The organism is Kerstersia gyiorum (assembly GCF_004216755.1).
GTDB classification, from domain to species: domain Bacteria; phylum Pseudomonadota; class Gammaproteobacteria; order Burkholderiales; family Burkholderiaceae_B; genus Kerstersia; species Kerstersia gyiorum.
Genome location: NZ_SGWZ01000002.1, coordinates 513741 through 628021 on the forward strand (window position 1 = coordinate 513741; position 114281 = coordinate 628021).

A 114281-nucleotide genomic window follows, 5' to 3' on the forward strand; every position below is an offset into this window, starting at 1 on the left:
GGCGCAGGCGGCCCCATTTTTCCTGCAGCGCTTCGTTGTCGGCGCCCAGGGGCGGTTGATGGTAGGTCTCGGTGAAGATCGTGAGACGGGCGTTTTCCGGCACGGCGCCGGGGGTGGCTTGCGCCAGCACGTTCCAGGCTTCTTCTGCGGTGAAGGACAGGATGGGCGCCATCAGCTTGAGCAGCGTCAGCGTGATGTGCAGCAACGCGCTCTGGGCGCTGCGGCGGGCGTGGCTGTCGGTGGCCGAGGTGTAGAGTCTGTCCTTGAGGATATCCAGGTAGAAAGCGCCCAGGTCTTCGGAGCAGAAGGTCTGCAGACGGGCCGTGGCCGGGTGGAATTCATAGCGCTCGTAGGCTGCCAGGATTTCTTCCTGCATGCGTGCGGTCATACCCAGCGCATAGCGGTCAATTTCCAGCATGTCCTCGACGGCTACCAATTGCGTGTTGGCGTCGAAGTCGGCCAGGTTGGCCAGCAGGAAACGCAAGGTATTGCGAATGCGGCGGTAGCCTTCCACGACCCGCTTGAGGATGGTGTCGGAGATCGACAGTTCACCGGAGTAGTCGGTGCTGCCAATCCACAGGCGCAGGATTTCTGCGCCCAGCGAATCCGATACCTTCTGCGGCACGATGACGTTGCCCAGTGACTTGCTCATCTTGCGGCCATCGCCATCCACGGTGAAACCGTGGGTCAGCAGCGCTTTGTAGGGCGCGCGGCCATAGAGCATGGAGCCGGTCAGCAGCGAGGAGTGGAACCAGCCACGGTGCTGGTCGGAACCTTCCAGATAAAGGTCGGCCGGCCAGGCCAGCACATCGCCGTGCGAGCCGCCATCGGTCACCGGGGAGTCGGGGGTAGGCGCGCCGCCAAGAACGGTGACGTGCGTCGTGCCCGAATCGAACCAGACATCCAGCGTGTCGCGGGTTTTTTCGTATTGGTCGGCCTCATCGCCCAGCAGGTCGCGTGGGTCCAGCGACTGCCAGGCTTCAATGCCTTCCTGTTCGACGCGCTCGGCAACTTGCTCCATCAGTTCAACGGTGCGCGGATGCAACGCGCCGGTTTCCTTGTGGACGAACAGCGACATGGGTACGCCCCACTGGCGCTGGCGCGACAGCGTCCAGTCAGGCCGGTTGGCGATCATGTTGTGCAGGCGGGCGCGGCCCCAGGAGGGGTAGAACGCGGTGGCTTCAACGGCTTCCAGCGCGGTTTCGCGCAGCGTCGGGCCGTTGCCGGCCGGGATCACGTCCATGCCGGCGAACCACTGGCTGGTGGCGCGGTAGATGACAGGCGTCTTGTGGCGCCAGCAGTGCATGTAGCTGTGCTTGAGCTTTTCCGTGCGCAGCAGGGTGCCGGCATCCTGTAGCGCCTGGACGATCAGCGGATTTGCATCCCAGATCTTGAGCCCGCCGAAAATGGGCAGCGTGGTGGCGTAGCGGCCGTCACCCATCACCGGATTGATGATGTCGGCATCGACCAGGCCGTGGGACTTGCAGCTGATGAAGTCGTCCACGCCGTAGGCGGGCGCCGAGTGCACCACGCCAGTACCGGTGTCCAGCGTGACATAGTCGGCCAGATACACCGGCGAAGTACGCTGGTAGCCGGCGTCGGCCTGGGCCAGCGGATGATGGAAGCGCAGGTTTTCCAATGCCTGGCCAGCCACCGTGGCGACGATTTCGCCGCTCAGGCCCCATTGTTCCAGGCAGGCGGCGACACGCTCGCGTGCGAGCAGCAGCATGGTGCCGGTCTGGCGTGCTTCGGACAGGCGCACCAGGCTGTATTCGAGTTCGGGATGGACGTTGAGCGCCTGATTGGACGGGATGGTCCAGGGCGTCGTGGTCCAGATGACGATGGCGCCGTCTTCCACTGCGCCGTCAGGCAGGCCGAATGCGCGTGCGATGGCCGATTTGTCGGCAAACGGGAAGGCGACGTCGATGGTCGGATCGACGCGGTCAGCATATTCGACTTCCGCTTCCGCCAGCGCCGAACCACAGTCGAAACACCAGTTGACGGGCTTGAGGCCGCGGAACAGGTAGCCGCGTTTGATGATCCCGGCGAGCGCGCGGATTTCGTTGGCTTCGTTGCCGTGGTTCATCGTGAGGTATGGATTATCCCAATCCCCCAGCACACCCAGGCGCTTGAAGTCCTTGCGCTGGCGGTCGATCTGCTCCAGCGCATAGGTGCGGGCGCGCGACTGCACTTCGGCGACAGGCAGGTTCTTGCCGTATTTTTTCTCGATCTGGATTTCGATGGGCATGCCATGGCAATCCCAGCCCGGGACATACGGTGCATCAAAACCGGCCATGTTACGGCTTTTGATGATGATGTCCTTCAGGATCTTGTTGACCGCGTGGCCCAGGTGAATGTCGCCGTTGGCATAGGGAGGGCCGTCATGCAGGACGAACTTGGGGCGGCCCTTGCTGGCCGCGCGAATCGCCTGGTAAATACGGTTTTCTTCCCATTCGGCAACCCACTTGGGTTCACGTTTGGCGAGATCTCCCCGCATGGGGAAGGCGGTATCGGGCAGGTTGAGAGTGTCTTTATAGTCCATGGACGGAAAAATAAGCGCGCGCATCGTCGGCATCTTGGCGGATGGCGGCGGTCAAGGCGTCAAGATCGGAAAATTTCTTTTCATCCCGCAGGTAGTGCAGGAATTCAACGTTGATCAGTTTACCGTAGGCATCGGCACTGGTATCGAGCAGGTGTGTCTCAAGCAGCAGCTTTCCTTCCCCCTCGACGGTCGGCCGCACCCCCAGGCTGGAAACCCCGGCCAGCGGACGGTCGGCCAGGCCATGCACGCGGGTGACATATATGCCGGGGCGCAACGCGCTGCGTTCGGGGACCCCCTGGTTCATGGTCGGGAAGCCCAGGTTGCGGCCCAGCTTGCGGCCGTGACGTACGTGGGCGCAGATCGACGGCCAGCGTCCGAGCAGGTCTCGGGCCAGCACCATATCAGCACTGGCCAGCGCCTCGCGGATGTCGGAACTGGAAATACGGCGGCCACGGGCATCGAGGACGTCATCCAGTGTGTGGACTTCGAAGCCGTGTTCGGCGCCGGCCTGGCGCAGGGTGGCGATATCACCGGAACGGGCCCGGCCATAGCGGAAGTCGCTGCCGACCAGCAGCCAGCGCACATCCAGGCCTTCGACCAGTATATGGCGGACGAAATCGTCGGGGCTCATATTGGCCAGCGTGTGGTCGAAGCGGCGCACGACCAGCTGGCGCATACCGGCCTGGGCCAGTGCCATGCATTGGTCGCGCAGGCTGGAAATCCGGCGTGGCACGAGGTCGGGCAGACCTCGCAGCCGCGCGAAATACTCGCGCGGGTGCGGCGAAAACGTCATGGCAGATGGCAGCAGGCCGCGATTGGCGGCGGCTTCGCAGACACGCGCCAGAATCGCCTGGTGGCCAAGGTGGACGCCATCGAAACTGCCTATCGTCAGCGCGCAAGGCTGGCGATGCTCGGCAGGAGGCAGGGAACGGTAGATATGCAGCGTTGGTTTCACGGGCGACAGTTTACAATCACCAGTTATATTTTTTAATGGAAATACCGCTTTGCCCGATGCGATCAACCGCCAGAGCGCGGATCACGCTCTCCCAAGTGCCGGTGAGGATGCCGGCGCTGCCCCTGCTGGAAAGTCCCCTTGCCGCCTGCTTATCCTGATTTCCGGACGTGGTTCCAATATGCGTACGCTGGTGGAAGCCTGTCGTGCCGAAGGATGGCCGGCGCAGATCGTGGGCGTCATCGCCAACAAACCTGAGGCGGCAGGGCTGGCCTGGGCGCGCGAGCAGGGCCTGGAGACGCTGGCGTTGCCGCACAAGGACTATGCCAGTCGCGAGACATTCGACGCAGCGCTGGCGCAGGCGATAGATACCTTCCAGCCGGATTACATCATTCTGGCAGGGTTCATGCGTGTATTGACCCCTGGGTTCGTGCAGCGCTACACCGGCCGGCTGGTCAATATCCATCCGTCCCTGCTGCCGGCATTTCCTGGGCTGCATACGCACGCGCAGGCGCTCGCCAATGGCGTGCAGGCCCACGGCTGCACCGTACATTTCGTGACGCCGGTGCTGGACCACGGTCCGATCATCGCGCAGAGCGTGGTGCCGGTACTGGCCGACGATACGCCAGATACGCTGGCGGACCGGGTATTGGAAACAGAACATCGGCTTTTCCCGCAAGCGGTGCGCTGGCTGGCGGAAGGGCGGGTATCTCAGGCGGCCGATGGCCGAGTGACGGTCGCCGGCGTGGCGTCGCGTCTTTATGTTTGGCAGGCGGAGGTAAAGCATCATGGCTGATCAGGGTCGCACTAATCGTTATGGCCGTCCGATTCCGGACGGTTCAGCAGGTGGACGCCGCCAGGCCGAAACCTCGCGCGACGGGCAGAAACCGCGTCGAGCCGACGGGCGCAGCGAAGCACGTGCCGGCGCGCGATCCGACTCGCAGGAGCGCCGTGGCGGCCTGCAGGCCTGGCGCAGCAGCCGGGACGGACAGGCAACGAAGGACAGCAGTGGCAGCCGTCAGGGCGAACGTACGGCGTCGGCACGGCAGCCGGATGCACGGCGTTTCGATGCCGGACATGCCGGTGCCGCAGGCTCCGCGTCGCAACGGCCGCGCACGCGGGTGGCACCCGGCCGCGGCGGCAATCGTCGCGACGAAACACAGCAAGAGTATCGCCGTGACGAGCGCGGTACGCCGCGTGGCGGCGAACGTGCTGGTGCGGGATCACGCCATGGCGCGCCCGCGCAAGGGCAGCGCCACCAGGTCGGCGCCAGGGATCGCAGCCAAGACCGGGGGCAAGCCCCCGTGCGTCAGGAGCGGTCGACAGGGCGGCCCCAGGCGGGTGCGGCACAGGCGGACGCAGGTTTCCAGCCGGTCGTCGTGCGTACGCGCCTGCATCCCATGGAATACCGGATGATGCAGCTTGGGCAGGTATTCGATCAGGTGTTCACCTGGGAGTATCCGGCGGATGCCGTACTGTCGCACTGGCTGCGGGCCCATCCGCAAGTGGGAGCGCGTGACCGCGCCCAGCTGGCAGAGGCGGTCTACGATGTATTGCGCCATCTGCGCCGCTATCGCCACTACGCCGAAAGCGGTACGGGGACGGCCAATCGCAGGTTGGCGATCCTGGGGCTGCTGGCCACGCAGGGCAGGGAAGTGCTCGAGCCGGTTCTGAACGACGAAGAGCGGGCCTGGCTGGAACGTCTGGAAGGCATCGAGGCCGATTCCCTGCCGCTGGCTGTGCGCCACAGCTTCCCGGACTGGCTATCGGAACAATTGGCGGTGCTGGCTGACGGTGAGTCCCTGATGGCATCGCTGAATCTTCCGGCGGGGCTGGACCTGCGCGTCAATCCCATGAAAGCGGACCGCGATGAGCTGTTGGCCGCCTTGCGCAAGAGCATGCCTCAGCATGATCCCCAGCCGACGCCGTATTCCCCCTGGGGAATTCGGGTGCAGGGGCGTCCGTCGCTGCAGCGCACCTCGCAATTCGAGCACGGCCTGCTGGAAGTGCAGGATGAGGGCAGTCAGCTGCTGGCGCTGCTGGTCGGCCCCAAGCGGGGCGAGATGATCATCGACTTTTGCGCCGGCGCGGGCGGCAAGACCTTGCTGCTGGGGGCGCTGATGCGTTCCACGGGCAGGCTGTATGCCTTTGACGTCTCGGCGGCGCGCCTGGCGCGGGCCAAGCCCCGCCTGGCCCGCAGCGGCCTGTCCAACGTTGCCACCATTGCCCTGGAGCACGAGAACGACGTCAGGGTGAAGCGCCTGGCAGGCAAGGCCCAGCGAGTGCTGGTTGATGCGCCGTGCAGCGGCATGGGCACTTTGCGCCGCAATCCGGACATGAAGTGGCGCCAGTCGCCGCAATCGGTGCGCGAACTCTGCGATGTGCAGGCCCGGGTGCTGGAAAGCGCTGCGCGTTGCGTGGCGCCGGGCGGCCGCCTGGTCTACGCGACCTGCAGCCTGTTGCCGCAGGAGAACGAAGAGCAGGTGCAGGCATTCCTCAAGAAGCATCCGGAGTTCCAGTTGCTGGACGCCGGTGCGATTCTGGAACCCCGTGCGCCTGGTTTGGGGATGCAGGATAGCTATCTGCGCTTGCGCCCGGATCAGCATGGTACGGATGGATTTTTCGCCGCCGCCATGGAAAGGCGTGGCGATACGGCATGATTTTTGTTGCTGAAAAGCCAGTTTTTTAGCGACAGATGCTGTTTTTTGTAGCAAAATTAGGCTATGGCACTTGGACGGGAGCAACCCTGACCGGTTGTTCCTGCAGGCACCTGGCTTTTGCAGCAGGCGCTGGCCCGGACATGAATTCCCCTGACAGGGGTTTGCTGGGCACAGCGTGAAGTCTTTCTTGATCTGCCGCAAAAACCTTTTTGTCACCAGGGTGTCATAGGGTCAGTAGAGATATACACTGGTCCTCACCTTTTGACGCGAGACCCGATATCCATATGGATACTATTATTTCCTTTCTCAGCGGCGGCCTCCTGCAGGCCTCTTGGTGGCAGATCCTGATCGCCACCTTGGTAATGACCCACATTACCATCGTATGCGTAACCGTTTTCCTGCACCGCAGCCAGACGCACCGCGGGCTCGATCTGCATCCTGCGATCGCGCATTTCTTCCGTTTCTGGTTGTGGATGACGACCGGCATGGTGACCAAGGAATGGGTCGCCATCCACCGCAAGCACCATGCGCGCTGCGAGCGCGAAGGTGATCCTCACTCGCCCATGCTGTTCGGTATCTGGAAGGTGCTGTTCCGCGGCGCCGAACTGTATCGCCAGGAATCCGAAAACCAGGAAACCATGGCCAAGTTTGGCCACGGCACGCCCAATGACTGGCTGGAACGCAATGTCTACGCCAAGCACAGCGCGCTGGGCATCCTCATCATGCTGGGGATAGACCTGCTGCTGTTCGGCGTGGTCGGCCTGACGGTCTGGGCCGTGCAGATGGCCTGGATTCCCTTCTGGGCTGCCGGCGTCGTCAACGGCATCGGCCACTATTGGGGCTACCGCAACTTTGCCAGCCCGGATACCAGCACGAACGTGTTCCCCTGGGGCATCATCATCGGTGGCGAAGAACTGCACAACAACCACCACGCCCACGCCAGCTCGGCCAAATTCTCGAGCCAGTGGTACGAATTCGATATCGGCTGGGTCTATATCCGCATGATGCAGGCTGTCGGCCTGGCCAAGGTGCGCAAGGTCGCGCCCAAGCTCAAGCTGGAATCCGATGCACGGTCGGTCGATCTCAAGACCCTGCATGGCGTGATCACGCACCGGTATGAAATCATGGCGCGCTACGCCGACCTGCTGAAGCAGGCCTGCTCGCAGGAACTGAGCCGCCTGAAGGGCGCCAACAGCGAGAACAGCGCCCAGACGTCGCGCCAGACGCTCAAGCGTGTGCGTAACTGGTTCCACCTGCCGGATACCAATCTGCAGCCCGAGCAACTGGCGCAGATCGACCAGGCAGTGGCGAGCAGCGAATCGCTGTCCACCCTGATGCAGATGCGCAAGGAGCTGGGCCGTCTCTGGGAAAGCTCCAGCGCCAGCAGCGAACAATTGCTGCATGACCTGCAAGCCTGGTGCCAGCGCGCCCAACAAAGCGGTATCGAAGGTCTGGCCGAGTTTGCCAGCCGCCTGCGCCGCTACGCGGCATGATGGATCTGGACCGCCTTAATCCCGAGCAACGCGCTGCTGTTACCCTGGATCCCTGCCATGCCCTGGTTCTTGCCGGGGCTGGCAGCGGCAAGACCAGGGTTCTGACAACCCGCATGGCCTGGCTGGTACAAACCGGCCAGGCCAGTCCTTTTGGGCTGCTCGCCGTCACCTTTACCAACAAGGCTGCCCGCGAAATGCTGGCGCGCCTGACGTCCATGCTGCCGCTGGACCCGCGCGGCCTCTGGATCGGTACCTTTCACGGGTTGTGCAACCGGCTGCTGCGTGCTCATCATCGCGATGCCGGTCTGCCGCAGTCGTTCCAGATTCTCGATAGCGCGGATCAGCTTTCGGCCATCAAGCGCCTGCTCAAGTCGGCGAATATTGATGACGAAAAATATCCGCCGCGCGATGTGCAGCGCTTCATCAATCACGCCAAGGAAGAAGGCCAACGGCCGGATACTGTCGTGACCAGTGACCCGCACAGCCGCCGTCTGGCAGAGATCTACGGGCTCTACCAGGAGCAGTGCGAGCGCGAAGGCGTGGTGGATTTCGCTGAACTGCTGCTGCGCGCCTACGAATTGCTGTCGCGCAATGCGCCGGTGCGCGAACATTACCAGCGTCGCTTCCGCCATATCCTCGTCGACGAGTTCCAGGATACCAATGCCTTGCAGTATCGCTGGCTGAAATTGCTGGCGGGCGGCGGCGCGCATGTGTTCGCAGTGGGGGATGACGACCAGTCCATCTATGCATTCCGGGGTGCGGACGTTGGCAACATGTCTGCCTTTGTGCGTGACTACGCTGGCGACCACGTGATCCGCCTTGAACAGAATTACCGTTCATACGGCCATATCCTGGACGCCGCCAATGCGCTGATCAGCCATAACACCGGCCGCCTGGGCAAGAATCTCTGGACCGCTCAGGGCGAAGGCGAACGCATACGCGTATGCGAACAGCCCAGCGACGGCCTGGAAGCCCAATGGGTGGTGGACGAGCTGAAATCGCTGACGCGCGAAGGCATGGCACGCAGTGAAATCGCTATCCTGTACCGCAGCAACGCGCAATCTCGCGTGCTGGAGCATGCGCTGTTCAGTGCCGGCGTGCCCTATAAGGTCTATGGCGGCCTGCGCTTTTTCGAACGCCAGGAAGTCAAGCATGCGCTGGCCTATCTGCGCTTGCTGGCCAACCCGGATGACGATACCTCGTGGCTGCGGGTCGTGAACTTTCCGGCGCGCGGCATTGGTGCGCGCACGCTGGAATCCCTGGCAGACCAGGCGCGTACCTATGGCACCAGCCTGTATGGTGCGGTGGCGCGCGTGCCTGGCAAGGGAGGCGCGAACCTGGCCCAGTTCGCGGCCTTGATTGGCCGCTTGTGGCAGGAAACGCGCAGCTTGCCGCTGCCGGATATGGTGGCCCATATCATCGAGCATTCCGGTTTGGTCGCTCATTACCAGACGGAACGCGAAGGCGAGGAACGGCTGGAAAACCTGCGTGAACTCGTTGCAGCTGCCGCGGCGTTTGTCGCCGAGGAAAGCTATGAAGGCATGCCGGCAGGCTTTGCTGCCGCGCTGGATGTCCCGGCCATTCCTGAAGACGAGGCCTTTTTCGGCGCGCCACCCGCTGCGGGGATGTCGCCGTTGGCGGCGTTTCTGTCGCATGCCTCGCTGGAAGCTGGGGACAATCAGGCACAGGCCGGTGAAGACGCTGTCCAGATGATGACAGTGCATGCCGCCAAGGGCCTGGAATTCGACGCGGTTTTCATGACAGGCATGGAAGAAGGCTTGTTTCCGCATGAGAACAGCCTGTCGGACCCGGAAGGCCTGGAAGAAGAACGGCGGCTGATGTATGTTGCCATCACACGGGCGCGCAAGCGCCTGTATCTGAGCCTGGCGCAAAGCCGTATGTTGCACGGCCAGACACGCTATGCCATGCGCTCGCGCTTCTTTCAGGAAATTCCCGAGCAGCATTTGAAGTGGCTCACGCCCAAGGCGTCGTCCCACCAGGGGTCGGGTTGGGGAGGGCCGGCGCCGCGTGCGTTGGCAGACGCCTTTGGCCGCCAGCCAACGGGCAGGATAGAGCCGCGCCAGGCCCGCCATGGCAGCAATGTGGTGAAGGTCGGTGATCGCGAATACCGGGTGGGCATGGGCGTCAGCCATGCCCGTTTTGGGGAAGGCACGATCATCGAGCTGTCCGGCAATGGTGACGATGCGCAGGCGCGGATTCATTTCCGCGATGCGGGGCAGAAAACACTGGCCCTGGGCATTGCCAAGCTGGATGTCGTGGCTGGCTGACCCCAGGGCGTAGTCGCCGCTGGGCTGCGCCTGTTCCGGATGGCATGACGCCGAAACCCGTTGCCGGGTTTCGGCGTTTTCGTTTTCCGTGCTGCCAGGCGAAAACCTTGCCCATACTTGAGGCCATAGCCCAAGGCACGATCAAAGCCGATGTGTGCAGTCCAGATCAGCCCAGCGGCAATCAGGCCGGGGACATCGAAAAAAAGCCTGCGGCCAGGCATGGCAAGGCGCCGGCATAGGAGTGTGCGCAGTTATAGAAAACCGCGCCCAGCCTAGGGCCGGCGGCATAGCCGAACAGGGACAGATCCGGCACCAGAAAGCACAAGGCGAAAAGCCCCCAGCCGCTGCTGGTGAAGCTGTGATAGGCCAGGAGGCTGGCCAGCAGGACGCACAACCCTTCCAGTCTCAGCAGGCTCCGCACGCCACCAACGGCAGCATGTGGAACCGTAGGGGTGGCGGAGAGCCGAGATGCTGTGGACGGGGAGGGGGGCAGCATGGGCGTAGCGGGCGTGTGTTTGCGTGTCAGCCTTCGCTGGCATTGATGGTTTCGATGGCTTCCATCAGTTCCAGCCAGCGTTCTTCCTGGGCATCCACGCTTTTGCTCAGTTCGCCGTGTTCAGCGAGAGCCTTGACGCGCTCGTCGCGGCGGGAGTCATCGTAAAAAGCGGGATCGGCGATCAGTGCGTCCAGCGCCTCCAGGCGGCTGCGCTGGCTGTTCATTGCGGTTTCCACCTTGCGCAGTTCCGCTTCCAGCGGTTTGCGCTGCAGGGCCAGACGCTGACGCTGTTCGGCTTCCAGGCGTTTCTGGGCCTTGCGGTCTGGCGCGGGGTCGGCTTGCTGTTGGCGGGCTTCCTGGCGTTCTTCTGCGCGCGCCTGGGCCTGGCGGGCCGCCAACCAGTCGCGGTAGTCTTCCAGGTCGCCGTCGAATTCCTGGACGCCGCCATCGGCAACAATCCAGAAATCATCGACGGTGGTGCGCAACAGATGCCGGTCGTGCGATACCAGCAGCATACTGCCGCCGAATTCGGCCAGCGCGGTGGCCAGGGCTTCGCGGGTATCGACGTCCAGGTGGTTGCTGGGTTCGTCGAGCAGCAGCAGGTTGGGGCGTTGCCATACGACCAGCGCCAGCGCCAGCCGCGCCTTTTCCCCGCCGGACATCGGTGCTACCGGCCCGGTCGCGGCATCGCCGGAAAAACCGAAACCGCCCAGGTAATTGCGCAGTGTCTGTTCACGTTCCTCGGGCGCCAGGCGGGCCAGGTGCGCCAGCGGGGTGCTGTCCAGATCGAGCATGTCCAGCTGATGCTGGGCGAAGTAGCCGATCTTCAGGCCCTTGGACGCCACACGTGTGCCGCCCAGCAGCGGCAATTCGCCACAGAGCGACTTGATCATCGTACTTTTGCCGGCGCCGTTGGCACCCAGCACGCCAATGCGGCTGCCGCCGCGCACCATCAGCGTGACCTGCTGCAGGATGGCGCCATCGCTGGCGTCGTCATTGCCGCTGGCGTAGCCCATGGCTGCATTTTCCAGCGTCAGCAATGGATCGGGCATCTGTTCCGGCGAAGGAATGCGGATGTCGATGCCGGCTTCGGCCTGCAGGGGGGCGAGCACTTCCATGCGCGCCAGCGCCTTCACACGGCTTTGGGCCTGTTTGGCCTTGGTGGCCTTGGCCTTGAAGCGGTCGATGAAGGATTGCAGGCGGGCAGTTTCGCGGGTCTGGCGATCCCAGGCAATCTGGCTTTGGCGCAGGCGCTCGGCACGTTGCACCAGGAAGTCCTGATAGCCGCCACGGTAGCGCACCAGCTTGCCGTGGTCGAAATGCAGGATGGAACGGGCGACGGCATCCAGGAATTCGGTGTCGTGCGAAATCAGCATGACAGTACCCGGATACGCGCCCAACCAGCGTTCCAGCCACAGCATGGCGTCCAGATCCAGGTGGTTGGTCGGCTCGTCGAGCAGCAATAGATCCGACGGCGCCATCAGCGTGCGTGCAAGCGCCAGGCGCATGCGCCAGCCGCCGGAGAACGACGAAACCGGCTGCATCCATTCGGATGGGGCGAAGCCCAGGCCCGCCAGCAGTTGCTCGGCGCGCGACGCCGCATCCCATACGCCGGCATCGCTCAGGGCGGCCTCGAGTTCGGCAATGCGCATGCCGTCGTCCTGGTCCGACAGGCTGGCGCGTTCGGCCTGCAGCGCGCGCAAATGCACGTCGCCGTCGATGACGAATTCACGCGCCGGGCGTTCGTCGGCAACGATTTCCTGGCGCACGCTGGCGATGTGCCAGCCTTGCGGGACATCCAGGGTGCCGGCGTCGGCATCGCGTTCGCCGCGCAGCAGTGCGAACAGTGTCGACTTGCCAGCGCCATTCTTGCCGACGATGCCGACACGCTCGCCGGGGTGGACAACAAAATCTGCGTCTTCCAGCAGCACTTTGGTGCCGGCGCGCAGGTTCAAACGGGAAGCTCGTATCACGTCGTCAACTGGTCGCGCGTCAGCAGCATGATCGGGTGCAGGCCGCTGGCGGTATCCAGCCAGATGGGTTCCAGACCGGGGAATGCCCGGGCGAAGTGGTCGTGCTCGTGCCCGATTTCCAGGACGAGGATGCCATTGTTGTCGAGGTAGCGGGGAGCCTGGCCGATGATGGTGCGCACGAGATCCATGCCGTCGTCGCCACCCGCCAGGGCGCCGCGCGGCTCATGGCGGAATTCCTGTGGCAGCGCACCCATCGAATCTTCATTCACGTAAGGCGGGTTGCTGATGATGACCTGGTAGCGGGCGTCCTGGGGCAGGGGCTGGTAGAGATCGCCCTGGTAAAGGCTGAGGCGATCCTGCAGGCCGTAATCATCGACATTGGCACGGGCTACTTCCAGCGCGTCGGCCGAGAGGTCTACGGCATCGACATGCGCCTGCGGGAAGGCATGCGCCGCCAGGATGGCCAGGCAGGCAGAACCGGTGCAGAGATCCAGTGCACGCGTCACGCTTTCCGGGTCATCCAGCCAGGGCGTCAGGCCCTGTACCAGCCACTCCGCAATCGGCGAACGGGGCACAATAACCCGTTCATCCACACGGAAGCGATAGCCCTGCAGCAGGGCCTCGCCCGTCAGGTAGGGCGCAGGCAGACGTTCATCAATGCGACGGCGGTAGATATCCAGCACGGCATTGCGTTCCGCTGGCAGCAGGCGGGCATCCAGGAACGGCTCCAGGGTGTCGGCAGGCAGGTTCAGCGTATGCAGCGCCAGATAGGCGGCCTCGTCCCAGGCGTTGTCGCTGCCGTGGCCAAAGACCAGATTGGCGGCACGGAAGCGCGAAACGCCATAGCGCACGAGATCGCGCAGCGTCAGCAGCTCTTGTGCGGCATCCGCAGCGATGGCAGACGTGGCGTTGCCATGGGCGCCGGCTTGGCTGGCGTTGTTTGTCATGTTCATGCTTGGGCAGTAGGGCGCAGCAGGGTTTCCAGCGTGCGCCGATAAATGTTTTTCAGGGGCTCCAGGCTGTCGGCTGGAATGTTTTCGTTGACCTGGTGGATCGTGGCATTGATCGGGCCGAATTCCAGTACCTGAGGGCAAATCCTGGCGATGAAGCGGCCGTCGGAGGTGCCTCCGGTGGTCGAGAGTTCCGCCGTTACGCCGGTTTCCAAGGCGATGGCATCTGTCACCGCCGCGGTGAGGGTACCAGGTTCCGTCAGGAAAGGCTCGCCGCCCAGCTCCCAGGCCAGTTCGTAGTCCAGTCCGTGTCGGTCCAGCAGCGCATGCACCTGAGTCTTCAAGCCTTCGGCAGTGCTGGCGCTGGAAAAACGGAAATTGAACACTACCTGCAGTTCACCAGGCACGACATTGGTGGCGCCGGTGCCGGCATGGATGTTCGAGACCTGAAAGGTCGTGGGCGGGAAAAAAGCATTGCCCTGGTCCCACTCGGTGCCCGCCAGTTCGGCCAAGGCAGCTGCGGCCAGGTGGACCGGGTTGCGGGCCAGGTGCGGGTAGGCAACGTGTCCTTGCCTGCCGATCACGCGCAGTCGGCCCGTCAGGGAACCGCGGCGGCCGTTTTTGATGGTGTCACCCAGCGTCTGGCCCGAAGTCGGCTCGCCGACGATGCAGAAATCCAGTTGTTCACCACGGGCCTGCAGATGTTCGCAGACATGGCGCGTTCCGTGCAAGGCCGGGCCTTCTTCGTCGGAGGTGATCAGCAGCGCGATGGCTCCATCATGGTCGGGGCGGGCCTGGATGAACTCCTCGCAGGCGACGACGAAGGCGGCGATAGCGCTTTTCATGTCGGCAGCGCCGCGTGCGTACAAACGGCCATCCCGCAGCGTGGGAGTAAAGGGCGGGCTGTCCCAGGCGGCTTCGGGGCCGGTAGGCACGACATCGGTATGCCCGGCGAAAACCAGTAGCGGCCGGGCGCTACCACGTCGCGCCCAGAGATTGGTCACGCCGCCGGCGCTGATGGTCTCGATGCTGAAACCCAGCGGCGCCAGCCGGCTGGCCAGCAAAGCCTGGCAGCCAGCATCGTCGGGGGTCACGCTGGCGCGTGCCAGCAATTCGCTGGCCAGCGTCAGGACGGCATTGTCGCCTGGGGCGCTCATACCGACCTCAGCAGCTCGTTGATGCCGGTCTTGGCGCGAGTCTGGGCATCTACGCGTTTGACGATCACCGCGCAAGCCAGGCTGTGGCTGCCATCTGCGGCAGGCAGGCTGCCAGGGACGACCACCGAGCCAGAAGGCACACGGCCATAGATGATTTCGCCCGTGGTGCGGTCATAGATGCGGGTGCTTTGCGACAGATAGACCCCCATCGCCAGCACGGAATTTTCTTCCACGATGACGCCTTCCACCACTTCGGAACGTGCGCCGATGAAGCAGTTGTCCTCAATGATGGTCGGGGCGGCCTGCAGCGGCTCCAGCACGCCGCCGATACCCACGCCGCCGGACAGGTGCACGTTCTTGCCGATTTGTGCGCACGAGCCGACCGTCGCCCAGGTATCGACCATGGTGCCTTCATCCACATAGGCGCCGATATTGACGTAAGAAGGCATCAGCACCACGTTGCGGGCAATGTGCGCGCCATGGCGGGCCACAGCTGGCGGCACCACGCGCACGCCCTCGGCCGCAAAGCGCTCGGCGCTGTAGTTGGCGTATTTCAGGGCAACCTTGTCATAGAACTGCAGCGGGGCGCCGCCCATGGGCTGGTTATCCTGCAGCCGGAAGGACAACAGCACGGCCTGCTTGAGCCACTGATGCACCTGCCATTTACCGTCGATCTTCTCCGCCACGCGCAGCTTGCCGGTATTCAGGCCGTCGAGAATCTCGTCGACTGCGGTTTTCAGGCTGGCGGGGTGATGCGCGGCGTTGATGTTGGCGCGGTCTTCCCAGGCTTGTTCGATGGTGTTCTGCAGTTGTGCTGTCATGCTTTCAGGTCCGGCTGTGTGGAAAAATCTGTGGGGTTTACTTGGGGGTCTGGTAACGCGATTTTACGTGCCGCGCAATACGCTCAGCGGCTTCGACGCATTCCTCCAGCGGCGCAACCAGCGCCAGGCGGATGCGTCCTGCGCCAGGGTTGTAGCCATGTTGCTCGCGCGCCAGGAAACTGCCCGGCAGTACGCCGACACCGGTGGCCGCGTACAGATCGCGGGCGAAATCGGTATCGGCTATCGGCGTGCCCGCCCATAGGTAGAACGAGGCGTCCGGCATCTGCACGTCCAGCACCTCTTTCAGAATGGGGTAGACGGCGGCGAACTTGGCCCGGTATGCCGCACGGTTGGCCAGCACGTGTTCCTCGTCGCTCCAGGCGGCGATGCTGGCCTGGGTAACGATGGGGCTCATCGCGCTGCCGTGATACGTGCGGTAAAGCAGGAACTTGCCAATCAGGCTGGCATCGCCGGCGACAAAACCCGAGCGCAGGCCAGGCAGGTTGGAACGCTTGGACAAGCTGGAAAACACCACCAGCCTGGCATAGTCCGTACGGCCCAGTTGCTGCGCTGCCTGTAGCGCGCCCAAAGGCGGTCGCGCCTCGTCCGGGAAAATTTCGGAATAGCACTCGTCGCTGGCGATCACAAAACCGTAGCGGTCGGACAGGGCAAACAACTCGCGCCACTCGTCCAGGCGGATCACGCTGCCGGCGGGATTGCCAGGTGAGCACACATAAAGCAATTGTGTCCGCTGCCAGATCTCGGCGGGTACCTTGCTCCAATCCGAGGAGAAATTCAGCGAGGCCTCGGCTGGCGCATAGTAGGGCTGTGCCCCGGCCAGCAGCGCGGCACCTTCATAGATCTGATAGAACGGATTCGGGCATACCACCAAAGGCTCAGGCGCGCTGCTGTCCACTACCACCTGGGCAAAGGCAAACAGCGCTTCGCGAGACCCCAGCACAGGCAGCACCTGGGTGTCGGCATCCGGAGCCGGAATGCCGTAGCGGCGTCCGAGCCAGTCCGCGATGGTCTGGCGCAGGATCGGATCGCCTTTGGTGGGAGGGTAATGGGACAGGCTGTCCAGTGCGGCGGCCATCGCAGTGCGCACACGTGCCGGAGCGGCATGGCGAGGTTCGCCGATATGCAAGGGGATGGGCTTGAGCGCCTCCGGTGCCGGGCCGGCTTCGGCCAGCAGCTTGCGGAGCTTCTCGAAAGGGTAGGGATTGAGCAGGTTCAGGCGTGGGTTCATGAAAGTACCCTGGGGGTTGTAGACGTAATTCTACCAAGTCGGCTACAATAATCGGCTTCGTATGTAAAAGCTTACGAGCAGAAAGCAGTAGTCCCCGAGTGCGAGGGTGGCGAAATTGGTAGACGCACCAGGTTTAGGTCCTGACGCCGTAACAGGTGTAGGGGTTCGAGTCCCCTCCCTCGCACCATGAATTATCAATAAAATCAACGGATTATAATTTTCCCGTCGTGATTCTAGGCCTGTTGCAGGTTGGCCGAAAGCATCATAAAGACAACATTTTCATGTTGTCTTTTTTGTTGCCCGTCACTTTGGCAACACGAAGTCTCTGGTACCAGGGAGCATTTCAGGCTTTCGTCCGGATGCCAGGCCAGGTACCGCTGGGTTCCTTGGGAATCTGGCAGCGATTGCTTGACGGTACAGTGAGATCACTCCTCAAGAAAAGAAACGGTGCTCTGCACCCGATCCCCCCAAAAAAATGCTAAATCCGTGTCCAACCTTGGCGGGCTGGGGGACGCACGCTGTTCACGTCATTTCGATGATTGGACGGTCGGTGGATTTCGATTTCTTCATGTCATAGAAGCTATAAATAAGGAAACCCTACTTTTTCGGCATCGCTTTTTAAAGTGGCATTACAATCTTTTGTTACAGGAAGATTGGCAAGCAGGATTGGCGTAATGTTGGCTCTTGAAAAGAGGGTGGTCTTGTTTTGAAGAAATTTCTGGTAGTCGCAGCTTTTCTGGGTTGCAGCACCGGCAGCCTGGCTCAGGCTACTGCGCAGCTGACCGCGTTGGGGCAAGGAGGCGCACCAGCGCAATTCAATCAAGACGTCGCGGTGGGACAAGGCGCATTCCTTGCCAAATACCAGGCCAAGATGGTGGAGTGGGTTCGCCAGGCGGCCGAAGAAGGGCAGGCGGAGGCCCAGTTCAATCTGGGCATCATGCTGGCAAATGGTTTTGGTCTGGCCAAGGATGACGCGCAAGCGGCTATTTGGTGGCGCCGAGCGGCTGAGCAAGGTTATGCGCCGGCGCAATTCAACTTGGGCGTAATGCTCGAGCTAGGAACAGGCGTGGCCCAGGATGAGGCCCAGGCGATTCAATGGTATCGCCGAGCTGCGGAACAGGGGCTGGCGCAGGCACAACATAATCTGGCTGTCCGGCTGGACGAAGGCAAGGATATTGCCCGAGACGAGGTGCAGGCACTCCAGTGGTATCGCCAAGCCGCAGAGCAGGGCTTGGCCCTCGCGCAGTTCAATCTGGGCGTCAAGCTGGAAGAAGGCAAGATTGTTGCCAAAGACGCAGATCAGGCGCTCCAGTGGTATCGCCTGGCTGCCGAGCAAGGCCTTTTGCAAGCGCAGGTCAATCTGGGAATCATGCTGGCAGAAGGCAAAGGCGTTGCCAAAGATGAGGCCCAAGCGATGCAATGGTATCGCCGGGCGGCGGAGCAGGGTGACGTGCAAGCGCTATACAATATAGGCGTTATGCTGATGAGCGGCAGTGGCGTCGCTCAAGACAAGGAGCAAGCGGCGCAGTTGTTTCGTGTGGCCGCTGAGAGCGGCTTTGCCCAAGCTCAATTCAACCTGGGGCTGATGCTGGCGAACGGTGATGGTATCGCCAGAGACTATGCGCAGGCGGTGCAGTGGTATCGGCGGGCCGCTTTGCAGGGCGTGGCAGCAGGGCAATACCAGCTGGGTTTCATGCTGGAAAAAGGGTTGGGTATCGCCAGGGATTATGCGCAGGCGCTCCAGTGGTACCGTCGCGCAGCCGAGCAGGGGGACGCGTTGGCGCAATCCAGTCTGGGCGGAATGCTGACCTTGGGTACCGGCGTTCGTAAAGATTATCCGCAAGCGTATTTCTGGTTGTTGTTGGCAAGCACCGGAGATGATTCTGCAAAAATGATGCGCGATTTTGTTGAAAAGAGCCTCAGCAGCGCCGAGATCAGTCAAGCCCAGGCCAGGGCCAGTGCCTGGCGCCCGACACTTGAAAATCAACCTTGATCTCAGGGGCCGGTCTGTTTGCCCCGTTTCCTCATCATGCAAGCCGATGGCACCAGAATTTCAAAAATCCACCGCGCTTCGTCTATGCTGGCTGGGTACACATTTCTAATGTGCAACTGAGTGCCCGACAGTGCTTCGTGCGGTCGGGAGGGATTGCCATTGCCGCAATGGCTTTCATGCGTGGTTTGTCAACGGGTTTGCCGCTTTCTGTCCTCTGGGATAGGGGTGGATCATGCGAGGAACGCTGCAACATGGAACGCCAGCATCGTCACTTTGTCACGCAGGATGGCACCGTTCGCCCCAATGCCTGGCTGCGGCAGTTGACCCGTTTGAAACCTGCCAGTTGGCCCAGGGCCCGTTGCGTGAGGACGGCATTGGCGATTGCCTTGCCGATTCTGCTGGGCATGGTGGTGGATTCCCCAGCGACGTTCATGATGATGTCATTGGGCGCTCTCGGGCTTTGCCTGGGCGAGCGGGATGGGCCGTATTTCCCCCGCTTCAAGGAAATTCTGATCGTGGCGCCGCTGGGCGCCATTGGTTTTTTTCTGGGGTATCTGGGAGATCTGCCCTGGGGCTGGGTGGTAACCAGCATGACGCTGGCGGCGTTTCTGGCCGGGATCATCAGCAGTTTCGGCTCGGCATGGTCGGCGGGAACGGTGCAAGGCCTGCTGATGGGGTGTATCGCCATTGCGATTCCGGCCATTGCGCCGTTTTGGCAGCCGGCCTTGTTCTTTCTGGCGGGATGCGGCTTTTATGCGCTGCTGCTGGGGATTGAAGCCTTGCTGCGCCGCCAGCGGCCTTTTATCAATGAGGTTGCCAGCCTGCTGGACGATATTGCCAAGCTGGCGTCGGCGCGCGCACGTGGTATTGCCCCGGCCGGGGAGGCGTCCTACCGGCGTGCAGTGACAGACAAATTGTCTGCGGCCTATGGCAGCTTGCTGTCCAGCCGTTACCGGCACCAGGCTGGCCGTTCCCCGTATCTGGATTGGGAAGCGTCGGTGCTGCAAGGAGTGGAGAATCTGTTTTCAGCCACGCTGGCTTCACGGATTCCGGAGAACCTGACAGCCTGTGCGCAGGAGTTGAAGGAAATTTCCCGGCAAGTCCGTTTGGGCAAGTCGTTTACGCTGCCTGCCGCCGGGACGAGTCCGGCGGCTACCATGCTGTTGCCGCGCGTGGTGGCCAGCTTCCGCCAGGTTTTCTGGCAGCATGCATCGTCACGCGGTCTGGCTGAGCGAATATTGGCGGCGCAGGCCCAGCCGCACCGGCGGCTGCGGGACAGGCTGGCGCTCGCGCCCCAGTCGATCAGGACGGCTGCGATTCTGGCCCTGTGCATAGGCCTGGCGTTTGCGACACGCTGGTTCAACGATGGGCCGCATTGGTATTGGACGCCCTTGACGGTCATTATCGTGCTCAAGCCTGACCTGGGGTCGGTTTTTGCACGTACGGTGCTGCGCATGCTCGGGACTATCGCCGGGGTAGCGCTGGGCGCGCTGATTTTCGCCCTGGTGCCCAAGGGCATCGGGATGGTGTGCGTATTGGCGTTGCTGGCGGCGCTGTTGCCCTGGGCCGTACTGCGCTCCTACGGTTTTGCAACGTTCTGCGCCACCATTGTGGTCCTCATTTTGCTCGACGAAATCGCGCCGGGGCTGCGCAATGTCGATTACGGCCTGGCGCGTCTGGTGGATACCGTGTGGGGCGGCGTCATTATTCTGGTGTTTGGCTATTTTTTGTGGCCGCGCCGCCATGCGCAGGCCTTGGCCCAAGGTTTTCAGGATGCGCGATCCCGGTTGTCGCGCTATCTGCTTGCGCTGCGGCCCAGTACGGGCGACGGTGCAGTACCCGCACCGTCGCCCGCCAGCCCGTCGGTGGCACGCAGGCAAGTCTATGTCGCGCTGGCGAAAATGCGGGGGCAATTGCAGAATGCCCTGCAAGAACCGCCACCGGCAGGCCCCGAGGCTGCCGCCTGGTTTCCGCTGGTTACCAGTGCGGAGCAACTGTGTGACGATATCAGTGCATGGGCCATCAAGCATGCCGTTGCGCCGGGCGCACAGGCAGACACCTTGACGCAGCTGGCTGCCTGGGTATCGGGCGAGCCCCATGATGCGGCGAATCTGCTGTATGCGGAGAACACGCCGGACGACGGGCCATTGCCGGCGTTGAGCACGTTGGTGTGCGCTTGGCTGGCGCAGGTCGACAGGTTGACGGAACCCCAGGGGAAAACATGAGCCTGCATGGCAGGTGCGCCGGCTTGTGCGTGCCTGGGCCGCTGTCTAGGCCGATCTCATGCCAGGCGTCTGGTCTGGCCGGCTTGCGACCTGGCCTGTTCTGGCATGATGGGGCGGCAGCGCCCCATGTCGTTGCCTATGCCGCGATTTCGTTTTTCCAGTACAGATGCAGCCCGGTAATGTCGCCCGAGCACAGCAGCGGCATGGCGGCCTTGATATGTGCCAGCGGCCAGTCCCACCATTGCATTTGCAGCAGTAGCACGATTTCTGCATCGGCAAAGCGTTGCTTGATGGGCTTTGCCGGGTTGCCGCCGACGATGGTGTAAGGCGCTACGTCCTTGGTGACCAGCGCACGGCTGCCGACGACCGCGCCATCACCAATTTTCACGCCTGGCAGGATCATGGCTTCGGCGCCTATCCAGACATCGTTGCCGACGACTGTATCGCCTGCGTTGCTGAAGGCATCGCGGGCCTGCGCGAAGGCCGGCTCTTCCTTCATATAGAAGAAAGGAAAGGACGATATCCAGTCGTAGCGGTGGCCCTGGTTGCCTGCCATGATGAAACTGGCGCCCGTACCGATCGAGCAGAAGCTGCCAACGATCAGCTTATCGACGTCGTCCCGGTCGGGAAGCAGGTAGCGGGCGCAGTCGTCGAAGGAATGGCCGTGGTAGTAGCCGGAGTAATAGCTGTAGCGGCCGACCTTGATGTTGGGATTGGTGACCTGTTCGCTGAGCAGCTTGCCGCGGAATGGGCTGTCGAAGTAGTTGGACATTGGGATTCGTTATCGTGATTGTTGTCGTGATTCAGGCCGTCGGGCCCGCCAGCAGCCGGCAAGGACGGTGTCGAAGTAGCGGTAATGTTGTGATAGGGAGACGCAAATCGTTCCCTTGGTTCCTGGCGTGTTTCAGGCGGGCAGGCTTTGCTTGTAACGTTTGTCGCAGGCGCCAGGAGTGAGCCCCGAAGCGGGTGGACAGGGCGTTGTAGCGCCTCAGACGGGCCTTTGGGGCGGGTTTGCCGTCAGGTATCACAGCGGTATTGGCAGCAGGCCAAAAATTAATTGGTAACAGCACTATCTTTATTTCCCAAGGTCGACGATAGTGGCTGTGGGGTGCTTTTATCCCTCTTACCTAGGAAATTACATTGAAAACTGAAATTGGTGTCGTGAAATGGTTCAACAGCGAAAAGGGCTTTGGATTCATCATGCCGGAGTCTGGCGGTAAAGACCTGTTTGCGCACTACTCCGAGATTGTTGGCAGCGGCCATAAGTCGCTCGAAGAAAACCAACGAGTCTCGTTTGTTGCCGGCGTTGGCCAAAAAGGCCCTTGCGCGACGAAGATCGAAGTCATCTAAGATGACTCCCGCTATTTAGCGGGCAGCTCGAATTCAGGCTAACCCCATGGCATCATCGGGTTAGCCTTTTTATTTGGCTCGTGCTTGCGGCTTGCCGGTCTTGATTGGCCCGATGCTTCGGCAGGCCGGCGTGTTGATCCGCCAGGCTGGTCAATAGCGTGCCAGCGGGGGTGCCAACGGATTCCGGCTCTGTACGGATATGGTGTCCTGCATCTGTACCCTGCATGTTGCCAGCGCCGCATTGTCCAGGCCCGACACCTGCCTAGTCCCATATCTGTCAAGCATTCAGCGGGCAAGGATAGCACAAGGGCGTCGTGCCACATTGTGGACGTCGTGCCGTATTGCTTAGCGCGCTGGAGCATTCGTGCACGGTGCTTCGCATGGCGTGCCCTGGTGGAAGCGAAGCTGCCAACGGCCGTCCAACCAGGACCAAATGGAGCTGCGGTGGGCATGCAGTCTGTTGCCCGACTGGTCGGGCACGCTGCTGTCGTAGGTGACCAGCCAGGTTCCCGGCGCCAGTTTCCTGGCTTGCAGGCAGCTCAGGTGCGCATGGATTGCCGGTCCGTCGGTGATGAGGCAGTCGGCCCGGCTATGGATCTGGCCGGAGCGGCCGAATTCAAAAAAATCTGGCGCAAAGTGTTTTTGCTGGAAGGCGGCATCGTAGCGGGTAGCTTCATGCCACAAGGCATGTTCCAGCGGGAAGAGTTCAGATTCGCTCATGGTGTCGTGCATGGATGAAGGCGGACGTACCGGTAGCCGGTGACGCGGATGGCCTATCCTCGGGCAAGGCGTGGCGCCTGTCAAAAAACGAATAAAAAAGACACGATTCCCCCAGATTTCCTGTGCCGGTCCGCACGGTCGCGACAGTCTTGGGTTAGCCTATGACGGCTTGTCTCATAAATATTCTGACCCTGCGCCAAAGTGCCGGCCGTCGCCGTTTCCGGTGCGTACCGGCAAGTGGGGTTTCCTGCCTGTCGCGCGGGGCCGTGCCCTTCATTTGGGGCCTGCCCGTGGCGCAAGCGGGAATCCTGCATCCATCAAGAAAAACATTGGAGAGCCTGAATGTCCCAAGCTGAAACTTCGTATCCCTCGATTCAATTGTTGATTGCCAACCAGTGGCGCGACGCGACGGATGGTCGCAGCATTGATGTGCGCAACCCGGCGACTGGCCAGGTGATCGGCCAGGTGGCCCATGCCAGCCGCGCGGATCTGGATCTGGCGCTGGCGGCGGCACAGAAAGGGTTCGATGCCTGGCGCCGGACGCCTGCGCAGGAGCGCGCTGCCGTGATGCGTCGCGCCGCCGGCCTGCTGCGTGAGCGTGCGGACCGCATCGCTGCGCTGCTAACGCAGGAGCAGGGTAAGCCGCTGGCCGAAGCACGCGTCGAAACGTTGTCGGCCGTCGGCATCATTGAATGGTTTGCGGAAGAGGGCTGCCGCGTTTATGGCCGTATCGTGCCTTCCCGCAATATTGCTGCCCAGCAGCAGGTGCTCAAAGAGCCGGTCGGTCCGGTGGCGGCATTTACACCATGGAATTTCCCGATCAACCAGGTGGTGCGCAAATTGTGTGGCGCGCTGAGCACGGGTTGCTCGATTCTGGTCAAGGCTCCCGAGGAAACGCCGGCCTCTCCGGCTGAACTGGTGCGCGCGTTTGTCGATGCCGGTGTTCCGGAAGGCGTGGTTGGGCTGGTATTTGGCGATCCGGCGGAAATTTCGTCCTACCTGATTCCGCATCCGGTGATCCGCAAAATTACCTTTACCGGTTCCACCGTGGTGGGCAAGCAGCTGGCGGCGCTGGCCGGTGCGCACATGAAGCGCGCGACCATGGAATTGGGTGGCCATGCGCCGGTGATCGTGGCGGAGGATGCGGACGTCGCCCAGGCCGTGAAAGCCATTGGCAGCGCCAAGTTCCGCAATGCAGGGCAGGTGTGTATTTCGCCCACGCGCTTCCTGGTGCAAAGGAGTATCAAGGAGACCTTCACGCGTGAATTGGTGCGCCACGCCGAGGGCCTGAAGGTCGGCAATGGCCTGGAAGCCGGCACGACCCTGGGCCCCCTGGCCAATCCGCGCCGCCTGGACGCCATGCAGAAGGTGGTGGAAAATGCGGTGGCTGCTGGCGCGACGCTGGCCACTGGCGGCAAGCGTCTGGGCGAGACGGGCAACTTCTTCGCACCCACTGTGCTGGACGATGTGCCGCTGGCGGCATCGGTGTTCAATGAAGAGCCGTTCGGCCCGGTAGCAGCTGTGCGTGCGTTCGACGACATCGAGGATGCCATCGCCGAAGCCAATCGCTTGCCGTTCGGGTTGGCTGCCTATGCTTTCACGACGTCACTGCGCAACTTGCGGCTGTTGTCGCAGGGCGTGGAGGTCGGCATGCTGTGGGTCAATCAGCCTGCCGCGCCCTGGCCGGAGTTGCCGTTCGGCGGAATCAAGGATTCCGGTTACGGTTCCGAAGGCGGGCCGGAAGCGCTGGAAGCCTATCTGAACACCAAGGTGGTATCGGTACTGTCGTGATAAGCCGGCCTTGACAGGCCGGCTCCAAGAAACAGGCCCTGGCAGGCCTGTCTTGTGTACCCATGCCATGTACCCACGCCATTCGCCATCATCCATGGCGTGGGTTGCAGGTTTTGTCGGGTGGGGCTGGAATCTAGCGTTCCAGCCGGACTTCGAAATAGGCTTCACATTCTCCCAGGTCACGAAAGCCCTCGTTGCGCGCGCGCATGGCTGCCGTGATCCATTTTTTTGCCAGTGCGATATCTTCCGGCCGCATTTCCATTTCCGAGGCTTCTTCCGCCTGCTGCCAGGCACGGTAGGTATCTGCAACAGCGTCGGGGCCGCCCAGGGCACGTTCCAGCGTACGGCGGAACCGGCTTTCGGCGTCTGTGCGGGCGCGTTCCGGAAGTTCAGTCGGGGCGTCCTGCAGGGTGATGATGTATGGCATCGCGAGTCTCCAGAATGGTGCTGTTTATTTATACAGTATTTTCTGGGGTTAAGAAAAGTCCTTTTCGCAGGTGTGTGTCCGGGAGGGCTGCGATGGGGGCGTTTACTTGTCGCCTGGGGCCGCATCGGCAGACAGTCCTGTGCATCAGGACCGGGCCATTATTGGCGGTACGGTGGGTTGCAGCTGGGGGAGCAGCAGCATGAGCCCGATGGCCAGCGTTCCCGCAACCGCTAGCAGCGGCAGGTAATTGATAAGATAAAAATATCAAAGAAGCTAGGAATGGACATGTCTGAGCGTCTGAATCTCAATTCGGTACGGGTATTTGCAGTCGTGCTGGCCGAGGGCAGTTTCTCGACAGCGGTACGCTGACCGTGGCCGCCGCCCGGCGCGGGCTCGGCTATGCCATTCTGGTTAAGAGCGCTTGCCAGACGCTGCTGGATACCGGTGAGCTGGAAGCGCTGGTTCTGAACAAGCCGGCGGCACCCCTGCAACTGTTCGCTACCTATCCCCAACGAAGATACCTGCCACGCAAGGTCAGGGCGCTGGCCGAGCATTTTGCGCAATCCCTGTTACCGATGGGGCAGGGACTGGCCAGATAGCTGTGGCATGATGCCCATGGCGCGTTCCGTGTCCGAGAGCGGAGGAAGCCGGATCAATTTCTGGGAGACAGCAATGACAAAGACGGCCGGTGAGCGGTCATGGTTCACGATTTTGGGCTGGGTTGCGACGGTGACGGCAATGGCCATGTATGTGTCCTACATTCCCCAGATCAGTAATAATCTGCATGGCATGAAAGGAAATTGGCTGCAACCTTTGGTGGCGGCCTGCAATTGCACCCTGTGGGTTGTTTATGGTCTGACCAAGCAACCGAAACGGGACTGGCCGATTGCCATTGCCAATTCGCCTGGCATTGTATTTGGCCTGGCAACTTTCGTGACGGCCTTGTAATCGTACTGTTGTGCGAGATAGCACCGTAGGCAGGCTGGGGCATTGGAACAATGGGTTTCGGACCTTTCCCGCAATATGCCCAGAGGCAAGTTATGGAACATTTATGAGCAAAGTAAAGGTTTGCAGGGCAGGCAATGGTTTCTTTGTGCTCAAGCGGACGGCTGTCATGCTGGTCTCATCCGCTGCCTTGCTGGCGTTGCCGGTGCAGGCGCAAACATCGGACGATGAGATCTGTGACGCGGTAGCGTTCCTGTCGCGGTCCACCATGCATGTGCGCCAGCATGGGGTCAGCCTGGAAGAGCTGCTGGCCGCCCATGCCGCCAGTAGCACCGGTTATGGCGGGCAGCAGGCACTGGTGCAGGCGATCGCCCGTAATGCTTATGAAGAGCCGGAAGCGGTGAACGAGGCTGGCAAAAGCCAGGCAGTCGAAACGTTTGGCGAGAAATGGCGCAAGCTTTGCTTGGCTGACGTTCCGCAACCCTAGCGCCCCTGGCGGACTGCTGCGGATCGGCGTTGGCAGCAGCGTGCAGCTCATGTGGGCGCTTGCGGCAATCAGGCTGGCCTGAGTGGAAAAGCGGGATACCCCTATGAGAGGGCATCCCGCTTTTGATGAGCCGCAGCCGCCAGGGGCGGCAATGACGGGGCGTGGATGTTATTGGCGCCTAGAAGGTGCCGTCGGTGTTGGCGCGCAAGGTTTTTACCGTCAGTTTTGGATCAGCGGTGATTTCTTCCTCGGTGAATCGGATGTCCAGATACTTGCCTTCGCTGAAAAGGCGCGTTTGCTCGGCATGCAGCGGCGAATTGGCATTATCCGACTGGCCTTGCACCTGGATCTGCTTGCCGCGCGGGCCTCGGGGTGTCATTTCCACCCAGTAGATGAAGCTGCTGCCGCTGATGGCTTCCCAGCCGTCCTTGCCCTTGAAGGGGTCTGTATTCATGCGCAAGAAGGCGATGCCGCCAGGCACGGGGATGCGTTCTCCATTGACAGTACGATGCTGGTAGTTGCGCAAGGAAGCGTCCAGCGCAATCCCGTTGCTGACCAGATCATTGACGGCGGCATAGAGGGCCTGGCGCACCTCTTCGGACGGTTGCAGGCCGCGTGGCGTGTTCAGCGGGTCATTGGCGTCGAAGGGGATGGTGTACCAGGCAGGAGTGACCTGACTGTTTTCCAGGAAGCGGCGGAACAGGACCGCGCCCTTGTCGTCCAGCAGATAGGTCCCTTGCCAGGCGGCCAGCGCGTCGCAGGCCTGTGGCAGCATGGCCGGCGCGTCCGTACGTGCCGTCAGCGAGTGGCAGAACGACACCAGTTCAGGCTGCCAGATGCGCGCATAGTCGCGGCCGTCAAACAGTTGGCTGATGAATTGTTCCAGCGTGAAACCCTTGCCCGGCAGGCCATCGCGCTGTTCGAGCCGGTCTTCGATGATTTCCAGGCCACCGCGTGAACGGTTGCTCAGTACGGTTTTTTCCTTGCCGTACAGCGACGGGTAGCCTTCCAGCGGCGCGCGCAGATTGGTGATCCAGTAGGAATCATTGGCGTTGTAGACGTAGTCGTCGCGGAACTGGTAGGGAATCTGCGCCGAGGGGAAGACGCCCGGGAAAATGGCGCTGTCATCCTGGATAGGGGCGCACGACATGCGGCTGCCGTCGAGCACGGCGCCAGAGACGGCGCAGTCGCTCATCATGGCGTCCGTTACATAGGGCAGCGGGTTGGGCATCGAACGGTAGGCATGCCCTTGCGAATCCGCTGCCGTGGAGTTGATCCATGCCACGCCTAGTGTCGCCTTGTCGGCGGCGTGGATGTCCTGCACCGTCCGGGCCTGCGAGTACAGGTGCCACATGTTCAGGCCGGAAACCTTGATCGGGCTGTGTTTCCAGGTGTAGGCATGTTCCACGGTCCAGGGGCGGTCGGTTGAGACGCTGACGGTGCCGAACAGGGTGTCGTAGAAGGTGTGGGTGTAGGGCGCCAGTTTACCGTCCGCACCACGTACCTGGACCGTTACGGTGGTGGGGACCATTTCGTGACGCTTGCCATCGACCAGATAGCTGGTGGGGGAACCCGGTACCAGGTTCAGGCGGTAGCGCACGCCATTGGTGATGGTGGCGCCGGCGGATGTGGCGGCCCAGCCTACCGCGTCATTATGGCCAATGCCGATAACAGGGCTGGCACCGAAGGTCATGCCGTTGACATTGAGTTTTCCGGGAATCGTCAGGTGCGCGGCCACCATGCCATCGGCCTTGTTCCACTCCCAGTGCGGGTTGGAGAACACCATGCCGGTGCCGTCGCGGGTCGCGTCCTTGCCCAGGGCGACCATATTGCTGGCCAGGATCTTGGGCGCAGGCAGCGCGGCACGCTGGGCGGCGCTGATGCGCTGCGCATCGGGCTTCTGGCCCGGGGGTACCGCTGCCAGGAAGCCGTCGAATTCGTTGCGTACGGCGGTCAGCATGTCGGCCCAGAAGGCAGCGTTCAGATACAGATCACGTTCGGTGATGGGGCGGATCCAGTCGGCGCCGACGCATCGTTCGTCGGGCAGCTTGTAGTCGACTTCCTGCAGATAGCGGTTGTAGCCCGCGACGTAGCCGCGCACTAGTTCGCGGACTTCGGGCAGCACGCCTGCCGGCGACTGGTCGGCCAACAGGTTTTCAAGCCAGCCTTCGTCGATGAGTTTCTGGATATAGAGATCGCTGGCCAGGTTGCCATTACGCAGATCGAAGGAAAAGTCAGGCCCGTTGGCCCCGAAGCGGGCAGCGGCTTGGGCGCTGGTCGTCAGCCAGCGGCCGGACATGGTGCAGGCATGATCCTCGGCCCAGACGTAGCCCAGGCCATAGCCGGCGCTGGTGTAGTCATTGGCCTTGATATGGGGAACGCCACCGGTGGTGCGGCGGATGTCTACCTGGTAGCCGGCGGATTTTTCCGGTGTGGACTGGGAACTCTTGCCGCTGGACAGGCAGCCGCTCAGTAGCGCGGCCATGGCGCCAGCCCATGCCAGGTTGCGGACCAGTTGCTTGTGACGATATTGCTTCATGGGAATGCTCTCTCCTCCAGAACACTTTCTGTTTTTTGTCGGTTTTTTTGTGGTGGCGGGGCCCGGAAGGGGGCGGGTGTCGCCGATTGTCCCGTGGGGGTAAGGACAGGGTTCCGGGTGCGATGGTGGAAGCGCCTGGAGCGGACAGTCGTTTCTTGTGGACTCAATTAACCGTCCGGTAAGTCAATTTAAGGGACTTGGCGGCTTGGATCAAGGTTGCACCATGTGGGATTAACCCTTGTTTCTACCGAGATGGAGTTAGGGAAAAAACCGTGATTCAGCCAGATGAAAACCGCGCATTTAAGCGGAAAAGTCTGGTTTTTTGATGATTTTTAAATTCCTTGACGTTGAAAAGGGAGGTAATCGTAAGTTTCTGATTCTGCCTGGTCGCTTTCTTCGGTATAACAATCTGTAACGGACTGCATGTTGGAGGTCCGGCCACTCTTCGCGCGGAACACGCCCGGACGGCGGCATTGATAGGGGAAAAATGATGCAAAAGCTGATTCAAGCGACCTTGTGGACTGTTCTTGCCTGTGCCGCATTGCCTGCCCAGGCGGCCAATCCTGGCTGCGAGCGCAAGGCGGCAGAAATCGAGCAGCAGCTCGACTACGCCAAAACCTATGGCAACGTGTACCGTCAGCGCGGCCTGGAGCGGGCGTTGACCGAAGTGCGTACGCACTGCACTGATGCCGGGCTGGTCAGCGAGAAACGTTCGGAAATTGCCGAACAGAATGAAAAAGTGAACGAAATCCAGGCGGAGATCGAAGAAAAGCAGACGGAAGGGCGCTTGGACAAGGTACGCAAGCTGGAGCGCAAGCTTGAGCGCGAGCGCGAGGAGTTGCGTCTGCTGCAGAACGAACTGCGCGAGCTTGAGTCCGGCTTCACCGCCAAATGATGGTTGCCTACGGTGCTTGCGGCAGGTTTTCAGGCCGTGCAGCGGGTTCCAGTGGGTGTTTGATCGTGCCGGATGCCCGCGTTTGCATGCCGCCACGAGTTTTATATAGTAGCATCTGCTGTAATAATAAAAATTCGGGAAAAGAGGCTGGATAGGGACATGCGCGTTTGCCGTTGGGCATGGCCATGACTACCGGCAGGGGTGTGCTGCGCCAGGCCAGGCCTTGAAGAAGGCAGCTGCAAGCAGCTCAGTAGATGGACCAGGCGCGGCCAGCGCAGCGGCACGACCGACATGGCTGCGTGATGGCGAGTGCTCCTCATTGGGCGCGCTCGTCATATATATGGGTGGTTTCGATGAAAGCGGGAGCAAGCCGGTTCGGTGGAATCAGGCGATCGTTCATTGCCGCATCGGTGACAGCGATGCTGGGGGTCCTGAGCATGGGCGCCCTGGGCGGTGTGCTGTACTACGCAGTCTATCCTGTGCTGGGCCCGTGGCATGGCCGTCTTTCCGCTTGGAGCGGCGATTGGATCTGGCCGGCGACGGTCTCTGCTGGCGTGCTGTGGTCCCTGGGGTTCGTCTGTGCGGGCTTGTGTTACGCACGCCTGGAACGCGCCGGCGTGGACGTCGCCATTCGCCGCACCAGCTACGTGGTGGTGCTGTGGTTGTCAGCCGTCTGCGCCTGGTCGCTGGTGCTGCTCGGGTGTTGATGTCTGGCTCAGGCCCCTGCCAGCAATATCCATGCACCGGCCATGAGCATGCAGGCGATGGTGACCGGCAAGCCGGCGCGGGTGAATTCTCCGAACGAGATTTTTATGCCGCAGGCTGCTGCCTGTTCCACGACAATGATGCCCGCCAGGCTGCCAAAGATAAAAAGATTGCTGGAAAAACTTGACCCCATGATCAGGGCGGCACCCATGCTGTTGGCTGTTTCCGCAGTCGGGCGCAGGAAGGGCAACAGCATCATTACGGCCGGATTGGTACCGACCAGCGTGCATAACAGGGCAATGACGAGAAAGAGCGCGATAGGCGAATCCAGGTGAATGCCTGCCGAACGCAGGTCGCCCAGCAGGACTTCGGGCAGGCCGGTGGCGGCGAAGGCGGCATTCACCATGAACAGGCCCATGATGAGCAGCAGCAGGTTGCCATCCACATGCCGGAGCATGTCGCTGGAGGCGATCTGGCGGTTGATCAGCAGCAGGCCTGCCGCGCTCAGCGCCACTAGCTCGCGTGGCCAGTCACTGAAGATGAAGGCCACGATGACGGCCAGGGTGACCAGGCTGGCCTTGATCGTTTCCCACAGATCCAGGGGTTGGACGCCATCGTTGCCGCCCCCGGGCGCGGCGGTTGGTACGACGGTTGGTGCGGGCGTGGCGTCGGACGCGAGCGTCCAGCGCCGGCGGTACATAAAGGCGATGATGCCCCAGACCAGCGGCAGGGAAATCAGGGCCGGGATGATGGTGGCGCGCAGCAGGCTCAGGAAGGAAAGGTCCAGCGCCTGGGCGACGATCATGTTCTTGGGGCTGCCGATCAGCGTGCCGGCCGCGCCGGTATTGGCGGCAAAACAGAAGGCCAGCAGAAAGGGGACGGGATTGAGGCCACGCGCCAATGTCAGCGAGACCAATAGCGGGGTCATCGCCACGACTACCACGGCATTGCTCAGCAGGGCTGACAGTATGCCGCCGACGACCACCAGTGCGCCCAGCAAGGCTGGCGGGCTGATACGCAGGGTGGCGACCCGGCGGGCAGTCCAGGCATAGAAGCCCGATTCCACGAATGCCGAGGAAACCACCATCAGGCCAAACAACAGGCAGATGGTCCGGTAGTCGATGGCTTGCCAGGCGGCCTGTGGTGAAATGCTGCCCGCCGCCATCATCGCCAGGGCACCCACGACGGCAGCGCCCGTGCGGTCGACCTTGAAGCCCGGCAACTTGCCAAAGCCCATGGCGACATAGACAATCAGGAAAATCAGAAGGGTCGTATCCATCGGCTTCTTGTGTGGCTGCCGGCACTGGGGTGTCAGTGGCAACAGTGGCTATTGCAGTTGCGTAGTTTAGCGTTGCCTGTGCCAGACCTGTATGCGTCGAGCCATTCTCTGGTATGCAGATGTTGCTTGTGCAGCATCCCGCTGGCACGCGGCTGGGTCATGCCCTATGATGCCCGGGCGAAATTCCTTTTCCGGAGGCAGTCCATGTCCTCGTTTGATTTGCAAAAAGTTATCAGAAGCAGTTTGATTTGTGGTGTCGTCGCAGCCTTGTGCTGGACGGTGGCCGATATGCTGTTGGTCGGTTTCGTGCCCAGACCGCAGGCCTATCCGCTGTTTTCACAGCAATTGGCGGGGCAGCTCGATAGCGAGATGGCCATCCTGATGCTGGATGGCTCGCCGCAGCGCCTCATGTGGGGCATCTACCTGGCAACCTTCAGCGTGGTGCTCTACATGCTGGCCTGCTTTGCCTTGTACCGCCTGTTGCCGCCGGGCAACTTGAGCCGGTTGACGGTATTGCTGCTGCTGGCCGGCTATGCATGGTCGCCGCTGGGGCACGCTGCCTTTGGTTTCGTGGGTCTGCAGGCCCAGAGCATGTTGCATGGCGCGGCCGAAGCCTGGGCCGCGCAGGTGCAGGCTTTCAACCAGTTCCAGCATTTGTTGACCGTGCACTGGGTCGGTTCGGTCGCGGCAAGCACGCTGGGCTGGTTACTGGTGATGGGGCGTGTCATGACAGGGCGTACCCGCCTGCCGCGCTGGACGGCAATCTTCAATCCGGTTGTCGTGGCGATCGTGCTGGCGGGCGTGACCCTGCAATTTCCCGGTAATCTGCTGGCAGCGCTCATCGGCAGCGCCAGCCTGAATCTGGCGCAGTTGGTGTTCTTCGGCAGCGCGCTGGTGCTGTTGTCGGGCGGCAGGCCCAAGGTGTGAATGGGCGAGTGGGTGAGTGGCGGTCGTCCGCAAGGCCGTCGTCAGGCCGCCCCTCAGTGCTCGCGTTGCCGGCCGAGCAATGGGATCAGCCGGATGTAAAGCAACTCGCCCAGCAGCTCGACGATGGTTTGCGTCAGCACCACGGCGGGCAGCAAGGGCAGCGCGCCGGGTATGGCCAGTACCAGCGGCAGGATGACCAAAGAGTTGCGCGTGCCGGCGCTGAAGGCCAGCGCACGGCCTTCGGTGGGCGGCAGGCGCAGCAGGCGCCCGGCCAGCCAACCGAGCGCGGGGGCGCAGAGGGCGAAGGCAATATAGACCGGCACAACCTGGCGCACCGCAGACAGGGACAGGCCCAGTTGCGGCACGACGGCAGCGATCACAATGAAAAGCACCAAGGCCGTAGCCGGTACCGGCAGCAGACCCAACAGCCGGCTGGCTTGTTGTGCTGGCGCTCGCGTTGCGGCGCGGGCCAGGCCGGCCTGCGACATGGCGGCGCACAGCAACGGCACAAGAATGAGCCAGAGGAACGCCTCCAGGAATGGCCCGGCACGCACCAAAAGCGCAGCCTCGCTGCCCAGGAACAGACCCAGGTAGGCGGGCAGCAAGAGCATCTGTACCACCAGCAGCATAGGCGTGGCGGCCAGCAGCAGGCGGGCATCGCCACGGCCCAGGTGCGAGAAGGTCACGACATAATCTATGCAGGGGCAGAGCAGGACCATCAGCACCCCCAGCCGCAGCAAAGGGTCGGGCGGCAGCAAGGGCAACAGGCCGGCCACCAGCGCCGGCACGAGCAGGAAATTCGTCAGCAACAGTGCGGCCAGAAAGCGCAAGCGCCCGAATGCGCGCTTCAGTTCGGTCATCGGAACCTGGAAGAAAGTCAGGTAGAGCATCAGCGCCAGGGCCGGGTTGATGGCTTGTTCCAGGTTTGCCGCCATGGCCGGCTGGGCGATAGCCAGGGCTGCAGCTAGCAGGACGGCACAGAAATAGAGGGGAACTTGATGGCGTTCCAGGAAGTCGCGTAGCGGAAGCATGCAGGCCAGGAGGATGAGCGTAGGCAACCGGGATTGTGCCTGAAAATCTCAGTTAACAGGCCCGACGCTGTCCTGACGGGACGTTCGAGGGAAACGGGCGGCCGCTCAGGGTATTGAGGCAGAATGTGGGTAGTGCCGGGCGGCGCAGGGCCGCCCGTTGGGCGTCAGGACTGCGGCAGGCCCGGCGCATCGACCAGCACCAGTTCGGTATCTTCGATGGCGCGTATGCTCAACCGTTGTTCATCGAATGCAGCGGCGCCGTCGCGAGCGGCGAGCGGTAGGCCATTGACTTCCGCCTTGCCCGTGGCCAGCACGAGATACCCATAGCGCAAGGCCTCATCGAATGTGTATTCGATGGTTTCACCGGCCTTCACCGTGGCCCCGAGCACCCGGGCGCGCGACCGGATCGGCAAGGCGTCTGCGTCGGTCGGCATGCCGCTGGCCAGCGTGATGAAGCGGCCGGCCCGGTCATCGCGGGGGAAGGGGCGGGTTCCCCAGGACGGTTCGCCACCCCGGTTTTCCGGGAAAATCCAGATCTGGAAAATGCGTGTCGTGCCCGGTTCCAGGTTGTATTCGCTATGGCGGATACCCTTGCCCGCGCTCATGACCTGGACATCGCCGGCGACGGTGCGCCCTTTGTTACCCAGGCTGTCCTGGTGCGTAATGGCGCCTTCACGCACGTAGGTGATGATCTCCATATCGGCATGGGGATGTGGCGGAAACCCGGTGCCGGGCTGGATGGTGTCATCGTTCCAGACCCGCAGGGCGCCCCAGTGCACACGATCGGCATCGTGGTATTCGGCAAAGGAAAAATGGTGTCTGGCATTCAGCCAGCCGTGGTCGGCGCCGCCAAGACTGGCAAAGGGACGGTGTTCAAGCATGATGTCCTCCTGTGGCTGATTCGTGACTGATGCTGCCAGTCTAAGTCGATGGCTGGCCAGGCGGAATCCCGAAAACGGAAAAGCATCCTTTCCGTTTTGCAGGGCTGCAGGGGATCGTGTGCCGGGCTTGATGGCCGGCATGCGGTTGGCCGTGGTAAATACAGGGATCAGCCCGGCATGGCTGCCGCGAACCCGTGTGGCAAGCCGGGCCGGGCCACGCAGGAGTGCGCATCATGAAGAAATTACCGGATCTTGAAGCCTGGGCCATTTTCGCCAAGGTGGCGCAGACCGGCTCGTTTGCCAGAACGGCTGCCGAGCTGTCGCTGTCGCAGGCAACGGTGTCCAAGGCAGTGGCGCGGCTGGAAGGCCGTATGAATACCATGCTGTTTCACCGCACTTCGCGCCGCATTTCCCTGACTGAAAGCGGCCAGGCGGCACTGGAGCGGGCGGAACGCATCCTGGCCGAGGGCGAGGCAGTGGAAGCGGAAATGGCGGAGCAGTCCTCCGCCTTGCGTGGTCTCATCCGGATTTCCGCGCCCATGTCCTTTGGTATCGAACGCCTGGCGCCCCTGCTGCCGGCATTCATGCTGCAGCATCCGGAAGTGGCGCTGGACATCCAGTTCGACGATCGTCATGTGGACCTGGTGGCGGAAGGGTTCGATATGGCGCTGCGCATCGCGAATCTTGAAGACTCCAGCCTGCTGGCGCGCCATCTGTGCCGCGTGCGCATCTTGCTGGTGGGGGCGCCAGCTTATTTCCAGGCTCATGGCCGTCCCCGGCATCCGCGTGAGCTCGCGGCGCATCAGGCCTTGCAGTACAGCTATGCGCCCGGGGGCGCGAACTGGCGCTTCCGGCACGCGGTGCAAGGAGAATTCACGCAGGCCGTGCCGCTGCGGTTGCGGGTCAATAACGCCGATGCACTGACTCCTGCCTTGCTGGCTGGGCTGGGTGTGGCCTTGCAGCCCGAGTTCCTGGCCTGGCAGCAGTTGCAGTCCGGCCAGCTTGAAACCGTGATGGACGACTGGCTGGTAGCGCCGCTGGCCTTGCATATCGTTGCGCCCCCGGGGCGGCGGCGGCCCGCCCGGGTACAGGCCTTCATGGATTATCTGGCGCAACGCTTCCTGCAGGAACCCTGGGCGCAGCCGCCCGCAAGCCTGGCGACATCGTTGCTTGCGCACCCGGGCATTTAGCGCTTTGCCTGCATGGCGGCCTGGCGGGCACGCCGCGATGACGCTGCACCGCCGCAGGCGTCGGCCAGGCAGGCCAGGATAGCGCAGACGGTGAGCGTCGGGCCCAATGCCTGGGCCTGTCCGGCCAGCCACATGCCTGCACCGATCAGCAGGTAATACAGCAGGCCGAAAAGGGCACCGGCGGTACCCAGGCAGTGGCCGTAAGCATGCAGGGCCGCGCCCAGCAGGTTGGGAATGGCCATGCCATAGGCCAGGACGATCAGCGTCAAAGGCAGCAGGAGCCATACGCTGTCCTGCAGCAGCCAGACCGCGCTGCCCGCAAGCAGCATCAGCATGATGGCGCACCGGACCAGGGTGGTGCCAGGGTGACCAGCCGCGAGCAGGCGGCGATTGACCCAGGCGCCGAGCGCTGCGCCAGCCGCAAGCAGGGCGCCGCTATAGCCATAAAGCGCTTCGGACAAGCCTAGCCGTGCAAACAGGAAAGGGCCGGTAGCGTAGTAGCTGAACATGGCGATATTGAACAGGGCGACCAGCCCGGCCGCCTGCCAGATGTCGCGATCGCGCAGCATCAGTTGCAGCGTGGGCCACAGCGGCGCTGGCCGCGCCTGCCCGAGCCGCGTTTCCGGCAGGCGGCGCGCGGTCCAGCCCAGCAGCAGCAGGGCTGTGGCCATCAAGGCCAGCAGGACGCCCTGGTAGCCTTGCCAGCGTGTCAGCGCCGCGCCGGCAAACAGGCCCAGCGCGGGGCTGAGCGCCAGCGCCATGCCGACCAGCGAGAAGACGCTGCCCAGTGCCGGTCCCTGGAATCGGTCGCGCAGCACGGTCTGGACGCCGATGGAGCAGGTGGCGATGCCCAGTGCCGCCAGGCCCTGGCTGGCCAGCAGCATGCCGAAACTGGTGGCGCCCAAACCGGCGGCCGTGGCGGCCGTGAACAGCAGCAGGCCGGCCATCAGCGCGGGACGGCGGCCAAGAGAATCGCAAAGCCGGCCCCAGAGCACGACGCCCAGGGCGAAGCAGAGGAAATAGACGCTGAGTACTTGCGCTGCCGCGCTGGGCGGAATGCCGAAAGATTGAGAGAAATCCGTGAGTGCGGGGCTGTAGAGGGTTTGCGCCAGTTGGGGGAACATCAGAACGATGACCGCCCAGGCGACGAGATGCCGATGTGGCACGGGCTGGCTCCTGGAATGATGAGGTCTGTCATTCTGATCGCAGCAGCATGTTCCGATTATGCATGTTTGGACATAAAATAACTGAAATCGGACAATCTTGGCGGGGCTGCCCGAATTGGGCATGATCCGTTACCAGAGAAAACACTTGTATGACATGGATTGCCCCCAGCGCGATTTTTGATGCAGACGCCCATGCGGCGCCGGTGGTCGGCATTGCCTCGGAACTGGCCGACCACGACTCCGGCATGCACAGCCACGCACGTGGCCAGCTTTTGTATGCCCGTCAGGGATGTATAAGAATCGTGTTGGACGGCAAACTCTGTCTGATGCCGCCTTCCCGGGCGGTGTGGATTCCACCGCATATCCTGCACCAGGCCATGATGACTCGCATCGTGGACTACCGTTCCCTGTATTTTCGGCCTGATATGGCAGTCCAGATGCCGGCGGACGTGCGGGTCATTGAAGTCAGCGATTTGCTGCGGGCCGTGCTGGAGCCCATGGCGCTGGCGCCGTTCGAGCAGGAATGGGGCCATGGCCGATACGCGCATTTGCTGGCCTTGTGCATGGATGAGATCGGCTGTGCCAGTATCCAGCCCATGTTGCTGCCTATGCCTGCCGATCGCCGTCTTGCCGGGTTGCTCAGGCAATCGGAAAAACTGCCGCCGGCGCTGCACGCGCTGGAGCAACGCGTCGGCGCCAGTGGCAAGACCATCAGCCGCATTTTCCGCAAGGAAACCGGTATGGGCTACCAGCAATGGCGGCAACAATGGCGGCTGATGCGGGCGATGGAATGCCTGGCGACCGGCAAAACCATTGCAGCAACGGCTGCGGAATTGGAATTTTCCAGCGACAGTGTGTTTATCGCCTTTTTCCGCAGTATGGTGGGCCAGACGCCGGGGGAATATTTCCGTGCCTTGCCCACCTCGCCGGCAGAGGCACGCCGCCGGCGTCTGTGACATGCGGCCGGCGGGGCGGCAGGGTCAGGGGATTCAGTCTGCCGTGTAGTCCAGCGGCGGATGTGACATCTGTTTGCCCAGCACGCCGGCGACCGCCAGCAGGAAACTCAGGCCGCGCCGCACATCTTCGTCGCGTGCCATGCGGACCAGTCCGAACAGCGTGGGGGTTTCCTTCATTTGCGATACCTGGGCATTGGCCATGCGCACGGCATTGCCGGCGGTCCAGAGCGCGCCCGTGGTTTCCTCGTAGGCCTTGGCCAGCTTTTCGATCATGTAGGCGTCGCTCATGTCCACCAGATCGGCGGTGACGGACAGCAGGTCTACGATGCGATTCAGGCGGCGGCCGGCCAGCAGGGGTTCGAGTTTGCCGACGAGTTCGGCCAGGCCCTGCATCGCGGCTTCGTCTTTAAGCAGGCTGTCGACCTGGGGTTGGGCGTGGACTTGTGCTTGAGAGTTGTCAGTGGACGTCATGATGAGGCTCCGTTACGGGAATTAGGGTAGGGACCTTGGCGGCTTTCAGGCTTACACCAGGCCGCGTGCCACGGACCAGTACAGACCGCGATTGAACCCCTTGCGCATCAGGCCGCCCAGTTTGTTGGGCGGCGTGGGCTTGACGTCCACGTGGTAGTCGTACCAGAGCGGCATGCCGTCTTCCAGGCCCATTTGCGCGATTGCCACGACGCGTCCGTCATAGGCATCGCAAGGATGGCCAAAGCGTATTTCGGATGCGACGTTATTGACCACGACAGGCGACTGGCTGTGGCATGAGCCGCCGGCCTTGCTCACCGGCAGGTCTACCGTATCGCCCAGGACGTACACATTCTCCAGGCCATAGACCTGCATGGTTTCATGGTTGGTAGGCAGCCAGCCTTCGCCGTCCAGCGCTTCGGAAATGCCGGTGCGCTGCACGGCGTCCACGGCGCGGATGGGCGGCGTGGCCATCAGGATGTCGAAGTTTTCGTCCTTGCCTTCGGCGGAATAGGCGATTTTCCGGTCCGGGTCCACGTGGTCCAGTGTGAAACCACGTTGATACTTGATGCCACGTTGTTCGAAGATGGTCGGCAGGACTTCGCAGGTATCTTTCTGCAGGAACAGGCAGTTGCGCAGCAGTTGGGAGACCGTGGGGTAGGTGTAGACGATTTCCACCCTGTCGCGTACGCCGCGCTTGCGCAGCAGGTCGTCGAGCATCAGCGTGGTTTCGATGGGTGCGATGCCGCATTGGTGCGGGACATTGGGCGTTTTGGGGAAGGTGACGGTAATGAAGATACGGCCTTGTTCAATGGTGCTCAGCTTCTCCGCCAATTGACGCGCCGGTGCATGCTGGTAGAAATGGTCGCCGGCTTCCTTGAGCCCCTCGATGCGTTCGGGCGAAGGTATACACCCGGTGGAGATGATCAGGTGGTCATAGCCCACCAGGCGTCCGCTCTTGCAGCGTACCCGGCTGGCCTTGAACTCGAATTCTTCGACCTCTTCGATATGGAAGTCCACTTCCGGGCGCAACAGGCTGCGCTGGGGGCGGCGCAGTTCGTCGCGGAAAAAGCTGTTGAACGCGACATACATGAAGGCCGGTTTGTAGTAGTGCCAAGGGGAGTTCGATAGCATTGTGACCTGCACTTTGCCGGAACGGATTTCAGGGTATAGCTTGGTCACCAGGTGGTTGGCGGTCATCGTGCCGCCTATGCCCCCGCCTATGATCAAAATGCGATGTGCCATGGAACGCTCCTCAGGGTGGTAAAGCTCGGAACGGATGTCCGCTCCGATGCCAGGGAAATCAGGTCATCAGCGACTGCCAGGTGTTGTGCCAGAGCTCGTCTATGTAGCGTGCGAGAGGCTCGGCGATCACGCCATCAAGCCGCAGACAGACCATGCGGATGGCCGCGCCGTACATCATGGAAGCTGCCACGATGGGTTCCATGGCGCGGATTTCGCCGGCTTCTATGCCCTGGAAGACGAAATTGCGCATGCGCACGAAAGGCATGGCCGAACAGATCGACGGTTCGCCGGGCAGGAACTCCTGGTGACGTGCATGGACGACGAAGGACATCACGTCAGGCTCGGTTTCGGTCAATTCGAACAGCATGCGTACGACGGCCTGGCAGCGCTCGCGGGCTGTTGCATGCGTGGCTTCTATGTCATCGAGCAGGGCATTCATGCTGGTGATCAGATGCTGGTAGAGCGCATGAGCCAGGCCTTGCTTGTCGGAAAAGTGGTGGTACATGAAGCCCACCGAGACATTCGCTGCGCTGCCGATGTCGTGAATGGACGTACTGAAATAGCCTTTCTCGGTGAAGAGCCGCAGGGCCGCGCGCAGCGTGGCCACATGGCGGGAACCCAGTTCTGGGAAAAGCGTCAGGGAAACGGGAGAGGAAATAGTGCTGTTCATGGCGCGTCGGAAAATCAGAACGAACATTCGTTCTGTCTTGGTTTTAAAATTAGCAAAATAAGTATAAATAGGACAGCTGGGGTTTTCGCTATGAGTATGAGGGCGGCCTTCTGATGCGGGCCGGAGCAGCGAGGGAAGACAGGGAAGGGGTTGCTTGCAGCCGCGGGTGGCACAGCCTGCAAGGAAAGTCAGTGCATCATGCTTTTGCAAAGAATGCGGCGTCGGCTTGTAATTGCGGGGAAATGTGCTCGTCCACCCATTCCAGCCAGACGCGCGTTTTCGCATCGACAAACGAGCGCGACGGCAGCATGGCGAATACGCCGATATCCGGCGAGCGCCAGTCGGGCAGCACGCGCAGCAGGCGCCCGCTGCGAATGGCGTCAATAACAGTGAAAAGCGGCAGCAGGGTGATGCCAGCGCCGCGCATTGCCATTTCCAGCAGCAGTTCCGGCGTATCGGCAACCAGGGGCCCCTGGGGCTCGAAGGCATGGCTTTCGTCCTGGCTATTGGTCAGTTGCCAATCCGTGGATATGGATGGATTGACCACGCGCAGGCAGTCATGCTCGCGCAGTTCGGTCGGCAGATCGGGCTGGCCGCGCTGCTGGATATAGTGTGGCGAGGCGCACAGGATGGAAAACGTCGTGCCCAGGCGTTTGGCGGTCAGCCCGGAATCCGTCAGGGATTCCGCCAGATACAGGCTGACGTCCACGCCATCGGCCAGCAGGTCGGGAAAATGCTGCGAGGTACTGTAGTTGACGACCAGGCCGGGGTACTGGGCGCAGAACTCAGCCAGCATGGGGGCGACATAATGCAACCCGAAACTGGCCATGCTCTGCAATCGTAGCCGTCCCTGCGGCTTGGTGGCCGCGCCGGCCGCGCTGGCTTCCGCTTCTTCCACCAACGCGATGATTTCCCGGCAGCGGGCGGCATAGTCGCTGCCCACGTCGGTCAATACCCGGCTACGGGTAGTGCGTTGCAGGAGTTTCGCGCCCAGGCGGCGTTCCAGGTCGGCGACCAGCCGCGATACCTGCGCCGTGGTCAGTTCCATTTGCTCGCCTGCGGCGGTGAAACTGCCACTATCCACGACACGTAAGAATGCGCGCATGGCGTGGATGACGCCGGATTCCAGATTTCTGCTCATTTCGACGATGCCAGTCTGAAAGGAATGGTTTGTTTATTACTAACTTAGGAATTTTTTCCCTGCCGCCAGAATGGACGGTGTTACCGGGAAGCTATGCACAGATGATGCGGATATCCCGGATATTCCGTTTCTGAAGACGGCTATTTTTACATATTATGCAAATATGTTTTTAATGTGACACGGTTGTGAGCCCTTCAAGAATGGACCACAATGCGCGCCATCTGTATGGCTTTGGAACTTCTGCATGACCACGCGCCCAAGCGCAAGCCCCGGCCATCCGCATGGGGACCAGCGAGGCAGTGACCTCTTGACGCCGCAGGCATCGTTCCCGGAAGCCCGGCGGCGGGCGCGGCTTCATTTTGATGGCCTTGATTGCAGTCCATCGCTCATGCGCGGCGCACAAAGGTTTGAACACCGTGTTTCCGGCCTCATGTGCCAGTTGGTACTGGTCAGAACACCGGATTCCCCGACCAGGAGCGACTTGTTGCCGACGTTTGCTCCAGTCCAGCGTCCGTTGCGGACGCGACATATGGGTATGGTCATGAATGCCTTGCCAATCGTCGGTTCTTTTGCTGTCTGTCCCTGTAGGGGCGGCTTTGCCGATGGTGTTTCCGGACCTGCGCACCGGTAATACCAACATCCAATAGCGATCTCCCGCGTACCGAACGCCCAGGGTTCGGCGCATTCGTACAATTAAAGAGAATAGAAGTAACTATTATGAAGATTACCAGACGGAAACTTCTGATTGGCGCGGGCGCCGGTGTGGTTGTCGCTGGCGGTGCCGCAGTGACCCCGATGCTGCTGCGCGATAGCGTGCTGGAAGCAACGACTTCGCGCGCGCTGCCTGTGGCTGGCGACGACACGTTGCCGGCCAGCGCGGACGTGGTAATCGTCGGCGCCGGTATGATCGGCGTGGCCACTGCGTTGTACCTGGCCGAGCGCGGCCTGTCGGTAGTGATTTGCGAAAAGGGCGTGATCGCGGGTGAACAGTCCAGCCGCGCCTATGGCCAGGTTACGAGCTATGGCCTGGACGGCATTACCGAACTGATCCAGCATAGCAAGTACCTCTGGCGCGGCATGAACGAGAAAATCGGTGCCGACACCAGCTACCGTTCTTATGGCCGCGTGCAGGCATGCGCCAACGACGAAGATGTGGCCAAGGTCGAAGCTTGGCTGGCAGAAGCCCGGCACCAGGCGCCGGAACACGCCCCCATCCGCGCGCGCTTCATTGAAGGCGCTGAGCTGGAAGAGCGTCTGCCGGGTGCACGTACGCCGTGGAAAACCGCCTTCCTGCAGGAAGACGACGGCAGTATCGAGCCGGCAATCGGCGCTTCGATGCTGGCCCGCTATGTGCAAACCCAGGGTGTGAAAATCGTCACGAACTGCGCGGTGCGTGGTTTTGAAACTGAAGGTGGCGCCGTGTCGGGCGTCATTACGGAGAAGGGCCCGATCCGCGCCAAGACCGTGGTGGTCGCCGGGGGCTACTGGTCGCGCTTGTTCTGCGGCAACGCCGGCATCAACCTGCCGCTGCTGCCGGTTTATCTGTCGCAACAGCGTATCAGCGATGTCGCGGGCGCGCCGCCTGCTTGCGGCCACGCCGGTATCGTCGTGTGGCGCAAGGAAGTTGATGGCAGCTATTCCAATGGCCCGCGTTACCTGACCGCCCCCATCATCCGCGACAGCTTCGCGCTGGCTGCCGATTTCCTGCCGCACCTGCCCAAGCATCTGGGCGGTCTGCACATGGATCTCGCTCTCAATCGCGACCTGGTGCGCTCCTTCCAGACGCCGCGTTCGTGGAAAATGGATGAAGTCAGCCCCTTCGAACTGGCTCGCGTCACGGCACCCACGCCCAACAACGAATTGCTGGACACCTCCCTGTCCTGGCTGCGTGGCGAATTCCCGGTATTCGAAAACGCCAAGGTCGTCGAGCGCTGGGGCGGTGTGGTCAACGTGGCCAACGATTTGATCCCGGTGATTTCCGACATCGAAAGCGTGCCTGGCCTGTTCGTGTCCTCGGGCTTTGACTTTGGCCTGACCCAGGGGCCGGCAGCCGGTCAGTTGATGGCTGATATGATCACCGGCGAGACGCCTAAGGTCGACCCGAAACCCTTCCACCTCAGCCGTCTGCTGTAAGGATGCGAGGCCTAGCTTTAACCAGGAGATGTTTATGACAGGAATGCTGAAGAAAACCGCCGCTGCCGTTCTGGTAGCGGGTGCTGCGCTTTCCGGCGCAGCGGTTGCTGCTGACAATGTCGTGCGCCATGGCGCTGGCAGTTTCCCGATCTCTTCCGCCGTTGAAGTGCCGGCGGGGAAAACGGTGGTCTACCTGAGCGGTAAAGTGCCCGAAGTGAGCCACCCCGACCAGCCCAAGGATTCCCTGGCTGCCTATGGCAATACCAAGGAACAGACTATCAGCGTGCTGAACCAGACCAAGCAGCATCTGGAAAGCCTGGGGCTGAGCATGGCAGACGTCGTGAAGATGCAGGTGTTCCTGGTCGGTGGCCCGGAAAATGACGGCAAGATGGACTTTGCCGGTTTCATGGAAGGTTACACGCAGTTCTACGGTGATGCGGCCAAGCAACCTGTGCTGCCGGCCCGCTCGGCCTTCCAGGTCGCAGCGCTGGCGCATCCGGCATGGCGCGTTGAAATCGAGGTGACGGCAGTCCGTCCGTAGCTACCCGGGCGGTTTGAGTCAGGCAAGCGGCTTCAGTGCGCGCAGCCAGGGCGATACCGCTCTGGCTGCCAGGCGGGAGCCGTAATCATGGCCGCTGGTGTTTGTCGCACCAGCGGCCATTTTCATGTCTGCAAGAGAGGGGCGTCAGGATGGTGTGCCTGTTCGGCGTGGATGGCACCGACTGATAGCAGGCGCCTTGCTTCCCGGCAGGCTATCGCGGTTCTGATGTGCGCGAGAGTCTGCGCAGGATGGATGGCGAAAGGGAGGCGGGCCTGGCGGGCGGCTGGAACGCGGCAGCGTGCCATCAGCGTGAGTGGGGCAGCGCCGTGGCGGGCGAACGGTAGATGTTGTAGCCCAGGGTGTCGGCAACCGCGGCTATCATCTTTTGTCCGCGCACACTGTTCCCGAACTCGTCCAAGGGCGGAGAAAATGCCGCAATGGCCAGCACGCCGGGAACCACGGCCAAAAGACCGCCGCCAACGCCACTTTTGCCGGGCAGACCGACGGTATATGCCCAATCTCCAGAGCTGTCGTACAGCCCTTCCATGGTCATGTCAGCCAGAATGCGCGGGGTGTTTTCCGCCTGCAGTACCCGTTTGCCGCTGAAGGGATGAAGGCCGCCGCTGGCCAGCGTGGCGCCGATGGTGGCCAGTTCCAGGCAGTCGAGCAAGGTCGAACACTGGCGTGTATAGACATCGCAAGCCTCCATGGGGTCGCAGTACATATAGCCGGCAGAGTGCAGCAGCCAGGCGATGGCGCGATTATGGGCGTTGGTGCTCTGTTCCGACTCATTCAACTCGGCAGACAACGCAATCTCACCCGAACCCAGCTGTTGCTGAATGGCAAGAATGCGCTGCCAGCGTTCTTCCACCGAGCCGGCTTTCACCAGGCTGGCCGTGGCGATGGCGCCCGCGTTGACCAGAGGAGAAAGCGGTTTTCCTGCATGCAGTTCCAGCGCCATGATGGAGTTGAAAGGCAGGCCGGTCGCATCCGCGCCTATTTTTTCCTGCACGGTATCGTGCCCCCAGTCTTCCAGAGCCAATGCCAGGGTGCAGACCTTGGAAATGGATTCAAGGGCAAAACGGTAGCGCACATCGCCAGCGCAATACTGGCTGCCGTCTATGCCGACAACCGCCAGCGCGGAGAGTTTGTCAGGAACTTGTGCCAGAAAAGGGATGTAATCGGCATTGGCGCCGCCGGGCAGTTGTCCGAACGCCTGGAAGGCGTCATCAACGGCACGCTGGATGGAAGGGGGCGTTGGCATAGCGACTGCTCCGGGAAGGGAATATCCAGGGCCACGAGCCGAAAAGCTGCCCGTTTGTCCTGGCTGGCTGGAACAACTGGGCAATGGCGGTTGCCGGGGAGGTCAGCGGGTCAGGAAACCGTCGCCGTTGCGGTCCTGGCGATGGAAATCATTCATGACCGCAATGATGAACTCCTCACGTGAAATTCTGCCGTTTTTATCTGTATCCACCAGGTCGAATTCACTGGCAGTAAAGACCGGCGCAGCCTCTTCGCGACTCAGGGCCCCATTGCCTTGGGTATTCAGTTTGTCAAAGGCGTGTTCCATGAAAACACGGTACTCCGCTTCGCTGATTTTGCCGTCCTGGTTGGTATCGAGCTGCTTGAATACGCTTTCATCCAGTTGGACAACCGGTGCTTGTGCCAGCGCGACATTGACGGAAAACGGCAGGGCCAGCGCCAGGGACAGGAATAATTTCTTTGCTTTCATGTTGTGCCGCCTCGCTTATTTGCAACCCAATTGATTACCGGCATAGCTGCCCGCGCCTGCGCCCGCGACCGTGGCAATGGTCTTGCCCGTGCCGCCGCCGACCATACTGCCCAGCAGGCCGCCGACCACAGCGCCACCCACCGTGCCGGCAATGCAGTCGAATTCCGACTGCGCCTGCGGGCTGTTCATGCTTTGGCAGCCGCCCAGTGCCAGACTGGTCGAGAACAGTGCCATGGCTAAGAAAGTGCTTCTTTTCATAGATACGTACTCCACGCAATGGATAGCGGACTGCCGGGAAATGAACCTTGAAGCGAATGACTCATTCAAAGCATAGACTGCAGTGCTGTGAAAGAGAAGGCCTATTTGCAAAGGGTTTGATTGTTCGCCGCATTTCCGGAAATTTGTTTGGCAATGCGTTATTCAGCGTTGCACAGACTTTCCCGATGCCACGCTGGCAATATCAGGAATTGTCAATTTTTTAGATTCGAAGAGAGGGTTCAGATTGCATTGCCGTGTTTTTGTCAAGCGAAGGGAGTCCTGCATGATCGCGCCAATGGTTTAGAGCAAAGTTTTCCAGAAAACTGAGCGCTCAGTGAATCAATTACGCTCGTCATCATGATTGCAGAACAAGCGGCAGACATGATCAAGGCGGATGCGCGCCGTTGAGCCTGTGGCGTTGTACCGATCCAGCGTCTACTGATCAAGGGTGGTGGATTACCATGGCGAACGGGCCAGGCAGTGCGGGGGAAGAAACAGGGCAGGGTGTTCGCAGGCGGGGAATTGGAAATGGTCTAGGCAGCCGCAGGTGCCAGACGTTCAACGGGACGTACGGAAAGCGGAGGGAATGGCGCCCGCCGCTGTGGTGGCAGGCGCCTGTGAGCCTTGATGGTGCGACTGTTTTTCTAGCGAGGCCGGGTGCCCGTGGCGCCGCCTGCAGAGATATGACGATTGCGCCAGAATGCCAGGCCGGCGCAAAGCGCCAGGGCGGCCAGGATGGAGGCAATGGCCATCAGGTTGCTGGTGGCGAGGCTATAGAGGAAACCCAGCATGATCAGCGAGACAATCGCGAGGGTCAGCAGCAGGAATCCTGCGCCCAGATGAATCCTGGCGCGCATGCGCCAGGCAGCGATGAGAACAAAAAAGTAGCTGGCCAGGAACGTGAAGCTGACAACATCGGCCAGCACGCTGACATCGAAGCAGAGCGCCAGGACGGCGATGGCGATACTGATCACGACATTACCGGACGAAGCGTTGCGCCACAGCGGACGATTGAGGGCGGCAGGAATTTCCCGGGACTGGCCCATGCTGTCCAGGGTATTGAACAGTGAAAAAATCGTCGCATTGATGGCTGACGATGTGGCTAGCAATGCGCCGGCCGACACCATCACGAAGCCTGTTGCACCCAGCACGGGATAGGCGGCATAGGCAATTGACGTCTCCGCGTACTGGCGCAGCTGCGCCATGGAGAGGCTGGATGCCAGAATGATGGCAAGGGCGACATACAACAGCATGGTGATGCTGATGGCCAGAATGAAGGCCAGGGGCATGGTGCGTGCAGGATTTTTTACCTTATCCGCCGCATTGGTCATCATATTGAAGCCGGCGTAGGCGAAAAAGGTCAGCCCCAGACTGGAAAAAATCGGATCGGCTCCCGGCAGAGGAGAAGGAATCAGGCTGGTCGGTTTGAGCTGAACCGCGCCCGCAATAATGAAGATGAGCAGAATGCCCAGTTTCAGAATGACCAGCAGCGATTCGGTACGTCCGACAGCGTGATTGCTGTACATATTGAGCAAGGCCAGGAGCACGATGATGCCCAGGGTATAGGCCAGGCCCAGAAGTGCCAGATTGGCATGGCCGGGATGCAGCCACTGTGCTGCGTACAGGCCGAAGGCGCGTGCGACCAGCGCAATGGTCAGAATCAGCGTGCCGATATAGAGAAAAGACAGGGTAATGACCAATGGCCGAGAAAAAGCGGCCCGGAAATAGTCGATCAAACCTCCGTTGGTCGGGTAATACACTGATAGCCGGGCATAGGCATAGCCGATCAGAAGTGAGACCACACCCGCCAGACCGAAGGAAAACCAGGTAAAGGTATCCATCAATTCCGCGACCTGTCCGATCAGCACGAAAATACCCGCGCCGACCATTGCCCCAATACCAATGGAAATGACGTCAATCAGATTCAGCGTTTGTTTTGATTGATGGGTTGCCACGTGTACCCTGCCAAAAAGTAAAAAGCCCCGGCGGGAGCGAGAGAACGGGCATACCTTGAGATGGGCATGATCTCAGTGTTGTACTCGACTCGCCCGTGGGAGGCAATGGGCATGAGTCAGTGCATGTTGCCCCAGGCGTATTGGTACTCAAGGCTTGAGGTCCGCCATTTTTTTTCCTGCCGCTTCTAGTCCCCAAGAACTCGCCGTGCCAGGGCTGACGGTGGCGACGCCGGGCCGGCTGCGCCACCGTCAGCTCAGTCAGTCCAGATGGGGATGCTGGTCCACCAGTTTCTGGCGGCGTTTGCGCAGCAGCTCTATCCTTTCTTCCAGTTCGACGATTTCGGCCTCGACATCTTCCACGCTTTGTTCGATGTTTTCATAGGCTTCCTGCAGCAGCACACGGGCTTCCTGGCGGCTGGATGCGTTGGGGGTGTCGCCGCGTAGCGGCCGGTTGGCCGTCTCGGGCAGAAAGAAGGCCGTGATCAGGCCGACGACTGCCGCTGCCATCAGGTAGTAGGCCGGCATCATCAGGTTCTGGGTTTCTTCCACCAGCCAGGCAGCGACAGTCGGGGTCAGGCCTGCAATGATGACGGCCACGTTGAACGAGCTGGCCAGCGCGCTGTAGCGGATGCGCGTGGGGAAGAGCGCGGGCAGTGTCGATGCCATGACACCGGTCAGGCAGTTGAGCAGCGCCGCCAGGCAGAGCAGGCCCAGGAAGATGGTGCCAGTATTGTCGCTGCCTATCATGCGGTAGGCCGGGATGGCGAGCAGCAGCAGACCGAGGCTGCCGATCAGCAGGAAAGGCTTGCGCCCGACCTTGTCGCTGATGAAGCCGACCAGTGGTTGCACGAACAGCATGCCTATCATCACCACGATGATGATGAGCACGCCATGGCCTTCGGAATAGCCCAGGCTGCTCGACAGGTAGGTAGGCATGTAGGTCAGCAGCATGTAGTAGGTGACGTTGGTCACCAGTACCATACCGACGCAGATCAGCAGCGCCTTGCGGTAGCGCGTGAAAATCTCGCGGAAGGAGATGCTGGGACGCTCCTTGATGGCATCGCGGTCGTCCTTCTCCATGCGTTCGAGCTGTTGCGCGAAGGCCGGGGTTTCTTCTGCTGCATGGCGCAGGTACAGGCCCAGCAGTCCCAGCGGACCGGCGACGAAGAAGGGCACGCGCCAGCCCCATTCGAGGAAGCGCCCGTCGCCCAGGATGGTTTGCAGCAGCACCACCATGCCTGCGCCCAGGACAAAGCCCGCAATCGACCCGAAGTCCAGCCAGCTGCCCAGGAAGCCGCGCCGCCTGTCGGGGGCATATTCCGCCACAAAAATGGCGGCGCCGGTGTATTCGCCGCCGACCGAGAAGCCTTGCGCGACCTTGCACAGCAGCAACAGGACAGGGGCCCACAGGCCGATGCTGTCATAGGAGGGGATCAGGCCGATGCAGAAGGTGCTGATGGCCATGATGATGATGGTCAGCGACAGGACTTTCTGCCGCCCGAAGCGGTCGCCCATGACACCGAAGAACAGGCCGCCCAGCGGACGGAACAGGAACGGGACCGAGAATGTGCCCAGTGCGGCGATGGTTTGCACGGCAGGCGAGGCATCCGGGAAAAATACCTTGCCCAGCGCAAAGGCGACAAAACCGTACACCCCGAAGTCGAACCACTCCATCGCATTGCCCAGCGCGGCAGCGGTCACGGCTTTCTTGAGTTTGCTATCGTCGATGACGGTAATGTCGTTGATGCCCAGAGGGCGCGGCGCGGGTGGGGCAGAGGCTGTTTTGCTCATGTATCTGCTTCCTGTTTCTGTACGCCATATCCGCATATCGGCGGGGTATTGCCGCCAGGCGTTGCCGGCGCGGGCGGGTATGGCGCTTGTTCACACTGCCTCGATGGGGCAGCAAAAACGAGGGGGCGCAGGCCTGGCACGCCACAGCATGCGTTACCACGTCCGAGCTGTCCGGGATGGACTATCCGCGACCGGTTGCCGTCATGAAATCGGGCCTGCTCATTATATAAGAGAGGGGTGAAAGTGACTGTTCCCGCGTGTATCGGGCATCCTGTTACAGCAGATGTAAATTCCCGCCATCAACGCGCCATGGTTATTGATGCTGAACTAATATGACGGCACATGACAAGAACGGAGATCTGCATGTTTGTGCCCAGATTGATGTGCGGCGCCCTGGCATTGCTTGCCCTGGGATGCGTGGTTCCCGCGGCGCAGGCCGCCAGCGAAGGCCTGACTGCCAGAGTGGTCGAGCAGGTGGAGCTCACCGTTCCTGATGCGGAGCAGGCCGCCGCAGCAACAGTTACGCGTCATCACGCAGAGCGGTGCTTTGACAAGGTGAGAGCGGTGCTGGTGGGCCTGGAAAGCCGTGCCAGCGGCCTGAAGCTTGACGAATTCGTTGATGCCGGTCTGGTGCAGCGTGGCTCCGATGAGTGGGAAGTGCTGGAACTCGGCTATCGGCTGGATGTGCCGACGGACCGGAAACTGAAAGACTTCTTCATGACGTGCCTGGACAAACAGGACTGACCTGCCCGGGGGGCTGGCTCCGGCGGCAAGCCGGGATGGCGTGAGCGCGGCCAGGCTGGTCGCGCTCACGCTGTGCGTCATGCCAGGCGCACCAGCTGGTCGCGGAACTGGCGCGCCTTGTGGCGATAGCTGGCGGCGTTATCCAGCAATAGCCCGCGGCTGACCTCATCCAGTTCCCGTACCACCCGTGCGGGAGCACCGACGATCAACCGGCCAGGCTCGAAAGCCCGGTGCTCGGGCACCAGGGCGCCCGCGCCGACCAGGCTTTGAGCGCCTATCACGGCGCCATTGAGGACGACGGCCTGTATGCCGATCAGGCATGCGTCGCCAATGGTGCAACCATGCAGCATGGCCTGGTGGCCGACGGTAACATCACTGCCTATTGTCAGTGGCAGGCCGGGGTCGGCGTGCAGGATGGCGCCATCCTGGATGTTGCTGCCCGCGCCGATCCAGATGCGCGCGTTGTCCGCGCGCAGCACGGCGCCGGGCCATATCGACACGTTTTCCCCGATCACGATATCTCCGATCAGGACGGCATGCTCGGAAACATAGGCGCTGGAGGCAATGTCCGGGCGCAGGTTGCCGAGTTGATAGATCGCCATGGCTTCTCCCGTGTTGATAGGCCGTGCGTTCAGGCCAGGGCTTGCTGGTCTGCCTGGGCCAGCCGGGCCTGCACATCTTTCTTGGCTACCTTGCCATAGGCAGACTTGGGCAGGTTTTCCCAGTACACGAAGCGCCTGGGCCATTTGTATTTGGCCAGGCGGCCATCGAGGAACTGGATCAACTGCGCTTCGGTGACGGCGCAGCCAGGCTTGGGCACGATGACTGCCACGCCCAGTTCGCCCCATTTCGGATCGGGCAGGCCGACTACCGCGACTTCATGCACGGCCGGGTGGGTCAGCAGTGTTTCTTCTATTTCGCGCGGGTAGACGTTGGAGCCGCCGGAAATGTACATGTCGGAAGCGCGTCCGGTAATGTAGAGATAGCCTTCGTCATCAAGATGCCCCAGGTCGCCCGTGTGAAACCAGTCGAACCGGAAGGCCTTCTCGTTGGCTTCGGGATTGTTGTCATAGCCAGCCATGACTGCCTGGCCCCTGACGCAGATTTCCCCGGTCTGGCCCGCTGGCAGCCGCGCGCCCTGGTCGTCCAGGATGACGATATCTATGCCGGTGCGTGCATAGCCGCAGGTGCCGAAACGGGTGAAGTTGGCGTCTTCGGCTTCATGCAGGGCAGGAGGCAGTACGGTAATGTTGCCCGTGACTTCGCCCAGGCCGTAATACTGCACCAGCACCTTGCCCAGTTTCTCCAGGGCGTGCTTCTGGTCTGCGCGGTACATGGGGGCGCCGGCGTAGATCACATAGCGCAGGCTGCTGTGGTCGTAGCGGTCCACGGCATCGTGTTCAGTGAGCATCTTGATGATGGTCGGTACTGTGAACATATTGTCGACGCGGTGCTGCTGCACCAGCTGCCACGTTTCTTCGGCATCCAGCCGTTCGCTGGCAGGCAACACGCTGGCGGCGCCTCGCGCGGTATTGACCAATGCATGGATGCCGGCCCCGTGCGACAGCGGCGCGACGACCAGCGAGCGCGAACGGTGCGTGAGGCCGGGCATCAGGTCAGCCAGGTGGTTGGTGATGACGAATGCCATCTGGCCATGCGTCAGCGTGCCGGCCTTGGGGTGGCCGGTCGTGCCCGAGGTATAGAAGAACCAGAGCGGCGTATCGCGGTCCACGTCGGCGGCAATGAAGGGCTCGGTGCATGGCGTGGCGAGCAGCTCGTCGTAGGCGATTTCGTTGGCGCGTGGCGTCCCCAGGGACAGCACGTGGCGCAGCGCGGGGTTCTCGGCGCGGATGGCGTCCACGTGGGCCTCGAAGCCGGAGTCGTAAATCATGACATTCGCTGCGCTGGATTTTCCCAGGTAGGCGGCTTCAGGCGGGGCGATGCGGTAATTGGTCGGCACCCAGATCGCGCCCAGCTTGAACGCGATATAGGCGCTTTCGAACAGCGGCAGGTTGTTGCGGGAGTGCACCAGTATCCTGTCTCCGGCCTGGACGCCGGCCTGGCGCAGTTGGGTGCAGATTGTGTCCACACGCTGATTGATCTCATGCCATGTATAGCTGCGGTCCGGGGTGATGAACCCGGGTTCCTGGGCATGGCGGCGGGCGACTTGCGTGAGCATATCGCCCAGATTCATGACTGTGGTGAGCATGATGAGTCTCGGAATCAAGAAAAAATGGGCTGCATGGAAGCGCCGGTGGGCGCAGCGGCAGGTCAGCGGGTGCGTTCCAGGATGCTGAGGTAGTTGGTAACGGCGGCGCCTCCCATATTGAAGACGCCCGCCAGTACCGGTTTGGGCAATTGCATGTCGCCGGCTTCGTGGGCAAGCTGCATGGCGGCCATGACGTGCATGGAGACGCCTGTGGCGCCTACTGGGTGGCCCTTGGCCTTGAGGCCGCCGGACGGGTTGACCGGCAACCTGCCGGTCTTTTCGCTGATGCCTTCGGCAATGACACGTTCACCCTGGCCGGCTGGCGCCAGCCCCATGGCTTCATATTCCATCAACTCGGCGATGGTGAAGCAGTCATGGGTTTCCACGAAAGACAGGTCGTCCAGGCTCAGTCTGGCTTGTTCCAGCCCGCGTGCCCAGGCCTGCCTGGCGCCGCTCAGTTCGGTGATGTCGCGGCGCGAGAGCGGCAGGAAATCCGTCACCTGGACTGCGGCGCGCAAGCCGATTGCCACGCGTGCCGTGGCGGCTACATCTGCGCTCGTCAGGATCAGCGCAGCGGCGCCATCGGAGATGGGCGAGCAATCGGTGCGCTTCAGCGGGCCGGCCACGTAGGGATTTTTCTCGGAAGGGGTGCGGCAGAAGTCGTAGTCGAAATCCTTGTGGAAATGGGCGTAGGGATTGGACAGCGCATTGCGGTGGCTCTTGCTGGCGATCCGGGCCAGGGCATCCGATTTATCGCCGTAGCGCTCGAAATAGGCGCTGGCAATCTGTCCGAAAATGCCGGCGAAACCACCAGGTACATGGGCTTCTTCCCTGGCATACGAGCATTTCTGCAGGATGGCGCCAACTTCCGCAGTCGTCAGTGCCGACATTTTTTCGTAGCCGACAACCAGCGCCACCTTGCTGCGCCCGGAACGAATGGCGTCGATGGCGCTGTACACCGCGGCGGAACCGGTGGCGCAGGCATTTTCGCAACGTACCGTCGCGGCAAAGCGTAGGTCAGGCTGGGAGTTGAGAATCAGCGCAGAAGGGAAGTCCTGGTAGACCAGGCCGCCATTGAAGGTGCCGATATGCACGGAGTCTATGTCGGCCGCTTCGATGCCTGCGTGGTCGATGGCGCCGGCAGCCGCGTCGGCGATCATGGTCTCGATATCCATCTGCAGCTTGCCGAAAGGCAGGTGTTTCCAGCCAATAATCTGAGGATTCACTGTGAGGTTCCTTGTGGGAGGGGACGGTGAGGGATGGGCACGATCAGTGCAGGAATCCGATGGAGATCCATGGCACGGCGGCCACGATGAGGGTGCCCAGCGTGATGCAGACCAGATAGCCGACCATGGGGCGCATGCCTTTGTCCGGATCGACCCGGGCAATGGCGCATGCGGTGTAGTAGCCCACCCCGAAAGGCGGCGCGAACAGGCCTATGCCCATGGACAGGATGACGACCATGGCGTAGTGCACTTCGTGTATGCCCAGCATGTGGGCGATGGGGAACATCAGCGGCCCCAGCAGCACGATGACGGGAATGCCTTCCAGTACGCTGCCCAGTACGATGAAGACCACGATGGACACCAGCATGAAGGTGAAGGCGCCACCCGGCAGGTCCTGCATGAATTGCGCCAGCGCGCCCGAGAAACCTGATTGGGTGAGAGCCCATGCCATGCCGGTTGCAGTGCCGAGGATCAGCAGGATGGCGCCGGACAGGCAGGCGGTATCGACCAGCATCGGATAGACGCGGCGGATATCGAAGCAACGATAGACCAGGATGCCCACGACGACGGCGTACACGATGCCGATGGTCGAGACCTCGGTCGCAGTGGCAATGCCCTCGACGACGGTAGCCCGGATGATGAAGGGCAGCGCCAGGGCGGGCAGGGCAATGACCAGCGAGGCCCAGATCTGCTTGCGGGTGGCGCGGGGAGCGCACTTTTCCTGGTTGCCGGCGCGGCGGCAACGGTAGCCCACGACCACGCACAGCATCAGGCCCAGCAACAGGCTGGGCAGCAGGCCGCCGGTGAAAAGCGCGCTGATGGAAACCCCGGTGACCGAGCCGATGGTGATCAGCACCAGGCTGGGCGGCACGGTTTCGGTTTGTGCGCCGGTGGCGGAAAGCAGCGCCACCGTTTCGCCTTCATCCGCGCCGCGAGCACGCATCTCCGGCAGGAGCACCGGCGCAATGGCCGCCATGTCAGCCGCCTTGGCGCCCGAGATGCCGGACACCACATACATGGCGCCGATGAGTACATAGGACAGGCCGCCCTTGACGTGTCCCAGCAGATTGGCCAGGAAGGCCACCATGCGATAGGCCATGCCGGTCATTTCTATCAGCATGCCCAGCAGTACGAACAGCGGTACGGCCAGCAGGATGAGGTGTGACATGCCTTCGTCCATGCGTCCGACAACCACCATCAATGGCATGCTGGTTGTCAGACTCAGGTAGCCGAGCGTGGCCAGGCCGAAGGAAAATGCGATGGGAATGCCGCCAAATACGCAGGCGCCCACAATCACCACGAAGAAGATCAGCAGATTGGCATTGCCCAGGGTTTCCAGCACAGGTTGGGCCAACAGCAGCGCGCTGACGATGGCCCCCACGCCTATGGCGGCATACAGCAGAGCGCGCCAGTTGCCGGCGGTGAGCAGGCGGATGATGGAAAAGACGATCATGAAAGCCGTGCCGACGGGCAGTGCAGCGGCGCGCCAGGCGTCGGAAATCTCCATGGCCGACGAAGTGATGTAGCTTTGCTCGACGGCGTACTCATAGGCCGGACTTTGCAGAATGCACAGGAACACCAGGGCGGCGATGCCTGCTACTGATTCCATCACGGCCCGCCGTCCTGGCGAGGATTTGTTGACGAACAGCGCCATGCGCATGTGTTCGCCGCGCCGCATGGCAATGATGGCCCCCATGACGGCCAGCCACAGAAACAGGGTGGAGGCCAGTTCGTTGGACCAGATCAGGGGGCTGTGCCAGACATAGCGAGCGGCAATGCCGGCGAACAGAATGCAGACTTCGGCCAGCACGAGGATGGCCGCGAAGGTTTCCACGATGAAGCCCAGGGACTTGTCCGCATAGGCCAGCCATACCCATGGGGTATCGCTCCGGCTCACGGTTTCCGGCAGGGGCGGCACAGATTTGGAGGTGGCGGCTGGTTGCATCAGGACAGCCCTCCCGTGGCGGTTTCAAGCATGTCCCACGCCTGATCGCCGAAATTTTTCTTCCAGGTGTCGTAAAAGCCCTTTTCTTTCAGCGCAGCCCGGATCGGAGCGGGGTCGGGCGAATTGAATGCCATCCCTTGTTGTGAGAGCGTTGATTGCAGTTCCTGGTTGAGCATGAACACATCGGCACGCATATCCATGCCGGCGGCATTGATGTTGCGGGCGACGATCTCCTGGATATCCGCCGGCAGCTTTTCCCAGGCGCGGCGATTGCCCAGGAACCAGAAACCGTCCCACATGTGGTTGGTCATGGAGCAGAATTTCTGCACTTCGTAGAATTTGGAGGTTTCAATAATGGCCAGCGGATTTTCCTGGGCATCAACCACCCTGGTTTGCAGCGAGGAATAGGTTTCGTTGAAGTTGATGCTGGTCGGGGCGGCGCCCAGGCTTTGGAACATGGAGGTCCAGAGCGGGCTGATGGGAACCCGGATCTTAATCCCGTCAAAGTCGGCAGGCACGACGATGGGGCGCGTGCTGGACGTGACCTGGCGGAAACCGTTATCCCAGATTTTGTCCATGACATATAGCCCGCGTTGCTGAATCTGTCCGCGGATATAGGCGCCCAATTGGCCGTCCATGGCTTTCCAGACCGTGTCGTAATCCGGAAATGCGAAACCCACGCCGCTGATGGCAGTGGCAGGCACCAGCGTGGAAAGAATCAGGCCCGACAGTGTGAAGAATTCCACGGCGCCAGCGCGTAGTTGGCTCAATGTATCGGTATCGGAACCCAGCTGGCTATTGGGAAAGATGGCCAATTCAAATGCGCCGTCGGTTTCCTTGAAGATTCTTTCGGCCGCTTCCCGCGCCCGAATGTTCATTGGGTGATTCACGGCCAGATTGTTCGCGTACTTGTAGCGGTACTTGGGCGCAGCCGCCCAGGCGCTGCGTAGCGGCGCAGCGGCGACCAGTGCGCTTCCGGCAGTCAAGGAAATGAGTTTGCGTCGGGACAGATTCATATTGCCTCCTTGTTGTGATGTGGTCTTTGCCCGGATAAAGGCCAGCCACGGCCATTGCCGCGATTAACGGTCAATGGATGTCTCCAGAAATTAATTGGTCCATAATGCGAACCTGTTTATTTGTTCTTGAATTTATTTAATCACATTGGGTATCATCGGTAAACAAGGAAAACCCGAGTGATATCCATGACATCTATCAATTGCCAGTAAAATTAATTATGGTCCGTAATATGGACCAATTTTTCAATTGATGTGAAATGGAATCGAATTATGTCGGCAATGGAAGAGGCAATGCATATGCGCCAGGAGATGAACAAGGCAGATCGCGTCGATGGCGCGCAGTCGGTATCGCGCGCATTGACGGTATTGCGCGCAGTGGCACGTGCGGGGGCGGAAGGCGTCGGTCTGATGACGCTGACGCGCGAAATCAGCATGAGCAAGCCGACGATCCATCGCCTGCTGAGCGTCCTGGTCACGGAAGGCATGATCGAACAGGAGCCGCAATCGCGCCGTTATTTCCTCGGGCCCGAGTGCCATATCCTGGGCCATATCGCTGCTGAGCGGCATGGCATTCACCGGCTGGCGACGCCGATCGTGCAGAAGCTGGCCTATGACTGCGGCGATAGCGCCTTTTTCTCGATAAGGCGTGGCGTGCTGGCGCTGTGCACCATGCGGGAAGATGGCGATTTCCCTCTGAAAACCTATGTGTTGGCCGCCGGAGATCGCTATCCGCTGGGTATCGGGGCGGGCAGCCTGGCCTTGCTGGTGGCCTTGCCCGATGACGAAGTCGATGAAGCGCTGGCGGTCAATGAGGCCCTGATCAATGAACGCTATCCCACGGCGACCATGGACGAAATCCGGCGCCAGGTCGCCGAAGCGCGGGCGCGCGGCGGCATCGCGATCAACCGGGGATGGGTCATGTCCGGTTCCTGGGGCATAGGGCTGGCTGTGAAGGACGCGGCGGGGCGCTTGCTGGGGGCGCTGAGTATCGCGGCCGTCCAGTCGCGCATGAGCCCGGAACGCCTGGAAGAACTCAGCGTGATGCTGCGCCAGTCGGCCAGGCGTTTGCAGCGTCAGCATGAGGCGGAACAGCCGGCCGCGCAGGGCGTCAAGGAGGCGGGCGTCCGCAAGGCACGATCGGCCGGCGCAAGGGCAGCGAAAGTGAAGGCGAGTGATACCACGGATGATTGAGCCGCGTGGTGACGCGCGCGGATAGATAGATAACGCTGGCGATGACCGCCACGCCAGGACAAGCGGGCACAGACCCGCCAACAGGCCGCAGCCCCAGGTTGCGGCCAGGCAATTCCATGACAACAAAGGAGACAACACAATGAAGCATGAACAAAACGAGGATGTCACGCTGGTGACTGGCGGCGCTTCCGGCATCGGGCTGGCCCTGACGGAAGGACTGCTGGAAAGCGGTCACCGGGTACTGGTGGCCGACGTGTCGGAGGAAAACCTCGAGGCCCTGAGAAGCAAGGCGCCCGCCACGCAGCTGCGATGCGTGCATATGGATGTATCGGACGAGCAGGGCGTGCGTGCGGTGGTGGAGGACAGCGAAGCCTGCTTCGGGCCGATCTCCGGGCTGGTGAACAGCGCCGGAATCGGCCGAGATGTGGCCTTTCTGGATACCGACCTGGATTACCTGCAACGGGTATTGCAGGTCAATCTGGTGGGCACTTTTCTGGTAGGCCGGGAAGTCGCACGCTGCATGCGGCAGCGCCGGCGTGGGTCTATTGTCAATATTGCCTCGGTGTCGGGCATCCGTGGCAACGCGGGTCGCGCCGCCTACGGCGCATCCAAAGGCGGGGTCATTACCCTGACCAAAGTCCAGGCCGTCGAACTGGCCAGCGATGGCATCCGGGTCAATGCGGTCGCGCCGGGGCCCATTGAAACGCCGCTGGTCGGGCGCATGCATACGGAGGCCGCCCGCCAGCGCTGGGTATCGGATGTGCCGCAGCGGCGCTATGCCGCCCCGGCGGAACTCAATGGCACGCTGGCCTGGCTGCTTGACGACAAGCTATCGAGTTTCGTGACGGGGCAGGTGGTCAGTGTCGATGGCGGTTTTACTGCCGCCGGCCTGCTCTGAAACGCCACCCGTGTTTCAGGGCGCCATTGCCCATCATCCTTTCATCCCTTTGTTCCGATGTTGCGCTACCCCTTGCAACAAGGAGATCTCTCATGCCATATCCACCCGTCGATCATGGGTCAGGCAGCAAGTACAACCCATTGCGCGCCCGCACACTGATTCCGCCCGGCGCGTTCAACCCGGTGCGCATCCAAAGCCGGAGCGCCCGTTCAGGCAGGCATTTCCGCCTTGCCATCCCCGAAGGCATCAGTTTGTTTGACGGCATCAGCCAGGCGCTGGCCCATCACCAGGTTGCCAGTGCATCCATGACATTGCTGGGCAGCCGGTTTTCCTATATTGAATACTGCACCGCGCCGCCAGACCCGCGCCAGCAGACCATCGTCCGCTATACCAGCGCCATTCCGTTGCATCAGGCCTATATGGTGTTCGGCAACGCCACGCTGGGCAAATCGGCAGTGGGCGAGCCGCTCATCCATTGCCACGCAGCCGTGACCGATGAGTACGGTACGCCCTATGGCGGCCATATCCTGACGCAGAATGCGATCGTCGGCCCCGGTGGCGTGTCCATCCTGGTGCTTTCGCTGGATAACTTCGAATTGCGGGTCGCATTCGACCCGGAAACCAACCAGTCTTTGCTGCAGCCGCACGATATCGAGCCGGCCGGCCAGCCCGCCCAAGCGAGGAATGCATGATGACGGTGACCCATGTCGAATCCGGCCAGATGGGCCGGGTGGCCTATGCACGCATTGCGCCCAACGAAGACCTGGTCAAGGGTGTGGAGAAGCTGTGCCTGGCTGAAGGCTTTCGCAATGCTTTCGTGCGCGGCGCGCTGGGCAGCCTGATTGATGGCTGCCTGGAACGCGGCGATGGCGATACCCAATTCATTGCCGGGCCGGCGGTGGAAATCGTCAGCCTGGCCGGTGAGGTGCGTAGCCAGTCCGACGGCACCCTGCGCGCCTTCCTGACCGGCGTAGTGGCGGATCCCCAGGGCAGGGTGTATGGCGGACCGTTCGTTGCCGGAGGCAATCCGGTGTGCGTGACGTTCGAGGTGACGCTGGAGGAGTGGTTGCCGGCGCAGGCGTAAGCCGGTACGCCGTATGTTCCGGTGACGGGCCGTTGCCTGCAGGCAGCGGCCTGTTTGGCGGTTGCGGCCGAGGCGGCTTGGCACTTGGCGTGGCGGTTGTTCCGGCGGCTTTCCCAGCCGCCTTATTTATTGCCGCGTGGGGTGGTGCTACGCGTCTGGAAATACTGTCAAGTTGAGGTAATCCAGCATGATTTAAGTGGGCGACAGGGATACAGTCTTAATGCAGACCGGCCGGTCAGTAAATTGCGTGTGGCAAACCCGGGCGCTGGGCAGGCATGAAGATGCCCGGAGGTGTCCAGCCCGTGCCTGTGTCCGCATCAGTGTGTGGGACGGGCGGCCCGCCTCGGCCGGTAAGACAACAACATGGCAAGGATGGAGACACAGGCATGGCAGAGCAACAGCAAGGGATGCACTTCGGGCGGCGACGCTTCATCAAGACGGCAGGCATCGCCAGCGGCACGTTGATGGTGGGCGGTGTTCTTGGCGCCAAAGTGAACGCGGCGGAGGATCGTGATGGCAGCTTTGATTACATCATCGTGGGTGCCGGTTCGGCCGGTTGTGTATTGGCCAATCGCCTGACCGAAGACTCGGACGTCAGGGTTTTGCTGATCGAAGCAGGCGGGCCGGACGATTCCGAAAAAATCTCCACGCCGTTGCGCCTGATCGAACTCTGGCACACCCCCTATGACTGGGCCTACGAAACCGTACCGCAACGTCATGCGCATGACCGCAAGCTGTTCTGGCCCAGGGGCAAGACCCTGGGCGGCAGCAGTTCTTTGAACGGCATGATCTATGTACGCGGCCATGCCTCCGTGTATGACGCCTGGGCGGAACAGGGCAATGCCGGCTGGCGCTACGCTGACGTCCTGCCCTATTTCAAGAAGTCCGAGGATTATGAAGGCGGCGCCAGCGAATATCATGGCAAGGGCGGCCCCCTGCATGTGACGGTCAACTACACGCCACACCCTGTTACCAAGGCAATTGTGGATGCTGCCGTCGAAGCCGGCCATCCCTACAACCCGGACCACAATGGCAAGGAAATCCTGGGGGCCGGGTTCAATCATTTGAATACCCGGGATGGCAAGCGCGCCAGCACTGCCGTGGCCTTCCTGCGCCCTGCGCTGGAGCGGCCCAACCTGAGCCTGATCACCAATGCACGGGTGCAGCGCCTGACACTGGACGGCAAGCGTTGCACCGGCCTGGTCTATGAGCAGCAGGGCAAATTGCACGAAGTGCGTGCCCAGAAAGAAGTGGTGCTCAGTGGCGGCACCATCGAATCCCCACGCGTGCTGATGTTGTCCGGCGTTGGTGACAAGGCGCACCTGGATGAGGTCGGCATACCGGTCGTGCACCACCTGCCTGGCGTTGGCAAGAACCTGCATGACCACATGCTGGTGCCAGTCGTTTATGAAAGCCTCCAGCCCATCCCGGACCTGGGCGGAAATCCCGCCATCACGCCGCTGCACGGCCAGCTATTTGCCAAGACACGGCCCGAGCTGCCCGGGCCCGATATGCAGCCGCTGTTCTTCAACGTGCCTTATTACACGCCTGAGCAAAGCGGCCCGGACAACGCCTTCACGCTGTGCGCGGCCTGCGTCATGCCGACCAGCCGTGGCGAACTGCGCCTGAGCGGCCCCGGTGTTGATGATCCGCTCTTGCTGGACCCGAATGTCCTGGCAACGGCACAGGATATCAACACCCTGGTGGCCAGCGTCAAGATGATGCGCGAGATCGCTTCCCAGCCGGCCTTGGCGCCCTGGCGTGGCCGGGAGGTCTATCCGGGCGCGGAAGTGCAGACTGATGAGGCACTGGCGGACTACTGCCGCAGCGCCATCGTGTCCTACCATCACCAGGTAGGCACCTGCGCCATGGGCCAGGGGCCGCAGGCCGTTGTGGACAGTCGGCTGAAAGTCCATGGCCTGGAAGGCGTGCGGGTCGTGGACGCATCCATCATCCCCATGGTGCCTTCCGGCAATACCAATGCGCCCGTCATCATGATCGCGGAAAAAGCGGCGGACATGATCAAGGCGGATGCGCGCGGCTGAGCAGGCCGGGAACGTGTGGGCCAACCTGGTGCCAGAGGTAACGGGGGGCTCGCCGGTATCGGGTTGCCCGCTTGAACACAAAAAACCCGCATAGCCAGTGCTGATGCGGGTTTCGTGGACTGCTATATTTTGGTGCCCGAGGCCGGAATCGAACCGGCATGCCTGACGGCGAGGGATTTTCTTACCACTTCGGCTTTCGCCGCCGTCATGCATGCGCATGGCGTTCGTGGTCTGGAGCACGCCTTCACCTTGGCCTTGCGGCTGTAGGTGCCCGCCGTCTGCTCTCTACACCTTCCTGGCAGGCGTTAACCTGCTCAGGCTTGGCTCGGCGTTGGCGCGGATGGCTGGCATCCAGGGCGTTCGCCGAGTTTGACGGGCGTCACCTGCCGGGTTTCCCCAGGCAGGGCTCAAATTTTCAAGTCCCTTGTGTCTACCGATTTCACCACTCGGGCAGTGGGGCAGGGCCGGTGGGCCGGTGCCGGTATGTCCAGCCTGGTATGCGGCGCAGGAATGCCGGATGCCATGGCTGAAATAATGAGACGAGATGATAGCCGATTTCTGGCTTGGGGGCGCAGTGCCAGGCGCGGCACAATCCAGGCCTGTTTCAGTTCATGGGAAAATGGCGGCTGAGCAGGCGGAAAACCTGCGGCGCCAGGATGGAAGCCAGCACGGCCGCGATGGGCCAGGCGACGATCCAGCCGGAGAGCCATTGCTTGACCAGGCCGACGCCGGGGGCGCGATGCAACAGCGTCATGATGAATGACATGGACAGGGACATGATGAAGCTCATGCAGAGCGGCATCATTCTCGGGACGGTAAGTCTCATGCGGCAACAGTTCCTGTGTCGTTCCGGTACGGGCGGCAAGTCCCGGCCAGGGGCAGGCCGGGGCAATCAGGCACGAATGATACCTGCTTTCGATAGCGGGTTAGTCTGCGCCGCTGGAGATCGGCCGGCATTTGCCTGCCGGCCGGGCCGGAGCGATTGCAGCCAGCCTTACGCGAGACTGCTGCGGTAGACCAGCGTTGCAGCGGTGAGGTCTTCGAGTGCAGAGCCTACCGCCTTGAAGACGGTAATGGCGCTGTCGTTGGTACGTCCGGGACGCTCGCCGCGAGTCAGCTGTTCCAGGTTGGCGCGTATGTCGTTCTGGCTGAATTTGCCGCTGGCGAAGGCATCCAGCAGATCGCCTGCCTTGGTGGGGGCTTCGTCAGTGTCGACGTAGACTTCATTGCCGATGAAACAGTCGGCATCTGTCTCTTTCATCTTGGGCGTGAAGCTGCCGATCAGGTCCAGGTGCACGCCTGGCTGCAGCCAGGCGCCGTGGATCAGAGGCGCCTCGGCCAGCGTGGCACAGCTGATGATGTCGGCCTGACGTGCGGCAGCTTCGAGGTCGGTCACGTAGCTGGCGCTGACACCTTCCGCCTGCAATTCCGAGATCAGCACGCGGGCACGTTCTTCGTTCGGGTTCCAGACATCGACATGCTCGATCGCACGCACTGCACGCATGGCGCGCGGCACCAGGCTGCCGACGCGGCCAGCGCCCAGCAGCAGCAGGCGCTTGGCGTCGCGCCGTGCCAGGAAGTCGGCGCCCAGCGCCGCAGCGGCAGCCGTGCGCCGGGAGGTGATTTCGTTGCCGTCGATGAGTGCCAGCGGCACCCCCGTGGTGGCGTCGAACAGGATAAAGGTCGAGTGCAGGCCGGGCAGCCCGCGCTGGCCGTTGCCCGAGAAGATGTTGACGGTTTTCAGGCCATAGTAGCCCTGTTCGCTCCATGCCGGCATGATCAGGGAAATGCCGTGCGCGCCTTGGCACTCGATTGGGTGATTGTGGCGCAGCGGCACCGTGCCGCCTTGTGCAAAGGCCTGGCGCAGGGCGGGCACCAGGGTATCGAAAGAAAGCTGTGCGCGGGTTTGCTGCGCGTCGAAATGTTGCATGCGGAAGCTCCGTGGCCGCCATGCACCACAGGTGCCGGCGGAAGAAGGTTGGGAAAACTGGTGTTATGGGGAACCGGGAAGCCGGGGACGCAACGGTCCGGTGGGGGTTGCGCGGCCCGTGTGGGAGCAGGGGGCGGGTGTGCGGAGAACTCGTGGCGCCAGGCGAATGCCGGCGCGTGGTGGCGCCGGGCTGCAGACGCGGCGGGCGGGCGGATGGCCCGCGCCCGCTTAGAGGATCTGCTGCAGGAAGGCCTTGGCCCGTTCGGTGCTGGGGGATGCGAAGAACGCCAGCGGTGGCGTGTCTTCCAGGATGGCCCCCTGGTCCAGGAACAGCACGCGCTCGGCCATCTGCTTGGCGAAACCCATTTCGTGGGTCACGCACAGCATGGTGATGCCGGTATTGGCCAGCTTGACCATGACGTCCAGCACTTCCTTGACCATTTCCGGGTCCAGTGCGGCGGTGGGCTCATCGAACAGAATGATCTTCGGGTCCATGCACAGCGTGCGTGCGATGGCGACGCGCTGCTGCTGGCCGCCGGAAAGCTGGGTTGGATATTTGTCCGCGTGGTTGCCCATGCCGACTTTCTCCAGCAGCTCGCGGGCCTTTTCTTCGGCGCGCTTGCGGTTTTCACCCTTGACGCTGACGGGCGCCAGTGTGCAGTTGTCCAGTACCGACATGTGGGGGAACAGGTTGAAATGCTGGAACACCATGCCAACGTCGCGCAGCGCGAGGGTGGCCTGGGTATCCTGCCGCGTGACATCCGTGCCGTGGATTTCGATGGTGCCTTTTTCGATGCGTTCCAGCTGGTTCACGCAGCGGATCAGCGTCGATTTTCCGGAACCCGAAGGTCCGCACAGGATGATGCGTTCCCCCTGGTGCACGTCGAGGTCGATGTTTTTCAGGGCGTGGTAATTCCCATACCATTTGTTCAGCCCACGGATCTTGACGACCACCGGGCGCTGGTCGCCGTTGCCGGGAGTATTGGGAGTGGGTTGTGAGGCTTGGTTTTGTGACATGGAGGGTGTCTCCGGGTCTTACATGAATCGGTGCGCCGAGTACGGCGCGGGGGATGTGAAGGTCTGCTCGCCAGTCATCATTTCTGCCAGCAGGCGGCCGGAAGCCGGGCCCAGCGTCAGGCCATGGTGCGCATGGCCGAAGTTGAACCAGAGGCCGCGGTGGTGCGGCGCAGCTGAAATGATGGGACGCATGTCCGGAGTGCAGGGACGCCTGCCCATCCAGGGTTCCGCCTCGACGGCGGTGCCCAGCGGCCAGTAGCGCCTGGCGATGCGTTCGGCGCGGTCTAGCTGGATGCGGTTTGGCGGTGCATCGGGCAGCGCCAGCTCGACGCCGGTGGTAAGGCGCACGCCTTGTTCCATGGGCGCCAGGACAAACCCGGCGCGCGAGTCACAAAGCGGATGCTGCGGCGCCGGGGTGTCCGGCCCGGGCCGGAAATGCAGGTGGTAGCCGCGCTTGTGCGCCAGGGGCAGGTCGTAGCCCAGGGAACGGTAGAGCCCGGGGGCATCCGGGCCCAGCGCGATCACGGCTTGAGCGGCTTGCAGCGTGCCATTCGGCGTATCCAGTTGCCAGCCCGCGCTGTTTTCGCGCAGGCCGCGTGCATCGGCATGCACCAGTGCGCCGCCACGTTGGCAGAACAAATCGGCATAGCCTTGCACCAGCTTCCCAGGGGCGCTGACGGTCCATGGGTCGAGCCAGTGGATGCCGCCGGCCATATTCGCCTGGGGCAGGAAGGCAGGTTCGCGCGCTGCCAGGGCCTGGCCATCGAGGATGTCGGCCTGCAGGCCATAGCGGCTGGAAATGGCGCGGGCATCAGCAGCGGCAGCCGCAAAGGCAGCCGGTTCGCGGTAGATGTCTATCCAGCCTTGGGGACGGACCAGGTGCTGCAGGCTGGCTGCCTGGATGAATGCATCGTGTTCCGTGACACAGCGCTCGATCAGAGGCAGCATGTCCTGGGCCGCACGCTCCAGTGGCTGGGGCGCCGATTCGCGCCAATAGCGCCAGAGCCAGCCGGCCATGGCGGGCAGGGCGCGCCATTGGAAATGCACGTCGGTCTGGCGGTTGGCCGCGTAGCGCAACAATGCCAGCGGCGATTGCGGGAACGAATACGGCACGACACTAGCCCGTTCGATCAGCCCGGCGTTGCCGTGGCTGGTGCCCGAGCCCGGCTGTTGCCAGTCCACCAGGCAGACCGACAGGCCGCGTTGCTGCAGGTGCAGCGCAGTGCTCGTGCCCACGATGCCCGCGCCCAGCACCAGGACGTCATGTCCTTTGCGTGTGGAGGAAGAAGGCTGATTCATGTTCAGTTCACCACATGCCGGGACAAGCGGCTTTCGATACGTTTGAGCACGCGGCGGATGATCTCCACGATGATCAGGTACAGCACGGCTGCCCACAGATACACTTCAAAATTGAAGCTGCGCGAGAAGGCCAGGCGCGCCACGCCCATGACGTCGTATACCGTGACCAGCGATGCAATGGCGCTGGCCTTGATCATCAGGATCAGTTCATTGCCCAGCGGACCGATGGCAACCAGCATGGACTGCGGCAGGATGACGCGCAGCATGGCGGTGGCCGGGCCCAGGCCCAGTGCCTGGCAGGCTTCGTACTGCCCCTTGGGAATGGCCATCAGGCTGCCACGGAAGATTTCCGCCTGATAGGCTGCGGTATTCAGCGTGAAGGCCAGCAACGCGCAATACCAGGCATCGCGGACGAACCACCACAGGCCGATATCCTGCCAGAATGGGCGGAACGAACCCAGGCCGTAGTACAGCAGGAACAGCTGCGCCAGCAGCGGGGAACCGCGGAAGAAGTAGATGTAGGCACGGCAAGGGTATTGGACCCATTTGTTCTTGCTCATGCGCCCGATGGCCAGCAGCAAGCCCAGGGCCATGCCCAGCACGAAGGACACGGCGACCAGCTTGAGCGTGATCACTAGGCCGTCCATCATGCGCGGGCCGTAGCGTTCCAGCAGATCCTGGTCCATGACGTGCGACAGCATGTTCATCACGAATTCATTCATCAGCGTGCCCCTTCATAATGGCGGCCGAAACGGCGTTCAGCGCGGCTGAACACGACGCCGGAAAGCGCCGACAGCAGCAGGTACAGCAGGCAGGCGACGAAATAGAACAGCATGGGTTGCTTGGTGGCGGCAACCGCCAGATTGGTCTGGCGCATCAGGTCTACCAGGGAAATGGTGGATACCAGGGAGGAGTCCTTCAGCAGCGTCAACCAGTTGTTGGAAAGCCCGGGCAGGGCGACCCGCATGAGCTGCGGCAGCGTGACACGTAGGAACGTCGTGCGGCGCGACAAGCCCAGGGATTGGGCAGCTTCCTGCTGGCCCTTGGGGATGGTCTTGAAGGCGCCCAGCCAGACTTCGCTGGAAAAAGCGGCCAATACCAGACTGAATGCCACGACGGCGGCCACGAAGGCGTTGATGCGGAATTCACTCTGGTAGCCGATTTTCTGCAGCAGGTGTTCGATGCCGATTTGTGCGCCGTAGTACACCAGCAGCAGGGTCAGCAGTTCGGGCAGGCCTCGGAAAACAGTGGAAAAAACGGTGGATGCGGCGCGGGGCAGGCGGCGCTTGGAGCGCGCCCCCACCGCAACGAGCAGCCCCAGCGGCAGGCCGATGGGCACGCAGCAGAGCGCCAGCGTGATAGTGACAAGCGCGCCCATGAGGAGCGCGCTGCCCCATCCGCCTTGGCCGAAGGAAAGCAGGCTGAGCAGATCAAGCATGTTTTTCTATATCCGGCTGGGGCGTTCAGTAGATGTCGGCGCCGAAATAGTGTTCGGAGATCTTCTGGTAGGTGCCGTCGGCGCGGATATCCTTGATCGCCTTGTTGAAGCGTTCGCGCAGTTCGTTGTCGCCCTTGCGCAGCGCAATGCTGGTGTCGCCTTCGGTACCCGGAATATCACCCAGCAGCTTGCAGCAGCCTTCGCTGTTTTTTTCCAGCCATTCCAGCAGCGGGAACTTGTCGTGCACGATGGCGTCCAGGCGGCCGCTGATCAGGTCGGTGCCGGCTTCGTCGGGCGTGGGGTAGAGGCGCACGTCGGCACCGGCCTTGCCGTAGACATCTTCGGCGTACATGCCTTGCGTGGAGGACGACTGGGCACCGATCACGCTGTCCTTCAGTTCATCGGCAGACGTACCGGTGAGCTTTGAATCGTTAGGGACGGCGACAGCCAGGCGGGTGCGGTAGTAGGGCTCGGTGAAATCGACGCGACGCGAACGCTCTTCGGTGTCCACCATGGAGGAGACGATGGCATCGAATTTGCGTGCCATCAGGGCGGGGATGATACCGTCCCAATCCTGTGCCACCAGCACGCATTGAGCCTGCATTTTTTCGCACAGGGCATTGGCAATGTCGACATCGAAACCATACAGCTTGCCGGAGGCATCAACGGCATTGAACGGAGGATAGGCACCTTCGATGCCGATGCGGATGGTGTCAGCTTGCGCTTGTGCGGAAATTGCGCAGAGCGCCGTGACAGCCAGCATGGATTTCAGCATTTTTTTCATGATGCGCTCCTTGAACGGTTGATAATTGTGAAAAATGGGAACGGCCTGCAGGATACCGTCTTTGAAACAGTCCAGTTTAGGCCGATTCAGGAAAATGCGTCCCGCGCGGATGTGTAGCCGATGAATGCATGGTTGAGTCCGGCGATCTGTTCCAGTCGTTGTTCGGCGGGTTTGCCCAGGCGGACGAAGACTTCATTGACCATCAAGTGCGCGAGTACCTGCATGGGCGCGGTGCATTCCCAGAACAGGTCCAGGCCGGTCGGCACGCGGAAGACTTCGCTGGCGCTGCTGTCGGCCCAATCGCAATACATGTCAGTCACCAGTGTCACCGGCAGGCCGTGATCCCGCGCCTTGCGGCACAGCAGCAGAGCATGGCGCGAATAACGCCGTGCGTCGAACACCACCAGTGCGGTTTCCGCCGGATCGGCCAGCAGCGCATCGCTGTAGTGGCCAGCGGCATTGTCGATCAGGTGCACGCCAGGACGGATGTACTGCAATAGGTGGGCCATGCTGGCCGCGACGCCGCGTTCGGTCTGAAAACCGGCTACCAATACGGTCTTGCATTCAGCCAGGCGCGCGACCACCGGCTGCCACTGGGGCGCATTGGTCAGCTCGTAGACGGCCACTTGAGCGGCAATGCTCAGTTCCAGGCTGCGGCTGTAGTCCGGGCCGTCATTGGAGCGTCTTTGCAGGAAATCCTGCAGACGCTCCCCCATCAGCCAGGGGCTGTCGCCGAGATCGTCGCGCAGGTTCTGCTTGAGATCCTTGAAATGACGAAAACCCAGGTGCCGGCAAAACCGGCCAACCGTGGTTTCACTCAGGCCCAGCTTGGCTGCCAGGCTGGCCGAAGTCTCGAAGGGCAGGCTGTTCAGGTTGCCCAGCATATAGCTCGCCACGCTGCGCTCCGAGGCCGTGCCTTGGGTGCGGAAACGTTCCAGTCGTTGAATCACACTGGCGGTAGCGGCTGGGTCTGCCATGCTTTCCTGCAAGTTTTCTGTCATTTTTTCAATTTATGGGATAAAGCTGGCATTGGGTACTTGGGGGATTCCCTAGGCAAAGTCGGCGCGGCCTGCCATTTTTTGGTGCATGAAAGGCGTCATTTCGGTGCATTGCCCAGCGAAAGCCGTGATTGGCAATGCGGCAAGCGCTCAGAATTTCAGGCTTTTGAGGTGGATACTGGTTTCGGTGGCCGCAATGCCTTTGATCAGGCGGATGCGTTCCAGGGCTTCGGCCAATTGCGCCATGCTCTGCACCCGCAGTTCCGCCAGCATGTCCCAGCGGCCATTGGTGTCGTGCAGTTCGGCAATGGCCGGTTCGCCGGACAGCGCCTGGACGATGCGTTGCGTTTCGTGTCCTTCGATGGCGATGCTGGTCCAGGCCACGATTTCCTCAGGCTGTGAATCGGGCCGCACGCGGATGCTGTAGCCCAGGATGATGCCGTCGCGCTCCATGCGGTTCAGGCGGTTGTTGACCGTGCCGCGCGAGACATCGAGCTTTTTTGCCAGCGTGGCGACAGAGGTGCGGGCATCGTTGCGCAACAGGGCCAGGATTTGATGATCCAGGCTATCCATTGATAATTTCGTCATTTTATTCTGTCGTTTAGTCAATATATGGACATTTTATAGATATTTTTGCCGCTATGAATTGATCTGGCGCTGAGAAACAATAGAAAAAAGCGCCATGGAACGGATTGTTCTCGGCGCCCGATTCATCAAGAGGAGAAAAAACATGACTACCTTCCTGGCAACCGAAGACGTCGTTGCGCTGACCCGTCGATTGGGGATTGAACAGACCCTCAGGCAGATGGAAGCCTACATCAAGGCGGATTTCCTGCGCTGGGAGGCATTCGATAAAACGGCCCGCGTGGCCAGCCATTCCGATATCGGCGTGATCGAACTGATGCCGGCGGCGGATCACGAGCTGTATGCATTCAAGTACGTCAATGGGCACCCCTCCAATCCGCAGGTCGGGCTGCCAACTGTCATGGCTTTTGGCGCACTGGCCGAAGTCTCCACGGGCAAGCCGCTGCTGCTGAGCGAACTCACGCTCACGACCGCCTTGCGCACTGCCGCCACGTCCGCACTGGCCGCCCGGGTGCTGGCCCGTCCGCAAGCGCGGGTCATGGCCTTGATTGGCAATGGATCGCAAAGTGAATTCCAGGCGTTGGCGTTCCATTACTTGCTGGGTATCGACACCATCCGCCTGTACGATGTCGACCCCGGCGCAACGGCCAAGCTGCGCCTCAACCTGGCCCAGGTGCCTGGCCTCACGCTAGTGGCCTGCGCCAGTGCTGCGGAAGCGGCCCAAGGGGCGGATATCGTCACGACGGTCACGGCGGACAAGACCAACGCCATCATCCTGGATGCCAGCATGATCGAACCCGGCATGCATATCAATGCCGTCGGCGGAGATTGCCCCGGGAAAACGGAACTGGCTGCCGATATCCTGCTGGGTGCCACCACTTTCGTGGAGTTCGAGCCGCAATCCCGCATTGAAGGGGAAATCCAGCAGATGCCAGCGGACTACACGGTGCAGCCTTTGTGGGAAGTGCTGGCCGGCAAGCGTGCCGGACGCAGCCGGACCGACGAAATTACCGTGTTCGATTCGGTTGGCTTTGCGCTGGAGGATTATGCCGCGCTGCGTTTCCTGCATGATCAGGCGCAGGCCCATGGCCTGGGCGTCAAACTGGAAGTGGTGCCCGATCTGGCAGACCCCAAGAACCTGTTCGGTGAAGCGTTGGGTGCTGCCTCTGCTTCGGCTGCGCCTGCAGGTGCATTGGCGGCATAACAGCTTTCTTGCCAGGTGCATGTCAAACTTGGCGATATGACGGTACGGGCGCGGTATCAGCACGTAGAATAAGAGATTCATGCCCTGGCCATTTTCTGGCCGGGGCATTTCTCATTTTCTTCACCGTTTTCTGACTGTGGGCTGAACGTTAGTGGCCAGGCAGAGGCGGCATTCTGTGGAAAACGAACGTGCTATATCTGCTATGGCTGGCGCCGGTGGTTCTGTTGATCGTCTTGATAGGTGTATTCCGGCAACCTGTCATCCGTTCCGCCATGCTGGGCGCGGCGCTGGCCCTGCTGGTTGCGTTCCTCAGCGCGCCACGCGTGTTCGGCTTCCATGAGGCCATACTTGCTGTGGCACGGGGCAGCTGGATCGGCCTGACGGTCGTGCCTTATATATTGGGTGGGCTGCTGTTCTGGCGCGTGGCCAGCCTGGTGGGCGAGGGCGGCCGTCAATCCGGAACTTCGGCACCTGCACCCGCACCTGCGGCCAATCCTGCATCCACTTCCGCCGATGTCGGCGCAACCGTCTCCGCGACGGCCCCTGTCTCGGCCTCTGCACTGACGACTGTCGCAATAGTCGCACCTGCGTCAGGGCTTCATCCTGTCCCTGTTCAGCCAGCTGTCGGCACGGCCGACAACATTGCCTGTAGCCCCGTGCCGGTTGTGGCGGACAACGCGGCACGGGATGAACCGGCGGCAGCCGCCGGGCAGGCGTTCGCCGATGAACAGAGGGAAACCGAGCCGCCAGAGGCAGCCCAGATACGCGAAGCAACCCTGGAGCCGGGGGCTGTTCCGGCGCAGGAAGCCAGCCCGGCGCAACGGGCTGACCAGGCGCAGGAACCGGGCCGGAAACAGGTGCCAAGCGATGGCGAGGAGTCCGTTGCACTGGCAGGCGGTGCAGCCATTGCGCAAGTCCATGCGGCGGCCGAGGCGGCGCGTGCAGCCCAGGCGCAACGACGCATCCTGTTCAATGCCTGTTTCCTGATTGGTCCCTTTGCCGAATCCGTTACCGGGTTTGGCGTGGGCATGATGGGAACGTTTGCCTTGCTGGCAACCCTCTCGCTGCGTCCGGCCTATCTGCTGGCATTTGGTTTCATCGGACAGGCCCTGGGCCCCTGGGGGGGCATGGCCAGCGGCACCTTGATCGCTGCTGCGCTGGCCGGTTCCAATCCTGCGACATTTGCAGTCCTCAGTGGCGGCATGGTCAGCCTGATGCTGCTGGCCTGGTTGCCGCTTTTCTGGCGCCTGGCGGCACATGCCGGTCTGCCGTTTCCACGCGACGAGCGCCGCAAGGATGCCGCCTGGCTCGCCGGCACGCTGCTGCTGTTGCTGCTCATGACCTGGCTGGGCGGCCCGGAAACCGGGCTGATTGCTTCCTTCGGCCCAGTCATCGCCTTGCGCTATTTTCTCAGCCATGATGCGAAGTTCAGCAGTCTGTGGCTGGCGGCGCGCCAGGTATGGCCGTATATCCTGCTGGTCGCCGGGTTGGCATTAACGCGCCTGATCCCGTCCTGGGCACGATTTTTGCGCGAAACCGGCAGCATTCGTCCCTTCGAGAACCTGCCGGCTTTCAGCCCGCTGTTCCACTCTGGCGTCTGGCTGCTGATGCTGGGCTTGTTGGTGGCGGTGCTGATCCGCCAACGGCGGCGCGTGGTGCCCATCATGCAGGAGAGCTGGACGAGCGGCAAGGTGGCGATCTTCACCACCGCGCTGTTCTGTATCCTGGCCGAAGTGCTGAGCCTGTCCGGAATAGCCACTTCGCTGGCCGCGGGCATGCTGGACGCGCTGGGGCGGACGTCGGTTTTCCTATCCATGCTGCTGGCCGCGCTGTTCGGCCTGGTGACCAACAGCGCCAATGCATCCAATGGCCTGCTGATGAATTCACAGTTGGCGCTGGCCCATGGAACGGGCTTGAGCGCGCTGGGAGCCGCGGCCCTGCAGCACGCATCGGCCATTGCCATGAGCACGTTTTCGCCGGTACGTATCATGCTGGCTTGCAGCTTTGCCGGCGTGGTGGTCGGCATGCGTGATGTTTATCGCACGGTGCTGCCTTTCATGGCCGTGGTGGCCGTGATCGTGCTGCTTTTGGCATGCGTGCTGCTGGCGTATGCCGGGCCGGCGCTGCTGGTGCCGGCTGTAGGCTGATGTGTATGCCGGCTCAATGGCCAGATCAGGCTCCGGGCCGGCATAGGCCCGGCATAGGGCAGGCCTTAGCGGTATTGCTGCGCCTGCATTTCCGCGCGGACGGCGTGGGCTTCTTCCCAGCCGCCATTTTCCAGTGCCAGCGCCAGCAGAATCAGCACGATGGCGGCCGAAAGCAGGCTGCGCGCGATGTAGCGGGATTGTGTTGCCTCAGGGCGCAGGCTGCCGATCGCCAGGCCCAGCGCGAAGCCGGCCAGCAGGCCGCCGATATGCGCCAGCTGGTCGATGCCGGGAATAAGCAGGCCCAGCACGATATTGATGGCCACGACCTGGAACAGCGATTTGAACAGCCGGCTGTTGGCTTCCGGTGTATGGATCTTGCTGGCGAGGGCGCTGGCAAGCAAGCCGCCGCACAGCGCCATGATCGCGCCTGATGCGCCGACACTGACGATCAGGTTGACTACCGTCACGGTTTGCATGCCACCGAAACCGGGGACGGTTTCAAACAGATGGTATGCATTCCAGGCGGCGCTGGAAAAACTGGCCCATAGCCCGCCGATCAGATAGATGACCAGCATGCCCGGGCGGCCCAGGCGCTGTTCCGTCAGCGGACCAACAATCATCAGCATATACATATTGGCGACCAGATGCATCAGGCCGCCATGCAGGAACATATTGGAGAGCAGGCGCCAGTAGTCGCCGGTCAGTGTGAGCACGGACAGGTTGCCACCCCAATCCTGCAGGTGGCGGCTGTCAAAATCAATGAACTCGCCGCCGCTGAGCGCGACCAGCAGGTAAAGCACCACATTGATGGCGATCAGTACGGCCGTGGGCCAGGGGAAGGAAGGGGAGTACGGAGAGCGTGTAGTCTGCATATCGGTCTATGGGTGAAACGGGCGGAGCCTGGGCCGGAAGCAGGTGCGGGCCTGGCAGGAGGCCTGCGCCAACATGGCGCCATGTTACAGCGAGAGGGGAAATGGCGTGCTGGGCGGGCGCGTTAATATGTATGTTTTATGCCCCCATGTAACGGTGCCATTCCATGCGAGTAATAGAGATTTCCCAACCCGGCGGCCCGGAAGTCCTGGTGCAGGCCGAACGTGCCATACCGGTGCCCGCACCGGGTGAAGTCCTGATCAAGGTTCATGCGGCCGGAATCAATCGCCCGGATCTGTTCCAGCGCCAGGGCAGCTATCCGCCGCCGCCCGGCGCCTCCGACTTGCCCGGCCTGGAAGTGGCCGGCGAGATTGTCGGCGGAGATGTCGAGGCCGGTGGCTGGCGTGTGGGGGACAGGGTTTGCGCGCTGACGGCCGGTGGCGGCTATGCGGAATATTGCGTGGCGCCTGCCGGGCATTGCCTGCCGATTCCGGACGGCTGGAGCATGGTCGAAGCGGCAGGTCTGCCGGAAACGGCGTTTACTGTATGGAGCAATGTTTTTGATCGCGGCCGTCTTTCTGAAGGCGAAACCTTGCTGGTACATGGCGGGGCCAGCGGTATCGGCGTAACCGCCATCCAGGTTGCCACTGCGCTGGGCCATAAGGTCTATGCCACGGTAGGCAGCGACGAACGGGTGCAGGCGGTGCAGGCGCTGGGCGCCGTGCGCGGCATCAATTACCGCAGCGAAGACTTCGTGACGGTCATCAAGGAGGCGACCGAGGGCCGTGGCGTGGATGTGATTCTGGACATGGTGGCCGGTGATTATGTGGCGCGCAACCTGAAATGCCTGGCCGAAGATGGCCGTGCCGTATGCATCGCGGTACTGGGCGGTGCGCGCGCCGAGGTCAATGCCGGCCTGATCATGCAGCGCCGCCTGACATTGACGGGCTCGACCTTGCGCCCGCGCAGCGTGGCCTACAAGGCCGAAGTGGCCCGCCAGTTGCGTGAGCGGGTGTGGCCCCTGTTGGCCGCAGGGCGTATCCGGCCGGTTGTGCATGGTGTGTTTGCATTCGCTGACGCGGCCCGGGCGCATGCCGTCATGGAAGAGGGCGGACATACCGGCAAACTGGTCCTGCAGCTGCAGGACTAAGCTGATCGGCGGGCTGCGCCAGCGCTGGCGCAGCTTTTTTCGCGCACAAGGGCGGCTTCTCTAACCATTGGGCGGGCCGACAGGATACAATCCTGCGTTTATCCCGATTTCGCAATACTGACGCATGAACGCAGAAAATACTCGCAAGCGCCTGGTGCTGGGCAATTGGAAACTGCATGGCAACCTGGCCGATAACGCCACGCTGCTGGCCGCTGTGCGCGCTGGCGCCGTCGGCCAGACGGCTGAAATCGGTGTTTGCGTGCCATTTCCGTATCTTGCTCAGGCGGGCGCTGCCCTGGCAGGCTCCCCGGTTTCCTGGGGGGCGCAAGACGTAAGCACGCATGAAAAAGGCGCCTATACGGGCGAGGTTTCCGCGCCGATGCTGGCAGACCTGGGATGCAGCTGGGCGCTCGTGGGCCACTCGGAACGACGCAGTTACCATGCGGAAAGCAATGATTATGTGGCAGCCAAGGCTGCTGCTGCGCTGAAGGCAGGCATCACGCCGGTTGTGTGCGTGGGCGAAACGCTGGAACAGCACGAGGCCGGCAAGACGCTGGACGTCATCGCCGAACAACTGGCGCCGGTGCTGGCGCTGGGTGCCGAGCAAGTGGCGCGAACCGTCATTGCTTACGAGCCCGTCTGGGCCATCGGTACCGGCCTGAGCGCAACGCCGGAGCAGGCCCAGGAAGTGCATGCGGCCATCCGGGCCCAACTGCGCACGCTGGGTGCCGCTGTCGCTGAAGTTCGAATCCTGTACGGCGGCAGCGTCAAGCCTGCCTCCGCTGCCGGGCTGTTTGCCCAGCCTGACATCGACGGCGGCCTGATTGGCGGCGCCGCGCTGGTGGCGGACGATTTCCTGAAGATCGCCGCGGCATAAAAGTTTCTGGAGCTATTACAAGCATGTCTTCGATCTACACGTTGTTGCTGGTCATTCAAATCCTTTCCGCCTTTACGATCATCGGCCTGGTGCTGATGCAGCATGGCAAGGGCGCCGATATGGGCTCTTCTTTCGGCAGCGGTTCCGCCGGCAGCCTGTTTGGCGCATCGGGTGCTGCCAACTTCCTGTCGCGTACCACCAAGTGGGCGGCGGTGCTGTTCTTCGCCGTGACGACCGGCCTGGCCTATTTCAGCTACGCGCCCAACCGCGCCAAGGAAAAGGCCGAAGAAACCGGCGTGATGCAGGGCTATCAGGACTTGTCCGTGCCCCAGCTGGGCGATACCCCGGTGAATAACGCTGGTGGCGCTGCCGCTGTGCCGTCCGCGCCGGTCACGCCTGGAGCGCAAGTGCCTGCCGCGCCGCAGGATGCGCCCGTCGCTCCGGCGGAGAACGCTGTGCCGCAACAGCCCGAAGCAGCCACGCCGGCCGCCGAGCCCGAGGCCGCCCCGGTGGAGCCGCAACAGGCGGAGGCCGTCCAGCCGGAAGCGGTTCCTGCCGAGCAGGCACCGCAAGCCGCATCGGCACAGCCTGCCGAGCAGCAAACTGAACCTGCCGCACAGTAAAGAAAGTACCTTGGGGTGTGATGGCGTGGCTGTCACACCTGAGTTTTTGGCAGGGCATGGGGTGGCCAGTATGCGGAACTGGGAAATTTTTGATTTCCCAGTTTGCAATAAAAAAATCCATGCTATAATTTAATGCTATTCAACGCTGAGCTAGTTAAGGCAGCGGATTGGTGCCAGTGCCGTCGTGGTGGAATTGGTAGACACGCTATCTTGAGGGGGTAGTGGCGAAAGCTGTGCGAGTTCGAGTCTCGCCGACGGCACCAATAAATTTCTTATCGCTGGTCTTGTAAAATAAAAAATCTTCAAGATCAGTCGGTTACCAAGCCGGAAACAAAGCGGTTGATCCCCTGAAATCAATGTAGTCCGCTTTTTGGCCCCAGATTGCCCCGCGCTTGGTTCCTTGCTTCAATGATGGCAAGTATTCAAAAGTTGTCCAACGGACGCATCGAGTGCAGATCACACTGCGCTACGACACAGGCCAAGCTCCCATATGGGACAGCGCCGCCTTTCACACAAAACGAGAAACAGTAATCCGGGCAGCCCAGCGTGAGCATTCGCCACGGCGACAGGCGACTTGCGTCCTTGGCGAGGCGCCATTCCCTGCGCGATGCGTTGCGTCGTTATGCGGATGACGCGGCATCAAAGAAGCGGGGCTGGCCTTGGGAATGCATCAGACTGAAAGACAACGGCCGCTAACGCGGCCGTGTATTTGTTATGCAAATATTTGACGAGTATCTGTATTTCAGATATTTTTCGTTTATCTGTATTTCGAGTAAATATCATGCTGCCTGCTTCTTATCCTTTGGTCACCCCAGGCCAGTTGGGCGCAACGCTGCAAGCCGCTCGTAAAGCAGCGGGTTTGACGCAGTCAGAACTGGCGTCACGCATAGGCCTAAGCCAATCGCGTGTTTCCCACTTGGAGCTTCATGCGCAAGAGTTGAGCGTGGGGCAGCTGCTGGCGTGGTGCGCGACGCTGGGGCTGGAGTTGAGTGTCGGCGCACGCGGCAGCGAAGCGTTGTCCGCAGCGTCCGCGATGGATTGGTGAGATGGGGCGTTTATCGCATACGCGGCGTCTGTCTATCTGGACCAATGGTGTCCGGGTCGGGACATGGACGATTCCCACACGCGGTGAGATGAGCGTGCAGTATGACGCGGCTTGGGTCAGTGCGGAGATCGGCCGACCGCTGTCGCTTTCCTTGCCGTTTACGCTGGAGAACCTGCCGATCAAAGGGGCGGCTGTCGCCAACTATTTTGATAATCTACTGCCCGATAGTGATGCGATTCGACGCCGGGTGGCCGAACGTTTCCGGACCGGCTCGGTGCATCCCTTTGATCTGTTGAAGGCGATTGGACGCGACTGTGTGGGCGCGGTGCAGCTGCTCGACGAAGATGAGGCACCGGCGGGCTTTGACCGTATTGAAGGCGTAGCGATGTCGGAGGAGGACATCGAGCGCCATCTGATCGAGACCGTTACGCCCCGGCCCGTGATGGCCGGACGCGATGCTGACGCCGATTTTCGGATTTCCTTGGCCGGCGCGCAGGAAAAAACCGCTTTCCTCTGGTGGGATGACCAATGGTTAGCACCACGCAACGCGACGCCAAGCAGTCATATTTTCAAGCTACCACTCGGCCTGATGGGCGGACGCCTGGCGGACTTCCGCACATCGGTGGACAACGAATGGCTATGCTTGCGGCTGCTCAAGGCGTATGGCTTGCCAGTGGCTAACGCACAGATTGCCACGTTTGGCAGCCAACGCGTATTGGTGGTGGAGCGCTTCGACCGGCGCGTTGCGCCTAACGGCCAATGGCTGATGCGCTTGCCGCAGGAAGATTTCTGTCAGGTCGAGGCGTGCTCGCCGTTGCGCAAGTACGAAAGCGAGGGCGGTCCGGGTTTGAAGGCATTGTTTGCCACGTTACGCCAATCGGTGCGCCCTCAAGCCGACATGCAGACCTTGATGGCGGCGCAAGTGCTGTTTTGGTTGCTGCGCGCGCCTGATGGCCACGCCAAAAACTTCAGCATTCAGTTGTTGCCACGCGGGCGCTTTCAGCTGGCGCCGCTTTACGACGTGATGTCCGTCTATCCGGTGCAGGGCAATGGTCCCAACCAATGGTCGCCCCATGATATCAAGCTCGCCATGGCCTTGCTAGGCAAAAACCGGCATTACGCCATGCAGGGTATCCAGCGCCGGCATTTCAACAGTACGGCGCAGCAAGTCGGTTATGGTGCTACGGCGGAACCTTTGATCGAAGCGCTCTTGGCCAGGACTCCAGCGGTCATTGCAGAGGTGACAGCCGATTTGCCGGCGGATTTCTCGCCACACGTCGCCGAAACCGTCCTGCGAGGCCTGGAAAAGGCGGTGCGGGTCTTGGGTGCGGCGGCCGCTTAATACGTTGGTCAGGGCGGGCAGTTGCTGGATTTCTGCCGGAGTGACCACGCGTTCGGCCACGCGCACAAGACGGTCCGATGTGCGGCGTGAGTCGGTAAATTCGCGCCGCCCGCTGTCCCGCCCGCAGCTATTATCCCGCGAACAACCAGTTTAGTCAGCAAATAGGCAGTGCTGAGCCTATGCGTGCTGAAAAAACCGCATGGGTGTCTAGCGTTTGGCAATCGTCGGCATAACGGTTGGCTCTCGCCCGTTTGTTGTTGACGGCCTGTTTCAAGAACCGCCGCCGTGATGGCAATTATGGTCAAATCGGATCCTGTTGCTACAGGCCTTGCGCCACAGGCGTCGCGCCTGAGTTGCTCCCATGACAAAGCGCTGTTTTCTACATCCCGATCCTGCTGGCCGTCCGCCTGGACCTTGGCTGACTGCCTTGCGTTGGCTGCTGCTGGCCTTGGGTGCCTGCCTGATTGCTGGTTTCTTTGTCTGGGGCTGCCTGGCGCTCTGGTACCAGGCGGTGCCGGGATGGCGCTGGGTGGTCATGCCTGTGTGGTTGGCACTGGGGCTGGCGGTATTATGCGTGTTCTGCCGTGGGGCTTGTCGGCGGCGCCGGGCGGCCTGGGTCTATGGCCTGGGGCTCCTGGCTGGCGTGCTCGTGCTGGGATGGTGGGCCAACCTGCGGCCTTCGCATGACCGAGTCTGGGCGGATGATGTCGCCCAGCTGCTGGAGGCCGACATCGACGGCAATCACGTGACCTTGCACAACGTGCGCAATTTCGATTGGCGCAGCGAGACGGATTACACACCGCGCTGGGAAACCCGCGAATACGACTTGGATGAGCTGGTGTCGGGCGATCTGCTGCTGTCCTATTGGATGGGGCCAGCGATTGCGCATACGCTGGTGTCGTTTGGCTTTGCCGATGGCAGGCAATTGGTTTTTTCGCTGGAAATCCGCAAGGAAAGTCATGAGACGTTTTCTGCCATCGCGGGATTTTTCCGGCAATATGAAGCGGTGCTTATCGCTGCGGATGAAAATGATATTGTCCGTGTCCGCACCAATGCGCGCGGCGAAGATGTGCAACTTTATCGGCTGGCATTGACGCCAGCGCAATTGCAGGCGGCGTTTCTTGGCTATGTGCACGAAGCGCAATCCATCCGTTCGACGCCCCGTTTCTACAATACGCTGACGAGCAATTGCACGACGATTGTGGTGGATCTGGCGCGGCAGATCGCTGATGGCCTGCCGCTGGATTACCGGGTGTTGCTGTCCGGGTACTTCGATGAGTATGCCTATGAGTTGGGCGGGCTGACGCCGGGGCTGGATTTCCTCACCTTGCGCCAGGCAGGGAATATTACTGCGCGGGCACGTGCTTTTACCGGTACGCTGGCTGAGTTTCCGGCTGCGATACGCCAGGGGATTCCCGCCATGGCGTCTACAGGCGGGGCGGCGCAATGATGGGCAGGCGCCAGGAAGCAAGTTCGTCCATGGTGGCGCGGCGAGGCCGGATGCGGCTGGCAGCCTGCCGTGGCGCGGTGGTCGCCCTGCTGGCAATGCTGGGCGGTTGCGGGGTACTGCGCGAGTTCCAGCCCTCGGTGAGCATTCAGCCGATGACGGCCAAGGAATATATAGCCTTGCAGCGTGGCGATATCCTGACCAGTGGCAAGTTGAGTGGGCTGACGGCGCAGACCATACGCGTGACAGGCCTGGACCAGGAGGCCTGCGCCGATACCATCACCCATACCTGCATTGATGCCGTCAGGCAGGTGCCCGGCATTAGCGACGAACGCCGCATGTCGGCGTTGTCTGAATTATGGTTGCAGATGGCCATGAGCACTGCCGAGGGGGGTTATGGGGAAGGGATGAACGGGCCTGGCGGCCTGACGCCCTGGATGGAGGCCGCGCGCCATGCCTATGCCTACCTGTTCTTTACGCCGCGCACGCCTGGCGAGCGAGCCTTCGAGGACAGACAGACCCAGGTGCGGGATTGGTACAACTACGCGGTACAGGAAGCCGTGGCCCGTATGTTTGCCGGGCACCGGGGGCAGTCGGCTTCGGCCGGTAATGCCATGACCCGCTTCAAGCTGGATGACTGGGTATTGCAGGTCAGGCTGGCGGTGCGTCTGCCCGAGGGCGTGGAGATGGTGAAGGAGCTGGTGCCAGCCTCTTCGCTCGCATTCCAGGGTTTGAGGGGTATCTACAGGCGGGACGGTTTCGGGGCGGAGCTTGTTGCAGTAATGGATGCGCCGCCGGTTGCACCATCGCTTGCATCATTGCAGCCTGGCGAGGCGGCTGCCCTGTGGGATGAAGCGGGTGCGGACGGCGCCAGCAGGCTGCAAGGTTTGGCGCCCGCTGGTGCTCAGGCGACACGCGGCCGGGCTGGGGGCAGCAAGGCGCAGCGCAGGGTACGGCTGGGTGCGCCGGTGCCCGCGGTGACGCCCGACACTGCGCCGGATACTGCGAATACTGCGCAAGCCGGCGCCCAGGGCAGGTACGCCAATGCCTGGAGCGAAATGCCGTCGCCCAATATCACCGTGGTGTTCCGCTATGCAGGCACGACGCTAGACGAGGTGCTGGCCACACATGAAGTGGATATCAGCGTGCATGATCCACTGGTCGAGCGCGAACTGTCATTCAATGGCCAGCATGTGCCGCTGGCGGGCAACTTTACTGCCGGCTACGGCCTCTGGCTGGCACGTTCGGGATTCAGTCGCCAGTCCCTGCGCAATCTGTTCGGGCGGGAGGACGGCATAGACCGGCCGCATCTCTACATGATGCAACCCTATGACCCGGACCGCCGCATTCTCCTGATGCTGCATGGGCTGGCCAGCAGCCCCGAGGCCTGGGTCAATGTCGCCAATGAAATCATTGGCGACGAAGCGCTGCGTAGCGAGTTTCAGGTCTGGCAGGTCTATTATCCGACCAACCTTCCGCTGATCTTCAACCATGCCGCCATCCGTCGCCTGCTGGAGCGGACCTTGCAGCATTTTGACCCGGAAGGCACGACCACTGCATCCAGCGGCCTGGTTTTGGTCGGGCACAGCATGGGCGGAATGATTTCCCGCATGATGATTTCTTCCGCCGACGAACAGTTATGGGACTGGGCGCTGAAGGAACATCCGATGGAGCCGGCACGCCTCGAGCGCCTGCGGCCCAAAGTAGATCGCATGTTGCGTTTTCAGCCTTTCCCCGGGGTGGAACGGGCGGTCTTCATCGCCGCACCGCATCGTGGCACGCCCGTCGCTGCGCACAGGCTGGTGCGCTGGATCGCCAGCTTCATCCGTCTGCCGCTGACCATTCTCGAGAATTTTGATGATGCGCTGCAGGCGCGGGCGTCCAATGGCACGCTGGCGGGCAGCGGCCCGGCAGGCATGCCGACCAGCATAGATAATCTCAATGAGCAGGACACCTTTGTCCGGGCAGCTGCCGCGCTGCCGCTTTCCAATACTGTGCGCTATCACTCCATCATCGGCCGCCAGCAGGCAGAAGGGCCTTTGGAAGAGACGGACGATGGCGTTGTTCCATATCGGAGCGCCCATCTGCCTGGCGCCGTGTCGGAAAAGGTGATTGTCAGCGGGCACAGCGTGCAGGAGACCGCTGCTGCCATTCTGGAATTGCGGCGCATTTTGCATGAAGATATCCAGGCACGGGAAGCAGGGCATGGGGTGCCCGTACGCACGCCTTTGCCCGTGCAGGAAAGCCAGGCTGAGGCAGCACACGTGAACCCGGCCAGCACGGGTCCTGCCATGGCTGTGCCTGCATCTGCGCCTGAATCTGCAAGTGAAGTGATCCACATCCGCCTGGGGCCGGACTCACCGTAGGCTCAATATGCTGCCCATATTCCGCACACCCGCCACGCGGGACCTGTGGGACATGCGGAACACCGGGCTCCCATGGACAGTGGGCTGCCAGCGGAAGCTGGCATGACGCCGGCAGCCTGTCCGTCAGTCTGGCGGATTGACGGGCAGGCTGCCGGCTCAGTAGCGTTGCAACCAGTAGCCGTAGGACGGTGGCAGTAGCGATGCCGCATGTTCTTGCCCCAGTTCCCGGGCTGCGGCAAAGGCCCAGTGCGGATTGGCCAGGTGGGCCTTGCCGACCTGAACCAGATCCAGCTGTTTTTGGGCAATGGTGCGTTCCGCCAGGGCCGGGTCGTCCAGCCCCCAGGCGCTGGAGACGGGCAGGCCAGCCTCACGCCGCACGCGTTCGGCGACAGGCACCAGAAAGCCACGGCTCTTCCAGGGAATGTGGGTATCCGGTACGGTGAAGCCGACACTGACGCTCAGCAGATCCAGGCCGGCATCTTTGAATTTTCGGGCAAGCACGATAGCGTCGGCCAGGGTTTGTTCGTCGTGGCCATCGTATTCAATGACGCCGAAACGCGCGGTCAGCGGCAGGTGTTCCGGCCATACGGCCCGCACGGCTTCCAGGGTCTCGATCAGGAAGCGGTTGCGGTTGTCTGCATTGCCGCCGTACTGGTCCTGGCGCTGGTTGCTGTGCGGCGAAAAAAAGCTTTGTCCCAGGTAGCCGTGTGCGAAATGCAGTTCCAGCCATTCGAAACCGGCATCACGGGCACGTCGGGCGGCATCGGCGAAATCCTGGCGTACGCGTGCGATGTCATCGGTTGTCATGGCACGTGGCATCTTGGGCAGGTGTTCGCCGAAAGGAATCGCCGATGGGGCGATGGTCTGCCAGCCACGGCGGTCGCCTTCCGGGATGTGATCGTCTCCTTCCCAGGGCAGGTTGGCGCTGGCCTTGCGGCCGGCGTGGGCAATCTGAATGCCCGGAACCGCACCGCCAGCCTTGATGGCGGCGGCAATCGGAGCGAGTGCGGCCGCATGGCGGTCGGACCAGATGCCGGTACAGCCCGGGGTGATACGGCCTTCCGGGGACACCGCGCTGGCTTCGACAATCACCAGCCCGGCGCCGCCGCGTCCCAGCCCGGCGTAATGAACCTGGTGCCAGTCATTCACCAGGCCATCCACGGCCTGGTACTGGCACATGGGCGGCACGACAACACGGTTGCGCAAGGTGACGTCTTTGAGTTGAAACGCTTGGAACAGGGCAGGCATAGGAGCTCCGGGGCGGAGTAGAGGAAGCCGGAACGCAGGCGGGAAGGTCCGGGCTTACGGGTTGGGAATGAATCAGGCGCCGGCGGCAACCAGGGCGGGCAATTCGGCCATGTCCCTGAAGATCCTGCTGGCACCGGCATCCAGCAGGTCCTGGGCCGTGCTATGCCCCAGGCCGCCAGGGCTGTAGCCGAAAACGGTAGCGCCTGCGGCCACGCCTGCCTGAGTACCTGTCACCGTATCCTCGACGACGACGCAGCGCGCAGGGTCCGCACCCAGCATCTTGGCGGCGGCCAGATAGACGTCGGGAAAGGGTTTGTTGCGCGGTTGCTCATGGCCGCTGCAAATGCGTTCCTGAAAGTAATCGAACATGCCGGTCTTGCGCAGTTGCAATTCGACCTTGCGGCGGTCCGCGCCGGAGGCAACGGCAATGCGTCCATCGAGCGCCTGGTGCAAGGTGCGTACTGCCTGGCCGGCCCCCGTGATTTCCACCAGTTCGTTTTCCAGCGCGACGTTGCGTCGCTGCCAGAATTCAGCCAGCCAGGCATCGGTCACTGGCTTGCCGGTATGGGCGCTGATGCGGGCGGATTCGTCGCGCACCGTCTTGCCCGTGAAAATGCGCGAAGCGTCTTCCAGGCTAATGGCCCAGCCTTGCTCTGCCAGCATTTCAGCCAGTACGCGATGAGTGATGGGTTCGGAATCTACGAGTACGCCATCGCAATCAAACAGGATGGCGTCGAAACAGGAATGACAGGTCATGGTAGCGAACAGGCAGAAGGAAGAAGGCGGGCAGAAAATGAAACTGGAAAAACGGGGGCTGACGCGGCGGCGCGGCCCGCATCCATGTTTCCGGTCTGCCGGCGAGAGGAGAAGATGGATTCAAGAATAGCGCATCTGTCTGGCTGGGCTGGCGAAGTCCCTTGGTGGCGGCAGGGCTTCTGCCGCACGCGCATTAATGCGCCACGTGTTCGTAGACGATGCTCAGGCCGACGAGGATCAGGATCACGCCGCCGGCGCATTCGGCCCAGTGGCCGGCCAGGCGCTTGAGAACACGGCCGAGCATGACGCCCAGCGTAACCATGGTCATGGTGGCCAGCCCGATCATGACCGAGGTGGAGACGATGCTGGCGTCGATGAAGGCCAGGCTGACCCCGACGGCCATGGCATCTATGCTGGTGGCCAGGCCTGCCAGCGCCAGCGCCCAGAAGCTTTGGCGGCCACGCCGCACACAGGCCTCGCTGGTGCTCGGTACGGCGGGATGGAAGCTGCGCCAGATCATGTGCATGCCCAGTGCCAGCAGCAGGGCAAAGGCGACCCAATGGTCCCAGCGTTCGATGTAGGGTGCCGCCGCCCGGCCCAGCAGCCAGCCGATCAGCGGGGTAATGGCTTCGACCACGCCAAAAATCAGGCCGACGCGCATGGCTTCGGTCAGGCGGGGTTTATGCAGGGCGGCGCCTTTTCCGACAGCGACGGCAAAGGCGTCGGTGGACATGGCGAGTGCGAGAAGAAGGGTGGAGGCGAAGTTCATTGGGCACCATAGCGTGTGTCGGAAACCAGGACACAACAGACAGGCCCGACGACTACCCGGCTGTTGTGTTCATGGTCTCGCCGAGCGCTATGGCTGCACGCGCCACGGTGATATCACCGAGTATGTTGACGCGTGCGCTTCCTGGGGCGGAAGTAGGCTACTCCCCATTACTGCGGCGGATATTAGCACGGATCATTGCGCTGGCAAGTGATAGCTGCGCTCCCGGTAGGCCCAACTGGGCCAGACCACATGCCCTCGTGCTATATGTGCGAGTTCACTGTCGGTGCTGACGGCTTCCTGACCCTCGGGCGTCCAGCGGTATTGCTGGGGGTCGCGGTTGGGCCGCAGCACCAGCAGCTGGTCGCCGCGCAAGTAGCCATAGTTGTCCCCAAACTGCATGATGGCGCGGCCTGGGCTGCGCACCGTCAGGTCGCTGCCTATCATCGGATGTTCGCTGGAAATGCCGATCAGCGACAGCAGCGTAGGCGGCAGGTCGATCTGGCTGATCAGCCTGTCGTCAGTACGCGGTGCGATGCTGCCGCCGAGGATCAGGGCCGGGATATGGAAGCGTTCTACCGGAATGTCGGTTGCGCCGTAGACGCGGGCATCGTGGTCGGCCACCACGAGGAAAACGGTGTCGTCCCAGTACGGGCGGGTGCGGGCGGTCTCGAAGAAGCGGCCCAGCGCCCAGTCGGCATAACGCACCGTATTTTCCACGGTATCGGGTTCTCCATCGGGGGTGATGCGGCCTTCAGGATATTCCCAGGGCGAATGATTGGAGACAGAGAAGGCCAGGATGAATTCCGGCTTGCCGCGCTGCTGCATCAGCAGGTGGTCCAGTTCCTTGAACATGTCTTCGTCGGACGCGCCCCAGGAGCCAACGAATTCAGGCTTGGTGGAAAAGCGTGGCAGGTCGACGACCTCATCGAAGCCATTGCCCAGGAAAAAGCCGCGCATGTTGTCGAAGTGGGCTTCGCCGCCATACAGGAAACGGGAACCGTAGCCCTGGCGGCCCAGCAGTTCGGCCAGCGTGAAAAAGCCGGTCTGCGCATTGGGCATCTTGACGACGGCTTCGGCCGGAGTGGGCGGGAACCCCGTGGTCAGGGCTTCCAGGCCGCGTACCGAGCGCGTGCCTGTGGCATAGGTACGGGTAAAGAACCAGCCTTCCTGGGCGAGGGCATCAAGCTCAGGCGTCAGGTTCTGGCCGCCCAGGCTGCCGACGAACTGCGCCCCCAGGCTCTCCTCGACGATGAGCACCAGGTTGCGGGGCTTGTCTACGGTGAGGCTGGCTTGCTGCCGGTGCAGCGTGGGAATCGCTGGATTGTCCGGCGTAGCCGGCAGATCAGCGGTGGTGCGTACGATCGCGATGGCCTCTTCGGGCGCCATGTCGCCATAGAGGGATTCCGCCGAGCGCTCATCCTTCATCCGGTAGGCGGCATAGGTCACGCTGTAGAAGGAGTTCAGCGCGAGCGCATTGACCATGGCATCGTTGGCGAAGGCCACAGTGGATGGATTGATGGGGCGGTGCTGTAGCGTGCCTCGAATGGAAATGAAGGCGAGTGCGGCGAACACCACGCTGAGCACGGGACGCCAGCCCCAGGCGCGCCGGGCGTCGGGCAGGGCATTGAGCGGAAACAGCTTGAAGCCTATCCACAACATGGCGGCCACACCGATGATGGCGCCGCCGACACTGAGCTTGTAGCCTGTCCAGAGCATGGACAGCACTTCCTCGGGGTAGACGAGGTAGATGAAGAAGAGGCGATTGGGACGAGTGTCGTATTCAGCCAGGAACTGCGGCGTGGCAGCTTCCATGATGGCCAGCAGCAGCCAGCAGACACGGAACCAGATGGCGGTCCAGCGTGTGGCGCGCGGGCTGTGGCCGAGCCAGGGTGACAGAAACAGGGGCAATGCGGCCAGCATGCCCAGCATCGCCAGGTCGATGCGCAGGCCGCCAAGCCAGATGCGCCAGAAATCCTGGACTGCGCTGACGCGATCCCATTGCCATAGCGCCAGGCCGGTACGGGAAACAAGGAAAAGGATCAGACTGGCGATGAGAAATCGGACGGTCAGTTTCAGCATGAATGCAGGGTCCTGGCTGTTAAGTCGGGAAAGACAGCAAGAGGGGATAGGACACGCCACGCATCACAGAGAATGTGATCGGCATGCAGATACAAACGAAAATAAGAAACAAAAAAATCGCTGGCGGGGATATGTATCGGCCTGGCGAGCGATTTTAGGGTGTTGGATTGTAATGCAGTGAAATAATTCCCGACTTAAGAAAAATATTTTGTCTTTAATCGAAAATAACGATTCAGGCCGTTAAAAATGATGCGTGTGACGAAACGCAACCGGGGCGGTGCAATCGGCGCTTCTAGTGGCCTTGAAAGCCCTGAAAAGCGGGTGCCAACACCTGGGGGACGCCTGCGGGATGCGCTTGCTGGCAGGCAGGTGAGGGGCCGGCGCTGGGGTTTGAGCCAGGTCAAGCGATGGCGCCAGCGGCGAGGTATGCTTGCCGTGACAGTCGGCAGCGGCCGACGCCAAGGATAGGTAGGGAATCATGACCAACGGCACTTTGCTGATTATTTTCGTCGCCAGCATCATTCTGTTCATCTTCGGTTTCGGCCTGCGCGACCGCAATGTTGGGCTGGCCCTGCTGGGCATCAGCCTGATGGGCGTGCTGTTCGCCGCTATCTACAAGGCCTACACAACCTTCAACTGATCACGCCCGCTGGCCGGGCGAATCAGGCAGGCTGTCGCGCCAGGCTCAGGCCTGGCTTTTTTGCGCTTGCGGTGCCTGTGTATTGTTGTCCGGGACGCCCGGGCCTTGCCGGTAGTGTCCTGGTGTGTGGCCGGTCCAGCGACGGAAGGAGCGGTAGAACGTATTGGGATCGTCAAAGCCCAGTTCCAGCGCGATATCCGCAATCGGCTTGTCCGTCATGGCGATGCGCTGGATCGCGATATCGCGCCGCAGGCCGTTCTTGATACCTTGGAAGGTATGACCTTCTTCGCTGAGGCGACGGCAAAGGGTGCGGGAAGACAGCCCCAGCCGCTGGGCCACGATTTCCAACGAGGGCATGTCCGGCAGTGCGGCCGTCAGCACGCGCCTGACTTCCCGGCTGACCAACCCGTGACCCTGGGTCGTATGCAGCCAGTCCAGCGGGGCGCGCGCGAGAAAACTGCGCAGTTCCGGCTTGCGGCGCCGGATGGGCAGCTCCAGGTAGTCGCGTGCAAACGAGAGTTGCGGCCGTTCCTGCTCGAACTGCGGAACCCCATGGAAGAGCTGGATATAGTCCTGCGCGCGTAGCCCGGCGCCAAAAGAGAAATGCAGCAGCGTCAGCGGCAGGTCATCGGCGATCAGCCACGAGGCAATGCCGTGGGTCAGTTTGAGCAGCAGGAACTGGCCGGCCTCGTCCGGCATGCGGTGGCCCTCCGTGGCATGCACACTGATATGCGCCAGGGTGGCGTCGCGCCGCAGGCGCAGGCGGAAATCGTCGAACAGGATGTGAAACAGGTGGGTATAGCGGTGCAGCGCGACCCCCAGGGTTGGCGCGTCCAGCAGGCCCAGCATCAGGAACTTGAGGGTACCGGGCCTGGCCGGGCGCAGGAACAGGCCCAGATGTTCATCCGCCATGTCCGTGGCCAACTGGCGGTAGATCGCGGCCAGCGCCTCGGGCGTCAAGGGGGCTGCCCCGGAAAGATAGGCTTGGGCCATCTCCCGCGCTGCTTCACCCGATAGTGCCGGTGCCTGCAGGAACAGTTGCTCCAGCAGGAAAGGCGAAAGATGAACGGCTAAGGGGTCTGCGCGGTGTGGCATGGAAACGTTGCATGGCGAAGGCTGGTAGCATTGTAGGGCTTTCGAATCATGGCCGGCGTCTGGGGCGGGGGGCGCACCAGCCGCTGGTTGTCAGCCAACTGTGCCTGCACGCTGGCATACGGAAAAATTGCAGGGTAATGGGGGAAATAGGGAAAATGGGGGAAATGGGGGAGAAGGCCGGTCAATGGGTAGACGACAGGCGCCGTTATGGCCTGGTCACCAGAGTGTTGCATGGCGCCATGGCCTTGCTGTTTGCCTGGCAATTCCTGGGCATGGCGATCAAGCTGTCGCAGGGGCGCACCCCGCTGGCGGCTTTTTTTGTCGGCACGCATGCGCCGGTGGGTACCTTGTTGTTGATGCTGCTGGCTGTGCGGCTGATATGGGCGGGTGGCAATCTGCGCCATCGGCCGCCGCAGGGGCAGGGCTGGCAGGCGCTGGCGGCCCGCCTGGGGCACGGCATGCTCTACCTGTTGATGCTGATGGTGCCACTGCTTGCCGGCCTGCGCGCCTATGGTTCAGGCCGGGGGCTGAATGTCTGGGGTTGGCAGGTATTGCCGGCCACTGGCGCGAAGGTTGACTGGATGATGGCACCGGGCAATGCCCTGCATGGCGTACTGGCCTGGTGTCTGCTGGCATTGATCGGCGGCCATATCGCCATGGCACTATGGCATCGCGTGGTATTGCGGGACGGCGTGATGGCGCGCATGTTCGGCCCCTTGCGCTAGCTCGATCCGGGCAATCGGGTGACGGCGTACACGCCTGAAATTGATTGACGGGGGGGATCTTGCCGACACATGCGTGATTTCGTGATGTTGTGACCTCGACCACCGGGGCGGCATTGAAAGCGTCCCGGTGGTCGATGCCTGGCATCAGCCAGGGGGGGGCGGGCAGTCTGTTGGGCTCAGTTTCCCCAGCCTCCCCCAAGCGCCCGTATCAAACCCACGGTTGCCTGTATCCTTTCGCCATCCAGCAGCATCGTCTTGCGCTGCTGTTGCAGCACCGCGCGGTTCGCTTCGATCACGTCCAGGTAGCTGATGGCGCCTTCCACGTACATGACCTGCGATAGCCTGGCTGCGCGTTCCGCCGCTTGCTGCGCGGCATCCTGTGCTTCGGTCTGGCCATGCAGCAGGCGCAGGCTGGCCAGGTGGTCCTCGACTTCACGAAACGCGTTAAGCACGGTCTGGCGGTAGTTGGCCACGTCTTCTTCATAGATGGCCTGGGCGCGGTCCAGGCTGGCCTGGCGGCGGCCGCCATCGAAGATAGGCAGGGAGAGTGCCGTGCCCACCAGTGGTCCCAGCAGGAAAGTACGGCTGGACCATTGCAGCAGGTTGCCCAACTCAGAGGATTCGAAACCGCCGGCTGCCGTGATTTCCAGGCGCGGGAAGAAGGCGGCGCTGGCCACGCCGATACGGGCATTGGCAGCGGCCATGGCGCGTTCGGCAGCAGCGATGTCGGGCCGCCGCTCCAGCAATGTGGAGGGCAGGCCGGCAGGAATGTCGATGATGGTGCGCGCCAGGGGCTGCGCAGGCATATCGAACTCTGCTGGTGCCTGGCCCAGCAGGACGGCCAGCGCATGTTCCGCCGTGCTGCGCTGGCGCTCGATGCCTACCGCTTCGGCACGGGTGGATTCCAGTTCGGTGCGCGAGCGCGCCAGGTCCAGTTCGCCGATATCGCCAGCCTCGTAGCGCTGTTTTATCAGGTCCAGCGAGGCGCGGCGTAAATCGACCGTCTCGCGGTAGATGTGCAACTGGCCATCGAGTTCACGCAACCTGAAGTAGCCGGCGGCGACATCGGCCTGCAGGGCCAGCAGGACGGAGCGGTAGAGCGCTGCGCTTTGCTGGGCATCGGCGTTGGCTGCATCCACTTCCGACGCGACGCGCCCGAACAGGTCGGCTTCATACGCGAGAGATGCCTGCGCTCGCCAGAGTGTGCTGGTACTGGCGGCACCGTCGTCGGCCTGCCCCTGCGAGACAGGGGAGCTACGCTGGCGCAAGGGGCCTGCGCCAGCATCCAGGCTGGGGGCCAGGCTGGCGCGTGCGTCGCGTACCAAGGCGCGTGCCTGTGCCAGCCTGGCCGCTGCGGCGTGCAGGTCCTGGTTGGCTTGCAAGGCCTGGGTTTCCAGGGCATCCAGCGTGGGGTCGTTGAAGATTTTCCACCATTCGCCACGCAGGGCATCATCGGCCGGGCGGGCCGCCTGCCAGGTGCCGCTGGCGTGGCCATCCAGGCCGGCTGCACTTGGGGCCGCTTCCTTGTAGGCTGCCGGCGTGCTGATTTCTGGGCGCTGGTATTGCGGGCCTGTCGCGCACGCTGCCAGCGTCAGCAGCAAGGCGAGCATGGCGGAACCATGGGTAATGGAGGGGCGCATGGTCATGGCTGGCCTCCTTGGCTGGCCTGGGAAGGCATGGGGGCTGGCTCCTGGTGATGAATGATGGGGGCGTGCTTGTTGGCGCTGTGCAGCGGGCCTTTGCCGAGCTTGCGCAGCAGGACGTAGAACACGGGGGTGAGGAACAGGCCGAACAGGGTGACACCCAGCATGCCGAAGAACACGGCGATGCCCATGGCCTGGCGCATTTCCGCACCCGCGCCGGTGGAAAGCACCAGAGGCACCACGCCCATGATGAAGGCAATGGACGTCATGAGGATGGGCCGCAGGCGCAGGCGGCTGGCTTCGATGGCGGCTTCTACCGGTGAGCTGCCGCTCATTTCCAGTTCCCGGGCGAACTCCACGATGAGGATGGCGTTCTTGGCCGATAGGCCGACCAGCACCATCAGCCCGATCTGGGTGAAGACGTTGTTGTCGCCGCCAGTCAGCCAGACGCCGGTCAAGGCCGCCAGGACGCTCATGGGCACGATCAGAATGACGGCCAGCGGCAGCGTCAGGCTTTCATACAGCGCGGCGAGTACCAGGAAGACCAGCAGTACGCTGATGGGGAAGACCCACAGGCCTGCGTTGCCAGCCAGCATCTGCTGGTAGGCCAGGTCGGTCCACTCGATCTGGAAGCCGCGCGGCAGGACTTCCGCTGCGATGCGCGCCGCTGCATCCTGGGCCTGGTTGGTCGAGAACCCAGGCGCCGGGCCGCCGTTGATGTCGGCAGCCGCGTAGCCGTTGTAGCGCACCACCATTTCCGGCCCGAAGCTTTGCTTGACAGTGACCAGCGACGACAGGGGCACCATGTCGCCGTCGGTGTTGCGGGTCTTCAACTGCAGGATGTCCTCGGGGTGGGCACGGAAGGGCGCATCGGCCTGGGCGCGTACCTGGAAGACGCGGCCGAAAATGTTGAAGTCGTTGACGTACATCGAGCCCAGATAGACCTGCATGGTGTCGAATACATCAGTGACGGGAACGCCCAACTGGCGCGCCTTGACTCGGTCCAGGTCAACGTCGATCTGCGGGACGGCGACCTGGTAGTTCGAGAACGTCGGGCCCAGTTCTGGCGTTTGCGCCGCCCTGGCGACGAAGGCCTGGGTGGCCTGGTCCAGCGCTTCGTAGCCCTGTGCGCCCCTGTCTTCGATCTGCAGCTTGAATCCGCCCAGCGTACCCAGGCCCAGGATGGGCGGGGGCGGGAAGACTGCAACCACCGATCCCTTGATTTCCCCGAACTGCTGGTTCAGCGCGGCAGCGATGGCGTCGCCCGTCAGATCAGGGCTGCCGCGTTCGTCGAATTCGTCCAGGGTGACGAACACGATGCCGGCGCTGGAGCTGTTGGTGAAGCCGTTGATCGACAGCCCCGGGAAGGCAATGGTGCTTTTGACGCCGGGCTGTGCCAGGGCGATTTCGCTCATGCGACGGATGACGGCTTCTGTACGATCGAGCGAGGCGCCATTGGGCAGTTGCGCGAAGCCGATCAGGTATTGCTTGTCCTGCGCAGGCACGAAACCGCCAGGCACGGCATTGCCGACCAGGACTGTCGCTGCCAGCAGCACGGCGTACACCGCCATGGAGGCTGATTTGCGGCGGATGACACCGGTGACGCCGTTGGCGTAGCGGTCTGAACTGCGGCCGAAGAAACCGTTGAACCAGCGGAAGAACGGCCCGAACAGGCGGTTCATGATGCGCGTGAGCGCATCCGGGGCGTCATGGTGTCCCTTGAGCAGCAGCGCGGACAGCGCGGGCGACAGCGTGAGCGAGTTGAAGGCCGAGATCACCGTCGAGATGGCGATGGTCATGGCGAATTGCTTGTAGAACTGGCCTGTCAGCCCGGTCATGAACGCCAGCGGTACGAAGACCGCGCACAGCGTCAGTGCGATAGCGATGATGGGGCCGCTGACCTCCTGCATGGCGCGATAGGTTGCGTCCCGGGGTGACAGTCCTGCGGCGATGTTGCGTTCGACGTTTTCTACCACCACGATGGCATCATCCACCACGATGCCTATCGCCAGCACCATGCCGAATAGCGACAGGGCATTGATCGAATAGCCGAACATCAGAAGCAGGCCGAAGGTGCCGATGATGGAAACCGGCACGGCCAACAGCGGAATGATGGAGGCGCGCCAGGTTTGCAGGAAGATGATGACGACCAGCACGACCAGCGCGATGGCTTCCAGCAGCGTATGCACCACGGCCTTGATGCTGGCGCGCACGAACTGCGTGGGGTCGTACTCGATGCGGTACTCCACCGAAGGCGGGAAGTCCTGCGCCATTTCCTCCATGGCTGCGCGGACCTGGCTGGAGACTTCCAGTGCATTTGAACCGGGTGATTGCATGACGCCCATGCCGACGGCAGAGCGGTTGTCCAGCAGCGAGCGCAAGGCGTATTCCTGGGCATCCAGTTCCACCCGCGCCACGTCTGCCAGTCGTGTGACGGCGCCGCCAGCCGAGGTTTTGAGGATGATTTCGCCGAACTCGGTTTCGCTTTGCAGGCGGCCGTGCGCATTCACGGAAAACTGCATGGGAACGTTGCCGTCATTGGGCGAAGCGCCGATGGTGCCGGCGGCAACCTGTACGTTCTGTTCGCGTATGGCGTTGATTACATCCATGGCAGTCAGGCCGCGCTGGGCGACCTTCTGCGGGTCGAGCCAGACTCGCATGGCATAGTCGCCCGCGCCCCACACAGCGACTTCGCCCACGCCGGAGATGCGCGCCAGGCGGTCTTTCACGTTGAGAATGGCGTAGTTGCGCAGGTACGTGGCGTCGTACTGCTCGTCCGGGGAAATGAGGTGCACCACCAGCGTCAGGGTGGGCGAGCTTTTCACGGTGGTGACGCCCAGCCTCTGCACGTCCTGCGGCAGCCGGGGCAGGGCCTGCGCGACGCGGTTCTGCACCAGTTGCTGGGCCTTGTCGGGGTCCACGCCCAGACTGAAGAACACCGTCAAGGTGAGGCTGCCGTCGCTGTTGGCCTGCGACTGCATGTACATCATGTCTTCGACGCCATTGATGGATTGCTCCAGCGGCGAAGCCACGGTTTCGGCGATGACTTTCGGGTTGGCGCCGGGGTACTGCGCGCGCACCACGACAGACGGCGGTACGACTTCGGGGTATTCGGAAATCGGCAGCTGGAACATGGCCAGCAGGCCGCCCAGCAGGACCAGGACCGAAAGTACGCCGGCGAAAATGGGCCGGTCGACGAAGAATCGGGAAATATTCATGGAGGTTCCTGGCGGCGCTTACTTCGACGAAGCCGTGGCGGCTTGCGCCGTTTCGTTCAGGGTGGCCGAGGCCGTGAGTACCGCCTCAGGTCCGGCATCCATGGAGATGAGCTTGGGGGCAACCGTGTCGCCAGGGCGTACCCGCTGCAGGCCGTTGACCACGATGCGTTCGCCAGGCGCCAGGCCCTGTTCCACGACGCGCAGCGGGCCGATATTCGCGCCCAGCCTGACTTCGCGGTAGCTGGCCCGGTTGTTGTCATCGACGACCAGCACGAAGCGTCGGTTCTGGTCGGTACCGATGGCGCGCTCTTCGATCAGGGTGGCGTCGTGCGGCGCGCTGCCGCCCAGGCGGATGCGGGCGTAGAGGCCGGGCAGCAGCAGCCCGTCGGGGTTGTCGAACACCGCGCGTACGCGGATGGTGCCTGAACTGGTATCGAGCTGGTTGTCCACGGATTGCACGGTGCCTGAGCGTGAATAGCCGTCTTCGTTTGCAAGGCCCAGTTCTACCGCTACCTCAGCACCGGTGGCGCGGCTGGGGTTCACGTAGCGCAGGAAGGTTTGTTCGTCCACGTCGAAGGCTGCGTAGATGCGTGCCACGGAAACCAGGCTTGTCAGCGGCTGGGCGGTGCCTCCTGCCGAGACCACATTGCCCACGGTGACTTCGGCGCGCGAGACACGGCCATCCATTGGGGCGGTGATGCGTGTGTAGCCCAGGTTGATGCGGGCGGTATCCAGGGCGGCTTGCGCGGCCTGCAGGTTGGCGGCTGCCTCGCGTGCGGCATTTTCCTTTTCTTCGAAGTCGCGCCGTGCGATGGCGTTTTCGGACATCAGGCGCTTGCCGCGCGCCAGTTCTGATGCGGTGTACGACACGCGTGCGCGTGCGGCGGCCAGTTGGGCGGAAGCCCGGTCCACTTCGGCGGCGTAGGGGCGCGGGTCTATGGTGAACAGATCATCGCCTTTCCTGACCAGCGCGCCATCCTTGAAGTGGATGCGGGTGAGCGTGCCCGACACCTGTGGGCGTACTTCGACATGTTCGATGGCTTCGAGCCGGCCGGAATAGCGTTGCCAATCGACGATGGAACGCGTGAACGCGGGCGCGACATCTACCGGTGCACCGGCAGGCGGTGCTGGCTGTGCCTGGGCCGTGCCTGCACCTGGCGATGGGCCGAACGCAAGGTAGCTGCCAGTGGCAACCAGCGCGGCGGCCAGAACGAGCGCGGCGTAGCGGAGACGATGGACCGTCATGGGTTTTCCTTGAGCAAGAATGGACGAGAAACGCAGCTGCCGCGCCAGGCCTGCCATGGAAGCACTGGCCTTTGCTGCGATGCAGCAGTGGGCAGGGTTTTTTTGAATGGTGGAATTTTGTCCACTTTGCTGCTTCGGATAAACAGTGTGTTTTGGGTAACACTAGTCGGTAAATTCGAACAATCGGCGAATGTTCCAGGTTATGCTGGCGCCAATTCGTTTACCGGGAATGACCATGGACCGCTTCCAGGCCATGCAGGTTTTCGTGGGGGTTGTTGAAACCAACAGCTTTACGCGTGCTGCCGACAGGCTGGCTCTGCCGCGTACCACGGTCACCACCATCATCCAGAACCTTGAGCGCCACCTGGGTGTGCGCCTCCTGAACCGCACGACGCGGCGTATCAGCTTGACGCCGGATGGCGCGGCCTACTATCGGCACAGCACGCGCATCCTGGCGGAAGTGGAGGAAACCGAGGCCTGCCTGCAGGATGCCGCGTCACGTCCGCAGGGGCGTCTGCGGGTGGATGTTCCGCCTTCCATCGGCCACCAGATACTGTTGCCCTCGCTGTGCGAGTTCCATACCCAGTACCCTGATGTCGAGCTGGTGATTGGTCTCGGAGACCGGCATGTCGACCTGGTTCAGGATGCCGTAGATTGCGTGATCCGCTATGGGCAGCTTGAAGACTCCAGCCTGGTGGCACGTCGTATCGGCATCGTGCAAGCGGCCACGTGCGCGGCGCCGGCGTATATCGAACGCCATGGCGTGCCGCAGCGCCTGGAAGATTTGCAGGATCACCATGCCGTGCACTATTTTTGCGCCTCCGGACGCAACTGCGCGTGGGATTTCATCGTTGAGGGCGAGGAGCGGCAGGTGGATGTGCCAGGCATTGTTTCCGTCAATGATTGGCTGGCGCATCTGAAGTGCGGCGTGCAAGGCTTTGGCCTGATTCAGACACAACGGTTTCTGGCCCTGCCGCACCTGCTGAATGGTGAATTGGTGGAAGTGCTGCCGCAGTGGAAGCCTTCCCCCATTCCTATTTCCTTGCTGTACCTGCAAAGCCGCCAGCTTTCACCCAAGGTGCGTGCCTTTTCCGATTGGGTGGCTGCGCTATTCGCCCGTTGCCCCCTTCTGAATGGCGGTGACGAAAACGACCCGGCAGTACAAGCCTGCCATCGCCAACCGGAAGCGGCCATTCTGTCCTCCGAAGCTGACCACGCCGTGCGCCGCAACACGCCAATGGATGCGCCGGATCTTGTGATGTAGGTCTACATGTCGTTTGGCGCTGGCTGTCGGACGGTAGCGGCTTCCTTGACATTCACTGGCTTAAACCGGCATAAGCCAAGGCTTCCAGCGCTTGCCGCACGCCGGGCGCGCCTGCCAGCACCGGGCTGCCTTGTGCCGCCAGTCGGGTAACCGGGGTTGGCGCATACCAGCCGCCGGCGGCTTCGATGATGCACAGCCCGGCCAGGCAGTCCCACGGGTAGATGTGCGGTTCGTAGTAGGCGGCCAGGCGCCCGCAGGCGACGTGGCACAGCATGCTGGCGCAGGAACCGTTGCGGTAGAACATGCCGCCGGCGCTCAGCAGGCGTTCCAGGAAGCCACTGACACTTGCCGGGGGGAGGCGCAGGCTGGCGCCGACACCGATCAGGTCCTGCTGCAGGCTGGCGTTGTCCGCGACGTGGATGATGCTGTCGTTGCGCCATGCCGGCCCGCCCGCCTGCGCATGGAACAGTTCCTGGGTGCAAGGTAGGTAAATGGCGCCGGCAATAGCGCGAGGCAGGGCCGTGGCGCCGTGCGAGTCATCTTGCCTGTCATGTGCTGCCGCAGGGCCAGGCGTGACGTTTGTCGCAAGGGGGAGCGGCGTTGGGCTGGCCAGATCTGTGCCGCCATCATGCGCCAGCGCCACCGAAATGCACCAGTCCGGCAGGCCATGCAGGAAGCAGCTGGTGCCGTCTATCGGGTCGATGACCCAGCGGTAGCCGCTGGTGCCGGCCTGTGGGCCATATTCTTCCCCTAGATAGCCGTCTTCGGGAAAGGCCTGGCTCAGCCGTTCACGCAGGAATTGCTCGACGTCCCGGTCTGCTGCGCTGGCAACGTCCTGGCCGCTGGTCTTGCGATCCACCGCCAGGGTGTGCACGCGCCGGAAATAGTCCAGCGCCAGTTCGCCGGCCTGGACGATGAGTGGGAGCAGGAATGCGTGGCGTGCTTGCAGGCTGTCCGGTTGAACTTGGGAAGTCGTGCTGATGAGCTGAGGCATGGGCTAGTGGTTTATTTTGGCTGTGATGAACTGAGCAGGGCTTGTTGCTTATTCTGGCTGTGGCGTGGGGCGGTTTCCGCAGGGAAAGCTGGCTCGTGCGACCAGCGGGGCGGGCAAGGAAATGGTCGCGCTGCCGCTATTTGTCGCAGGCAGGCCACTTTCTTCTATGCTGTCCAGCGTGGCAGCAACGGCGTCTGCCATGCGCCAGGGGTCTTGCCTGAATGTTGTGAGCTGGTAGGCGTTCCAGGCAGCTTCTGGCAGGTCGTCAAAACCGATGATGGCAAGGTCGTCAGGCACGCGCAAGCCGAAACGGTGACGGGCAGCATCCATTAGGCCGAAGGCCATCAGGTCGTTGACGCAGAAGGCTGCCAGGCGGCCGCTGCCGGGCAGTAATTGCGCTGCTGCTTCCTGGCCGCCCGTGTAAGTACTGTCGCTGCCGCGCACATGCCGGACTTCCAGGCCCAACTGTCGGGCTTGATGCAGAAAACCGCTCTCACGTTCCAGGACGCTGGGCGTGCGGGATTCCGATCCGACCAGTGCAACATGCGCATACCCTTGCTCGGCAAAAAGGTGTGCGGCGTGGTGGGCAGCAGTGCGGTTGTCGATGCGGACATGCGCTGCGCCGGATTCTTCGCGTCCCAGCAGAATCAGGGCCTGGCCGTTGCGGCGTGCCAGGTCAACCAGGGAGCTGGGCGGCGAACCGGACAGGACTACCGTCGCATCGGCCCGGTAGCCCAGCAGGGCGCGCTGCGCCGCCAGCAGTTCTTCGGCGCTTTTGCCGGTATTGATGACGATGGGGGTCCAGCCCTGGCCGACCAGCCGCTGTGTCAGCGCGGCAGTCAGGTGCGCCCGGAAGCCTTCTTCAGGGTTGGTGACAACCAGGCCGACCAGGCGGCTGCGGTTATGCAGCAGAGCGCGGGCGAGATCATTGACCTGGTAGCCCAGTTGCTGGGCCGCCTGCATGACGCGTTCGCGAGCCTGTTCGGAAATGCTGGCGCCAGGTGTGAAAGCGCGCGATACGGCAGAGCGTGAAACGCCGGCCAGTTCCGCTACCTGGCTGGCCGAAGCGAATTGCCGGCCGTTGCCAGGCTGGCGGGAGCGGGATGAAGTCATGCGGGGGCTCCGTGGGCCGGGGGCTGCCTGTTATTTGCCTATGCGCGCCAGGACGTCGGCACGCAGGAATTTTTCCACGGCAAGCATGAAGCCGATGGAAGGAATGAGCAGCAGCACGGCGGTGATGGCAGCGGTCTGATAGTTGCCACCGGCACCTGCGGTGTAGAGCAGCAGTGGCAGGGTCTGGATGTCTGGCGCGCCAACGAAGTAGGTGCCGGTGAATTCATCCAGCGATTCCAGGAAGACGAAGATAGCGCTGGCCATCAGGCCTGGCAGCGCCAGTGGCAGGGTAATGTCGCGGAAGGTGCGCCAGGCGCTGGCGCCGACGGATCGCGCCGCCTGTTCCAGTTCCTGGTCGATGGCGGCGAAGGCCGCCGTGGCGATCCACACGGCATAGACCAATGCGTGCATGACGTGTACTAGGACGACGCCGATGAGGGTGCCGTTCAGGCCGATTTCGTAGTAGAAGCGGGCGATATTGACGTAGACCGGCAGATTCGGAAACGCCTGCGGCGTGAGCAGCAACAGCAGTATCAGCGCCCGGGCGGGCAGGCGCAGGCGTGCCAGCGCATAGCCTGCCGGGATGGCCATGGCCAGCGCGACGACGACGGTAAGCAGGGCGATCACCAGGCTGCTGGAAAAGGCCCGCAGTGCGTTGCTGCGCGGCGAGAAAACCTTGCTCCAGTAGTCCAGGCCGTATTCCAGCGGCAGCGCGTGCGGGAAATACCATTTCTCCGCCACGGCCCAGAGCGCCAGGTTGAGCAGGGGGCCGAAAATGGCGAAGGCCAGCAGGCCCAGCGCCAGGCTGCGTGGCAGCCACCAGAGGGCAGCGCAGAGGCGGCGTGTCATGATGCGCGGTGCTCCTGCAGGCTGAGCTTGAGATAGACCCAGGCCACACATGCGGTAATTCCCAGTGAAATCAACCCTAGCGCATTGGCAACGCCATAGTCGCGGTAGGTATTGATGCGGAAGGCCATGTCTACGGTGATCATGGTAGGAGATTGCGAGCCTATCATCAGTGGCACCGAGAGTACCGACATCATGGTGACGAAAGACAGCACCAGCCCCACCAGCAGGGTGCGCACGACTTGCGGCAGCATGATTTCGATGAGGATACGCAGGCGCGAGGCACCGAGGTTGCGCGCAGCTTCCAGCGCGTGGCGGTCCACGCAGGCCATGGCACCGGCCAGCAGCAGCGTGACGAAGGGCGCCTGTTTCCAGACGAAGGCGATGATGATGCCGCGCCAGTCGAGCAGCCCGGTGGTCTGCATGGGCGTCAGGATGTCCAGCCCGACCAGGGTGTTGTTCATCAGGCCATTCTTGGCCAGGAAGGTGCGTGCCAGCTGGCCGACGACGATGAAGGGAATGAACATGGGCCAGCGGTACAGCCAGCGCAACGCTGCGACGGCAACAGGATGCTCGCCCAGCGTCAGGTAGCCGCTGATGGCGATGGCCAGCAGCGCGGTCAGCACGACGGACAGCGTGACGATACCGATGGTGTAGGCGATATCGGTGCCGTACAGCTCGAAGGCCTTGCGGAAGTTGTCCAGCCCCAGGCCGCTGCCGGTCTGGAAGGCGCCCGTGATGGAAGCCCCCAACGGCAGGATGAACAACAGCACGACGGTGGCCAGCGCAGGCATGACCAGCGCCAGTCCGGGCGCATGGTGCTCAAGCCACTTCATGGATTGCATGGAGATTCCTGGCAGGAATGTTGGAATAAAAAGGGCTGGGCATATCGTTTTTGGTGGTCATGCAGCAGAAGTGCAAGTTGGCCCACCCTGGGCGTGCATGGCATGGCGGCGCTAGGCCGTCTTGCCATGCACGGTCGGGATGAACCTAGTTCATGACCTGGCGTTCATAGGCTTCCAGGATGGCGTTGTTGTACGGCGCAATCGGGAAGGGCTTGCCATTCTTGGCCAGTTCTTCAGGCGTCACGTCGACGAACAGGCGTTCCCAGCTTTCCTTGTCGAGCTTGGGCTGCACGTTCTGGGCATCAATGCCGGGATACCAGCCAAAGCGCTTGACGATGCCTTCGGCCTGTACTTCCGGGCTGGTGGCCAGTTCGACGAACTGGCGTGCGAGTTCAGCCTGTGGGGCATGCTTGGGGATGACGTAATGCATGGGCTGGCCGGGCATGCCGGGTTCCGGCAGAGCCAGCTTGAAATCCGGCGGCAACTGGCCGTTGCGCTTCCAGGAAAGGAACATGTCCACCCAGACCGGGCCCATGGCGATTTCGCCCCGGCTCAGCATGTCCAGTGTGCCGGCATTGCCGGGCGTCAGCGTGGCGTTGGCATTGAAGGCCTTGAGGTCGGCCAGCGCCTTGGTCCATTGCGCGGCTGTGGCGGCATCGTAGGGGCCTTTCATCAGCTTTTCGGCATCGCCGTCGCCATAGGCGTAGATCCAGCCCATGACGAAACTGACACCCGAGGCGCCGCCCTTGATGCCGTTGTAGCCGAATTGCTTGGGGTGTGCCTGGGCGAAGGCCACGATGTCATCGTAGCTCTTGGGTGCCTTGTCCACCATTGCCGGGTTGTAGGCGATGGCCGTCTGGCTGTTGAACATGGGCATGACATAGCCGTTGACGTCGGTGCCCAGGGCATTCCTGGCATTGTCGCGCGTGACCAGCTTGCCGGTTGCGATGTGGTCGCGATACTGGTCAAGATAGCCTGCCTCGACCATGGGACCGGCGAATTTTTCATGAACGACGGCGACGTCGGCATCCCAGGTTTTGGCACCTGCCTTGTCCTGGGCTTCGAAGCGCTCCAGGATCTTTTGCGAGCCGGCATCGCCGGGGCCGGTGCCGACGGCGCGCACGGTGGTGCCGGGGTGGCGTTGCTCGAACAACGGCCCCAGGTATTCGTTGATGTAATCGACCATGTTCTGGTCGCCGGCCGTCAGTACTGTCAGCGTGGCGGCCTGGGCCTGGCTGGCCAGCAGGCCGGCGAGCGCCAGGGTGCTCAGGATCTTGCGTTTCATGCTGGAGAGTCTCCGTGACTGCGGGGTGGGAAAGGGGGCGGGGTGGGGCTCAGGGATCAGCGTTTGCGGCGTGGCCATCTGCCGAGCGGGGGAAGACGAAAAACCTGTCACGTGGCACGGCGATCTCCACCGTGCTGCCTGCAGGAATGGCGTGCGCTGCGTCGATGTGCAGCGTGTATGGGCCGACTTCCACCTGGTGGCGCCATTGGCCGCCGGGGTAGCGCAGCTGGGAGACCTGGCCTTTGATGACAATGTCGTCATCGGCTGCGTCGGTTCTTGCGGCGCCGGCCTGGTAGGGGCGCAGGCTGACGGCCTCGGCACGGAAGCGGCAGGTGTAGCGGCCATCGCGCCAGCCCGGCTGTGCGTCCACGCGTACGGTAGCGCCTGCCAGCAGCGGCGATTGCAGCGTCAGGCCACCCTGGGGGGCGATGCTGCCCGGGAGCTCCAGCGCATTTTCCGCGCCCAGGAAAGCCGCGACAAACTCATTGGCGGGCTGGTTATAGATATGCTCGGGCGCGCCCGCCTGGGCAATGCGGCCACGGTCCAGTACCACGATGCGGTCCGCCATTACCATGGCTTCTTCTCGGTCATGCGTGACGTGGACGGCAGTAATGCCGAGTTGCTGCTGCAGGGCACGGATATCATGGCGCAGTGACAGCCGGATCCGCGCATCCAGGTTGGAGAGCGGCTCATCAAGCAGCAGAATGTCCGGTTGCACGGCCAGGGCGCGCCCGAGCGCCACGCGCTGGCGTTGTCCGCCGGAGAGCGCGGCAGGTTTGCGGGCTTCCAGTCCCTGTAAGCCCAGCATGTCCTGCAAGGTGCGGCAGCGCGTGGCGATTTCCTTGCGGTCCATGCCGCGCAGCTTGAGCCCATAGGCCAGGTGCTGGGCGACCGTCATGTGGGGCCAGAGCGCATACGATTGGAACACCAGCGCCATGCCGCGCCGGTCTGGCGGCTGGTGCGTCAGGTCGCGTCCGGCAACGTGGATGGCGCCTTCCGAAGGTTGGGTGAAGCCCGCGATGCTGCGCAGCAAGGTAGTCTTGCCGCAGCCTGAAGAACCCAGCAGGGCGACGAACTCACCGCGCGCCACGTCCAGAGACAGGGCATGCAGGATGCGCTGCCCGCCATAGTCCACGCAAAGCTTCCGTACGCTCAGGAACGATGAGTCCATGTGTATCCTCGATCATTTTGCACAGCTGTGCAAAGCGAAAGATACGCAGGGAAAATAACAGGAGAATGACAGCAGTCCGGGCCTGCCGCTTGTCCGAATGGCTCTGGTAACGCGGACGGCCTGTTGGCGCGATGGCGCGCATATTCGGCCCCTTGCGCCAGCGAGGAGCCGGTGCCTGCTTCTTCCGCCAAGGCCGCACTTTGGGTGCTGCCCTGGCGTTGTGACGGTGTTCAGGCCGGCTGGACCGGCCAGACGTGCTCGCCCAGGTTCAGCATCAGGCGGTTGGCCCAGGCGAAAATCGCGATGCTGTGGATGCCATCCAGGATTTCAGCCGCGGTCAGGCCGGCGGCGTAGAGCGCTTGCAGGTCGCTTGCCGCCAGGTGTCCGGGTTGGCGGGTGAGCGTGAGCGCCAGTTGCACGATGGCGCGTTCGCGCGCGTTGGTGCCGGCTGTGTCAGGGTCTTCGAAGACTTGTGCAATAACGTCGTTGCGCTTGGCAAGCTGCTCGAAACGCTGGGCATGCACTGATGCGCAATAGACGCAGCCATTTACGCGTGACACCACGGTGCTGGCCAGTTCCCGCTCCGCGCGTGACATGCCCCCCGGCGCATACATGATGGCATTGAATACCGTGGAGCGTTCCTGCAGGATGCGAGGCTGCTGGATCAGTGCCAGATAGTAGTCGCTGGTTTTGGCGGTGGGATGGCTGGCTTCCAGGATGGCAAGCTGCTCGGGGGTGGCCTGGTCCAGTTGCAGCACGGGCACCCAGGCCTTCCAGTCCAGGCTGGCACTGGTGTAGCCCTTGATGTTCAGCGTTTCCCCAGGCTTGGGCAGATGGGCCGGGTGGACGAAGGGCGCTGTGTCGGCCGGTGGCGTTACAGCATCCGCAGCCGGCGCGCTGCTGTGCTTGAGCGCATCCAGGCCGGCGATGACACGGACCTGGAAGGTGACGAAGGCAATCAATTGCGCCAGCGTGATGATGGCGGGCGCATCCAGGCCGGCCGCCAGCAGGGCGTCGATGGCGGCGCGGTCGCCATCGACCGGACGACGCGTCAGTTTTTCGGCAAAAACCAGGGCGGCACTGCTGATAGCTGCGCTGTCTTGCGTCAGCCCGGGCGTATCCAGGCGGCTGGCATAGTGCTGTTGCAGCGCGCTGCTGTCGCTGAGCGCGGCGACGCGCTCGGCCACCTGCAATCGGGTGCGCAGGCCCAGGCCAGGCAGGGTTGGGTCGAACAGGGCATCGTAACTGCCCTGGCTGGCCGCGACTATCTTGTCACGCCGGTGGCGCAAGGCCAGTGTGTCGGGAAAGGTGTCCAGTTGCGTGAGTTGGTCGATCAGGTCCATGTCGTCTCTGTGGTTCTTCTCGGTAGGTTGTCGCTGGGCCATCAGCCGTGCGAGCGTTCGGCGGCGCGGGCAGCCACGGCACGTTCGAGGAAAGCGCGCACGCGCTGCCAGGAATCGGCATCTGCGCCGGCATTGACGGCGGGCGAGCCACCGGTGGTGCTCAGGCGGCCCGAGACCGGGTGGCGATAGATCAATTGCGTGGTGGGTACGTAGGGGAACAGGATGGAGTGCCCGGCATCTTCGTAGTCGTAGCGCTCCACTGGCCACGGGTGGTCGAATTGCTGCAGGCGTTCCTCGACCATGCGGCCGTACAGGCTGGAGGGCCAGGAGCCATCGTCCTGCCCCGACAGCAGCAGTATCGGCCCCTGGATCTGTTCCACGCGGATGCGGGCCCGTTCCACGGCGTCCGCATCCTGCAATCCAGTGAGGATGGCCTGTGTGTGGCGGCGCGGTTCCGGGCCGTTGTCCCAGGGCTCCCAGGTGGCGTTGCGGTTGTTTTCCCACAGATGCGGCAACGGCTGTCCGCGCCACCACCAGGCGGGGCCGTCACGGCCGGTGGCCGGATTGCATGCATTCTGCGCGCAATGCACGACCGCGCCAGGCACGTAGCCAATGACGGCGCTGACCAGCTCCGGCAGCAACGAGCCCAGCAGCAGGACCAGCTCGCCTCCGCGTGATTGGCCGCTCAGGGCAACGAACCCATGCAGCGGGCGTACCCGCTGGTGCAGCCATTGCAGGCCGCGCTCGAAGTATTCCAGGTGGGTGTCGGAAATGTAGTCCGACAATCCCGGCGCCTTGAAGTACCCGAGGGCGAAGGCGGCATAGCCATGCGACGCATAGAGCGCGGCGCGCGGCTCGTTGATGCCGCCGCCCGAGCCGTTCAGGATCATGACGGCCGGATGCGGGCCGGGCGTGGCCGGGGTATAGAGGGTGCCGACCAGCCCGTCTTCTCGTATGTCTTCACGCTGCACGCCGTCGACGCGCAGGCGCTGAACCAGCGTGCCTCGTGCCGCGATGTCCGTGCCGCGCAGCAATTGCAGTTCGGTCGTCAGCGGGGCGCAGGCTTCGGTGTGGAATACTTCGCGGGGCGAGCCGTCCTGTTCCGGTGATTGCGACCAGATCAGGCCCATCGGCGAAATGCCGGCATAGCTGCCGTCCAGCGGCGCGTCACGGCTCAGGTCCACTGTGCCCCTGGCATCGGCGCGATAGCGCGCCTGGGCATGCCACATCACGCCGGGGCCGCGCACGGTACGGCTGCGCAGGGTGATGACTTCGTCCGGCGCCAGGCCCTGGACGGAGATGCGGCGGGGGACGTCGATCAATGCGTCCCCGGGAGTGATGTCAAGCATGCTCATGGCGTTGCGTAGGCTCCAGTAGGGTGTTGCGGCTTATTGCTGGGTGACCGGGCTGACCTGCAGCGCGGTCGTGCGGTCGCTGAGGAGGGGGACCACCTTCAGGCCCTTTTTGGCCGCCCAGATGTTCTTGTAGTGGAACAGCGGGATCTGGCCGACTTCATCGCTGACGATTTTGGCAGCGTCCTGGAAGATGGCAGCCCGGCGCTCGGCATCGAATTCAGCATTGGCGTCGTCCAGCGCCTTGTCTACTGCAGCGTTGCTGTAGCGGCCCCAATTGCTGATGCCGCGGCCCTGTGCCGGGTCGTTGCTGGCCAGTGTCTGCAGCAGGCCGTAGCCGGCTTCGCCTGTGCCGTTGCCCCAGGCCAGGACGCTGACGGCGAATTCGTTCTTGCCGGCGCGGCTGGCGTAAACCGACCAGGGCACGACTTCGACGTGCGTTTTCACACCGATGCGAGCCCAGAATTGCGCCACGGCCTGTGCGGTTTCAGGCGCTTGCGGATAACGATCGCCGGGGACGTGTATCGTGATCTGGAAACCTTCCGGGAAACCGGCGTCCGCCAGCAATTGCTTGGCGGCAGCGGCGTCATAGGGAATCTCGGGGATTTCCGGGTTGAAGCCGAACGTGTCCTTGGGCATCCACTGATTGGCGGGCGTCACGGTGCCTTGCAGGATGCGGTCGACGATGGCCTGGCGGTTGATGGCCAGCGAAAGCGCCTGGCGCACTCGCACGTCCAGCAAGGGGTTTTCCGGCAGCGGCTTGCCGGCGTTGTCCTTGATGAATTCATTGCTGCCGGGGCGGAAACTCGGTTGCAGCAGCAGGACGCGCAGGCCGGGGTAGGTATAGACCTCGACCGTAGGGGTGTTCTTCAGCTTGGTCACGTCGGTCACCGCTACTTTGTCGATCACATCGACGTCGCCGGCCAGCAGGGCAGCAGTACGGGCGGCGCCATTGTTGATGTAGCGGTAGTTCACGCGCTCCCAGTGCGGGGCCGGGCCACGGTAGTCAGGGTTGCGTTCCATGATGGTGCGGTCGCCCGGCACGTAGGACACAAACTTGTAGGGGCCGGAACCGATGACTGCCTTGCCGGAGTTGTAGTCTTCCGTCGCGCTTTTCTCGCCGACATGCTTGCTGACGACATAGATGGAGGCGATTTCCAGCGGCAGATTGGGCGAGGGGGCCTTGGTCTTGACGATCACGGTGTGCGGATCGGGCGATTCCACCGCTGCCACCGAGCGCAGTGCCCCCGAATAGGAGGCGACGGAACCCGGCACATTGCGGGCACGCTCGAAGGAGAAAAGAATGTCCTCGGCGCTGACAGGCGTGCCATCCTGCCACTTGATCGCCGGGTTCAGCTTGAATTCCCAGGTGGTCGGGTCCAGCGCCTGCCAGCTTTCAGCCAGTGCGGGCAACAGCTTGCCGCCGTCGCGCGATTCCACCAGGGAATCCCAGAAGTGCAGTGCCAGCGAGCGGTCGCCCGCATGATTGTTGAGTTGCGGATCGACTGAAGAGATCGGGTCGGCAAAGCCTATGGTCAGGGTCTGCGCGAAGGCGGTGCCGCTGACCAGCAAGGCTGCGGCGGCCAGCACCGAAAGTTTAATGGGTTTCATGGCCAGGTCCTTATTCCAGGTTGGATGGGGAAAAAATTTGCGGCATGGCATTCAAGCCGCGTCGTTGAGATGACAGGCGCTGTAGTGGCGCACGGCAATCCCCTTGAGTTGCGGGACTTCCTGCCGGCAGCGCGGCATGGCCTGCGGGCAGCGGGGATGGAAGTGGCAGCCCGCAGGCGGCGCCATGGGGCTGGGAATCTCGCCGCGCAGCGGATTGAAATGCACCTTGCGCACGTCGATGCGGGGAATCTCGGCCAGCAGCGCGCGTGTATAAGGGTGCTGCGGGTTGGCAAACAGTTCCTCCACCGGCGCAGTTTCGACGATGCGGCCCAGATACATCACCGCGACGCGGTCGCACAGATGGCGCACGACGCCCAGGTCGTGGCTGATGAAGAGGTAGGACAAACCGAGCTCTTCACGCAGGTCCATGAAAAGATTGAGTATCTGCGCCTGGATCGACACATCCAGCGCAGCGACGGCTTCGTCGCACACCAGCATGCGTGGCTGCACCGCCAGTGCCCGGGCGATGCCGATGCGCTGGCGCTGGCCGCCGCTGAACTGGTGCGGGTAGCGAAAGCGCAGGCGTGGATCCAGACCGGCGCGTTCCAGCTGTGCGCAGACGTAGTCATCGGATTCGGCGGCGTTTGTCAGGCCATGCAGGCGTGCCGCCTCGCCGACGATGCGGTTGACGCGCAGGCGCGGGTTCAGGCTGGACAGCGGGTCCTGGAACACCATCTGGATCGCCAGGCGTGCTTGCAGCCGTTGTGCCGCATTCATATTCCGTATGTCGTGGCCCAGCAGCCTGACCTGCCCGGCGCTGGCTTCCAGCATGCCGGCCGCGATCCGGCCCAGCGTGGATTTGCCGCAACCGGATTCACCCACCAGGCCCACCACTTCGCCGGGCTGTACCATCAGGCTGACGGAATCGAGCGCATGCGTGACGGCCGGGGGATGCTCCAGGTGCAAGCGGCGCATCAACCGGCCCCAGGCGCCCGGCTCGGGGCGAGCGCCGAAGTCCTTGCGGACGGATTGCAGATCGACCAGGGCTGGCAGATTCTCGGCAGTGATGGTCATGGTTGGGGTCCTGCCATATCAGGGGAGCGGCCGGGGAAGTAGCAGCGCACCGTATGAGCTTGGGCACCCGCGTGCGCAGGGGCAGCCGTGACGATAGGCGGCGGGGTGGTACAGGTAGCATTGGCGCGCGGGCAGCGTGGCGCAAAGGCACAGCCGGGCGGCAGGTCCAGCAGGTTGGGCGCCATGCCGCTGATCTGGCGCAAGCGCTCGCCACGCCGGTTGGCGCTGGGCAGGCTGTTGATCAAGCCCTGGGTATATGGATGCTGGGGCTGGTCGAGTACCTCATCGACCGGACCATGCTCGACAATGCGCCCGGCGTACATCACCGCGACATCATCGGCCAGGCCAGCGACCACGGACAGGTCATGGCTGATCCAGATCATTGCTGTACCGGTTTCCCGCACCATTGTCTGGACTTCAGAGAGAATCTGCGCCTGTATAGTGACGTCCAGCGCAGTCGTGGGTTCGTCGGCAATGATCAGGTCCGGGGAATTGAGCAGGCCGATGGCGATGGCCACACGCTGGCGCATGCCGCCGGAAAGCTGGTGCGGATAGGCCTTGAGGCGCTCTTCCGGGCTGGGGATGCCCATGCGCGCCAGCACGTCGCGGCAATGGGCCAGCGCACTGCGCTTGTCCATGCGCTGATGGGCCAGAACGGCTTCCAGCATCTGGCGGTCTATGCGCAACACCGGGTTGAGCGTGGCCATCGGGTCCTGAAAGATCATTGCAATGCGGTTGCCGCGGATAGCACGCATCGCCTTGGGTGAGAGACTGGCCAGGTCCTGGCCCTGGAACAGCACTTCGCCGGCACTGATGCGGCCCTGGGCGTCCAGCAGGCCCATGATGGAGAAGCCGGTGACGGATTTACCGGAACCGGATTCACCGACCAGGCCCAATACCTTGCCGCGTTCCAGCGTGAAGGACACGCCATTGACCACGGGCAGGGTACCGGCACGCGTCTGGAACTGGGTATGCAGGTTGCGCACCTCCAGCGTTGGCGTGCTGGCCGGGGGCATGGGGGAGTGGATGGCTGGATTCATGCGGTCCTCACTTCTGCAGGCGCGGATTGAGCACGTCGCGCATCTGGTCTCCCACCAGGTTGATGGCGACGATGGTCAGCAGCAGCGCGATGCCGGGAAAAAAGCTGATCCAGTATTCGTTCGACAGCAGGTACTGATAGCCATTGGAAATCAGCAGCCCCAGGGACGGCTCAGTAATGGGCACCCCCAGGCCAAGGAAGGACAGCGTGGCTTCCAGCGTGATGGCGCGTGCGACCTGCAGCGCGGCGATCACCAGCAATGGCGGCAGGCAGTTGGGCAAAATGTGGCCCAGCACGATACGCCACTGCGGAATGCCCTGGCCGCGCGCCGCCTCGACGTATTCACGCCGCGATTCCACCAGGGCCTGACCGCGTACGGTGCGGGCGTAGTAGGCCCATTCCAGCAGCACCAGCGTCAGCATCACATTGCCTATGCCCTTGCCCATATAGGCCAGGATCATCAAGGCCATCAGGATCGTCGGGAAGGAGAGCAGCAGATCGACAATGCGCATGATCAGCGCGTCGATCCGGCCGCCGGCATAGGCGGCGACCAATCCAATGACCGTGCCCAGCACGGCGGCGATGAGCGCCGAGCCGATACCCACGAACAGGCTGATGCGCAGGCCGTAGATGATGGCCGAATACAGGTCTCGGCCCTGGCCATCCGTGCCCAGCCAGTAGGTATAGCCTTGTTCCGTGCTGATGGCGCCCGGCGGCAGGCGGGAATCCATGACATCCAGCTGCATCAGGTCATAGGGGTCCTGGGGCGTGATGAATGGGGCGAACAACGCGGCAGCGATCACCAGCAACAGGAACAGCAGGCCGGCGCAGGCCATGCGCGAGGCGAAGAAATCACCTGCCATCTGGCGCCAGATGGATTGTGCCCGGGTCGCTGGCGTGTGCGGGGCGGCAGGCGTGCTCATGCTTTTGCCTCCAGTCGTACTCGCGGGTCCAGGACACGATAGGCCAGGTCCACCAGCAGGTTAAGCGTCACGAAAATCACGACGACAACCATCAGGTACGCGACGATGACGGGCCGGTCCAGGGTATTGATGCTGTCGAGAATCAACTTGCCTGCACCGGGCCAGGCGAAGATGGATTCCGTGACCACGGCGTAGGCAATGGTGGAACCCAACTCCAGGCCGAGCACGGTCACCAGTGGAATCAAGGTATTGCGCAGCACGTGGACCACCACGATACGAGCGTCGGACAAGCCCTTGGCACGTGCAAATTTGACGAAATCCTGTGGCAGCACTTCACGCACGCCGGCGCGCGTCAGCCGCATGACCAGTGATATTTTGAACAGCGCCAGGTTCAGCGCCGGCAGAATCATATGGCGCAGGCCTTCCAGCGTCAGCCAGGACCACTCTATGCCCAGCAGGCTGCGCGTCGGGCCGCGCCCGCTGGCCGGCAGCCAACCGAGCTGTACGCTGAAGACCATGATGAGCATCAGCCCGACCCAGAAGGCCGGCAGGGAAAAGCCGACGATGCTGCCGCTCATCAACAGCCGGGACAGCGGCGATTCAGGGCGCAGGCCGGCATACAGGCCCAGGGGCACGCCCAGCACGATGGCCAGCAGCAGCGCAGCGACTGCCAGTTCCAGCGTGGCCGGCAGGCGGTCCAGGATCAGATGGATGGCGTCCTCGCCATACACGAAACTCTTGCCCAGGTCGCCCACCAGCGCATTGTGCAGGAATAGCAGGTATTGCCGCCACAGCGGCTGGTCCAGGCCCAGCCTGGCGATGGCAGCCAGGCGTTCTTCCTGGTTCATGTCGTCGCCGATAAGGATATCGACGGGGTTGCCGATCGCATGCAGGCCGACGAACACGATGACGGTCATCGCCAGTATGACCAGGGCAGCCTGGCCGAAGCGGCGCAACAGCCACTGTGTCATGCTGGCGCCCCGGCGTAGGGGGGCAGGGGCGCGGGCGTCCATTCGCTGCCATCCAGTTCAGGCTCGGCGAACTGGACCAGGCGTTCGTAGTGCAGCGCGATGTCCTCGGTATACAGCGCGCCTGCCAGGCCCTGGGCCAGGCGGCGGGCGCCATCACTGATCTGCGGGATGTCGCCCGACACTGTTCCCATGCTGAGCGCAGCCGGATAGCAGAAACAGTGCACGCGTTCCAGCCCTGGACAATGGCCGGGTTCCTTTTGCTGGAACTCGAACAGGCTGCCCAGATAGGGGGAATTCGCCAGCTCCGCATCTTCCTGGCCGGCGGGAACGGGGAACCTGTCCTGCCACAGCTGAACATGGGCGGCGAAAGGGGCGAATTCAGGCCGCAAATGCCAATCCGGCCGGAATCCGGTGCAAAAAATGACGATATCGCCCTGTATCGGGCCTTGGCGCGTTTGCAAGGTCAGGGATTGTTCTCCGGCATGCACTTCTACGCCCTGGATGGCGGCATCCAGGTGGAAATAGGCATTCTCATGGCGCGAGACACGTAGCGTGCTGCCGTGTGGGGGCGGAACCTGCTGCTGCTGGATGTAATGGCGGATGCGCCATTTCCATTCGTCAGGCAGATGCTGATAGCCATGGGTGGCGCCAGGGCTGCCGGACCCCTTGCCCTTATTGACGCGCGGCAGTTCCGGGCGCCGGATCAGCAGGTGTACGCTGCTGGCGCCCGCTTCCAGCGCAGTGGCCGCGCTGTCCATGGCGGATGCCCCGCCGCCGATGACCAGCACGCGCTTGCCGCGCATGATGTCGCCGTCCCAGGTGTCGGAGGAGTGCACCCAGAGCGGGCGTGGCAACTGTTGGCTCCATTCCGGCACCCAGGCGCCGCCCAGGCCGTCACGTCCGGTCGCCAGCACGACATGGCGTGTCAGCACCTGGTAGGAGCCTCCGCCAGACAGATCGCGCATCTGCAAGGCCACGAGCTGGTCGGCACGAGGCTGGACGGACGTGACCTGCTGCAGGTTGCGCACGTCAGCGCCGCTTACTTCGCGGTACCAGCGCAGGTAATCCATCCATTGCAGGCGCGGGATCTTGTCGAGCGCCTCCCAGGCTGCCTGACCCCATTGGGCTTCGAACCAGGCGCGGAAGGTCAGCGCGGCAAAGCCCAGGGCAGGTCCGGCCAGCTCCTTGGGTGAGCGCAGGGTTTCCATGCGTGCCGTCGTGGCCCAGGGGCCTTCATGGCCGGCCGGCGACTGGTCGAAGTTGCGCGTCTGCAGACCCAGGTGGCGCAATGCCGTCGACAGGGCCAGCCCGGCCATGCCGGCACCGATAATGGCCACGTCCAGGACTTCCTGGCCGTCTGCTTCTTGCACAGGCGTCCAGCGGCGAGCGGGCAGGCACAGCAGGCTGAGGTCGTGCTCATAGCGCTGGCGCAGGGCCTCTAGCCCCGTCTGACAGGAAATGGAGGAAGAAGATGAAGTGGTTGTCATGGCAAAGCAATAAAAAGTGGCTGACGCACGCAGGTGCGGGAAA

At 62.4% G+C, this 114281-nt stretch carries 96 protein-coding genes, 2 tRNA genes, 2 pseudogenes and 1 riboswitch (1 of these 101 only partly in view); of the genes and pseudogenes, 38 read left to right on the plus strand and 62 right to left on the minus strand.

Annotated elements, in window-relative coordinates; translation table 11 throughout:
* Together ileS and EV679_RS08655 are read right to left on the minus strand one after the other, a co-directional pair.
* Window positions 1-2542 carry the 5' portion of an isoleucine--tRNA ligase gene (gene ileS, locus EV679_RS08650; protein WP_127773855.1) on the minus strand. The gene continues 341 nt to the left of window position 1, outside the view, so 2542 of the gene's 2883 nt are visible here — the first part of the coding sequence; its start codon is at window positions 2540-2542; its stop codon lies beyond the left edge, outside the window.
* Window positions 2532-3497, minus strand: coding sequence for a bifunctional riboflavin kinase/FAD synthetase (locus tag EV679_RS08655; RefSeq protein WP_130486980.1), 966 nt, complete (start codon window positions 3495-3497; stop codon window positions 2532-2534). Before EV679_RS08655 ends, ileS begins: the two co-directional genes overlap by 11 nt.
* A gap of 145 nt (window positions 3498-3642) precedes the next feature.
* Here EV679_RS08655 and purN point away from each other — a divergent pair, with 145 nt between their 5' ends.
* From purN to EV679_RS08675, 4 genes are all read left to right on the plus strand, one after another.
* On the plus strand, window positions 3643-4290 hold the full coding sequence (purN, locus tag EV679_RS08660; protein ID WP_068369234.1) for a phosphoribosylglycinamide formyltransferase: 648 nt from the start codon (window positions 3643-3645) through the stop codon (window positions 4288-4290).
* A 619-nt stretch (window positions 4291-4909) separates the two neighbouring features.
* Window positions 4910-6154 (plus strand): RsmB/NOP family class I SAM-dependent RNA methyltransferase, encoded by a 1245-nt coding sequence (locus EV679_RS08665; RefSeq protein ID WP_242611457.1) that lies wholly within the window; start codon window positions 4910-4912, stop codon window positions 6152-6154.
* Window positions 6155-6438: 284 nt separating this feature from the next.
* Window positions 6439-7647: a DesA family fatty acid desaturase gene (locus EV679_RS08670; protein ID WP_127773863.1), complete on the plus strand. Its 1209-nt coding sequence runs from the start codon at window positions 6439-6441 to the stop codon at window positions 7645-7647.
* Window positions 7647-9935: a UvrD-helicase domain-containing protein gene (locus EV679_RS08675; RefSeq protein WP_130487105.1), complete on the plus strand. Its 2289-nt coding sequence runs from the start codon at window positions 7647-7649 to the stop codon at window positions 9933-9935. Before EV679_RS08670 ends, EV679_RS08675 begins: the two co-directional genes overlap by 1 nt.
* On the opposite strand, the pseudogene EV679_RS18050 reads toward EV679_RS08675, so the two are convergent.
* From EV679_RS18050 to dapC, 6 genes and pseudogenes are all read right to left on the minus strand, one after another.
* Window positions 9866-10431, minus strand: a pseudogene (locus EV679_RS18050) (DUF4260 domain-containing protein). The gene EV679_RS08675 and the pseudogene EV679_RS18050 sit on opposite strands and share 70 nt — an antisense overlap.
* Window positions 10432-10457: 26 nt before the next feature.
* Complete coding sequence (locus EV679_RS08685; protein ID WP_130486982.1) at window positions 10458-12404, minus strand: ABC-F family ATP-binding cassette domain-containing protein; 1947 nt, start codon at window positions 12402-12404, stop codon at window positions 10458-10460.
* On the minus strand, window positions 12401-13300 hold the full coding sequence (gene prmB / locus EV679_RS08690) for a 50S ribosomal protein L3 N(5)-glutamine methyltransferase (protein ID WP_068369221.1): 900 nt from the start codon (window positions 13298-13300) through the stop codon (window positions 12401-12403). The genes EV679_RS08685 and prmB overlap by 4 nt, the downstream gene beginning before the upstream one ends.
* A gap of 53 nt (window positions 13301-13353) precedes the next feature.
* Entirely contained in the window at window positions 13354-14511 is a 1158-nt protein-coding gene (gene dapE / locus EV679_RS08695; RefSeq protein ID WP_130486984.1) for a succinyl-diaminopimelate desuccinylase, read from the minus strand.
* The gene (gene dapD / locus EV679_RS08700; RefSeq protein WP_068368007.1) at window positions 14508-15332 is read right to left on the minus strand and encodes a 2,3,4,5-tetrahydropyridine-2,6-dicarboxylate N-succinyltransferase; all 825 of its coding nucleotides are present in this window, start codon (window positions 15330-15332) and stop codon (window positions 14508-14510) included. Before dapD ends, dapE begins: the two co-directional genes overlap by 4 nt.
* A gap of 37 nt (window positions 15333-15369) precedes the next feature.
* The gene (gene dapC / locus EV679_RS08705) at window positions 15370-16581 is read right to left on the minus strand and encodes a succinyldiaminopimelate transaminase (RefSeq protein WP_068368004.1); all 1212 of its coding nucleotides are present in this window, start codon (window positions 16579-16581) and stop codon (window positions 15370-15372) included.
* A 100-nt stretch (window positions 16582-16681) separates the two neighbouring features.
* On the opposite strand from dapC, the gene EV679_RS08710 reads away from it, so the two are divergent.
* The 3 genes from EV679_RS08710 (at window position 16682) to EV679_RS08720 (ending at window position 20799) form a co-directional block, all read left to right on the plus strand.
* Window positions 16682-16768: transfer RNA gene (locus tag EV679_RS08710), tRNA-Leu, on the plus strand.
* Window positions 16769-17287: 519 nt separating this feature from the next.
* Window positions 17288-18574, plus strand: a complete 1287-nt coding sequence (locus tag EV679_RS08715) for an SEL1-like repeat protein (protein ID WP_068368001.1) — start codon at window positions 17288-17290, stop codon at window positions 18572-18574.
* Window positions 18575-18825: 251 nt separating this feature from the next.
* Window positions 18826-20799 carry an FUSC family protein gene (locus EV679_RS08720; RefSeq protein WP_165390007.1) on the plus strand — a complete coding sequence of 658 codons (1974 nt, stop codon included), beginning with the start codon at window positions 18826-18828 and terminating at the stop codon, window positions 20797-20799.
* Window positions 20800-20935: 136 nt separating this feature from the next.
* Here the strand turns inward: EV679_RS08720 and catB are convergent, their stop codons facing one another.
* Window positions 20936-21571 carry a type B chloramphenicol O-acetyltransferase gene (gene catB / locus EV679_RS08725; RefSeq protein WP_130486986.1) on the minus strand — a complete coding sequence of 212 codons (636 nt, stop codon included), beginning with the start codon at window positions 21569-21571 and terminating at the stop codon, window positions 20936-20938.
* A gap of 368 nt (window positions 21572-21939) precedes the next feature.
* Here catB and EV679_RS08730 point away from each other — a divergent pair, with 368 nt between their 5' ends.
* A complete protein-coding gene (locus EV679_RS08730; protein ID WP_068367991.1) occupies window positions 21940-22149 on the plus strand; it encodes a cold-shock protein in 210 nt (69 codons plus the stop codon).
* A gap of 345 nt (window positions 22150-22494) precedes the next feature.
* On the opposite strand, the gene EV679_RS08735 is transcribed toward EV679_RS08730, so the two are convergent.
* The gene (locus EV679_RS08735; RefSeq protein WP_165390008.1) at window positions 22495-22869 is read right to left on the minus strand and encodes a nuclear transport factor 2 family protein; all 375 of its coding nucleotides are present in this window, start codon (window positions 22867-22869) and stop codon (window positions 22495-22497) included.
* 342 nt (window positions 22870-23211) lie between these two features.
* On the opposite strand from EV679_RS08735, the gene EV679_RS08740 reads away from it, so the two are divergent.
* Entirely contained in the window at window positions 23212-24660 is a 1449-nt protein-coding gene (locus EV679_RS08740) for an NAD-dependent succinate-semialdehyde dehydrogenase (RefSeq protein WP_068367989.1), read from the plus strand.
* Window positions 24661-24793: 133 nt separating this feature from the next.
* Here EV679_RS08740 and EV679_RS08745 read toward each other — a convergent pair whose 3' ends face one another.
* A complete protein-coding gene (locus EV679_RS08745; protein WP_068367988.1) occupies window positions 24794-25087 on the minus strand; it encodes a hypothetical protein in 294 nt (97 codons plus the stop codon).
* 371 nt (window positions 25088-25458) lie between these two features.
* Here EV679_RS08745 and EV679_RS08750 point away from each other — a divergent pair, with 371 nt between their 5' ends.
* The 3 genes from EV679_RS08750 to EV679_RS08760 all read left to right on the plus strand — a co-directional run bounded on the left by EV679_RS08750 (window position 25459) and on the right by EV679_RS08760 (window position 26519).
* On the plus strand, window positions 25459-25686 hold the full coding sequence (locus tag EV679_RS08750; protein ID WP_068367986.1) for a LysR substrate-binding domain-containing protein: 228 nt from the start codon (window positions 25459-25461) through the stop codon (window positions 25684-25686).
* Window positions 25687-25759: 73 nt separating this feature from the next.
* Entirely contained in the window at window positions 25760-26035 is a 276-nt protein-coding gene (locus EV679_RS08755; RefSeq protein WP_068367984.1) for a hypothetical protein, read from the plus strand.
* A 166-nt stretch (window positions 26036-26201) separates the two neighbouring features.
* Window positions 26202-26519: a hypothetical protein gene (locus EV679_RS08760; RefSeq protein WP_130486988.1), complete on the plus strand. Its 318-nt coding sequence runs from the start codon at window positions 26202-26204 to the stop codon at window positions 26517-26519.
* 178 nt (window positions 26520-26697) lie between these two features.
* Here EV679_RS08760 and EV679_RS08765 read toward each other — a convergent pair whose 3' ends face one another.
* Window positions 26698-29058 (minus strand): penicillin acylase family protein, encoded by a 2361-nt coding sequence (locus EV679_RS08765; RefSeq protein ID WP_068367980.1) that lies wholly within the window; start codon window positions 29056-29058, stop codon window positions 26698-26700.
* A gap of 487 nt (window positions 29059-29545) precedes the next feature.
* Here EV679_RS08765 and EV679_RS08770 point away from each other — a divergent pair, with 487 nt between their 5' ends.
* A complete protein-coding gene (locus tag EV679_RS08770; protein ID WP_238591309.1) occupies window positions 29546-29953 on the plus strand; it encodes a DUF1090 domain-containing protein in 408 nt (135 codons plus the stop codon).
* A 419-nt stretch (window positions 29954-30372) separates the two neighbouring features.
* Window positions 30373-30660 (plus strand): hypothetical protein, encoded by a 288-nt coding sequence (locus EV679_RS08775; protein ID WP_068367978.1) that lies wholly within the window; start codon window positions 30373-30375, stop codon window positions 30658-30660.
* Between the two features lie 8 nt (window positions 30661-30668).
* Here EV679_RS08775 and EV679_RS08780 read toward each other — a convergent pair whose 3' ends face one another.
* Complete coding sequence (locus EV679_RS08780) at window positions 30669-31937, minus strand: ArsB/NhaD family transporter (protein ID WP_130486989.1); 1269 nt, start codon at window positions 31935-31937, stop codon at window positions 30669-30671.
* 204 nt (window positions 31938-32141) lie between these two features.
* Between EV679_RS08780 and EV679_RS08785 the strand changes: the two genes are divergently transcribed.
* On the plus strand, window positions 32142-32864 hold the full coding sequence (locus EV679_RS08785) for a DUF6796 family protein (RefSeq protein ID WP_068369215.1): 723 nt from the start codon (window positions 32142-32144) through the stop codon (window positions 32862-32864).
* Window positions 32865-32917: 53 nt separating this feature from the next.
* Here the strand turns inward: EV679_RS08785 and EV679_RS08790 are convergent, their stop codons facing one another.
* Complete coding sequence (locus tag EV679_RS08790; protein WP_068369211.1) at window positions 32918-33895, minus strand: arsenic resistance protein; 978 nt, start codon at window positions 33893-33895, stop codon at window positions 32918-32920.
* A 164-nt stretch (window positions 33896-34059) separates the two neighbouring features.
* On the minus strand, window positions 34060-34776 hold the full coding sequence (locus EV679_RS08795; RefSeq protein ID WP_130486990.1) for a pirin family protein: 717 nt from the start codon (window positions 34774-34776) through the stop codon (window positions 34060-34062).
* A 233-nt stretch (window positions 34777-35009) separates the two neighbouring features.
* Between EV679_RS08795 and EV679_RS08800 the strand changes: the two genes are divergently transcribed.
* Window positions 35010-35966 carry a LysR family transcriptional regulator gene (locus EV679_RS08800; RefSeq protein WP_068367972.1) on the plus strand — a complete coding sequence of 319 codons (957 nt, stop codon included), beginning with the start codon at window positions 35010-35012 and terminating at the stop codon, window positions 35964-35966.
* On the opposite strand, the gene EV679_RS08805 is transcribed toward EV679_RS08800, so the two are convergent.
* Window positions 35963-37132, minus strand: a complete 1170-nt coding sequence (locus EV679_RS08805; RefSeq protein WP_130486991.1) for an MFS transporter — start codon at window positions 37130-37132, stop codon at window positions 35963-35965. The genes EV679_RS08800 and EV679_RS08805 overlap by 4 nt on opposite strands.
* Before the next feature lie 149 nt (window positions 37133-37281).
* On the opposite strand from EV679_RS08805, the gene EV679_RS08810 reads away from it, so the two are divergent.
* A complete protein-coding gene (locus EV679_RS08810) occupies window positions 37282-38088 on the plus strand; it encodes an AraC family transcriptional regulator (protein ID WP_068367968.1) in 807 nt (268 codons plus the stop codon).
* 33 nt (window positions 38089-38121) lie between these two features.
* On the opposite strand, the gene EV679_RS08815 is transcribed toward EV679_RS08810, so the two are convergent.
* The 4 genes from EV679_RS08815 to EV679_RS08830 all read right to left on the minus strand — a co-directional run bounded on the left by EV679_RS08815 (window position 38122) and on the right by EV679_RS08830 (window position 41612).
* Window positions 38122-38559, minus strand: a complete 438-nt coding sequence (locus EV679_RS08815) for a DUF1641 domain-containing protein (RefSeq protein WP_068367965.1) — start codon at window positions 38557-38559, stop codon at window positions 38122-38124.
* A gap of 51 nt (window positions 38560-38610) precedes the next feature.
* A complete protein-coding gene (locus tag EV679_RS08820) occupies window positions 38611-39801 on the minus strand; it encodes an NAD(P)/FAD-dependent oxidoreductase (protein ID WP_068367962.1) in 1191 nt (396 codons plus the stop codon).
* 58 nt (window positions 39802-39859) lie between these two features.
* Window positions 39860-40498, minus strand: coding sequence for a TetR/AcrR family transcriptional regulator (locus EV679_RS08825; protein WP_242611449.1), 639 nt, complete (start codon window positions 40496-40498; stop codon window positions 39860-39862).
* Between the two features lie 169 nt (window positions 40499-40667).
* Window positions 40668-41612 (minus strand): LysR family transcriptional regulator, encoded by a 945-nt coding sequence (locus EV679_RS08830; protein ID WP_130486992.1) that lies wholly within the window; start codon window positions 41610-41612, stop codon window positions 40668-40670.
* A 717-nt stretch (window positions 41613-42329) separates the two neighbouring features.
* Between EV679_RS08830 and EV679_RS08835 the strand changes: the two genes are divergently transcribed.
* The gene (locus tag EV679_RS08835; RefSeq protein WP_068367952.1) at window positions 42330-43745 is read left to right on the plus strand and encodes an NAD(P)/FAD-dependent oxidoreductase; all 1416 of its coding nucleotides are present in this window, start codon (window positions 42330-42332) and stop codon (window positions 43743-43745) included.
* Window positions 43746-43788: 43 nt separating this feature from the next.
* Window positions 43789-44286, plus strand: coding sequence for a RidA family protein (locus tag EV679_RS08840; protein ID WP_165390009.1), 498 nt, complete (start codon window positions 43789-43791; stop codon window positions 44284-44286).
* Between the two features lie 304 nt (window positions 44287-44590).
* Here EV679_RS08840 and glsA read toward each other — a convergent pair whose 3' ends face one another.
* The 5 genes from glsA to proP form a co-directional block, all read right to left on the minus strand.
* Window positions 44591-45550, minus strand: a complete 960-nt coding sequence (gene glsA / locus EV679_RS08845) for a glutaminase A (RefSeq protein ID WP_068367950.1) — start codon at window positions 45548-45550, stop codon at window positions 44591-44593.
* A gap of 102 nt (window positions 45551-45652) precedes the next feature.
* Window positions 45653-46018: an EF-hand domain-containing protein gene (locus EV679_RS08850; RefSeq protein WP_068367945.1), complete on the minus strand. Its 366-nt coding sequence runs from the start codon at window positions 46016-46018 to the stop codon at window positions 45653-45655.
* A 15-nt stretch (window positions 46019-46033) separates the two neighbouring features.
* Entirely contained in the window at window positions 46034-46276 is a 243-nt protein-coding gene (locus EV679_RS08855) for a glycine zipper 2TM domain-containing protein (protein WP_130486993.1), read from the minus strand.
* A gap of 644 nt (window positions 46277-46920) precedes the next feature.
* Complete coding sequence (locus EV679_RS08860; protein WP_068367941.1) at window positions 46921-48231, minus strand: APC family permease; 1311 nt, start codon at window positions 48229-48231, stop codon at window positions 46921-46923.
* Between the two features lie 258 nt (window positions 48232-48489).
* On the minus strand, window positions 48490-50022 hold the full coding sequence (proP, locus tag EV679_RS08865; RefSeq protein WP_130486994.1) for a glycine betaine/L-proline transporter ProP: 1533 nt from the start codon (window positions 50020-50022) through the stop codon (window positions 48490-48492).
* Between the two features lie 363 nt (window positions 50023-50385).
* On the opposite strand from proP, the gene EV679_RS08870 reads away from it, so the two are divergent.
* Entirely contained in the window at window positions 50386-50766 is a 381-nt protein-coding gene (locus EV679_RS08870; protein WP_130486995.1) for a hypothetical protein, read from the plus strand.
* A 77-nt stretch (window positions 50767-50843) separates the two neighbouring features.
* Here EV679_RS08870 and EV679_RS08880 read toward each other — a convergent pair whose 3' ends face one another.
* The 5 genes from EV679_RS08880 to EV679_RS08900 all read right to left on the minus strand — a co-directional run bounded on the left by EV679_RS08880 (window position 50844) and on the right by EV679_RS08900 (window position 57162).
* Window positions 50844-51368 (minus strand): gamma carbonic anhydrase family protein, encoded by a 525-nt coding sequence (locus tag EV679_RS08880; protein WP_068367935.1) that lies wholly within the window; start codon window positions 51366-51368, stop codon window positions 50844-50846.
* Window positions 51369-51397: 29 nt separating this feature from the next.
* Window positions 51398-52975 carry an acyl-CoA synthetase gene (locus EV679_RS08885; RefSeq protein WP_130486996.1) on the minus strand — a complete coding sequence of 526 codons (1578 nt, stop codon included), beginning with the start codon at window positions 52973-52975 and terminating at the stop codon, window positions 51398-51400.
* Between the two features lie 62 nt (window positions 52976-53037).
* Window positions 53038-54201 carry an acetyl-CoA acetyltransferase gene (locus EV679_RS08890; RefSeq protein ID WP_083969418.1) on the minus strand — a complete coding sequence of 388 codons (1164 nt, stop codon included), beginning with the start codon at window positions 54199-54201 and terminating at the stop codon, window positions 53038-53040.
* A 43-nt stretch (window positions 54202-54244) separates the two neighbouring features.
* A complete protein-coding gene (locus EV679_RS08895) occupies window positions 54245-56146 on the minus strand; it encodes a TRAP transporter large permease (RefSeq protein WP_130486997.1) in 1902 nt (633 codons plus the stop codon).
* Window positions 56146-57162, minus strand: coding sequence for a TRAP transporter substrate-binding protein (locus EV679_RS08900; protein ID WP_068367931.1), 1017 nt, complete (start codon window positions 57160-57162; stop codon window positions 56146-56148). Before EV679_RS08900 ends, EV679_RS08895 begins: the two co-directional genes overlap by 1 nt.
* A 270-nt stretch (window positions 57163-57432) precedes the next feature.
* On the opposite strand from EV679_RS08900, the gene EV679_RS08905 reads away from it, so the two are divergent.
* The 5 genes from EV679_RS08905 to EV679_RS08925 all read left to right on the plus strand — a co-directional run bounded on the left by EV679_RS08905 (window position 57433) and on the right by EV679_RS08925 (window position 62380).
* Window positions 57433-58353, plus strand: a complete 921-nt coding sequence (locus EV679_RS08905) for an IclR family transcriptional regulator (protein WP_240733321.1) — start codon at window positions 57433-57435, stop codon at window positions 58351-58353.
* 139 nt (window positions 58354-58492) lie between these two features.
* Entirely contained in the window at window positions 58493-59251 is a 759-nt protein-coding gene (locus EV679_RS08910) for an SDR family NAD(P)-dependent oxidoreductase (protein ID WP_130486998.1), read from the plus strand.
* A gap of 182 nt (window positions 59252-59433) precedes the next feature.
* Entirely contained in the window at window positions 59434-59943 is a 510-nt protein-coding gene (locus EV679_RS08915) for a PPC domain-containing DNA-binding protein (protein WP_477218291.1), read from the plus strand.
* The gene (locus tag EV679_RS08920; RefSeq protein WP_207224915.1) at window positions 59943-60335 is read left to right on the plus strand and encodes a PPC domain-containing DNA-binding protein; all 393 of its coding nucleotides are present in this window, start codon (window positions 59943-59945) and stop codon (window positions 60333-60335) included. Before EV679_RS08915 ends, EV679_RS08920 begins: the two co-directional genes overlap by 1 nt.
* Window positions 60336-60721: 386 nt before the next feature.
* Entirely contained in the window at window positions 60722-62380 is a 1659-nt protein-coding gene (locus EV679_RS08925) for a GMC family oxidoreductase (protein ID WP_202969520.1), read from the plus strand.
* Window positions 62381-62984: 604 nt separating this feature from the next.
* Here EV679_RS08925 and EV679_RS08930 read toward each other — a convergent pair.
* The 9 genes from EV679_RS08930 to EV679_RS08970 form a co-directional block, all read right to left on the minus strand.
* Window positions 62985-63206, minus strand: coding sequence for a DUF2798 domain-containing protein (locus tag EV679_RS08930; RefSeq protein WP_130487001.1), 222 nt, complete (start codon window positions 63204-63206; stop codon window positions 62985-62987).
* A gap of 168 nt (window positions 63207-63374) precedes the next feature.
* Window positions 63375-64310: a bifunctional Delta(1)-pyrroline-2-carboxylate/Delta(1)-piperideine-2-carboxylate reductase gene (gene lhpI / locus EV679_RS08935; protein ID WP_068367924.1), complete on the minus strand. Its 936-nt coding sequence runs from the start codon at window positions 64308-64310 to the stop codon at window positions 63375-63377.
* Between the two features lie 228 nt (window positions 64311-64538).
* On the minus strand, window positions 64539-65327 hold the full coding sequence (locus EV679_RS08940) for an amino acid ABC transporter ATP-binding protein (RefSeq protein WP_068367921.1): 789 nt from the start codon (window positions 65325-65327) through the stop codon (window positions 64539-64541).
* 18 nt (window positions 65328-65345) lie between these two features.
* The gene (locus EV679_RS08945) at window positions 65346-66626 is read right to left on the minus strand and encodes an NAD(P)/FAD-dependent oxidoreductase (protein ID WP_130487002.1); all 1281 of its coding nucleotides are present in this window, start codon (window positions 66624-66626) and stop codon (window positions 65346-65348) included.
* Window positions 66627-66628: 2 nt separating this feature from the next.
* On the minus strand, window positions 66629-67348 hold the full coding sequence (locus EV679_RS08950) for an ABC transporter permease (RefSeq protein WP_068367919.1): 720 nt from the start codon (window positions 67346-67348) through the stop codon (window positions 66629-66631).
* The gene (locus tag EV679_RS08955; RefSeq protein ID WP_068367915.1) at window positions 67348-68064 is read right to left on the minus strand and encodes an ABC transporter permease; all 717 of its coding nucleotides are present in this window, start codon (window positions 68062-68064) and stop codon (window positions 67348-67350) included. The genes EV679_RS08950 and EV679_RS08955 overlap by 1 nt, the downstream gene beginning before the upstream one ends.
* Before the next feature lie 25 nt (window positions 68065-68089).
* Window positions 68090-68848 (minus strand): transporter substrate-binding domain-containing protein, encoded by a 759-nt coding sequence (locus EV679_RS08960; protein ID WP_202969519.1) that lies wholly within the window; start codon window positions 68846-68848, stop codon window positions 68090-68092.
* Between the two features lie 86 nt (window positions 68849-68934).
* Window positions 68935-69825 carry a MurR/RpiR family transcriptional regulator gene (locus EV679_RS08965; protein ID WP_068369187.1) on the minus strand — a complete coding sequence of 297 codons (891 nt, stop codon included), beginning with the start codon at window positions 69823-69825 and terminating at the stop codon, window positions 68935-68937.
* A 171-nt stretch (window positions 69826-69996) separates the two neighbouring features.
* Window positions 69997-70419, minus strand: coding sequence for an Lrp/AsnC family transcriptional regulator (locus EV679_RS08970; protein WP_068367913.1), 423 nt, complete (start codon window positions 70417-70419; stop codon window positions 69997-69999).
* Between the two features lie 157 nt (window positions 70420-70576).
* Between EV679_RS08970 and EV679_RS08975 the strand changes: the two genes are divergently transcribed.
* The gene (locus EV679_RS08975) at window positions 70577-71635 is read left to right on the plus strand and encodes an ornithine cyclodeaminase (protein WP_130487003.1); all 1059 of its coding nucleotides are present in this window, start codon (window positions 70577-70579) and stop codon (window positions 71633-71635) included.
* 188 nt (window positions 71636-71823) lie between these two features.
* The gene (locus tag EV679_RS08980) at window positions 71824-73782 is read left to right on the plus strand and encodes an L-lactate permease (RefSeq protein WP_130487004.1); all 1959 of its coding nucleotides are present in this window, start codon (window positions 71824-71826) and stop codon (window positions 73780-73782) included.
* Window positions 73783-73847: 65 nt separating this feature from the next.
* On the opposite strand, the gene EV679_RS08985 is transcribed toward EV679_RS08980, so the two are convergent.
* The gene (locus EV679_RS08985; protein ID WP_130487005.1) at window positions 73848-74654 is read right to left on the minus strand and encodes a rhomboid family intramembrane serine protease; all 807 of its coding nucleotides are present in this window, start codon (window positions 74652-74654) and stop codon (window positions 73848-73850) included.
* 164 nt (window positions 74655-74818) lie between these two features.
* Here EV679_RS08985 and EV679_RS08990 point away from each other — a divergent pair, with 164 nt between their 5' ends.
* From EV679_RS08990 to EV679_RS09025, 8 genes and pseudogenes are all read left to right on the plus strand, one after another.
* Complete coding sequence (locus tag EV679_RS08990) at window positions 74819-75802, plus strand: NAD(P)H-quinone oxidoreductase (protein ID WP_130487006.1); 984 nt, start codon at window positions 74819-74821, stop codon at window positions 75800-75802.
* A 124-nt stretch (window positions 75803-75926) separates the two neighbouring features.
* Window positions 75927-76679: a triose-phosphate isomerase gene (tpiA, locus tag EV679_RS08995; protein ID WP_130487007.1), complete on the plus strand. Its 753-nt coding sequence runs from the start codon at window positions 75927-75929 to the stop codon at window positions 76677-76679.
* A gap of 23 nt (window positions 76680-76702) precedes the next feature.
* Window positions 76703-77167, plus strand: a pseudogene (gene secG / locus EV679_RS09000) (preprotein translocase subunit SecG); the annotation flags it as partial.
* A gap of 313 nt (window positions 77168-77480) precedes the next feature.
* Window positions 77481-77565: transfer RNA gene (locus EV679_RS09005), tRNA-Leu, on the plus strand.
* A gap of 518 nt (window positions 77566-78083) precedes the next feature.
* Window positions 78084-78347, plus strand: coding sequence for a helix-turn-helix domain-containing protein (locus EV679_RS09010; protein WP_083969414.1), 264 nt, complete (start codon window positions 78084-78086; stop codon window positions 78345-78347).
* Between the two features lies 1 nt (window position 78348).
* The gene (locus EV679_RS09015; protein ID WP_130487008.1) at window positions 78349-79689 is read left to right on the plus strand and encodes a type II toxin-antitoxin system HipA family toxin; all 1341 of its coding nucleotides are present in this window, start codon (window positions 78349-78351) and stop codon (window positions 79687-79689) included.
* Between the two features lie 361 nt (window positions 79690-80050).
* Window positions 80051-81139 carry an Lnb N-terminal periplasmic domain-containing protein gene (locus tag EV679_RS09020; protein WP_127774085.1) on the plus strand — a complete coding sequence of 363 codons (1089 nt, stop codon included), beginning with the start codon at window positions 80051-80053 and terminating at the stop codon, window positions 81137-81139.
* On the plus strand, window positions 81136-83502 hold the full coding sequence (locus EV679_RS09025; RefSeq protein WP_238591306.1) for an esterase/lipase family protein: 2367 nt from the start codon (window positions 81136-81138) through the stop codon (window positions 83500-83502). The genes EV679_RS09020 and EV679_RS09025 overlap by 4 nt, the downstream gene beginning before the upstream one ends.
* Window positions 83503-83658: 156 nt before the next feature.
* Here the strand turns inward: EV679_RS09025 and EV679_RS09030 are convergent, their stop codons facing one another.
* The 4 genes from EV679_RS09030 to EV679_RS09045 form a co-directional block, all read right to left on the minus strand.
* Window positions 83659-84750 (minus strand): oxidoreductase, encoded by a 1092-nt coding sequence (locus EV679_RS09030; RefSeq protein WP_068367896.1) that lies wholly within the window; start codon window positions 84748-84750, stop codon window positions 83659-83661.
* Window positions 84751-84822: 72 nt separating this feature from the next.
* The gene (locus tag EV679_RS09035) at window positions 84823-85506 is read right to left on the minus strand and encodes an HAD family hydrolase (protein WP_068367894.1); all 684 of its coding nucleotides are present in this window, start codon (window positions 85504-85506) and stop codon (window positions 84823-84825) included.
* 193 nt (window positions 85507-85699) lie between these two features.
* Complete coding sequence (locus tag EV679_RS09040; protein ID WP_068367892.1) at window positions 85700-86275, minus strand: manganese efflux pump MntP; 576 nt, start codon at window positions 86273-86275, stop codon at window positions 85700-85702.
* A gap of 5 nt (window positions 86276-86280) precedes the next feature.
* Window positions 86281-86454: riboswitch (yybP-ykoY riboswitch) on the minus strand.
* 13 nt (window positions 86455-86467) lie between these two features.
* Window positions 86468-88354 carry an LTA synthase family protein gene (locus tag EV679_RS09045; protein WP_068367890.1) on the minus strand — a complete coding sequence of 629 codons (1887 nt, stop codon included), beginning with the start codon at window positions 88352-88354 and terminating at the stop codon, window positions 86468-86470.
* Between the two features lie 478 nt (window positions 88355-88832).
* Between EV679_RS09045 and EV679_RS17615 the strand changes: the two genes are divergently transcribed.
* Window positions 88833-88994, plus strand: coding sequence for a hypothetical protein (locus tag EV679_RS17615; RefSeq protein ID WP_165390010.1), 162 nt, complete (start codon window positions 88833-88835; stop codon window positions 88992-88994).
* Between the two features lie 45 nt (window positions 88995-89039).
* Here the strand turns inward: EV679_RS17615 and EV679_RS09050 are convergent, their stop codons facing one another.
* Window positions 89040-90089, minus strand: coding sequence for a helix-turn-helix transcriptional regulator (locus EV679_RS09050; RefSeq protein ID WP_130487009.1), 1050 nt, complete (start codon window positions 90087-90089; stop codon window positions 89040-89042).
* Between the two features lie 155 nt (window positions 90090-90244).
* Between EV679_RS09050 and EV679_RS09055 the strand changes: the two genes are divergently transcribed.
* The gene (locus tag EV679_RS09055) at window positions 90245-90814 is read left to right on the plus strand and encodes a cytochrome b (RefSeq protein WP_205704151.1); all 570 of its coding nucleotides are present in this window, start codon (window positions 90245-90247) and stop codon (window positions 90812-90814) included.
* 176 nt (window positions 90815-90990) lie between these two features.
* On the opposite strand, the gene EV679_RS09060 is transcribed toward EV679_RS09055, so the two are convergent.
* Genes EV679_RS09060 through EV679_RS09070 form a run of 3 tightly spaced genes read right to left on the minus strand, consistent with a single transcriptional unit; the run spans window position 90991 to window position 96920 of the window.
* The gene (locus EV679_RS09060) at window positions 90991-92454 is read right to left on the minus strand and encodes an efflux transporter outer membrane subunit (RefSeq protein WP_415777333.1); all 1464 of its coding nucleotides are present in this window, start codon (window positions 92452-92454) and stop codon (window positions 90991-90993) included.
* A 2-nt stretch (window positions 92455-92456) separates the two neighbouring features.
* Window positions 92457-95675 carry an efflux RND transporter permease subunit gene (locus EV679_RS09065; RefSeq protein WP_127774095.1) on the minus strand — a complete coding sequence of 1073 codons (3219 nt, stop codon included), beginning with the start codon at window positions 95673-95675 and terminating at the stop codon, window positions 92457-92459.
* A gap of 18 nt (window positions 95676-95693) precedes the next feature.
* Entirely contained in the window at window positions 95694-96920 is a 1227-nt protein-coding gene (locus EV679_RS09070) for an efflux RND transporter periplasmic adaptor subunit (protein ID WP_130487011.1), read from the minus strand.
* Between the two features lie 235 nt (window positions 96921-97155).
* Here EV679_RS09070 and EV679_RS09075 point away from each other — a divergent pair, with 235 nt between their 5' ends.
* Window positions 97156-98184: a LysR family transcriptional regulator gene (locus tag EV679_RS09075; RefSeq protein WP_068369181.1), complete on the plus strand. Its 1029-nt coding sequence runs from the start codon at window positions 97156-97158 to the stop codon at window positions 98182-98184.
* Window positions 98185-98236: 52 nt separating this feature from the next.
* Here EV679_RS09075 and EV679_RS09080 read toward each other — a convergent pair whose 3' ends face one another.
* The 14 genes from EV679_RS09080 to EV679_RS09140 form a co-directional block, all read right to left on the minus strand.
* Window positions 98237-99178, minus strand: a complete 942-nt coding sequence (locus tag EV679_RS09080) for an inositol monophosphatase family protein (RefSeq protein ID WP_068367881.1) — start codon at window positions 99176-99178, stop codon at window positions 98237-98239.
* 48 nt (window positions 99179-99226) lie between these two features.
* Window positions 99227-100291 (minus strand): LacI family DNA-binding transcriptional regulator, encoded by a 1065-nt coding sequence (locus EV679_RS09085; RefSeq protein ID WP_068367879.1) that lies wholly within the window; start codon window positions 100289-100291, stop codon window positions 99227-99229.
* A gap of 30 nt (window positions 100292-100321) precedes the next feature.
* Window positions 100322-101140 carry an ABC transporter permease gene (locus EV679_RS09090; protein WP_068367875.1) on the minus strand — a complete coding sequence of 273 codons (819 nt, stop codon included), beginning with the start codon at window positions 101138-101140 and terminating at the stop codon, window positions 100322-100324.
* Window positions 101137-101982 (minus strand): ABC transporter permease, encoded by an 846-nt coding sequence (locus EV679_RS09095; protein ID WP_193755147.1) that lies wholly within the window; start codon window positions 101980-101982, stop codon window positions 101137-101139. Before EV679_RS09095 ends, EV679_RS09090 begins: the two co-directional genes overlap by 4 nt.
* Before the next feature lie 145 nt (window positions 101983-102127).
* Window positions 102128-103267 (minus strand): ABC transporter substrate-binding protein, encoded by a 1140-nt coding sequence (locus EV679_RS09100; RefSeq protein ID WP_068367874.1) that lies wholly within the window; start codon window positions 103265-103267, stop codon window positions 102128-102130.
* Between the two features lie 49 nt (window positions 103268-103316).
* Window positions 103317-104438 carry an ABC transporter ATP-binding protein gene (locus tag EV679_RS09105; RefSeq protein ID WP_068372536.1) on the minus strand — a complete coding sequence of 374 codons (1122 nt, stop codon included), beginning with the start codon at window positions 104436-104438 and terminating at the stop codon, window positions 103317-103319.
* Between the two features lie 230 nt (window positions 104439-104668).
* On the minus strand, window positions 104669-105781 hold the full coding sequence (locus tag EV679_RS17620) for a CMD domain-containing protein (RefSeq protein ID WP_165390011.1): 1113 nt from the start codon (window positions 105779-105781) through the stop codon (window positions 104669-104671).
* Window positions 105782-105822: 41 nt separating this feature from the next.
* A complete protein-coding gene (locus EV679_RS17625) occupies window positions 105823-107136 on the minus strand; it encodes an acyl-CoA thioesterase/bile acid-CoA:amino acid N-acyltransferase family protein (RefSeq protein ID WP_068372532.1) in 1314 nt (437 codons plus the stop codon).
* 33 nt (window positions 107137-107169) lie between these two features.
* Window positions 107170-108744 carry an ABC transporter substrate-binding protein gene (locus EV679_RS09115; protein ID WP_068372529.1) on the minus strand — a complete coding sequence of 525 codons (1575 nt, stop codon included), beginning with the start codon at window positions 108742-108744 and terminating at the stop codon, window positions 107170-107172.
* A gap of 51 nt (window positions 108745-108795) precedes the next feature.
* Window positions 108796-109818 (minus strand): ABC transporter ATP-binding protein, encoded by a 1023-nt coding sequence (locus EV679_RS09120; protein ID WP_130487012.1) that lies wholly within the window; start codon window positions 109816-109818, stop codon window positions 108796-108798.
* Entirely contained in the window at window positions 109815-110858 is a 1044-nt protein-coding gene (locus EV679_RS09125) for an ABC transporter ATP-binding protein (protein ID WP_083969654.1), read from the minus strand. The genes EV679_RS09120 and EV679_RS09125 overlap by 4 nt, the downstream gene beginning before the upstream one ends.
* Before the next feature lie 7 nt (window positions 110859-110865).
* A complete protein-coding gene (locus EV679_RS09130) occupies window positions 110866-111780 on the minus strand; it encodes an ABC transporter permease (RefSeq protein WP_068372520.1) in 915 nt (304 codons plus the stop codon).
* The gene (locus tag EV679_RS09135) at window positions 111777-112751 is read right to left on the minus strand and encodes an ABC transporter permease (protein WP_068372597.1); all 975 of its coding nucleotides are present in this window, start codon (window positions 112749-112751) and stop codon (window positions 111777-111779) included. The genes EV679_RS09130 and EV679_RS09135 overlap by 4 nt, the downstream gene beginning before the upstream one ends.
* A complete protein-coding gene (locus EV679_RS09140) occupies window positions 112748-114238 on the minus strand; it encodes an FAD-dependent oxidoreductase (RefSeq protein ID WP_068372516.1) in 1491 nt (496 codons plus the stop codon). Before EV679_RS09140 ends, EV679_RS09135 begins: the two co-directional genes overlap by 4 nt.
* Window positions 114239-114281 lie beyond the last annotated feature (43 nt).

What these genes read in the sequence shown, in the direction of transcription:
- EV679_RS09135 (WP_068372597.1), bottom strand. Translation starts at nt 112,751, where the DNA reads ATGACACAGTGGCTGTTGCGCCGCTTCGGCCAGGCTGCCCTGGTCATA.
- EV679_RS08820 (WP_068367962.1), bottom strand. Translation starts at nt 39,801, where the DNA reads ATGGCACATCGCATTTTGATCATAGGCGGGGGCATAGGCGGCACGATG.
- EV679_RS09025 (WP_238591306.1), top strand. Translation starts at nt 81,136, where the DNA reads ATGATGGGCAGGCGCCAGGAAGCAAGTTCGTCCATGGTGGCGCGGCGA.
- EV679_RS08835 (WP_068367952.1), top strand. Translation starts at nt 42,330, where the DNA reads ATGAAGATTACCAGACGGAAACTTCTGATTGGCGCGGGCGCCGGTGTG.
- EV679_RS08675 (WP_130487105.1), top strand. Translation starts at nt 7,647, where the DNA reads ATGGATCTGGACCGCCTTAATCCCGAGCAACGCGCTGCTGTTACCCTG.
- EV679_RS08815 (WP_068367965.1), bottom strand. Translation starts at nt 38,559, where the DNA reads ATGACGTCCACTGACAACTCTCAAGCACAAGTCCACGCCCAACCCCAG.
- EV679_RS09040 (WP_068367892.1), bottom strand. Translation starts at nt 86,275, where the DNA reads ATGAACTTCGCCTCCACCCTTCTTCTCGCACTCGCCATGTCCACCGAC.
- EV679_RS09120 (WP_130487012.1), bottom strand. Translation starts at nt 109,818, where the DNA reads ATGACCATCACTGCCGAGAATCTGCCAGCCCTGGTCGATCTGCAATCC.
- EV679_RS08775 (WP_068367978.1), top strand. Translation starts at nt 30,373, where the DNA reads ATGCTGGGGGTCCTGAGCATGGGCGCCCTGGGCGGTGTGCTGTACTAC.
- EV679_RS08670 (WP_127773863.1), top strand. Translation starts at nt 6,439, where the DNA reads ATGGATACTATTATTTCCTTTCTCAGCGGCGGCCTCCTGCAGGCCTCT.
- EV679_RS09055 (WP_205704151.1), top strand. Translation starts at nt 90,245, where the DNA reads ATGGGGGAAATGGGGGAGAAGGCCGGTCAATGGGTAGACGACAGGCGC.
- EV679_RS08985 (WP_130487005.1), bottom strand. Translation starts at nt 74,654, where the DNA reads ATGCAGACTACACGCTCTCCGTACTCCCCTTCCTTCCCCTGGCCCACG.
- EV679_RS08900 (WP_068367931.1), bottom strand. Translation starts at nt 57,162, where the DNA reads ATGAATCTGTCCCGACGCAAACTCATTTCCTTGACTGCCGGAAGCGCA.
- EV679_RS09015 (WP_130487008.1), top strand. Translation starts at nt 78,349, where the DNA reads ATGGGGCGTTTATCGCATACGCGGCGTCTGTCTATCTGGACCAATGGT.
- EV679_RS08765 (WP_068367980.1), bottom strand. Translation starts at nt 29,058, where the DNA reads ATGAAGCAATATCGTCACAAGCAACTGGTCCGCAACCTGGCATGGGCT.
- EV679_RS08830 (WP_130486992.1), bottom strand. Translation starts at nt 41,612, where the DNA reads ATGAGCAGAAATCTGGAATCCGGCGTCATCCACGCCATGCGCGCATTC.
- EV679_RS09050 (WP_130487009.1), bottom strand. Translation starts at nt 90,089, where the DNA reads ATGCCACACCGCGCAGACCCCTTAGCCGTTCATCTTTCGCCTTTCCTG.
- EV679_RS08740 (WP_068367989.1), top strand. Translation starts at nt 23,212, where the DNA reads ATGTCCCAAGCTGAAACTTCGTATCCCTCGATTCAATTGTTGATTGCC.
- EV679_RS08950 (WP_068367919.1), bottom strand. Translation starts at nt 67,348, where the DNA reads ATGAATGAATTCGTGATGAACATGCTGTCGCACGTCATGGACCAGGAT.
- EV679_RS09095 (WP_193755147.1), bottom strand. Translation starts at nt 101,982, where the DNA reads ATGCAATCCATGAAGTGGCTTGAGCACCATGCGCCCGGACTGGCGCTG.
- EV679_RS09130 (WP_068372520.1), bottom strand. Translation starts at nt 111,780, where the DNA reads ATGAGCACGCCTGCCGCCCCGCACACGCCAGCGACCCGGGCACAATCC.
- EV679_RS17615 (WP_165390010.1), top strand. Translation starts at nt 88,833, where the DNA reads ATGACCAACGGCACTTTGCTGATTATTTTCGTCGCCAGCATCATTCTG.
- EV679_RS09070 (WP_130487011.1), bottom strand. Translation starts at nt 96,920, where the DNA reads ATGACGGTCCATCGTCTCCGCTACGCCGCGCTCGTTCTGGCCGCCGCG.
- EV679_RS09090 (WP_068367875.1), bottom strand. Translation starts at nt 101,140, where the DNA reads ATGACACGCCGCCTCTGCGCTGCCCTCTGGTGGCTGCCACGCAGCCTG.
- EV679_RS09020 (WP_127774085.1), top strand. Translation starts at nt 80,051, where the DNA reads ATGACAAAGCGCTGTTTTCTACATCCCGATCCTGCTGGCCGTCCGCCT.
- EV679_RS08975 (WP_130487003.1), top strand. Translation starts at nt 70,577, where the DNA reads ATGACTACCTTCCTGGCAACCGAAGACGTCGTTGCGCTGACCCGTCGA.
- EV679_RS09065 (WP_127774095.1), bottom strand. Translation starts at nt 95,675, where the DNA reads ATGAATATTTCCCGATTCTTCGTCGACCGGCCCATTTTCGCCGGCGTA.
- EV679_RS09115 (WP_068372529.1), bottom strand. Translation starts at nt 108,744, where the DNA reads ATGAAACCCATTAAACTTTCGGTGCTGGCCGCCGCAGCCTTGCTGGTC.
- EV679_RS08910 (WP_130486998.1), top strand. Translation starts at nt 58,493, where the DNA reads ATGAAGCATGAACAAAACGAGGATGTCACGCTGGTGACTGGCGGCGCT.
- dapD (WP_068368007.1), bottom strand. Translation starts at nt 15,332, where the DNA reads ATGACAGCACAACTGCAGAACACCATCGAACAAGCCTGGGAAGACCGC.
- EV679_RS08880 (WP_068367935.1), bottom strand. Translation starts at nt 51,368, where the DNA reads ATGGCGATCTATCAACTCGGCAACCTGCGCCCGGACATTGCCTCCAGC.
- EV679_RS09030 (WP_068367896.1), bottom strand. Translation starts at nt 84,750, where the DNA reads ATGCCTGCCCTGTTCCAAGCGTTTCAACTCAAAGACGTCACCTTGCGC.
- EV679_RS08960 (WP_202969519.1), bottom strand. Translation starts at nt 68,848, where the DNA reads ATGAAAAAAATGCTGAAATCCATGCTGGCTGTCACGGCGCTCTGCGCA.
- lhpI (WP_068367924.1), bottom strand. Translation starts at nt 64,310, where the DNA reads ATGCAACATTTCGACGCGCAGCAAACCCGCGCACAGCTTTCTTTCGAT.
- EV679_RS09010 (WP_083969414.1), top strand. Translation starts at nt 78,084, where the DNA reads ATGCTGCCTGCTTCTTATCCTTTGGTCACCCCAGGCCAGTTGGGCGCA.
- catB (WP_130486986.1), bottom strand. Translation starts at nt 21,571, where the DNA reads ATGTCCAACTACTTCGACAGCCCATTCCGCGGCAAGCTGCTCAGCGAA.
- EV679_RS08885 (WP_130486996.1), bottom strand. Translation starts at nt 52,975, where the DNA reads ATGCTCACCACAGTCATGAATCTGGGCGATATGCTCACGCAAGTCGCC.
- EV679_RS09075 (WP_068369181.1), top strand. Translation starts at nt 97,156, where the DNA reads ATGGACCGCTTCCAGGCCATGCAGGTTTTCGTGGGGGTTGTTGAAACC.
- EV679_RS08840 (WP_165390009.1), top strand. Translation starts at nt 43,789, where the DNA reads ATGCTGAAGAAAACCGCCGCTGCCGTTCTGGTAGCGGGTGCTGCGCTT.
- EV679_RS08825 (WP_242611449.1), bottom strand. Translation starts at nt 40,498, where the DNA reads ATGTTCGTTCTGATTTTCCGACGCGCCATGAACAGCACTATTTCCTCT.
- EV679_RS08930 (WP_130487001.1), bottom strand. Translation starts at nt 63,206, where the DNA reads ATGAGACTTACCGTCCCGAGAATGATGCCGCTCTGCATGAGCTTCATC.
- EV679_RS08990 (WP_130487006.1), top strand. Translation starts at nt 74,819, where the DNA reads ATGCGAGTAATAGAGATTTCCCAACCCGGCGGCCCGGAAGTCCTGGTG.
- EV679_RS08920 (WP_207224915.1), top strand. Translation starts at nt 59,943, where the DNA reads ATGACGGTGACCCATGTCGAATCCGGCCAGATGGGCCGGGTGGCCTAT.
- EV679_RS08895 (WP_130486997.1), bottom strand. Translation starts at nt 56,146, where the DNA reads ATGCAACCAGCCGCCACCTCCAAATCTGTGCCGCCCCTGCCGGAAACC.
- EV679_RS08925 (WP_202969520.1), top strand. Translation starts at nt 60,722, where the DNA reads ATGGCAGAGCAACAGCAAGGGATGCACTTCGGGCGGCGACGCTTCATC.
- EV679_RS08795 (WP_130486990.1), bottom strand. Translation starts at nt 34,776, where the DNA reads ATGCTTGAACACCGTCCCTTTGCCAGTCTTGGCGGCGCCGACCACGGC.
- EV679_RS09125 (WP_083969654.1), bottom strand. Translation starts at nt 110,858, where the DNA reads ATGAATCCAGCCATCCACTCCCCCATGCCCCCGGCCAGCACGCCAACG.
- EV679_RS08940 (WP_068367921.1), bottom strand. Translation starts at nt 65,327, where the DNA reads ATGTCACAAAACCAAGCCTCACAACCCACTCCCAATACTCCCGGCAAC.
- glsA (WP_068367950.1), bottom strand. Translation starts at nt 45,550, where the DNA reads ATGCCAACGCCCCCTTCCATCCAGCGTGCCGTTGATGACGCCTTCCAG.
- EV679_RS08800 (WP_068367972.1), top strand. Translation starts at nt 35,010, where the DNA reads ATGAAGAAATTACCGGATCTTGAAGCCTGGGCCATTTTCGCCAAGGTG.
- EV679_RS08755 (WP_068367984.1), top strand. Translation starts at nt 25,760, where the DNA reads ATGACAAAGACGGCCGGTGAGCGGTCATGGTTCACGATTTTGGGCTGG.
- EV679_RS08905 (WP_240733321.1), top strand. Translation starts at nt 57,433, where the DNA reads ATGTCGGCAATGGAAGAGGCAATGCATATGCGCCAGGAGATGAACAAG.
- EV679_RS09080 (WP_068367881.1), bottom strand. Translation starts at nt 99,178, where the DNA reads ATGCCTCAGCTCATCAGCACGACTTCCCAAGTTCAACCGGACAGCCTG.
- EV679_RS08855 (WP_130486993.1), bottom strand. Translation starts at nt 46,276, where the DNA reads ATGAAAAGAAGCACTTTCTTAGCCATGGCACTGTTCTCGACCAGTCTG.
- EV679_RS08720 (WP_165390007.1), top strand. Translation starts at nt 18,826, where the DNA reads ATGGAACGCCAGCATCGTCACTTTGTCACGCAGGATGGCACCGTTCGC.
- EV679_RS17625 (WP_068372532.1), bottom strand. Translation starts at nt 107,136, where the DNA reads ATGAGCATGCTTGACATCACTCCCGGGGACGCATTGATCGACGTCCCC.
- EV679_RS08850 (WP_068367945.1), bottom strand. Translation starts at nt 46,018, where the DNA reads ATGAAAGCAAAGAAATTATTCCTGTCCCTGGCGCTGGCCCTGCCGTTT.
- EV679_RS17620 (WP_165390011.1), bottom strand. Translation starts at nt 105,781, where the DNA reads ATGGACCTGATCGACCAACTCACGCAACTGGACACCTTTCCCGACACA.
- EV679_RS08745 (WP_068367988.1), bottom strand. Translation starts at nt 25,087, where the DNA reads ATGCCATACATCATCACCCTGCAGGACGCCCCGACTGAACTTCCGGAA.
- EV679_RS08810 (WP_068367968.1), top strand. Translation starts at nt 37,282, where the DNA reads ATGACATGGATTGCCCCCAGCGCGATTTTTGATGCAGACGCCCATGCG.
- EV679_RS08760 (WP_130486988.1), top strand. Translation starts at nt 26,202, where the DNA reads ATGCTGGTCTCATCCGCTGCCTTGCTGGCGTTGCCGGTGCAGGCGCAA.
- tpiA (WP_130487007.1), top strand. Translation starts at nt 75,927, where the DNA reads ATGAACGCAGAAAATACTCGCAAGCGCCTGGTGCTGGGCAATTGGAAA.
- EV679_RS08770 (WP_238591309.1), top strand. Translation starts at nt 29,546, where the DNA reads ATGATGCAAAAGCTGATTCAAGCGACCTTGTGGACTGTTCTTGCCTGT.
- EV679_RS09035 (WP_068367894.1), bottom strand. Translation starts at nt 85,506, where the DNA reads ATGACCTGTCATTCCTGTTTCGACGCCATCCTGTTTGATTGCGATGGC.
- EV679_RS09105 (WP_068372536.1), bottom strand. Translation starts at nt 104,438, where the DNA reads ATGGACTCATCGTTCCTGAGCGTACGGAAGCTTTGCGTGGACTATGGC.
- EV679_RS08785 (WP_068369215.1), top strand. Translation starts at nt 32,142, where the DNA reads ATGTCCTCGTTTGATTTGCAAAAAGTTATCAGAAGCAGTTTGATTTGT.
- EV679_RS08735 (WP_165390008.1), bottom strand. Translation starts at nt 22,869, where the DNA reads ATGAGCGAATCTGAACTCTTCCCGCTGGAACATGCCTTGTGGCATGAA.
- EV679_RS08780 (WP_130486989.1), bottom strand. Translation starts at nt 31,937, where the DNA reads ATGGATACGACCCTTCTGATTTTCCTGATTGTCTATGTCGCCATGGGC.
- EV679_RS08665 (WP_242611457.1), top strand. Translation starts at nt 4,910, where the DNA reads ATGCAGCTTGGGCAGGTATTCGATCAGGTGTTCACCTGGGAGTATCCG.
- EV679_RS08790 (WP_068369211.1), bottom strand. Translation starts at nt 33,895, where the DNA reads ATGCTTCCGCTACGCGACTTCCTGGAACGCCATCAAGTTCCCCTCTAT.
- EV679_RS09100 (WP_068367874.1), bottom strand. Translation starts at nt 103,267, where the DNA reads ATGAAACGCAAGATCCTGAGCACCCTGGCGCTCGCCGGCCTGCTGGCC.
- EV679_RS08945 (WP_130487002.1), bottom strand. Translation starts at nt 66,626, where the DNA reads ATGAATCAGCCTTCTTCCTCCACACGCAAAGGACATGACGTCCTGGTG.
- dapC (WP_068368004.1), bottom strand. Translation starts at nt 16,581, where the DNA reads ATGAACCCACGCCTGAACCTGCTCAATCCCTACCCTTTCGAGAAGCTC.
- EV679_RS08955 (WP_068367915.1), bottom strand. Translation starts at nt 68,064, where the DNA reads ATGCTTGATCTGCTCAGCCTGCTTTCCTTCGGCCAAGGCGGATGGGGC.
- EV679_RS09140 (WP_068372516.1), bottom strand. Translation starts at nt 114,238, where the DNA reads ATGACAACCACTTCATCTTCTTCCTCCATTTCCTGTCAGACGGGGCTA.
- EV679_RS09045 (WP_068367890.1), bottom strand. Translation starts at nt 88,354, where the DNA reads ATGCTGAAACTGACCGTCCGATTTCTCATCGCCAGTCTGATCCTTTTC.
- dapE (WP_130486984.1), bottom strand. Translation starts at nt 14,511, where the DNA reads ATGAGCGCCCCAGGCGACAATGCCGTCCTGACGCTGGCCAGCGAATTG.
- EV679_RS09085 (WP_068367879.1), bottom strand. Translation starts at nt 100,291, where the DNA reads ATGACTTCATCCCGCTCCCGCCAGCCTGGCAACGGCCGGCAATTCGCT.
- proP (WP_130486994.1), bottom strand. Translation starts at nt 50,022, where the DNA reads ATGAGCAAAACAGCCTCTGCCCCACCCGCGCCGCGCCCTCTGGGCATC.
- EV679_RS08965 (WP_068369187.1), bottom strand. Translation starts at nt 69,825, where the DNA reads ATGGCAGACCCAGCCGCTACCGCCAGTGTGATTCAACGACTGGAACGT.
- EV679_RS08970 (WP_068367913.1), bottom strand. Translation starts at nt 70,419, where the DNA reads ATGGATAGCCTGGATCATCAAATCCTGGCCCTGTTGCGCAACGATGCC.
- EV679_RS09060 (WP_415777333.1), bottom strand. Translation starts at nt 92,454, where the DNA reads ATGCGCCCCTCCATTACCCATGGTTCCGCCATGCTCGCCTTGCTGCTG.
- EV679_RS08870 (WP_130486995.1), top strand. Translation starts at nt 50,386, where the DNA reads ATGTTTGTGCCCAGATTGATGTGCGGCGCCCTGGCATTGCTTGCCCTG.